Annotated in this window: 99 protein-coding genes, 1 tRNA gene and 1 pseudogene (1 of these 101 only partly in view); 47 read left to right on the forward strand and 54 right to left on the reverse strand. The window is 70.7% G+C overall.

From position 1 onward, the window contains the following. The first annotated feature begins 460 nt into the window (after positions 1-460). The 4 genes from ABZT06_RS24575 to atzF are packed head-to-tail and all read left to right on the forward strand — an operon-like array spanning position 461 to position 7099. A complete protein-coding gene (locus ABZT06_RS24575) occupies positions 461-1285 on the forward strand; it encodes an urea amidolyase associated protein UAAP1 (protein WP_355744667.1) in 825 nt (274 codons plus the stop codon). After that, positions 1282-1920 (forward strand): urea amidolyase associated protein UAAP2, encoded by a 639-nt coding sequence (locus ABZT06_RS24580; RefSeq protein WP_355744670.1) that lies wholly within the window; start codon positions 1282-1284, stop codon positions 1918-1920. Before ABZT06_RS24575 ends, ABZT06_RS24580 begins: the two co-directional genes overlap by 4 nt. Further along, positions 1917-5438: a 5-oxoprolinase/urea amidolyase family protein gene (locus ABZT06_RS24585; RefSeq protein WP_355744673.1), complete on the forward strand. Its 3522-nt coding sequence runs from the start codon at positions 1917-1919 to the stop codon at positions 5436-5438. The genes ABZT06_RS24580 and ABZT06_RS24585 overlap by 4 nt, the downstream gene beginning before the upstream one ends. A gap of 14 nt (positions 5439-5452) precedes the next feature. Next, positions 5453-7099: an allophanate hydrolase gene (gene atzF, locus ABZT06_RS24590; RefSeq protein ID WP_355744676.1), complete on the forward strand. Its 1647-nt coding sequence runs from the start codon at positions 5453-5455 to the stop codon at positions 7097-7099. 97 nt (positions 7100-7196) lie between these two features. Here atzF and ABZT06_RS24595 read toward each other — a convergent pair whose 3' ends face one another. The 12 genes and pseudogenes from ABZT06_RS24595 to ABZT06_RS24650 all read right to left on the reverse strand — a co-directional run bounded on the left by ABZT06_RS24595 (position 7197) and on the right by ABZT06_RS24650 (position 19544). Then, positions 7197-10058, reverse strand: a complete 2862-nt coding sequence (locus ABZT06_RS24595) for a DEAD/DEAH box helicase (RefSeq protein ID WP_355744678.1) — start codon at positions 10056-10058, stop codon at positions 7197-7199. A gap of 40 nt (positions 10059-10098) precedes the next feature. After that, positions 10099-10988: pseudogene (locus ABZT06_RS24600) on the reverse strand (diacylglycerol kinase). A 30-nt stretch (positions 10989-11018) separates the two neighbouring features. Beyond that, positions 11019-11969, reverse strand: coding sequence for a twin-arginine translocase subunit TatC (tatC, locus tag ABZT06_RS24605; RefSeq protein WP_355744681.1), 951 nt, complete (start codon positions 11967-11969; stop codon positions 11019-11021). Between the two features lie 48 nt (positions 11970-12017). Further along, positions 12018-12305, reverse strand: coding sequence for a Sec-independent protein translocase subunit TatA (tatA, locus tag ABZT06_RS24610; RefSeq protein ID WP_355744684.1), 288 nt, complete (start codon positions 12303-12305; stop codon positions 12018-12020). Between the two features lie 258 nt (positions 12306-12563). Next, positions 12564-12758 (reverse strand): hypothetical protein, encoded by a 195-nt coding sequence (locus tag ABZT06_RS24615; RefSeq protein ID WP_355744686.1) that lies wholly within the window; start codon positions 12756-12758, stop codon positions 12564-12566. Positions 12759-12808: 50 nt separating this feature from the next. Continuing rightward, on the reverse strand, positions 12809-13099 hold the full coding sequence (locus tag ABZT06_RS24620; protein ID WP_280852532.1) for a hypothetical protein: 291 nt from the start codon (positions 13097-13099) through the stop codon (positions 12809-12811). After that, a complete protein-coding gene (locus ABZT06_RS24625) occupies positions 13096-14160 on the reverse strand; it encodes a WYL domain-containing protein (protein WP_355744688.1) in 1065 nt (354 codons plus the stop codon). The genes ABZT06_RS24620 and ABZT06_RS24625 overlap by 4 nt, the downstream gene beginning before the upstream one ends. Positions 14161-14179: 19 nt before the next feature. Further along, on the reverse strand, positions 14180-15133 hold the full coding sequence (locus tag ABZT06_RS24630; RefSeq protein WP_355744690.1) for a WYL domain-containing protein: 954 nt from the start codon (positions 15131-15133) through the stop codon (positions 14180-14182). Between the two features lie 188 nt (positions 15134-15321). Next, positions 15322-15693: an FKBP-type peptidyl-prolyl cis-trans isomerase gene (locus tag ABZT06_RS24635; protein WP_020117713.1), complete on the reverse strand. Its 372-nt coding sequence runs from the start codon at positions 15691-15693 to the stop codon at positions 15322-15324. A gap of 88 nt (positions 15694-15781) precedes the next feature. Further along, positions 15782-16786, reverse strand: a complete 1005-nt coding sequence (locus tag ABZT06_RS24640) for an FKBP-type peptidyl-prolyl cis-trans isomerase (RefSeq protein ID WP_355744693.1) — start codon at positions 16784-16786, stop codon at positions 15782-15784. 127 nt (positions 16787-16913) lie between these two features. Beyond that, the gene (pafA, locus tag ABZT06_RS24645) at positions 16914-18275 is read right to left on the reverse strand and encodes a Pup--protein ligase (RefSeq protein ID WP_020117715.1); all 1362 of its coding nucleotides are present in this window, start codon (positions 18273-18275) and stop codon (positions 16914-16916) included. A gap of 9 nt (positions 18276-18284) precedes the next feature. Further along, the gene (locus ABZT06_RS24650) at positions 18285-19544 is read right to left on the reverse strand and encodes an MFS transporter (RefSeq protein WP_355744697.1); all 1260 of its coding nucleotides are present in this window, start codon (positions 19542-19544) and stop codon (positions 18285-18287) included. Positions 19545-19632: 88 nt separating this feature from the next. Between ABZT06_RS24650 and ABZT06_RS24655 the strand changes: the two genes are divergently transcribed. Beyond that, on the forward strand, positions 19633-20649 hold the full coding sequence (locus tag ABZT06_RS24655) for a LacI family DNA-binding transcriptional regulator (protein ID WP_355744700.1): 1017 nt from the start codon (positions 19633-19635) through the stop codon (positions 20647-20649). 65 nt (positions 20650-20714) lie between these two features. Here ABZT06_RS24655 and prcA read toward each other — a convergent pair whose 3' ends face one another. From prcA to arc, 6 genes are all read right to left on the reverse strand, one after another. Next, positions 20715-21470, reverse strand: coding sequence for a proteasome subunit alpha (gene prcA, locus ABZT06_RS24660; RefSeq protein ID WP_355744703.1), 756 nt, complete (start codon positions 21468-21470; stop codon positions 20715-20717). 59 nt (positions 21471-21529) lie between these two features. Next, positions 21530-22375: a proteasome subunit beta gene (prcB, locus tag ABZT06_RS24665; RefSeq protein ID WP_355744706.1), complete on the reverse strand. Its 846-nt coding sequence runs from the start codon at positions 22373-22375 to the stop codon at positions 21530-21532. Next, positions 22327-22920, reverse strand: coding sequence for an endonuclease VII domain-containing protein (locus tag ABZT06_RS24670; RefSeq protein ID WP_355744709.1), 594 nt, complete (start codon positions 22918-22920; stop codon positions 22327-22329). Before ABZT06_RS24670 ends, prcB begins: the two co-directional genes overlap by 49 nt. 32 nt (positions 22921-22952) lie before the next feature. Beyond that, the gene (locus ABZT06_RS24675) at positions 22953-23171 is read right to left on the reverse strand and encodes a ubiquitin-like protein Pup (protein ID WP_067429475.1); all 219 of its coding nucleotides are present in this window, start codon (positions 23169-23171) and stop codon (positions 22953-22955) included. A 155-nt stretch (positions 23172-23326) separates the two neighbouring features. Further along, a complete protein-coding gene (gene dop, locus ABZT06_RS24680) occupies positions 23327-24838 on the reverse strand; it encodes a depupylase/deamidase Dop (protein ID WP_355744713.1) in 1512 nt (503 codons plus the stop codon). A gap of 245 nt (positions 24839-25083) precedes the next feature. Next, entirely contained in the window at positions 25084-26850 is a 1767-nt protein-coding gene (gene arc / locus ABZT06_RS24685) for a proteasome ATPase (RefSeq protein ID WP_057614326.1), read from the reverse strand. 244 nt (positions 26851-27094) lie between these two features. Between arc and ABZT06_RS24690 the strand changes: the two genes are divergently transcribed. Further along, positions 27095-27400, forward strand: coding sequence for a ferredoxin (locus tag ABZT06_RS24690; RefSeq protein ID WP_355744717.1), 306 nt, complete (start codon positions 27095-27097; stop codon positions 27398-27400). A 57-nt stretch (positions 27401-27457) separates the two neighbouring features. Here ABZT06_RS24690 and ABZT06_RS24695 read toward each other — a convergent pair whose 3' ends face one another. The 3 genes from ABZT06_RS24695 to ABZT06_RS24705 form a co-directional block, all read right to left on the reverse strand. After that, on the reverse strand, positions 27458-28036 hold the full coding sequence (locus ABZT06_RS24695; RefSeq protein ID WP_355744720.1) for a hypothetical protein: 579 nt from the start codon (positions 28034-28036) through the stop codon (positions 27458-27460). Positions 28037-28249: 213 nt separating this feature from the next. Beyond that, entirely contained in the window at positions 28250-29152 is a 903-nt protein-coding gene (locus ABZT06_RS24700; protein ID WP_031046648.1) for a tRNA (adenine-N1)-methyltransferase, read from the reverse strand. Positions 29153-29190: 38 nt separating this feature from the next. After that, positions 29191-30762 carry a site-2 protease family protein gene (locus ABZT06_RS24705; RefSeq protein WP_355744725.1) on the reverse strand — a complete coding sequence of 524 codons (1572 nt, stop codon included), beginning with the start codon at positions 30760-30762 and terminating at the stop codon, positions 29191-29193. A gap of 1411 nt (positions 30763-32173) precedes the next feature. Between ABZT06_RS24705 and ABZT06_RS24710 the strand changes: the two genes are divergently transcribed. Both ABZT06_RS24710 and ABZT06_RS24715 read left to right on the forward strand, forming a co-directional pair. Beyond that, the gene (locus ABZT06_RS24710) at positions 32174-32998 is read left to right on the forward strand and encodes a RecB family exonuclease (protein ID WP_355745329.1); all 825 of its coding nucleotides are present in this window, start codon (positions 32174-32176) and stop codon (positions 32996-32998) included. Positions 32999-33012: 14 nt separating this feature from the next. Further along, complete coding sequence (locus ABZT06_RS24715; protein WP_030946009.1) at positions 33013-33684, forward strand: response regulator transcription factor; 672 nt, start codon at positions 33013-33015, stop codon at positions 33682-33684. An 81-nt stretch (positions 33685-33765) separates the two neighbouring features. Here the strand turns inward: ABZT06_RS24715 and ABZT06_RS24720 are convergent, their stop codons facing one another. The 4 genes from ABZT06_RS24720 to metH all read right to left on the reverse strand — a co-directional run bounded on the left by ABZT06_RS24720 (position 33766) and on the right by metH (position 41806). Next, a complete protein-coding gene (locus ABZT06_RS24720) occupies positions 33766-35346 on the reverse strand; it encodes an ABC transporter substrate-binding protein (RefSeq protein WP_355744728.1) in 1581 nt (526 codons plus the stop codon). Positions 35347-35425: 79 nt separating this feature from the next. Continuing rightward, the gene (locus tag ABZT06_RS24725; protein WP_355744731.1) at positions 35426-37030 is read right to left on the reverse strand and encodes an ABC transporter substrate-binding protein; all 1605 of its coding nucleotides are present in this window, start codon (positions 37028-37030) and stop codon (positions 35426-35428) included. Between the two features lie 433 nt (positions 37031-37463). Next, positions 37464-38162 carry an HAD family phosphatase gene (locus ABZT06_RS24730; protein WP_355744734.1) on the reverse strand — a complete coding sequence of 233 codons (699 nt, stop codon included), beginning with the start codon at positions 38160-38162 and terminating at the stop codon, positions 37464-37466. A 122-nt stretch (positions 38163-38284) separates the two neighbouring features. Beyond that, positions 38285-41806 (reverse strand): methionine synthase, encoded by a 3522-nt coding sequence (gene metH, locus ABZT06_RS24735; RefSeq protein WP_355744737.1) that lies wholly within the window; start codon positions 41804-41806, stop codon positions 38285-38287. Between the two features lie 284 nt (positions 41807-42090). Here metH and ABZT06_RS24740 point away from each other — a divergent pair, with 284 nt between their 5' ends. The 5 genes from ABZT06_RS24740 to ABZT06_RS24760 all read left to right on the forward strand — a co-directional run bounded on the left by ABZT06_RS24740 (position 42091) and on the right by ABZT06_RS24760 (position 47890). Then, positions 42091-42855: an IclR family transcriptional regulator gene (locus ABZT06_RS24740; protein ID WP_355744740.1), complete on the forward strand. Its 765-nt coding sequence runs from the start codon at positions 42091-42093 to the stop codon at positions 42853-42855. Positions 42856-43176: 321 nt separating this feature from the next. Next, on the forward strand, positions 43177-43977 hold the full coding sequence (locus ABZT06_RS24745) for an MIP/aquaporin family protein (protein WP_355744742.1): 801 nt from the start codon (positions 43177-43179) through the stop codon (positions 43975-43977). 93 nt (positions 43978-44070) lie between these two features. Beyond that, positions 44071-45612: a glycerol kinase GlpK gene (gene glpK / locus ABZT06_RS24750; RefSeq protein ID WP_355744745.1), complete on the forward strand. Its 1542-nt coding sequence runs from the start codon at positions 44071-44073 to the stop codon at positions 45610-45612. Between the two features lie 41 nt (positions 45613-45653). Further along, positions 45654-47270: a glycerol-3-phosphate dehydrogenase/oxidase gene (locus ABZT06_RS24755; RefSeq protein WP_355744748.1), complete on the forward strand. Its 1617-nt coding sequence runs from the start codon at positions 45654-45656 to the stop codon at positions 47268-47270. A 104-nt stretch (positions 47271-47374) separates the two neighbouring features. Then, entirely contained in the window at positions 47375-47890 is a 516-nt protein-coding gene (locus ABZT06_RS24760) for a hypothetical protein (protein ID WP_355744751.1), read from the forward strand. Here the strand turns inward: ABZT06_RS24760 and mtnK are convergent. From mtnK to ABZT06_RS24780, 4 genes are read right to left on the reverse strand one after another with little or no spacing between them, the layout of a single operon-like run. Next, positions 47862-49040 carry an S-methyl-5-thioribose kinase gene (gene mtnK, locus ABZT06_RS24765; protein ID WP_355744754.1) on the reverse strand — a complete coding sequence of 393 codons (1179 nt, stop codon included), beginning with the start codon at positions 49038-49040 and terminating at the stop codon, positions 47862-47864. The two genes, ABZT06_RS24760 and mtnK, sit on opposite strands and share 29 nt — an antisense overlap. A gap of 11 nt (positions 49041-49051) precedes the next feature. Beyond that, positions 49052-50092 carry an ABC transporter permease gene (locus ABZT06_RS24770; protein WP_355744758.1) on the reverse strand — a complete coding sequence of 347 codons (1041 nt, stop codon included), beginning with the start codon at positions 50090-50092 and terminating at the stop codon, positions 49052-49054. 26 nt (positions 50093-50118) lie between these two features. Then, complete coding sequence (locus ABZT06_RS24775) at positions 50119-51639, reverse strand: sugar ABC transporter ATP-binding protein (protein WP_355744761.1); 1521 nt, start codon at positions 51637-51639, stop codon at positions 50119-50121. After that, positions 51626-52723, reverse strand: a complete 1098-nt coding sequence (locus ABZT06_RS24780; protein WP_355744764.1) for a substrate-binding domain-containing protein — start codon at positions 52721-52723, stop codon at positions 51626-51628. The genes ABZT06_RS24775 and ABZT06_RS24780 overlap by 14 nt, the downstream gene beginning before the upstream one ends. A gap of 515 nt (positions 52724-53238) precedes the next feature. Here ABZT06_RS24780 and ABZT06_RS24785 point away from each other — a divergent pair. Genes ABZT06_RS24785 through mtnB form a run of 3 tightly spaced genes read left to right on the forward strand, consistent with a single transcriptional unit; the run spans position 53239 to position 55144 of the window. Then, the gene (locus ABZT06_RS24785; RefSeq protein ID WP_355744767.1) at positions 53239-53823 is read left to right on the forward strand and encodes a cupin; all 585 of its coding nucleotides are present in this window, start codon (positions 53239-53241) and stop codon (positions 53821-53823) included. Then, complete coding sequence (mtnC, locus tag ABZT06_RS24790) at positions 53820-54539, forward strand: acireductone synthase (RefSeq protein ID WP_355744770.1); 720 nt, start codon at positions 53820-53822, stop codon at positions 54537-54539. Before ABZT06_RS24785 ends, mtnC begins: the two co-directional genes overlap by 4 nt. Beyond that, positions 54536-55144, forward strand: a complete 609-nt coding sequence (gene mtnB / locus ABZT06_RS24795) for a methylthioribulose 1-phosphate dehydratase (RefSeq protein WP_355744773.1) — start codon at positions 54536-54538, stop codon at positions 55142-55144. The genes mtnC and mtnB overlap by 4 nt, the downstream gene beginning before the upstream one ends. A gap of 52 nt (positions 55145-55196) precedes the next feature. On the opposite strand, the gene mtnA is transcribed toward mtnB, so the two are convergent. After that, complete coding sequence (mtnA, locus tag ABZT06_RS24800) at positions 55197-56228, reverse strand: S-methyl-5-thioribose-1-phosphate isomerase (protein WP_355744775.1); 1032 nt, start codon at positions 56226-56228, stop codon at positions 55197-55199. 316 nt (positions 56229-56544) lie between these two features. Between mtnA and ABZT06_RS24805 the strand changes: the two genes are divergently transcribed. From ABZT06_RS24805 to ABZT06_RS24840, 8 genes are all read left to right on the forward strand, one after another. Beyond that, positions 56545-57597, forward strand: a complete 1053-nt coding sequence (locus tag ABZT06_RS24805; RefSeq protein ID WP_355744779.1) for a BMP family ABC transporter substrate-binding protein — start codon at positions 56545-56547, stop codon at positions 57595-57597. Beyond that, a complete protein-coding gene (locus tag ABZT06_RS24810) occupies positions 57578-59113 on the forward strand; it encodes an ABC transporter ATP-binding protein (RefSeq protein WP_355744782.1) in 1536 nt (511 codons plus the stop codon). The genes ABZT06_RS24805 and ABZT06_RS24810 overlap by 20 nt, the downstream gene beginning before the upstream one ends. Before the next feature lies 1 nt (position 59114). Continuing rightward, on the forward strand, positions 59115-60173 hold the full coding sequence (locus ABZT06_RS24815; protein ID WP_355744785.1) for an ABC transporter permease: 1059 nt from the start codon (positions 59115-59117) through the stop codon (positions 60171-60173). After that, entirely contained in the window at positions 60173-61042 is an 870-nt protein-coding gene (locus ABZT06_RS24820; protein ID WP_355744788.1) for an ABC transporter permease, read from the forward strand. The genes ABZT06_RS24815 and ABZT06_RS24820 overlap by 1 nt, the downstream gene beginning before the upstream one ends. Next, positions 61039-61791: a nucleoside phosphorylase gene (locus ABZT06_RS24825; protein WP_355744791.1), complete on the forward strand. Its 753-nt coding sequence runs from the start codon at positions 61039-61041 to the stop codon at positions 61789-61791. Before ABZT06_RS24820 ends, ABZT06_RS24825 begins: the two co-directional genes overlap by 4 nt. After that, complete coding sequence (locus ABZT06_RS24830) at positions 61788-63104, forward strand: amidohydrolase (RefSeq protein WP_355744794.1); 1317 nt, start codon at positions 61788-61790, stop codon at positions 63102-63104. The genes ABZT06_RS24825 and ABZT06_RS24830 overlap by 4 nt, the downstream gene beginning before the upstream one ends. A 46-nt stretch (positions 63105-63150) precedes the next feature. Beyond that, positions 63151-63822: a FadR/GntR family transcriptional regulator gene (locus ABZT06_RS24835; RefSeq protein WP_355744797.1), complete on the forward strand. Its 672-nt coding sequence runs from the start codon at positions 63151-63153 to the stop codon at positions 63820-63822. A gap of 153 nt (positions 63823-63975) precedes the next feature. Continuing rightward, entirely contained in the window at positions 63976-64992 is a 1017-nt protein-coding gene (locus ABZT06_RS24840) for a PAC2 family protein (protein WP_355744800.1), read from the forward strand. Between the two features lie 67 nt (positions 64993-65059). Here ABZT06_RS24840 and ABZT06_RS24845 read toward each other — a convergent pair whose 3' ends face one another. From ABZT06_RS24845 to ABZT06_RS24865, 5 genes are all read right to left on the reverse strand, one after another. Continuing rightward, on the reverse strand, positions 65060-65989 hold the full coding sequence (locus ABZT06_RS24845; protein ID WP_355744803.1) for a superoxide dismutase: 930 nt from the start codon (positions 65987-65989) through the stop codon (positions 65060-65062). Between the two features lie 156 nt (positions 65990-66145). Beyond that, complete coding sequence (gene mshC / locus ABZT06_RS24850; protein WP_355744806.1) at positions 66146-67375, reverse strand: cysteine--1-D-myo-inosityl 2-amino-2-deoxy-alpha-D-glucopyranoside ligase; 1230 nt, start codon at positions 67373-67375, stop codon at positions 66146-66148. 148 nt (positions 67376-67523) lie between these two features. Then, positions 67524-68336, reverse strand: coding sequence for an SCO1664 family protein (locus tag ABZT06_RS24855; protein WP_355744809.1), 813 nt, complete (start codon positions 68334-68336; stop codon positions 67524-67526). Beyond that, positions 68300-68890 carry a DUF3090 domain-containing protein gene (locus tag ABZT06_RS24860; RefSeq protein ID WP_123988113.1) on the reverse strand — a complete coding sequence of 197 codons (591 nt, stop codon included), beginning with the start codon at positions 68888-68890 and terminating at the stop codon, positions 68300-68302. Before ABZT06_RS24860 ends, ABZT06_RS24855 begins: the two co-directional genes overlap by 37 nt. Positions 68891-68986: 96 nt before the next feature. Continuing rightward, positions 68987-69673 (reverse strand): histidine phosphatase family protein, encoded by a 687-nt coding sequence (locus tag ABZT06_RS24865; RefSeq protein ID WP_355744813.1) that lies wholly within the window; start codon positions 69671-69673, stop codon positions 68987-68989. Positions 69674-69734: 61 nt separating this feature from the next. On the opposite strand from ABZT06_RS24865, the gene corA reads away from it, so the two are divergent. Then, positions 69735-70730 (forward strand): magnesium/cobalt transporter CorA, encoded by a 996-nt coding sequence (gene corA, locus ABZT06_RS24870; protein ID WP_355744816.1) that lies wholly within the window; start codon positions 69735-69737, stop codon positions 70728-70730. 7 nt (positions 70731-70737) lie between these two features. Here the strand turns inward: corA and ABZT06_RS24875 are convergent, their stop codons facing one another. Together ABZT06_RS24875 and ABZT06_RS24880 are read right to left on the reverse strand one after the other, a co-directional pair. Beyond that, the gene (locus tag ABZT06_RS24875) at positions 70738-71526 is read right to left on the reverse strand and encodes a ferritin-like domain-containing protein (protein ID WP_355744819.1); all 789 of its coding nucleotides are present in this window, start codon (positions 71524-71526) and stop codon (positions 70738-70740) included. Positions 71527-71909: 383 nt separating this feature from the next. Beyond that, positions 71910-72965, reverse strand: a complete 1056-nt coding sequence (locus ABZT06_RS24880; protein WP_355744822.1) for an LLM class F420-dependent oxidoreductase — start codon at positions 72963-72965, stop codon at positions 71910-71912. A gap of 175 nt (positions 72966-73140) precedes the next feature. Here ABZT06_RS24880 and ABZT06_RS24885 point away from each other — a divergent pair, with 175 nt between their 5' ends. Together ABZT06_RS24885 and ABZT06_RS24890 are read left to right on the forward strand one after the other, a co-directional pair. Then, the gene (locus ABZT06_RS24885) at positions 73141-74124 is read left to right on the forward strand and encodes an aldo/keto reductase (RefSeq protein WP_355744825.1); all 984 of its coding nucleotides are present in this window, start codon (positions 73141-73143) and stop codon (positions 74122-74124) included. Then, complete coding sequence (locus ABZT06_RS24890; protein WP_355744828.1) at positions 74121-76565, forward strand: helix-hairpin-helix domain-containing protein; 2445 nt, start codon at positions 74121-74123, stop codon at positions 76563-76565. Before ABZT06_RS24885 ends, ABZT06_RS24890 begins: the two co-directional genes overlap by 4 nt. 60 nt (positions 76566-76625) lie before the next feature. Here the strand turns inward: ABZT06_RS24890 and ABZT06_RS24895 are convergent, their stop codons facing one another. Beyond that, positions 76626-77294: a hypothetical protein gene (locus ABZT06_RS24895; RefSeq protein ID WP_355744831.1), complete on the reverse strand. Its 669-nt coding sequence runs from the start codon at positions 77292-77294 to the stop codon at positions 76626-76628. Positions 77295-77341: 47 nt separating this feature from the next. Here ABZT06_RS24895 and ABZT06_RS24900 point away from each other — a divergent pair, with 47 nt between their 5' ends. Beyond that, positions 77342-77530 carry a DUF5703 family protein gene (locus ABZT06_RS24900; protein WP_007380901.1) on the forward strand — a complete coding sequence of 63 codons (189 nt, stop codon included), beginning with the start codon at positions 77342-77344 and terminating at the stop codon, positions 77528-77530. A 61-nt stretch (positions 77531-77591) separates the two neighbouring features. Here ABZT06_RS24900 and ABZT06_RS24905 read toward each other — a convergent pair whose 3' ends face one another. The 3 genes from ABZT06_RS24905 to ABZT06_RS24915 all read right to left on the reverse strand — a co-directional run bounded on the left by ABZT06_RS24905 (position 77592) and on the right by ABZT06_RS24915 (position 80446). Next, on the reverse strand, positions 77592-78593 hold the full coding sequence (locus ABZT06_RS24905; RefSeq protein ID WP_355744834.1) for a chaplin family protein: 1002 nt from the start codon (positions 78591-78593) through the stop codon (positions 77592-77594). A 147-nt stretch (positions 78594-78740) separates the two neighbouring features. Then, entirely contained in the window at positions 78741-78974 is a 234-nt protein-coding gene (chpH, locus tag ABZT06_RS24910) for a chaplin ChpH (RefSeq protein WP_007380902.1), read from the reverse strand. A gap of 146 nt (positions 78975-79120) precedes the next feature. Next, positions 79121-80446 (reverse strand): M20/M25/M40 family metallo-hydrolase, encoded by a 1326-nt coding sequence (locus ABZT06_RS24915; RefSeq protein ID WP_355744838.1) that lies wholly within the window; start codon positions 80444-80446, stop codon positions 79121-79123. Between the two features lie 198 nt (positions 80447-80644). Between ABZT06_RS24915 and ABZT06_RS24920 the strand changes: the two genes are divergently transcribed. Beyond that, a tRNA-Leu gene (locus ABZT06_RS24920) sits at positions 80645-80729 on the forward strand. A 44-nt stretch (positions 80730-80773) separates the two neighbouring features. On the opposite strand, the gene ABZT06_RS24925 is transcribed toward ABZT06_RS24920, so the two are convergent. After that, complete coding sequence (locus tag ABZT06_RS24925) at positions 80774-81037, reverse strand: hypothetical protein (RefSeq protein ID WP_355744841.1); 264 nt, start codon at positions 81035-81037, stop codon at positions 80774-80776. Positions 81038-81302: 265 nt separating this feature from the next. Here ABZT06_RS24925 and ABZT06_RS24930 point away from each other — a divergent pair, with 265 nt between their 5' ends. The 3 genes from ABZT06_RS24930 to ABZT06_RS24940 all read left to right on the forward strand — a co-directional run bounded on the left by ABZT06_RS24930 (position 81303) and on the right by ABZT06_RS24940 (position 87012). Further along, positions 81303-85169, forward strand: a complete 3867-nt coding sequence (locus ABZT06_RS24930; protein WP_355744844.1) for a Pls/PosA family non-ribosomal peptide synthetase — start codon at positions 81303-81305, stop codon at positions 85167-85169. A gap of 77 nt (positions 85170-85246) precedes the next feature. Then, positions 85247-86623: a M1 family metallopeptidase gene (locus ABZT06_RS24935; protein WP_355744847.1), complete on the forward strand. Its 1377-nt coding sequence runs from the start codon at positions 85247-85249 to the stop codon at positions 86621-86623. Further along, positions 86620-87012, forward strand: a complete 393-nt coding sequence (locus ABZT06_RS24940) for a YchJ family metal-binding protein (RefSeq protein ID WP_355744850.1) — start codon at positions 86620-86622, stop codon at positions 87010-87012. The genes ABZT06_RS24935 and ABZT06_RS24940 overlap by 4 nt, the downstream gene beginning before the upstream one ends. Here ABZT06_RS24940 and ABZT06_RS24945 read toward each other — a convergent pair. Continuing rightward, positions 87009-87710: an FCD domain-containing protein gene (locus ABZT06_RS24945; RefSeq protein WP_355744853.1), complete on the reverse strand. Its 702-nt coding sequence runs from the start codon at positions 87708-87710 to the stop codon at positions 87009-87011. The two genes, ABZT06_RS24940 and ABZT06_RS24945, sit on opposite strands and share 4 nt — an antisense overlap. Positions 87711-87855: 145 nt before the next feature. Here ABZT06_RS24945 and ABZT06_RS24950 point away from each other — a divergent pair, with 145 nt between their 5' ends. From ABZT06_RS24950 to ABZT06_RS24960, 3 genes are all read left to right on the forward strand, one after another. Continuing rightward, positions 87856-88362, forward strand: coding sequence for a gluconokinase (locus tag ABZT06_RS24950; RefSeq protein WP_355744856.1), 507 nt, complete (start codon positions 87856-87858; stop codon positions 88360-88362). Between the two features lie 88 nt (positions 88363-88450). Then, positions 88451-89848 carry a gluconate:H+ symporter gene (locus tag ABZT06_RS24955; protein ID WP_355744859.1) on the forward strand — a complete coding sequence of 466 codons (1398 nt, stop codon included), beginning with the start codon at positions 88451-88453 and terminating at the stop codon, positions 89846-89848. A gap of 132 nt (positions 89849-89980) precedes the next feature. Then, the gene (locus tag ABZT06_RS24960) at positions 89981-90580 is read left to right on the forward strand and encodes a YdcF family protein (protein WP_355744862.1); all 600 of its coding nucleotides are present in this window, start codon (positions 89981-89983) and stop codon (positions 90578-90580) included. A 24-nt stretch (positions 90581-90604) separates the two neighbouring features. Here ABZT06_RS24960 and ABZT06_RS24965 read toward each other — a convergent pair whose 3' ends face one another. From ABZT06_RS24965 to ABZT06_RS24980, 4 genes are all read right to left on the reverse strand, one after another. Beyond that, positions 90605-91225: a cytochrome b/b6 domain-containing protein gene (locus ABZT06_RS24965; RefSeq protein WP_355744865.1), complete on the reverse strand. Its 621-nt coding sequence runs from the start codon at positions 91223-91225 to the stop codon at positions 90605-90607. Further along, the gene (locus ABZT06_RS24970) at positions 91209-91937 is read right to left on the reverse strand and encodes a molybdopterin-dependent oxidoreductase (protein WP_355744868.1); all 729 of its coding nucleotides are present in this window, start codon (positions 91935-91937) and stop codon (positions 91209-91211) included. Before ABZT06_RS24970 ends, ABZT06_RS24965 begins: the two co-directional genes overlap by 17 nt. Before the next feature lie 93 nt (positions 91938-92030). Further along, positions 92031-93563, reverse strand: a complete 1533-nt coding sequence (locus tag ABZT06_RS24975; RefSeq protein ID WP_355744871.1) for an APC family permease — start codon at positions 93561-93563, stop codon at positions 92031-92033. Between the two features lie 29 nt (positions 93564-93592). Next, positions 93593-94543, reverse strand: a complete 951-nt coding sequence (locus ABZT06_RS24980) for a hypothetical protein (RefSeq protein ID WP_355744874.1) — start codon at positions 94541-94543, stop codon at positions 93593-93595. Between the two features lie 564 nt (positions 94544-95107). On the opposite strand from ABZT06_RS24980, the gene ABZT06_RS24985 reads away from it, so the two are divergent. From ABZT06_RS24985 to ABZT06_RS25015, 7 genes are all read left to right on the forward strand, one after another. Then, the gene (locus ABZT06_RS24985) at positions 95108-96001 is read left to right on the forward strand and encodes a DMT family transporter (protein WP_355744877.1); all 894 of its coding nucleotides are present in this window, start codon (positions 95108-95110) and stop codon (positions 95999-96001) included. A 276-nt stretch (positions 96002-96277) separates the two neighbouring features. Continuing rightward, positions 96278-96793, forward strand: coding sequence for an NUDIX domain-containing protein (locus ABZT06_RS24990; protein ID WP_355744880.1), 516 nt, complete (start codon positions 96278-96280; stop codon positions 96791-96793). A gap of 86 nt (positions 96794-96879) precedes the next feature. Next, positions 96880-97272 (forward strand): DUF202 domain-containing protein, encoded by a 393-nt coding sequence (locus ABZT06_RS24995; RefSeq protein WP_355744883.1) that lies wholly within the window; start codon positions 96880-96882, stop codon positions 97270-97272. Continuing rightward, positions 97269-97592 carry a DUF202 domain-containing protein gene (locus ABZT06_RS25000; RefSeq protein WP_355744886.1) on the forward strand — a complete coding sequence of 108 codons (324 nt, stop codon included), beginning with the start codon at positions 97269-97271 and terminating at the stop codon, positions 97590-97592. Before ABZT06_RS24995 ends, ABZT06_RS25000 begins: the two co-directional genes overlap by 4 nt. Positions 97593-98073: 481 nt before the next feature. Continuing rightward, positions 98074-98370: a hypothetical protein gene (locus ABZT06_RS25005; RefSeq protein ID WP_355744889.1), complete on the forward strand. Its 297-nt coding sequence runs from the start codon at positions 98074-98076 to the stop codon at positions 98368-98370. Positions 98371-98525: 155 nt separating this feature from the next. Then, positions 98526-99560 carry a phosphotransferase family protein gene (locus ABZT06_RS25010; RefSeq protein ID WP_355744892.1) on the forward strand — a complete coding sequence of 345 codons (1035 nt, stop codon included), beginning with the start codon at positions 98526-98528 and terminating at the stop codon, positions 99558-99560. 5 nt (positions 99561-99565) lie between these two features. Then, positions 99566-100780: an acyl-CoA dehydrogenase gene (locus ABZT06_RS25015; RefSeq protein WP_355744894.1), complete on the forward strand. Its 1215-nt coding sequence runs from the start codon at positions 99566-99568 to the stop codon at positions 100778-100780. An 8-nt stretch (positions 100781-100788) separates the two neighbouring features. Here the strand turns inward: ABZT06_RS25015 and ABZT06_RS25020 are convergent, their stop codons facing one another. The 3 genes from ABZT06_RS25020 to ABZT06_RS25030 are packed head-to-tail and all read right to left on the reverse strand — an operon-like array spanning position 100789 to position 103834. After that, a complete protein-coding gene (locus tag ABZT06_RS25020; RefSeq protein ID WP_355744897.1) occupies positions 100789-101382 on the reverse strand; it encodes a TetR/AcrR family transcriptional regulator in 594 nt (197 codons plus the stop codon). A 38-nt stretch (positions 101383-101420) separates the two neighbouring features. Next, positions 101421-103076, reverse strand: coding sequence for an AMP-binding protein (locus ABZT06_RS25025; RefSeq protein ID WP_355744900.1), 1656 nt, complete (start codon positions 103074-103076; stop codon positions 101421-101423). Then, a complete protein-coding gene (locus ABZT06_RS25030; RefSeq protein WP_355744903.1) occupies positions 103073-103834 on the reverse strand; it encodes an SDR family oxidoreductase in 762 nt (253 codons plus the stop codon). Before ABZT06_RS25030 ends, ABZT06_RS25025 begins: the two co-directional genes overlap by 4 nt. Before the next feature lie 163 nt (positions 103835-103997). On the opposite strand from ABZT06_RS25030, the gene ABZT06_RS25035 reads away from it, so the two are divergent. Together ABZT06_RS25035 and ABZT06_RS25040 are read left to right on the forward strand one after the other, a co-directional pair. Further along, entirely contained in the window at positions 103998-105230 is a 1233-nt protein-coding gene (locus ABZT06_RS25035) for a DUF1343 domain-containing protein (RefSeq protein ID WP_355744906.1), read from the forward strand. A gap of 72 nt (positions 105231-105302) precedes the next feature. Further along, positions 105303-106616 (forward strand): serine-threonine protein kinase, encoded by a 1314-nt coding sequence (locus ABZT06_RS25040; RefSeq protein ID WP_355744908.1) that lies wholly within the window; start codon positions 105303-105305, stop codon positions 106614-106616. A 32-nt stretch (positions 106617-106648) separates the two neighbouring features. On the opposite strand, the gene ABZT06_RS25045 is transcribed toward ABZT06_RS25040, so the two are convergent. Continuing rightward, positions 106649-109435 carry a penicillin acylase family protein gene (locus ABZT06_RS25045; protein WP_355744911.1) on the reverse strand — a complete coding sequence of 929 codons (2787 nt, stop codon included), beginning with the start codon at positions 109433-109435 and terminating at the stop codon, positions 106649-106651. 232 nt (positions 109436-109667) lie between these two features. On the opposite strand from ABZT06_RS25045, the gene ABZT06_RS25050 reads away from it, so the two are divergent. Continuing rightward, complete coding sequence (locus ABZT06_RS25050) at positions 109668-110270, forward strand: hypothetical protein (RefSeq protein WP_355744914.1); 603 nt, start codon at positions 109668-109670, stop codon at positions 110268-110270. Between the two features lie 90 nt (positions 110271-110360). Beyond that, positions 110361-111083, forward strand: coding sequence for a 3-keto-5-aminohexanoate cleavage protein (locus ABZT06_RS25055; RefSeq protein WP_355744917.1), 723 nt, complete (start codon positions 110361-110363; stop codon positions 111081-111083). Here the strand turns inward: ABZT06_RS25055 and ABZT06_RS25060 are convergent. Both ABZT06_RS25060 and soxR read right to left on the reverse strand, forming a co-directional pair. Next, positions 111029-111763 carry a hypothetical protein gene (locus tag ABZT06_RS25060; RefSeq protein WP_355744920.1) on the reverse strand — a complete coding sequence of 245 codons (735 nt, stop codon included), beginning with the start codon at positions 111761-111763 and terminating at the stop codon, positions 111029-111031. The two genes, ABZT06_RS25055 and ABZT06_RS25060, sit on opposite strands and share 55 nt — an antisense overlap. 221 nt (positions 111764-111984) lie before the next feature. Then, positions 111985-112506 (reverse strand): redox-sensitive transcriptional activator SoxR, encoded by a 522-nt coding sequence (gene soxR, locus ABZT06_RS25065; protein WP_355744923.1) that lies wholly within the window; start codon positions 112504-112506, stop codon positions 111985-111987. A 107-nt stretch (positions 112507-112613) separates the two neighbouring features. On the opposite strand from soxR, the gene ABZT06_RS25070 reads away from it, so the two are divergent. After that, on the forward strand, positions 112614-113075 hold the full coding sequence (locus tag ABZT06_RS25070; RefSeq protein WP_355744926.1) for a MaoC family dehydratase: 462 nt from the start codon (positions 112614-112616) through the stop codon (positions 113073-113075). A gap of 4 nt (positions 113076-113079) precedes the next feature. Here ABZT06_RS25070 and ABZT06_RS25075 read toward each other — a convergent pair whose 3' ends face one another. Beyond that, a protein-coding gene (locus ABZT06_RS25075) for a TetR/AcrR family transcriptional regulator (protein ID WP_355744929.1) crosses the window boundary here: on the reverse strand, positions 113080-113523 show its 3' portion. Its footprint extends 183 nt past the window's final position; only the last 444 of its 627 coding nucleotides appear in the window; the start codon falls outside the window, past its right edge; the stop codon is at positions 113080-113082.

The following is a 113523-nucleotide window of genomic DNA, read 5'->3' on the forward strand; positions in this document are numbered from 1 at the left end:
CCGCTACGAACGCAAAGCCGAGCACTTTCTAGCCTTCACCAGCATCGCCTGCACCCTCATCTGCTACCGCCGACTCGCCAAATGAGACGAAGTCTAAGACCCAGACAGGCCCACCCAACGCCCGCGGACCCCACGCCCGGAAGCCCGACCCTCCGCCCCCGCCCGTTCTCCGCCCAGGGGACACCGCCCCGCGCACCGGTGCACGCAACCTCCTCCGGCACCGACCTCCCACCCGCACCCCCTCACACCCTGGCCCACAGCCGCAAGCCGCCCCACCACTCCCCCGCGCGGCCCCCACGCGCGACCACCCCCGACACCCCCAACCACCCCCGACCGCCACCCAACAACACCCCCGTGAGCGCCCGGTAACCCCCCGGCAACACCCGGGCAATCCCCCCGACCTACCCCGCCCCTAATTTCTGTCAAGCGACAGAAACACCCCTGGAGCCGGAGGTCCGCCATGGCCACAGAGACCACATACGGAGCCCGAGACCACGCCCGTGCCCAGGAGGGCACCCGCGCCGAGGCCATGCCCGTCGTCCCGGCCCGGGACTGGCCGGACCCGCCCCCCGCGGCGGGCCCCCTGGTGTGGGCGGAGACCGTCGGGGGCGGCAACTACACCCACCGGGTCCTCGCCCGCGGCACCGAACTCCGCCTCACCGACCTGCACGGCGACGCCTGCGCGCACCTCCTGCTGTACGCGGAGGGCCGCCCCTGGGAGCGGCTGAACGTCGCCGACACGGTCAAGGTCCAGTGGAACGCCTACCTCGGCGAGGGCCAACTGCTCCTGTCCGACCAGGGCCGCGTCCTCGCGAGCGTCATCGCCGACACCTCCGCCCGCCACGACGCCCTGTGCGGCACCTCCACCCTGGCCCGCAACACCGGGCGCTACGGCGACGGCACCCCCCAGAGCCCCTCCCCCGCCGGCCGCGAGCTCTTCAAGCTGGCGGCCGCGAAGAACGGCCTCGACCCCCGCGACCTCGCGCCCTCCCTCTCCTTCTTCCAGGGCGTGCGGATCCGCGAGGACGGCACCCTCGACTTCACCGGCTCGGCGGGCCCCGGCGCCGCCGTCACCCTGCGCACCGAGCAGGACGTGACCGTACTGATCGCGAACGTCCCCCATCCAGCGGACCCACGCCCCGCTTACGTCAGCACCCCGCTCGAAGTGCTCGCCTGGCGCGCCGAGCCCACCCGCGCCGGCGACGCCCTCTGGGAAGCCACCCCCGAAGGCCGCCGCGCCTTCCTCAACACCGCCGACTTCCTCGCCTCGAAGGGACGCGCATGAAGCTGGAAGAGACACCCAGGAAGACGGTCGTTCCGGCCCGCGCCGCCTGGTCCTCCGTCATCCGCGAGGGCGAGACGCTCACCATCACCGACCTGCACGGCAACCAGGCCGTCGACTTCCTCGTCTACGACGCCCACGACACCGCGGTCCGCTACAGCGCCCCCGACACCATCCACGCGCAGGGCGGCATCTTCCTCACCACGGGCAGCGTGCTGATGTCCAACGAGTACACCCCGTTGATGACGGTCACCGCCGACGACGTGGGCCGCCACGACACGGTCGGCGGCGCCTGCTCCAAGGAGTCGAACACCCTGCGCTACGGCCATCACACCTGGTCGCAGCACGCCTGTGTGGACAACTTCCTCGCCGAGGGCGCGAAGCACGGCCTCGGCAAGCGCGACCTCGTCTCCAACATCAACTGGTACATGAACGTCCCGGTCGAGAAGGACGGCACCCTCGGCATCGTCGACGGCATCTCCGCCCCGGGCCTGGCCCTGACCCTGCGCGCGGAGCGCGACGTCCTCGTCCTGGTCTCCAACTGCCCCCAGATCAATAACCCTTGCAACGGCTTCGACCCGACACCCGTGCAGATGACGATCGGGGCCACAGGCACGGCGATCGGGGCCGGCGCATGACCTTCGACACCCTCCTCGTCGCCAACCGGGGCGAAATCGCGGTCCGGATCATCCGCACGGCCCGCGAACTCGGCCTGCGCACCGTCGCGGTGTACTCCGACGCCGACCGCGCCGCACCCCACGTCCGGCTCGCCGACCACGCCGTACGCCTCGGCCCGGCGCCCGCGAAGGAGTCGTACCTCGACGCCGACCTGGTGCTGAAGGCGGCCAAGGACTCGGGCGCGGGCGCCATCCACCCCGGCTACGGCTTCCTGTCCGAGGACGCCGACTTCGCCCGCCGCTGCGAGGACGCGGGGATCGTGTTCGTGGGCCCGACGCCCGAGCAACTGGAACTGTTCGGCGCGAAGCACACGGCACGGGCCGCGGCGGAGGCGGCGGGGGTACCGCTGGCGCCGGGGACCGGCCTGCTGCCCTCGCTCGACGAGGCTCTCGAAGCCGCGGAAGCCATCGGCTACCCCGTCATGCTCAAGGCCACCGGCGGTGGCGGCGGCATCGGCATGTCGGCCTGCCACTCCGCCGACGAACTGACCGACGCCTGGGACCGGGTGCAGCGCGTGGCCGCCGCCTCCTTCTCCTCCGCCGGCGTCTTCCTGGAACGGCTCGTCGAACACGCCCGCCATGTCGAGGTGCAGGTCTTCGGCGACGGCGAGGGCGAGGTCGTCACCTTCGGCGACCGCGACTGTTCCCTCCAGCGCCGCCACCAGAAGGTCCTGGAGGAGGCCCCGGCGCCGGGCCTGCCCGCCCGCGTTCGCGCACAACTCACCGACAGTGCCCGCGACTTGTGCGCGTCCGTCGGCTACCGCTCCGCGGGAACCGTCGAGTTCGTCTACGACGCCGCCCGCGAGGAGGTCTACTTCCTGGAGGTCAACACCCGTCTCCAGGTGGAACATCCGGTCACCGAGGAGGTCTACGGCGTCGACCTGGTCGCCTGGATGCTCCGCCTGGCCCGGGGCGAGCGGGACGTCGTACGCGAACCGGGCCCCCCGCGCGGCCACGCCGTCGAGGCCCGCGTCTACGCCGAGGACCCCTCACGCGAACACCGGCCCAGTGCAGGGCTGTTGACACGGGTCGAGTTCCCCACGGGGGTACGCGTCGACGGCTGGGTGGAGACCGGCACCGAGGTGACGACGTCGTACGACCCGATGCTCGCGAAGATCATCGCGTACGGCCCGGACCGCGCCCACGCGCTCCGGCGGCTGGACGAAGCCCTGGAACGCACCCGTGTCGACGGCATCGAGACCAACCTGGGCCTGGTCCGGGCCGCGCTGGCCGACTCCGGCTTCAGGACGGCCGCCCACTCCACGTCGACCCTCGCCACCGTTCAGGACCCCACCCCGCGCATCGAGGTCGTGGCCGCCGGAACCCTCACCACGGTCCAGGACTGGCCGGGCCGCACCGGCTACTGGCAGGTCGGCGTTCCGCCGAGCGGCCCGATGGACGACCGTTCCTTCCGGCTCGGCAACCAGACGCTGGGCAACCCGGAAGGTGCCCCCGGTCTCGAATGCACCTTGCAGGGACCGTCGTTGAGGTTCACCCACCCCACGACCGTCTGCGTGACGGGTGCCCCGGCCCCGGTCACCGTGGACGGCGAACCGGTCGCGCAGTGGGAGCCGGTGACCGTGCCCGCGGGCGGAGTCCTGGACGTCGGCGCACCCGCCGAACACGGCCTGCGCACCTACGTCCTGTTCGCAGGCGGCCTCGACATCCCGGCCTTCCTCGGCAGCGCGAGCACCTTCACCCTGGGCCGCTTCGGCGGACACGGCGGACGGGCACTGCGAACCGGCGACGTGCTGCACGGGGGACGCCGGGACGAGGGGACGCCGGTCACGGAGGCACCGGTCGACGGCCGCCCCTCCTACACCTCCACGTGGCACATCGCCGCCGTAGAAGGCCCGCACGCCGCCCCGGAGTTCTTCACCGAGGACGACATCCGCGACTTCTACGCCGCCGACTGGAAGGTCCACTTCAACTCGGCCCGCACCGGAGTCCGCCTGGTCGGCCCCAAGCCCCGCTGGGCCCGCGCCGACGGCGGCGAGGCCGGCCTGCACCCGTCCAACATCCACGACACGCCGTACTCGGTCGGCGCGGTCGACTACACGGGCGACATGCCGGTGCTGCTGGGTCCGGACGGGCCCTCGCTCGGCGGGTTCGTGTGCCCGGCGACCGTCATCAGCACCGAGCGCTGGAAGCTGGGCCAGCTGCGTCCCGGCGACACGGTCCGCTTCGTGCCGGTGGACACGGACGGCTCGGCGCGCCCGGCGATCGTGGACGGTGGCATTCTCGCCCGCGACGGCGATGTGACGTACCGCCGCAGCGGCGACGACAACCTGCTGGTCGAGTTCGGCCCCATGCAGCTGGACCTGGCGCTGCGCATGCGCGTCCACGCCCTCATGGAGGCGGTGGCCGAACAGGGCCCGGCCGGCATCACCGACCTCACCCCCGGCATCCGCTCCCTCCAGATCCGGACGGATCCGAACCGGCTGCCCCAGCACGAACTCCTCGCCGCCGTAAGGGAGATCACCGCGTCCCTGCCCCCGTCCGACGAACTGGTCGTCCCCTCCCGCACGGTCCACCTCCCGCTCTCCTGGGACGACCCGGCCACCCGCGAGGCGATCGCCCGCTACATGGCGGGCGTGCGCGACGACGCGCCCTGGTGCCCCTGGAACATCGAGTTCATCCGCCGCGTCAACGGCCTGGACTCGGTGAACGACGTCTATCGCACGGTCTTCGACGCGGAGTACCTCGTCCTGGGCCTGGGCGACGTCTACTTGGGCGCCCCGGTGGCCACGCCGCTGGACCCGCGCCACCGCCTGGTGACCACGAAGTACAACCCGGCGCGCACCTGGACGGCCGAGAACTCCGTCGGCATCGGCGGGGCGTACCTGTGCATCTACGGCATGGAGGGCCCCGGCGGCTACCAGTTCGTGGGCCGTACGACCCAGGTGTGGTCGCCCTGGCAGCAGCGCGGCGCGTTCGAGCCGGGCTCGCCCTGGCTGCTGCGGTTCTTCGACCGCATCAAGTGGTATCCGGTGGATGCGGACGAACTCCTGGAGTTGCGCGCCGACATCACGTCCGGCCGCTTCGTGCCCCGCATCGAGGAGGGCACGTTCTCGCTCGCCGAGTACCAGGCATTCCTCGCCGAACACGCCGATCCCATAGCGGAGTTCAGGGCGCGCCAGCAGACGGCCTTCGCCGCGGAGCGGGACGCGTGGGAGGCGGCGGGCGAGTTCGCGCGGGCCGAGTCGGCCTCCGCGCCGGCCGTCGCCACCGTCGACATCGCCGTCCCGGCGGGTGGCCGCTTGATCGAGGCCGAATTCGCCGCCTCGGTCTGGCAGTTGAACGTCGAGCCGGGTGACGAGGTGACGGCCGGGCAGCCGCTCCTGGCCCTGGAGGCGATGAAGATGGAGTCCAGGGTGCACGCGCCGACGGCCGGCGTGGTCGCGGAGATCCTGGCGAGGCCGGGCGACCAGGTGGAGGCGGGGACGGCACTGCTCGTCCTGGCCCCGCCCACACAGTGAAAGAGGAGCGAGCCATGTCCAGCACCGTCACCCGGGTCCGTGCCGCCTACGACCGCGTCGAGGCCGTGGACCGCCCCGAGATCTGGATCGACCTGCGTCCGCGGGAGGAGGTCGAACGGGAGGCCCGGTCGATCGACGAACGGCTCGCGCAGGGTGAGCGACTGCCCCTCGCGGGCCGCCTGTTCGCCGCCAAGGGCAACATCGACGTGGCCGGCCTGCCCACCACCGCGGGCTGTCCGTCGTACGCCTACGATCCCGAGGCCGATGCCCCGGTGGTCGCCCGCCTCCGCGCGGCGGGCGCGATCGTGCTCGGCACCACGAACCTGGACCAGTTCGCGACGGGCCTGGTCGGCACCCGTTCCCCGCACGGCGCGGTCCGCAACGCCTACGACCCCGCGAGGATCAGCGGCGGTTCCAGCTCCGGCTCGGCGGTCGCCGTGGCGCTGGGCATCGTCGACTTCGCGCTCGGCACCGACACGGCGGGCTCGGGCCGGGTCCCGGCCGCCTTCAACGGCATCGTCGGCCTCAAGCCCACCCGCGGCCTGGTCCCCACGGCCGGGGTCGTCCCGGCCTGCGCCTCGATCGACTGTGTGACGGTGTTCGCCCGCACCCTTCCGGAGGCCGAGCAGGCGCTGTCCCACATGACGACCGGCACCGCCCCGTCCCTGCCTGGACGCCGGCCCGGCCCCTGGCGGATCGCGGTCCCGGCGCGCGAGCAGCTCGGCGAGCTCGACGAGGGCTGGGCCGAGGCGTACGAGGAGGCCGTGGAGCAGCTCGCGGCGGCGGGCGCGACGCTCAGCGAGCTGGACCTGACACCCTTCACCGAGGCGGCCGCCATGCTCTACGAGGGCGCGTTCGTGGCCGAGCGCTACACAGCGGTGGGTGCCTTCATCGACAAGGCGACAGCAGCGAACGACGACTGTCTCGACCCCACGGTCGCCGCCATCATCACCGGGGCCCGCGACCTCCCGGCCCACCAGCTCTACGCCGACCTGGACCGCCTGGCCGCACTCCGCACCCGGGCCCTGGCCGAGCTGGCCGACGCGGACGCCCTTCTCCTGCCCACCACCCCCGGTCACCCCACCCTCGCCGAGGTCGCCGCGGACCCCCTGGGCGCCAACGCCCGCCTGGGCCGCTTCACCAACTCCACGAACCTCTTCGACCTGGCCGCGGCCGCCGTCCCGGCGGGCGAGGTGGACGGCCTCCCCTTCGGCGTGATGCTGATCGGCCCGGGCCACACCGACGAGCGCTTGGCGAACATCGCGCGCCTGCTCCAGCCGGAGACCCGCCTCGCGGTGGTCGGCGCGCACCTGACGGGCCAGCCGCTGAACCCCCAGCTCCTCGCCCTGGGCGCCCGCCTGGACCGTACGACCACCACGGCGCCGGTGTACCGCCTGCACGCCCTGCGGACCACGCCGCCCAAGCCCGGTCTGGAACATGTGGGCGAGGGCGGCGCAGAGATCGAAGTGGAGATCTGGAGGATGCCCGCAGCGGGCCTCGGCCGGCTCCTTTCCGCCCTCCCCCGCCCCATGACGCTGGGCAGCGTGCAACTGGCCGACGGCACCGAGGTACCCGGCTTCCTCTGCGAGCCGTCCGCCCTCATGGACGCCAAGGACATCACGTCATACGGAGGCTGGCGGTCCTATCTGAACGCCGAGTAGGTCGACCTGCTCAGGGGCGCGGGGCTGTATCGATATGCGGCTCCGCCGCCTGGGCGCGACCAGCCGCACCGAACCCCGCCACCCGCCCCCGAACCCGTCACCCCACCGACGAGTAGGCCACAACCCCCCGCAGCAACAGCTCAACAGCCTTACGCGCATTCTTCGCGACCGTGGACCCCTCGCCCCCGGAAACCGGCGCCGCCGCCGAGATCTGCCCCAACACGTCGATCACCTGCTTGCACCACCGCACGAAGTCCCCGGCAGGCATCTCCGCCTCCCGCAGCACCTCGTCGAGCCCCTTTCCGCCGGCCCACATGTACGCGGCCCAGGCGAACCCGAGATCCGGCTCCCGCTGCCCGACCCCCTCGGTCTGGTTGATCCGGAAGTCCTCCTCCAGGGCGTCGAGACGTCCCCAGATCCGCACCATCTCACCGAGCGCGGCCTTGGCCTTGCCGGACGGCACCTTGGGCGCCATGGCGTCGTCGCCCACCCGGGACTCGTACACCAACGCCGACACACACGCGGCCAGTTCGGCGGGGGCAAGCCCCTCCCAGACCCCTTCCCGCAGGCACTCGCTGGCCAGCAGGTCGAGCTCGCCGTACAGGCGGGCCAGCCGCTTGCCGTGCTCGGTGACCTCGTTGCCGCGCAGATAGTCCAGCTCGGTCAGCAGGGCCACGATCCGGTCGAAGGTCCGCGCGATGGTGTTCGTACGTCCCTCGATGCGCCGCTCCAGCTGCGAGGTGTCGCGCAGCAGCCGGTGGTAGCGCTCGGCCCAACGGGCGTGGTCCTCGCGGTCGTTGCACCCGTGGCAGGGGTGCGCCCGGATCGCCGTCCGCAGCCGCGCGATCTCACGGTCGTCGGCCGCCTGCGACCGCTGCTTGCGGGCCCGCTCCGGCGGAATGTGCCCGGCCTTGGTGCGCAGCGCGGAGGCCAGGTCGCGACGGGACTGCGGCGAGCGCGCGTTGAAGGACTTCGGGATCCGCATCCGCTCCAACGGCTCAACCGGCACCGGGAAGTCCATCGACGCGAGCCGCTTGACCTGCCGCTCGGCGGTCAGCACCAGCGGCCGTGGGCCGTCGTGGTGCTCGAAGCCCCGGTGGCCGTTGGACCGCCCGGCGGGCAGGCCCGGGTCCAGCACGAGTGCGAGACCGGCGTACTTGCCCGTCGGCACATGGATGACGTCACCCGGCTTGAGCTTCTCCAGCGCCACGGCCGCCTCGGCCCGCCGCTGGGCGACTCCCTGCCGGGCCAGCTCCGTCTCCCGGTCCTTGAGCTCGCGGCGCAGCCGCGCGTACTCCTCGAAGTCGCCGAGGTGGCAGGTCATGGAGGCCTTGTAGCCGTCCAGCCCCTCCTCGTTGCGCTGCACCTGGCGGGAGATCCCGACGACCGACTTGTCGGCCTGGAACTGCGCGAACGACGTCTCCAGGAGCTCGCGCGAGCGGTGCCGGCCGAACTGCTCGACCAGGTTGACGGCCATGTTGTACGAGGGCTTGAAGCTGGAGCGCAGCGGGTACGTGCGCGTGCCGGCCAGTCCCGCGAGGTGCTCGGGGCTGCTCCCGCGCTGCCACAGCACCACCGCGTGACCCTCGACGTCGATGCCGCGCCGCCCCGCGCGCCCCGTCAGCTGGGTGTACTCGCCGGGCGTGATGTCGGCGTGCTGTTCGCCGTTCCACTTGACGAGCTTCTCCAGCACCACCGAACGCGCCGGCATGTTGATGCCCAGCGCGAGCGTCTCGGTCGCGAACACGGCCTTGACGAGGCCGCGTACGAACAGCTCCTCGACGACCTCCTTGAAGGTCGGCAGCATGCCCGCGTGGTGGGCCGCGATACCGCGCTCCAGGCCCTCCAGCCACTCGTAGTACCCGAGGACGTGGAGGTCCTCGGTCGGGATCGACGCGGTGCGCTCCTCGACGAGGGCGCGCACCCTGCCGCGGGCCTCGTCGTCGTTCAGCCTCAGTCCCGCGTACAGGCACTGCTGTACGGCCGCCTCACAGGCGGCGCGGCTGAAGATGAACGTGATCGCGGGCAGCAGGCCCTCGGCGTCCAGCCGCTCGATGACCTCGGGCCGGCTCGGCGTCCACACCTTGGAGCGCTGCCGTCGCTCGCGCTCCCGGTCGGCCTCGCGCATCGCCCTGCCGCGTCTGCGGTCCTGGTACGACGGCCGCTGGGCCTCCATCCGGGCCAGCCGCGCGAGATCGGGGTTGACGGCCTTCTTGTTGCCCTCGCCCTCCTCGAACAGGTCGTACATCCGCCGCCCGGCGAGCACGTGCTGGAACAGCGGCACGGGCCGGTGCTCGGAGACGATCACCTGGGTGTCGCCGCGGACGGTGTCGAGCCAGTCGCCGAACTCCTCGGCGTTGGACACGGTCGCCGACAGCGACACCAGGGTCACCGACTCGGGGAGATGGATGATCACCTCTTCCCATACGGCGCCCCGGAAGCGGTCGGAGAGGTAGTGCACCTCGTCCATGACCACGTATCCGAGGCCGAGGAGGGTCTGCGAGCCCGCGTAGAGCATGTTCCGCAGCACCTCGGTGGTCATCACGACCACGGGGGCATCGGAGTTGACGCTGTTGTCGCCGGTCAGCAGGCCGACCTTGTCCGCCCCGTAACGGCGGCTCAAGTCCGCGTACTTCTGGTTGGACAGCGCCTTGATGGGGGTCGTGTAGAAGCATTTCTTGCCCTGCTGGAGGGCGAGGTGGACGGCGAACTCGCCGACAATCGTCTTGCCGGAGCCGGTGGGGGCGGCCACCAGCACACCCTTCCCCGCTTCGAGAGCCTTGCAGGCCTCGATCTGGAAGGGGTCGAGACCGAAGTCGTACATCTCGCGGAAGCCCGCGAGCGCGGTGGCCTGCTCGGCTGCCCGCAGGCGGGCTGCCGCGTACCGCTCGGCCGGTGAGAGGTCCTCTGTCATCGTGCTTTCGAGCGTACCCGGCGGCACTGACAACAGGACGATCATTATCCGGATCGGAGTCCGCGAAACCTGCTCTTCACGCAGTTCACGGGCCCAGCACGGCCACCGCCCCACGAACACAGCGCGCGCTCAGCGGCAACGGCCCGAGCGGCTCGCCGTCCGCATACCCCGTGACATCCGCCGCGGCGATCTCGACCTTCGCCGCCCTCAGCACGGTGACCTTCGGGTGGTCGACGTGGGTGCCCCGGTACACGCTCGGGAACACCCGCAGCAGGGTCGTACGACTGCAGTCGCCGACCACGGTGACGTCGAACAGCCCGTCGGTGAGGTCCGCGCCCGGGCAGATCCGCATGCCGCCGCCGTACGACGATCCGTTGCCGACGGCCACCAGGGTCGCCTCGACCTCGCGGACCTGGCCGTCATCGAGCGTGATCCGGACGGCACGGGCCGGAAGGCGGCCAGTTCGGCGAGCATCGCGAGGTCGTACTTGAGGCGGCCCGCGGGCCATCTCATGCGGTTGCCGCGGTCGTTGACGCGGGAGTCGAAGCCGGAGGCGAGGACGGTGCCGAACCAGTGGTCACCGACCCGGCCCAGGTCGGTGTCGTGGACACGGCCCTCCTTGAGGGCCTCGGCGATCAGCCGGCCGGCGGCGGCGGGGGCGCGCACCGGCAGCCCCAGGGTGCGGGCGAAGTCGTTGCCGGTGCCGACGGCGACCAGACCGAGGGGGGTGCAGGTGCCGGCGACGGCCTGAAGGGCGAGGTTCGCCATGCCGTCGCCGCCGACGGCGATGAGAGCGCCGGTGCCGTCCCGGACGGCGGCACGCGCGCGTGCGAGGGCGTCGGCTGGGTCCTCGCCCAGTACGGTCCGCACGGCGAAGCCCGCCGCACGCAACGCGGAAGCGGCCGGCTGCGCCGCGCGGGCGCCCCGGCCGCGGCCCGCGGTGGGGTTGACGAAGAGGGTGATCTCGCTGGTCACGGAAGTGACCTTACGAGCGCTTCCCGGTCGTCAGGTCACGTCGTCATAACCGTTGACCCGTTCCGTGCCCGACTGCTCGGGCAGCGCCCGGCTCGCGGAGACGGTCTCGACCTCGCCGATGTCCGCGGGGGTGAGGTCCAGGTCGGAGGCCTCGTCGTCGCCGGGGCCCTCGGCCTCACGACGGCGCTTGCGCCGGTCGTTGAGCAGGGAGAAGGCGGTCGCGGCGAAGTACAGGACCCAGATCGGCGCGGCGAGTGCCAGCATCGTCAGCGGGTCGGTGCTCGGTGTGGCGACGGCGGCGAACACGGTGATGGCCATGATCATGCCGCGCCACCAGCCGAGCATCCGCTTGCCGGTGATCAACCCGGTGAGGTTGAGGAAGACCAGCAGGAGGGGCAGCTCGAAGGAGAGGCCGAAGACCAGCACCATGCGCAGGACGAGGTCGAGGAGGTCGTCCAGGGGCAGCAGGTTGGAGGTGCCGCCCGGGGTGAAGCCGATCAGCACCTGCGCCGTGGTCGGCAGGACCGTGTAGGCGAAGTAGGCGCCGACGAGGAAGAGCGGGGCGCCCGTGCCGACGAACGCGTACGCGTACTTCTTCTCGTGCCGGTGCAGGCCGGGGGCGACGAAGGCCCACAGCTGGTAGAGCCACACCGGCGAGGCCGCGACGACGCCGGCCATCAGCGACACCTTCAGTGCCAGCGTGAAGGGCGCGAGGAGGCCGTTGATCGTGATCTCGGCGCACGGCTTGGTCGACTGCGTCGACTTGGCCAGTTCCGCGAAGGACTTGTCACAGCCGACCGAGTCGAGGATCGGCTTGGTGATCAAGTTGATGATGTCGTTGTAGAAGAAGGCGGCGACCACCGTGATGGCGACGATGGCCAGCATCGCCTTCGCGAGCCGGTTGCGGAGCTCACGAAGGTGATCCGCGAGAGGCATCCGCCCCTCGGGATCCCTCTCCTCTTTGCGGGCAGACTTCAGCAACCCACGTTCCCATCTCGTGCGGGCGGGCCGGAGGTCACCGGCCCCGCGTCAGCGCTTGGTCGTGTCCGTGGGCTCCGTGACCGGGCGCGAGCTGGTCACGTCGCCGGGGGAGGCCTGGATGGTGCGCTGAGCCGGGGTCTGCTCGTCGGTGTTGGGCGGGCCGGCCGGGGTGGCCGTGCCACTGCCCTCGTCCTTCATCGCCTTGGCCTCGCTCTTGAGGATGCGAGCGGACTTGCCGAGCGAGCGCGCCATGTCGGGAAGCTTCTTCGCGCCGAACAGCAGGATGATGACGACGAGGATGAGAATGATCTCGGGGGCGCCGAGCCTTCCGAACATAAGTCTTTACCTTCTCACCGAGGCGGCTTGTGGGGTGCTGTCCGACCGGTCGGACATGTGTCCGATCAGTCGTGCTGGCAGCGATCGTAACGCTCAGGGGTGAACGCCTGGCAATCCCTGTGCGTACTCCCGGTTCGCGGCCGAGCCTCGTTATACGGACCGCGACCAGCAGCGTACCTGCCGACCCGGCCACGGTGACAGGGCGAAGTGGCCCAAAACGCATCCGCCGCTCGACTCACACCCAACTCTCAGCCGTACTCACAGTGAGTCCACAGAACGGGCCGTGCTCACCGCCGCGCGCTCCAGGTCCTCCGCGGCCCTGCTGATGCGCTGCGCGGAGTCCGTGACCTGGCGCCCCAGACGCTGGGCCTCCAGGAAGACCCGGACGGCGAGCACGCCGAGCACGACGAGACCCACGAAACCCACTGCTACCGCGAACATCGGCCAGAACATGACACCGAGCCTAGAGGGTCTGGAGGGTCGAGAGGGACTGGCGAGAGGGACTAGAGGGTGGAGTGCAGCCGCAACGTCCGCACCCCGCCGCCGGTCAGCAGCTCCACGATCCGCTCGCCGGCGGGCTTGCGGACGGCCGCGCCGCACTCGGGGCAGGTGAAGGAGTAGAAGGTGGTGCGGCTGGTCGCGCCGATGGCGAGGCGAAAGGCGCTGGCGGCCAGCTCGAACCGCTCACGGCAGTCCGGGCAGCCCGCCTTGAAGGTCACCGGAGCCGCGCTTCTCATCCCCGCGAAGGCGGCAGCCACCGTGATACCCGCACCGGACGTCGCCGACTCGCTCAAAGCCCCTGCTCCTGCCTGTCGTACCGACCGTCGCCCTGCCCCTCGCGCTCCGCGTCCGTCGCGTGCGCACCCTGCGCCTCGACCCCGTCGTAGGCCGCCAGGGCCTCGCGAGCGGCCTCCCGGGCGCTGTCGGCGAGGTCGCGCGGCGAGACGATGCGGCCGTCACGGCCGAGCCGGAGCGCCAGCCTCCGCAGCGATGCCGGGTCGGGGGTGCGCAGGGTAATACGCAGCCCGCCGTCGGAAAGCTCATCCGCACTGTCGTGCGGGTAGTACTCCGCGACCCAGCGGCCGCCGGGGCCGACCTCGACGACCACCTCGGGGTCCTCGGCCGCGGGCTGCACCAGCCCCTCCGACAGGTCCCGGAGCTCCACCTCGGGCGGCGCGGACGGCTCGTCGAGGATCTTGATCTCGGCGACCCGGTCGAGCCGGAAGGTGCGCCGCGCCTCGGAGCGGCGGCACCAGGCCTCGACATAGGTGTGACCGACGCTGACCAGGCGGATCGGGTCGATCTCGCGCTCGGTGAGCTCATCGCGGGCGGGTGAGTAGTAGCGGATCCACAGCCGCCGGCGCTCGGAGATGGCCCGGTCGACGTCCGCGAAGACACCGCCCTCCGACTCGAAGGTCACCGACAGTCGCGCGCTGGCACCGGCGGCCTCACCGGCCGCGGTCTCCACCTTGGCGGTGGCCCGCAGCAGTGCCTGCCGGTCGCCCTCCCTGAGGCCGGGCAGCGTGGAGACCGCGCGGGCGGCCACCAGCAGCGCGGTCGCCTCGTCGGCGGCGAGCCTGAGCGGCTCGGCCGTCTCCTCCCCGAGGGCAGCGGGGTTGTGCCACCAGATCCGCTCGCCGTCGGTGTCGATGTCGAGCAGATCGCCGCCGCGGAAGCTGGTGCCGCACATGGGCAGCACATCGAGGTCGGAGACCAGCTCGTCCTCGGTGATCCCGAAGGCGCGGGCCACGTCCTCGACCCGGGCTCCGGGGCGCTCCTTCAGATAGGTCACCAGCGAGAGCATCCGCCGGGTCTGGTCGATGGCGTTCGTGGGCCTGACCGGTTTGCCTGCCACAGTTCTCTTCCGCTCCCCCTCAGCCCTTGGCCACGGCACGCAGCCGGTCCACCACGTCGGCCCGCAACTCGGCGGGCTCCAGGACCACCACGTCGGGACCGAACTCCACCAGCCAGGCGTCCAGGCCATGGCCGTACGGAATCTCCAACTCGTCCCAGCCGTCGCCCAGTTCCCGTACCGAGGTGGCCTTGGCCCGCAAGGGGTACCCGGCGCCCGTGCGCAGCCGGATCAGCGCGCTGCGGTCGGCGGTCTCCCCCGCCCAGCTCGCCACGGTCTCGCGGACGGTGACGACATCGGGGACCGGGGCCGTGAACCGGGTGCCGCGCGAGCGCACCTTGCCGGTGATCCGGGAGAGCCGGAAGACCCGCTCGGCGCCCCGGTCACGGTCGAATCCGGCCAGGTACCAGTGGCCGCGCCAGCACTCCAGCGCCCACGGCTCGACATGGCGCGGCTCGGGGCGGGCGGCGGTGGCCTTGCGGTAGTCGAAGACGACCGGGCGGCGATCCCGGCAGGCAAGCATCAGCGGCTCGAAGGAGGCCTCGTGCACCGGGATGCGCGGCTCCAGGGCACCGTGCGCCTCGTACGGGTCGACGTCCTCGGGCAGCCCGGCCGCGCGCAGTTTCTGCAGCGCGCCGCTGGCCGCGCCGGCGAGCCGGGCCTGCTGCCACACCTTGGCGGCCAGACCCAGGGCGGCGGCCTCCTCGGCGTCGAGGGTGATGGGCGGCAGCCGGTTGCTGTCCCGGCGGGCCAGATAGCCGACTTCGCCGTCGAGGTTCTCAACGGTCTCGATCACCAGCCCGAGTTCGCGCAGATCGTCCTTGTCACGCTCGAACATCCGGTTGAAGGAGTCGTCGGAATTGGCTTCCAGGTAGGCCTCGATGGACTCCCTGAGCTCACGCTTGCTCAGCGGCCGTCGCGTCCCGAGCAGACACAGCGCCAGGTTCATCAGCCGCTCGGCCTTGGCAATGGCCATCGACGCCCTTCGCCTCCCTATGGTGCTTACGGACGTTGACCGTACCGCCCCGAAGGAGCAGGGCAAAAGCCGAGGGCCCATGCCCGGACAGGCATGGGCCCTGCTCGATCAGGTCCGGTCGGATGTCGTACGACGATCCGGCCGCGACGCGATCTTCTACGACTCCTCTGGTGACTCCGGTACGACGATCAGACGCCGAGGAGGTCGACCACGAAGATCAGGGTCTCACCGGGCTTGATCGCCGGGGTCGGGCTCTGGTTGCCGTAGGCGAGGTGGGCGGGGATGGTCAGCTGACGACGGCCACCGACCTTCATGCCCTGCACGCCCTGGTCCCAGCCCTTGATGACCCGGCCGCCGCCCAGCGGGAAGCGGAACGGCTGACCACGGTTCCAGCTGGCGTCGAACTCCTCACCGGTGCTGAAGGCCACGCCCACGTAGTGGACGGTGACGGTCTGGCCGGCCTGCGCAACCTCGCCGTCGCCCTCCCAGATGTCCTTGATCTCCAGGTCCGCCGGGGGCTCGCCGCCCGGGAAGTCGATCTCGGGCTTGTCGATGCTCACGTCACTCGCTCCTGCTTGTTCACGGAAAGGCAACAGGGTCCAGTCTTACATCCCCGTCACGGAGACCTGCGCGCATGTCCCCCGTGCGTCACATCTTCGCGAGGATGTCCACGGTGAAGACCAGCGTGGAGTCCTTCTCGATACCGCTGCCGGCCGGCGGGTTGTCGCCGTAGCCCAGCTTCGGCGGAATGGAGATCAGCACCCGGCTGCCGACCTTCTTGCCGGTCAGACCCTGCGCCCACCCCTTGACGACCTGCTGGAGCGAGAACGACGCCAGCTGCTTGCGGCTGTACGTCGAGTCGAACTCCTTGCCGGAGTCCCACACCACGCCCTTGTACTGCACGAGCAGGGTGCTGTCGGCCGCGACCTCGTCGCCGTCGCCCTCGATGACGTACTCCGCCACCAGCTTGGTCGGCGCGTCCGTCTTGGGGATGTCGATCGAGGGGGCCTTGCCGTCGGTGTTGGTACCGACCTTGGGCAGCTTGGCGTCGCTCTGCGCGACGTCCTTGCCCTTGGCGGAGCTCTTCGCGTTGAACGTGTCCTGCACATCGACGACGAACACCAGCGTGTCGGTGCCCTTGATGCCCGCCTGCGCGTTGCCCTCCTTGCCGTACCCCCAGGTCGGCGGGATGGAGAACTGCACGCGGCTGCCGGCCTTCTTGCCCGACAGGGCGTACCGCCAGCCGTCGATGATGCTGTTCTGCGCGAGCTGGATGACCAGCGCCGTCTTACGGTCGTAGGAGTTGTCGAAGACCTTGGCCGTGCTCCAGATCTGGCCCAGGTAGTTGGCCTGGATGTAGTCGCCCTCGGCGATGATGGTGCCGCCGCCCGCGATGACCGTCTTGACCGCCAGATCCTTCGACGGATCACCGGTGCCCTTGGCGACCGTCGGCTTCTCACCGAACTTCGTGCCCGCCGTGATCGCCGGCAGCGGACCGGCGACGATCTTCGGCGGCGGCGCCTGGGAGGCCGAGGACGACGGCGAGGGTGACGCGCTGTCGCTCGCCTTGCTCGAGTCGGACTTGTCGTCACCGCATGCGGCGAGAGTGGCCAGTCCTGCGGGAACGGCGATGAGAAGGGAGCGTCGGCGCACGGTGAGAGCCTCGTAATCGGTCGATCTTGTTGATGGCGTGCGCGCAACTCTACGGCGTGCGAAGGGCGCCGTACGGGAAACGTACGGCGCCCGTGTTGCGTTCCGACACTGATGCGGAACGCTTTGCTCACATTCCGGCGATCAGTTTCTCCACCCGGTCGTCGACCGATCGGAACGGGTCCTTGCACAACACCGTGCGCTGCGCCTGGTCGTTGAGCTTGAGGTGGACCCAGTCGACCGTGAAGTCCCGGCGCTGTTCCTGGGCCCTGCGGATGAAGTCACCGCGCAGCCGGGCCCGAGTGGTCTGCGGCGGAACGGACTTGCCTTCGAAGATCTTCAAGTCGTTGCAGATACGGGCGGCTTGACCCTTCCTCTCCAGAAGGTAGTAGAGCCCACGACGACGGTGAATGTCGTGATACGCGAGGTCTATCTGCGCGACCCGCGGGTGGGACATCGTCATGTTGTGCTTGGCCCGGTACCGCTCGATCAGCTTGTACTTCATGACCCAGTCGATCTCGGTGCCGATCCGGTCGAGGTCCTCCGCCTCGATCGCGTCCAGCGTGCGGCCCCACAGCTCGAGGACCTGGTCGACGGTGCCGGTACGGATGCCTCGCCGCTCGACGAAGTCCACGGCCTTCTCGTAGTACTCGCGCTGCACCTCCAGCGCCGAAGCCTCCCGGCCGCTGGCCAGACGCACCTTGCGCCGGCCGGTGATGTCATGGCTGACCTCACGGATGGCCCGGATCGGGTTCTCCAGGGTCAGGTCCCGCATCACGGTGCCCGCCTCGATCATGCGCAGCACCAGGTCGGTCGCGCCGACCTTCAGCAGCATGGTCGTCTCGGACATGTTCGAGTCGCCCACGATGACGTGCAGGCGGCGGTAGCGCTCGGCGTCGGCGTGCGGTTCGTCGCGGGTGTTGATGATCGGCCGGGAACGGGTCGTCGCCGAGGAGACGCCCTCCCAGATGTGCTCGGCCCGCTGGCTGACGCAGTACACCGCGCCCCGCGGGGTCTGCAGCACCTTGCCGGCACCACAGAGAAGCTGCCTGGTGACCAGGAACGGAATGAGAATGTCCGCGAGCCGGGAGAACTCCCCGTGACGCGCCACCAGATAGTTCTCATGGCAGCCGTAGGAGTTGCCGGCCGAGTCCGTGTTGTTCTTGAAGAGGTAGACGTCGCCCGCGATTCCTTCCTCGTGCAGGCGTCGTTCGGCGTCCACCAGGAGTCCTTCGAGAATGCGCTCGCCCGCTTTGTCGTGGGTGACCAGTTCGGTCACGTTGTCACATTCGGGTGTCGCGTATTCCGGATGTGAGCCCACGTCGAGATAGAGGCGTGCGCCGTTTCGCAGAAAGACATTACTGCTGCGGCCCCATGACACGACACGGCGGAAGAGGTACCGCGCCACCTCGTCGGGAGACAGGCGTCGCTGTCCCCTGAACGTACACGTGACGCCGTACTCGTTCTCCAGCCCGAAAATGCGGCGGTCCATGAGTGAACATTACGCCCGATCCCCCGAGCTGAAACGGGGTTCGGCAGCACGGTTTGGATCATTTTCCGATGAAGACGCAACCACCGCCTGCCGGGCGGGAGCTGCGAGGACCCTCCCGGTGGCCAGCAGGACCACCAACGACACGCCCCCCGCGACCCCCGGCACGGCGAAGCCCCACAGGGCCCCGCCGCCCTCGACCACCGGGCCCGCGAGCCCCGTTCCGACCGAGGCGCCCACGGTGAACGTCGTCACGATCCAGGAGAACGCCTCGGTGACCGTCCCGGCCGGCGCGTGCCGGTCCACCAGGACGAAAGCACAGGCGATCACCGGCGCCAGGAACACACCCGCGAGGACCATCAGCAGCGTCATGGCGACCGCGCCCGGCATCAGCGTCAGCGGCAGGTAACACACCGCCAGGAAGCCCACCAGGACCTGCAGTCGCCGCGCAGGCTCACCGGCCCACTGCCGCGCCCCGTACACCGTGCCGCCCACCAGGGCACCGAGACCGATCCCGGCCATCAGCCAGCCGTACACCGCGTCCCCGCCGTGCTCGTCCGCGTACGGCACGGAGGCGACCGTGATGGACCCGAGCGCCATACCGACGAACAGGAACGCGCCCAGCAGCGCCAGGAGTCCGGGCGAGCGCAGCGCACCGAGCCAGTGCGCCTCACGCGGCCCCGAGCGCCACGCGCGCGAGGGCGGCGACACGACCACCGAGAGCGCGCCGAGGACCCCGACGACGTTCAGCACCAGCAGAGCCGCCTGCGCCGACCACAGCGACACGCACAACGTCACCAGCAACGGCCCCACGGTGAACATGACTTCCTGCGCCACCGCGTCCATGGCGTACGCCGTGTGCACCTGGTCCTCCCGCCGCAGCACACTCGGCCACAGCGCCCGCAGACCACCCTCCAGCGGCGGCGTGAACAGCCCCGCCGCCGCCACGGCCGCGTAGGCGAGCGGAAGCGGATCGGTACCGGTGAAGGCGAAGACGGCCATCGCAAGGGCCGACAGCACGGCGGACGGCAGCTGCACACGAGGCTGGCCGTGCAGGTCGACGAGCCGCCCGAGCACCGGCTGCCCCACGGCGTTGGCGACCCCGTAGACGGCCGCCAGGCCCCCGGCGAGGCTGTACGTGCCGTCCTGCGCCCGCACGAACAGCACGATCGCGATCGCCGCGGTGGCGTTCGGCAGCCGGCCCACCAGCGTCCCCGTCAGAAGGCGTGCCGCATGCCTCGCCCTGAGGATCTCCAGGTATCCCGCGGCCATGTCCCGCCTCCAAGTAATACGTATAACGTCGCCTCCCATACGTACCATGTGCGCTGTTCGGACGTCCAGACGAAGGAGCGGACCCACGGTGGCACGCAGCAGCACGCGACCGACCAGCCGCGACGTCGCACAGGCGGCCGGAGTGTCCCAGGCCGCCGTCTCCCTCGTCCTCGGCGACAAATGGCGCGGCCGCGTCTCCGAGACCACCGCCGAACGAGTCCGGGAAGCCGCCCGCGACCTCGGCTACCGGCCCAACCTCGCCGCCCGCAACCTCCGCCTCGGCCACACCCGCACCGTCCTCCTCGTCGTCCCCGCCCTCACCACCGAGTTCTTCGCCGGCGTCTACACCGGCGCCGCCCGCGTGGCCGCCGACCACGGCTTCGGCGTCGTCCTGTACCCCTCCCCCGAAGGCATCGGCCCCGCCCGCGACCCCTTCGCCTCCGCCCAGGCCGCCCTGGACGGCGTCATCGCCTCCTCCATGGCCGCCGACGCCCTCACCGCCATCCGCGGCGACCAGCTCCCCCTCGTCATGCTCGACAGCGACCCCTCGGGCAGCCTCGGCGCAGCCACCGTCAACCTCGACATCGCCGACGGCGTCCGCCAGGTCGCCACCTACCTCCTGGACCTCGGCCACCGCCGCTTCCTGCACCTCGCCGCCGACATCCCGTCCTGGACCTTCGAGGTCCGCGCGCGTGAACTGGCGGCACAGCTCGACACCGTGCCCGGCACCACCGTCCGCACCGTCCGCGCGCCCATCTCGATCGACGGCGCCCTGACCGCCGCCGAGGCCGCCCTCGCCGCCCCCGGCCCCCGGCCCACCGCCCTCGTCTGCGACGACGACAAACTCGCCGCCGGCGCCTACAAGGCCGTACGACGACTCGGGCTGCGCGTCCCCGACGACATCTCCGTCACCGGCCTGGACGACCTCGCCCTCGCCACCGCCATCGACCCCGAGCTCACGACCGTACGACTGGACGCCGAGCTCTTCGGCGAACGCGGCATGCAAGCCCTCCTGGCCGTCCTGGAGGGCCGAACACCACAGGCCGGCGACATTCCCGTCGAGTTGGTCGTACGAGGCTCCACAGCCCCACCGAGCGACTCCTGAACGCCCTGTGCCCCGGCCTGGTGATCGGCCGGGGCACAGAAAGGGTGAGGGTCTGGCAGGACGGACTACTCCTCCTCGGAGCCTTCCGCCTCGTCCGCACTCTCCGCCTCGGTGGACGCACCGCCGGCCTCCAGCAACCGACCCAGCTGACGCCCCACGATCCGCTTGAACTTGCGCTTCTGCGGACGCGTGCGGTCCAGCACCGCGACCTCCAGCCGCTCCGCGGGGATCTCCCGCTCACTGCCGTTCGTGTCCCGGGACAACGCCTGCACGGCGAGCTTCAGCGCCTCCGCCAGGCTCATACCGTCCTGATGACGCTGATCCAGATAGCTGCTGATCGTCTCGGCGTTGCCACCCACCGCCACCGAGCCGTGCTCGTCCACAATCGAACCGTCGTGCGGCAGCCGGTAGATCTGGTCCCCCTCCGGCGTCTCACCGACCTCCGCCACGACCAGCTCCACCTCGTACGGCTTCTCACCGGCCGAGGAGAAGATCGTGCCCAGCGTCTGGGCATAGACGTTGGCGAGACCACGAGCGGTCACATCGTCACGGTCATAGGTGTAACCACGAAGATCGGCGTACCGCACGCCACCGATCCGCAGGTTCTCGTACTCGTTGTACTTGCCGGCGGCCGCGAAGCCGATCCGGTCGTAGATCTCGCTGAACTTGTGCAGCGCGCGGGACGGATTCTCGCCGACGAACACGATGCCGTCGGCATACTGCAGCACGACCAGGCTGCGACCACGGGCGATGCCCTTGCGGGCATACTCCGCCCGGTCGGCCATCGCCTGCTGGGGGGAGACATAGAACGGCGTCGACACCGGTTATCCGTCCCTTTCTGTGGAAGTCACTGCGATCACCTTGAACAAGACGGTGGCGCCTACAGCAGCGCGGCCCGCGGGCCGTCGGGCTGCTCAAGGCGCCGCTCGAGAATCGAACGGGCGATCTCGGAGGACTCGTCGTCGGTGAGCCGACGGAAGCCGTCCTCGGTGATCACGGTGACGATCGGGTAGATCCGGCGCGCGACATCGGGACCACCGGTCGCCGAGTCGTCGTCAGCCGCGTCGTACAGGGCCTGCACCACGAGGGTGGTGGCCTCCTCCTCGGTCAGGTCGTTGCGGAAGAGCTTCTTCATGGCACCGCGCGCGAAGATCGAGCCCGAGCCGGTGGCAGCGAAGTTGTGCTCCTCGGAACGGCCGCCGGTGACGTCGTAGGAGAAGATCCGCCCCCGCTCCCGGTCCACGTCGTACCCCGCGAACAGCGGCACCACGGCCAGCCCCTGCATCGCCATGCCCAGGTTGGAACGGATCATGGTGGACAGCCGGTTCGCCTTGCCCTCCAGCGACAGCTGGGCGCCCTCGACCTTCTCGAAGTGCTCCAGCTCCAACTGGAACAGCTTCACCATCTCCACGGCGAGACCCGCGGTGCCGGCGATCCCGACGGCCGAGTACTCGTCGGCCGGGAACACCTTCTCGATGTCCCGCTGCGCGATGACGTTGCCCATCGTGGCCCGACGGTCACCGGCGAGCACGACGCCGCCCGGGAAGGTGACGGCCACGATGGTCGTCCCGTGCGGCGCCTCGATCACGCCCTGCGTGGGCGGAAGTTGCCGGTTCCCCGGCAGCATCTCCGGCTGATGCTCGGACAGGAAGTCCATGAAGGACGACGACCCAGGCGTCAGGAAGGCAGCTGGTAGACGCCCGGTGCTACGAGTGTTGGCTTCCACGCGATTCCTTCCAGGTAAGCGGCGGCCCGACGGACGGCGTCGGGATCGTCTCCCAACTTGCCGATGGCCGAATTGCAGTTGAAGCACAGTACGCCTCGGACCCTACCCGTCTTGTGGCAATGATCCACATGCACGGCCGGAGCCTTCAGACAGATCACGCAGAGCCCCATCTGAGAGGCGACCATCTCGTCACGCTCGGCTTCGGTGAGGCCGTAGTGGCGCTTGAGATGCCCCTGCCTGCCTCGTGCGGCCTTGCACGTCTTACAGCACGTGGCAAGGCCGTCCGACGCTGTCGCGTTGCGATGCCATTCGTTGTGCGGCTTGATCTCTCCGCAGCCACGACAAAGCTTGTGCCCTTCAGGCGTCTTCACCCTGGGCCGGATGTTCTTCCCTTTGGCCAGTTGCCGAGCCTGGTGATAAACAGACCAGCACTCCCGGCAGTAAGCCTGCAGACCATCACGAGCGGACTTGTTGCTGGCGAAGGCTGCTCGCGGCTTCGCTTCCCGGCACCGCGAGCAACGCTTCACACTCTCTTCGCCTGCCAACCTTGAAGCCCCCGTCACCTTCGATTCGAAGGCTACTGGCCACCCTTCTGAACGAAACTTCGAACGAAGTCCTCGGCGTTCTCTTCGAGGACGTCATCAATCTCGTCCAGGACCGAGTCGACGTCGTCGCTCAGCTTCTCCTGGCGCTCCTTGAGGTCCTCGGAACCCTGCGCTTCCGCAGTCTGCTCCTCGACCTCCTCGGTGTTGCGTGTGGCCTTCTGCTGTCCGCCGCCGGTGTCTTTGGTCGCCATAACCCCTCACCCCGCTCGGTTCGCCGTTCTTGATCAGACCCTACAAGCAGGGTCTGACATCGGCCCCGCAGTTCCTACAACGTACGGGGGCCATCTCGATGATTCCCTCTGGCCGGGTTTTCCACCCTGCGGGCAGACCCGGCCCGGGTATCGGTTCAGTTGCCCGACAGCACCCTGACCAGGTCTTCTGCCGTGCGGCAGCGGTCCAGGAGCTCCTTGACGTGATTTCGCGTTCCGCGAAGCGGTTCGAGGGTTGGGACCCGCTGGAGCGAGTCCCGGCCCGGGAGGTCGAAGATCACCGAGTCCCAGGAGGCCGCGGCGACGTCGTCGGCGTACTGCTCCAGGCAGCGGCCGCGGAAGTACGCGCGGGTGTCCTCCGGGGGCTTGGTGCGGGCCCGCTCGACCTCGTTCTCGTCGAGGAGGCGCTTGATGCGGCCGCGGGCCGCGAGACGGTTGTACAGGCCCTTGTCGGCCCGCACGTCGGCGTACTGGAGGTCCAGGAGGTGCAGCTTGGCCGCGTCCCAGTCGAGGCCGTCGCGGCGCCGGTAGCCCTCCATGAGTTCCCGCTTGGCGACCCAGTCGAGCTCGCCGGCGAGGCTCATGGGGTCGTTCTCCAGGCGGTTGAGCGTGTCCTCCCAGCGGGCGAGGACGTCCTTGGTCTGGTCGTCCGCGTCGGCGCCGAAGCGTTCCTCGACGTACTTGCGGGAGAGCTCGTAGTACTCCATCTGGAGCTGGACCGCGGTGAGTGTGCGGCCGCTGCGGAGGGTGACCAGGCGCTGGAGGGTGGGATCGTGGGAGACCTGGTGGAGGGTGCGGACGGGCTGGTCCACGGCCAGGTCGACCGCGATGAAGCCGTCCTCGATCATCGAGAGGACGAGGGCTGTGGTGCCCAGCTTCAGGTAGGTCGAGATCTCCGAGAGGTTGGCGTCGCCGATGATCACGTGGAGGCGGCGGTATTTCTCGGCGTCGGCGTGGGGTTCGTCGCGGGTGTTGATGATGGGGCGCTTGAGGGTGGTCTCGAGGCCCACCTCGACCTCGAAGTAGTCGGCGCGCTGGCTGAGCTGGAAGCCGTGTTCGTGGCCGTCCTGGCCGATGCCGACGCGGCCTGCGCCTGCGAAGACCTGGCGGGAGACGAAGAAGGGCGTGAGGTGGCGCACGATGTCCGAGAAGGGGGTTTCCCGCTTCATCAGGTAGTTCTCGTGTGTGCCGTAGGAGGCGCCCTTGTTGTCGGTGTTGTTCTTGTAGAGGTGGATGGGCTGGGCGCCGGGGAGCTGGGCGGCGCGTTCGGCGGCTTCGGCCATGATGCGTTCGCCGGCCTTGTCCCAGAGGACGGCGTCGCGAGGGTTGGTGACCTCGGGGGCGCTGTATTCGGGGTGTGCGTGGTCGACGTAGAGCCGTGCGCCGTTGGTGAGGATGACGTTGGCGAGGCCGATGTCCTCGTCGGTGAGCTGGCTGGAGTCGGCGGCTTCGCGGGCGAGGTCGAAGCCCCGCGCGTCCCGCAGCGGATTCTCCTCCTCGAAGTCCCAGCGGGCCCGGCGGGCCCGGTGCATCGCCGCCGCGTAGGCGTTGACGATCTGGGATGAGGTGAGCATGGCATTGGCGTTGGGGTGGCCGGGGACGGAGATCCCGTACTCCGTCTCGATGCCCATTACTCGCCGTACGGTCATGCGGCCCTCCTTGCCCGGCGGCGCCCTCGGTCGGGGGCGGCGCTCAAGTACCGCTGGCGCTCCGGTGCGTGTGCGGTGCCCGTCCCCGCACTGCGCGACTCGGCGGTACCGAAGAGCCTAGAACGGCTCTGCGCTGGTGGGGAGATCATTTGCGTCATTGCCTTGCTCGCCTTTGATCCGGTTGGTTGCCTGAAAAACAGTCGGCTGCGGGTACCCCGGTGAGGGCACCCGCAGCCGCCCTGTCTTTACAGGTACTGACCGGTGTTCGCCACCGTGTCGATGGAGCGTCCGGTGTCGGCGCCCTGCTTTCCGGTGATGAGGGTGCGGATGTAGACGATCCGTTCGCCCTTCTTGCCGGAGATGCGGGCCCAGTCGTCCGGGTTGGTGGTGTTGGGGAGGTCTTCGTTCTCCTTGAACTCGTCCACGCAGGCCTGGAGGAGGTGGGAGACGCGGAGGCCCTTGGCGTTGTGGTCGAGGAAGTCCTTGATCGCCATCTTCTTGGCGCGGCCCACGATGTTCTCGATCATGGCGCCGGAGTTGAAGTCCTTGAAGTAGAGGACTTCCTTGTCGCCGTTGGCGTAGGTGACTTCCAGGAAGCGGTTTTCCTCGGATTCGGCGTACATGTGTTCCACGGCCGTCTGGATCATGCTCTGGACGGTGGTGGCCTTGCTGCCGCCGTGCTCGCCGACGTCGTCGGAGTGCAGCGGGAGGCGCTCGGTGAGGTACTTGGCGAAGATGTCCTTGGCGGCTTCGGCGTCGGGACGCTCGATCTTGATCTTCACGTCGAGTCGGCCGGGGCGCAGGATGGCAGGGTCGATCATGTCCTCGCGGTTGGAGGCACCGATCACGACCACGTTCTGCAGGCCTTCGACGCCGTCGATCTCGGCGAGCAGCTGCGGGACGATGGTGTTCTCCACGTCCGAGCTGACACCGGAGCCGCGGGTGCGGAAGAGGGATTCCATCTCGTCGAAGAAGACGATGACGGGGGTGCCCTCGCTGGCCTTCTCACGGGCACGCTGGAAGACGAGGCGGATCTGCCGCTCGGTCTCGCCGACGTACTTGTTGAGGAGTTCGGGGCCCTTGATGTTGAGGAAGAAGCTCTTGCCGGTGGCCTGGCCGGTGACTTCGGCGACCTTCTTGGCCAGCGAGTTGGCGACGGCCTTGGCGATGAGCGTCTTGCCGCATCCGGGGGGCCCGTAGAGCAGGACGCCCTTGGGGGGTCGCAGTTCGTGCTCTTTGAACAGGTCCGGGTACAGGTACGGGAGCTCCACGGCGTCCCGGATGGCCTCGATCTGGCCGCCGAGTCCGCCGATCTGCTCGTAGCCGATGTCGGGGACCTCTTCGAGGACGAGTTCCTCGACCTCGCTCTTGGGGACGACCTCGTAGACGTACCCGGAGCGGGGTTCGAGGAGCAGGGCGTCGCCGGGGCGGATGGTGACGTCCAGCAGCGGCTCGGCGAGCCGCACCACCCGTTCCTCGTCGGTGTGCCCCTGCACGAGGGCGCGCTCGCCGTCCTCGAGGATCTCCTTGAGGGTGACGATGTCGCCGACGCTCTCGTACTCCATGGCCTCGACCACGTTGAGAGCTTCGTTGAGCATCACTTCCTGGCCGCGCCGGAGCTCTTCGAGTTCGACGCTGGGGCTGACGTTCACCCGCAGTTTGCGGCCGCCGGTGAAGATGTCTGCGGTGCCGTCCTCGTTCGCTTCGAGGAAGACGCCGAAGCCGGCCGGGGGCTGTGCGAGCCGGTCGACCTCCTCCTTGAGGGCCACGATCTGGTCGCGGGCCTCACGGAGCGTGTTGGCGAGTCGCTCGTTCTGGGCGGACACGCCGGCCAGGTTGGTCTGCAGCTCGACGATCCGCTCTTCGAGAATCCTCGTGTGTCGCGGAGAGTCGGCGAGCTTGCGTCGCAGGACGGCGATCTCCTGCTCAAGGTAGGCAATCTGCCCGGACGGGTCGTCGGACCCTCGTCCCGGGCGGATGCCGCGGTTCATGTCGTCGTCGTGGGCTGCCACGGTCCTCACCTCCTCCAAGGGGAGCTGGACGCTTCCAGACCCTACCTGGGTGGGTGTCGATTGAAACCCCTAGATCACAAAGACTGTCGAGGTGTGTCCGATCTTCACCCTTGCGCTCTCCCTCACGCCAGGGGAATACCCACCGAACAAGATTGGAAAGCTGCCGAAGGTAGGGTCGAAGTGTTCAACACCCGTCAGAGCTGGCCGGATTCCCGTTCGGCTCGGGTCATAAACGGCAGGAGAGATGAGAGTGCAGCAGGAGGTCGGGGCCGGCGGCGAGACCCTGGAGGTCTGGATCGATCAGGACCTCTGTACCGGTGACGGCATCTGTGCCCAGTACGCGCCGGAGGTGTTCGAGCTGGACATCGACGGTCTGGCCTATGTGAAGAGCTCGGACGACGAGCTTCTGCAGGACAGGGGCGCCACAACGCCCGTACCGCTGCCCCTTCTCACCGATGTGGTCGACTCCGTGAAGGAGTGTCCGGGCGAGTGCATCCACGTACGTCGAGTTTCGGACAGCGTCGAGATCTACGGTCCGGACGCGGAGTGATCGGGCGGCCACCCGGTGCGACTGCTGTCTGATTTCTCACAGATGTGATCGCTTCGGTCAGACGGTGTGCGTGCCCGCGGGGGTCGAGCGGACGAACGCGCCGTCCTTCCACTGCCACTTCGCCTCGTCCTTCACGTCCGGACAGCAACTGGGTACGTCGGACGTGGAGTAGCCGAGCAGGGTCGCGAGGACGGCGCCGTCGCTCAGCGTGAAGTCGGTGACGGTGTTGCGGGTCTTCGGGCTCAGCAGGGTGGCGACGACCCGGGGTTCGCCGGTGGCCTTCGCGGGTGTGATGACGTAGACGGCGTCGGGCGGGGTGCCCATGGGGGCGTCGCAGTGCACCACGACGACTGTTTCCGGCCGTCCGTCGCCGTCGAGGTCTCCGGAGACCCGCTTCTGTATTTTCGCCTTGACCGGGCCGCAGTCGATCGGGAAGTGGACGTGCGCGGGGTCGGGTGCCGTAGTGACCGCCGGGGCGGGTCTGGCTTCGGGGCCGGCTGCCTGGGCGGCCGTCGCGGGGTCGGGCTGCAGGACCGAGGAGAGGGCCACGACGCCCGCCACTGCGGTGGCGGTGGCGAGCCAGTGGATCGGGCGGGTGTGCGTGTGTGCCAGTTCCGGGACGGCGGATTGCTGCACTAGGAGCGTCTCCTGTGAGGGCGTGCCGGTGGGGGGGTGGCCAGCATCGTGCCACACGTCACAGGTGGGGGAAACGGCGGGGTGGGTACTTGTGCTGGTTGCCCGTGCGGTGGGCGCTGTCGCGGTCTCAACAAGAAGGCGTCGGGGTGGAGTTCCCCTGGTCTGCGGGAACTCCACCCCGACGCCTGTACGTTGTCTGCGGCGCGGGGCCTCTCAGCGGCCGGCGCCTCCGTCGGCGTTGGGGCCGGTGTAGTCCTCGCCGTAGGCGCCCTTGGCGGGGCGGCGGCGGCGCATGGGGGGCTCGACGCCGTCGGCGAGGCGGCGGGCGGTGAGGAGGAAGCCGGTGTGGCCGATCATGCGGTGGTCGGGGCGGACCGCCAGGCCCTCCACGTGCCAGTTGCGGATCATCGACTCCCAGGAGGTCGGCTCGTTGAAGGAGCCGATCTCGCGGATGGACTCCACGGTCCGCGCGAGCTGGGTGGTGGTGGCGACGTAGCAGCACAGGATGCCGCCGGGGACGAGGGCCTTGGAGACGGCCTCCAGGCATTCCCAGGGGGCCAGCATGTCGAGGATGACGCGGTCGACGTCGGCGTCGGACAGGTTGTCCTGGAGGTCGCCGACGGTGAGCTGCCAGGCGGGGTGGGGGCCGCCGAAGTAGCGCTCCACGTTCTGCTGGGCGATCTCGGCGAAGTCCTCGCGGCGCTCGTAGCTGTGCAGCATGCCCTGGTCGCCGATGGCGCGCAGCAGGAAGCTGCTGAGCGAGCCGGAGCCGACGCCGGCCTCCACGACGCGGGCGCCGGGGAAGATGTCGGCGAAGGCGAGGATCTGCCCCGCGTCCTTGGGGTAGACCACGGCGGCGCCGCGGGGCATGGACAGGACGTAGTCGGGGAGCAGGGGGCGCAGCGCGAGGTAGGCGACGTTACCGGTGGTGCGGACAACGCTGCCCTCGGGTGCGCCGATCAGCTCGTCGTGCGGGAAGGAACCCTTGTGGGTGTGGAAGTTCTTTCCCTCTTCGAGCGTGAACGTGTAGTGGCGGCCCTTGGGGTCGGTCAGCTGAACCTGGTCCCCGACCTTGAAGGGCCCGCGCCTGCGGGCGGCACCGGTCGGTTCGGACATGTGAACAGCCTACCGGTCCGCGGAGGGGCCGCCGACCACTAGGACGGTCTGGCCATGGCCTTCACGAAGGCGCGTTCCACGTCTGCCGCGGAGAGGACGCCGTAGATCTCGCCGGTCTCCTCGACGACGAGGTATTCGGTGGCGGGGGTCGCGCGGAGGGTGTCCAGCAGGTCCTCGCCGGCGAGTTCGGCGGAGACGCGCATGCCGTCGGTGAGGTCCTGGGCGAGGCCGCTGACGGCGACCCAGGGGCGGCGGTGTTCCGGTACGCCGACGATGGCGGCCTCGCGGACGAGGGAGAGCGGGGTGCCTTCGGCGTCGACGACGACCAGGGCGCGGGCGCCGGCGTCGTTGGCTCGGCGCAGGGCCTCGGAGAGGGGGGTGTCGGTCTCGACGGGGACCGCGCGGCGGGTCAGGGTGCGGGCGCGCAGTTCCGGGAGGTGTTCACGCAGGCGGGCCATGCGCAGGCTGTTGCCGGCGCCGGTCCAGATGATCGCGGCGAGGATGGCGGCGAGCAGGGCGTCCATCACGGTGTCCATGCCGACGTTGTCCTCGGCGGAGGAGCCGAGGGCGCCGGACTGGGTGAGCAGCGGGAGGCCGATGAGGACGCAGACGGCGAGGGCGCGGCCCACCCAGGCGGCGGCGATGGTGCCGCTCATGGGCTTGCCGGTGATCTTCCAGACGACCGCGCGGAGCATGCGGCCGCCGTCGAGGGGGAGGCCGGGCAGGAGGTTGAAGGCGGCCACGATGAGGTTGGAGACCATCAGGCCGGCGAGGAGGACGCCGGGGACCGTGCCGGGTTCGACGGGCTGCATGGCGAGGTAGAAGAGGCCGGCGAGGATCAGGGAGAGCAGCGGGCCGACGAAGGCCAGGACGAACTCCCGGCCGGGGGTCTCGGCTTCCTTCTCGATCTCGGAGACGCCGCCGAAGAACTGGAGCTGGATGCGGCGGACGGGGAGTTTGAAGCGCAGTGCCGCGACGGTGTGGGCGAGTTCGTGGATGAGGACGGAGGCGTAGAAGGCGACCGCGAAGAAGAGGGAGACGAGGTAGCGGGCGGCACCGAGTTCGGGCAGCACGCGGTCGAGTTGGCCGCCGAAGACCCAGGTGATGAGCGCGGCGACGAGGAACCAGCTGGGGGCGACGTACACCGGCACGCCGAAGGGGCGGCCCATCAGCAGTCCGCCGCGCGGCTGGGGGGACTGGGGCGGGGGGTTCCTGGGGCCGGTGGAGTGGGCGAGGGTGCGGTGGTCGTCGGTGGTGTGGGGGGCGTGGGGCGCTTCGGGTTCGTGCGGGTCGGCGGGGGGCCGGGGGGCCGCGTCGGGGTCCTTCGCGTCCCCTGTACCGGTCCGGCTCCCGGGGGCCGGATCGTCGTCGGGTGCGGGGGTGCCGGTGGTACCGGGGGTGTCGGACGTCGGCGGGTCCTGGGCGGCGTCGTGATCAGCGGCCGGTTGCCGTGCGGCGGTGTCGTCGGCGGTCGGGGCGGCCGCCGGCGTCCCGTTGTCGTGCGGTTCGGGGGCCGTGGGGTCGGTGGTCTGGGCCGTGGGCCCTGCGTGGGGCTTGGCCGGCCGGTCCGTGCCGGACCGCGGCTGCCCGCTCCCGCCGCTCTCGTCCACGATGTCCCCTCGTTCGAAGCGTCTTCCGCGCCTGCCGTGCGGTAGGTCTCGGGTCGATGGTATGCGGCGGTCGCGCTGCGTTCCGCCCCGGCACCCCCCGTGTTTCCTCAGGGTCACGGCGGTCACGGCCTGCGAGGTGGGTCACTGTCAGTGGCGGGCCGTATGGTCTGTGGTCATGGAGACGAGCACGGAGGGCGTGGCCGAGGCCGCCGCCGACGACCCGTCGGTCGTGGTACGGCCCGGGACGGTCGAGGCACCGGACCCGGCCGGGGCCGGGGTCGCGCCGACGGCGGTCGAGGCTGGCCCGGATGGCGGGGATCCGGCCGCCGATGACCCGCAGGCGACGGGCGCGACGCAGCCCGCGACGGTAGAGGAACCGGACACGGCCGCCCCTGGGACCGCGGCGACGACGGTCGCGGCCGGTCAGCAGGGTGGCCAGGGCGCCTCCGATGCCCCGCGGGCGGCGGACGCGGCCCGGCCCGGAACGGTCGACGCACCCGACACGGCCGACCCCCAGACCACTCCGACGACGGTCACAGACACTCCCGTCGATGACCCGCGGGCGGCGGACGCGGCCCAGTCCGCGACGGCTCAGGCGCCGCACACGGCCGACGCCGGGATCACGCCGACGACGGTCACGGCCGGTCAGCGGGGTGGCCAGGGCCCCTCCGATCACCCGCGGGCGGCGGACGCGGCCCTGTCCGGGACGGTCGAGACACCCGGCACGGCCCACCCCCAGACCACTCCGACGACGGTCACAGACACGCCCGTCGACGACCCGCAGGCGGCGGACGCGGCCCAGTCCGCGACGGCTCAGGCGCCGGACACGGCGGACGCCGGGACCACACCGACGACGGTCGCGGCCGGTCGGCAGGGTGGCCAGGGCCCCTCCGATCACCCGCGGGCGGCGGACGCGGCCCGGCCCGCGACGGTTGAGGCGCCAGACTCGGCCGAAGCCGGGACCACGCCGACGACGGTCACGGTCGGTCAGCAGGGTGATCAGGGCCCCTCCGATCACCCGCGGGCGGCGGACGCGACCCTGTCCGGGACGGTCGAGACACCCGGCACGGCCCACCCCCAGACCACTCCGACGACGGTCACAGACACGCCCGTCGACGACCCGCAGGCGGCGGACGCGGCCCAGTCCGCGACGGCTCAGGCGCCGGACACGGCGGACGCCGGGACCACACCGACGACGGTCGCGGCCGGTCGGCAGGACGGGGTCGCGGCCGTCGATGACCCGCGGTCCGCGGGCGCGGCCCGGTCTGGGGCGGGCGAGGTGCCGGGTGCAGTCGGCCCCGCGGGCACGCCGCCGGCGGTGGCGGCGGGGGCGGTACCGGTCGTAGGAGGTGTACCGGACGCCGGTGAGGGGTCCCCCGCTGTCGGGAGGACGCATGCCGCGCCCGCCTCCCTGTCTCCTTCTCGTGCCAATGACTTCATGCAGTGTCCGCTGCTGTACCGGTTCCGGGTGATCGACCGGCTGCCGGAGAAGCCGAGCGCGGCGGCGACCCGGGGAACCCTCGTGCACTCGGTGCTGGAGCGGCTCTTCGACGCCCCGGCCGGAGAGCGGACCGCGCCCGCGGCCAAGTCGCTGATCCCCGGTCAGTGGGACCGGCTCCGGGAGAGCCGCCCGGAGGTGGTGGAGCTGTTCGCGGACGACCCGGAGGGCGAGCGGCTGGCGGTGTGGCTCGGTGAGGCGGAGCGGCTGGTCGAGCGGTGGTTCACGCTGGAGGATCCGACGCGCCTGGAGCCCGCCGAGCGGGAGTTGTTCGTCGAGGCGGAGCTGGACTCGGGGCTGCGGCTGCGCGGGATCATCGACCGGGTCGACGTGGCGCCGACCGGCGAGGTGCGGATCGTCGACTACAAGACCGGCAAGGCGCCCCGGCCCGAGTACGCCGAGGGCGCGCTGTTCCAGATGAAGTTCTACGCCCTGGTGGTGTGGCGGCTGAAGAACGTGATCCCGCGCCGGCTCCAGCTGGTCTATCTCGGCAGCGGTGACGTCCTGACGTACGATCCGGTCCTCGCCGACCTGGAGCGTGTCGAGCGCAAGCTGCTGGCGCTGTGGGAGGCGATCCGGCAGGCCACGGAGACGGGTGACTGGCGACCGCGTCCGACCAAGCTGTGCGGCTGGTGCGATCACCGGGAGCACTGCCCGGAGTTCGGCGGCACTCCCCCGCCCTACCCACTGCCGGTGAAGTCCGCGACCGGCGAGCAGGGCAGAATGGGGCCGGACTAGCGAAGGAGACTTACGTGGCCATCCGCGTCCTACTGGTCGACGACCAGCCCCTGCTGCGTACCGGGTTCCGGATGATTCTGGAGGCCGAGCAGGATCTCGCGGTCGTGGGCGAGGCCGGAGACGGCCTTCAGGCTCTCGACCAGGTGCGGGCGTTGCAGCCCGACGTGGTCCTGATGGACATCCGTATGCCGCGGATGGACGGTGTCGAGGCGACCCGGCAGATCACCGGTCCCGGGCGGGACGGCCCGGCCAAGGTGCTGGTGCTGACCACCTTCGACCTCGACGAGTACGTGGTGGAGGCGCTGCGGGCGGGGGCCAGCGGGTTCCTGCTCAAGGACGCTCCGGCCAATGAGCTCGTGCAGGCGATCCGGGTGGTGGCCGGGGGTGAGGCGATGCTCGCGCCGAGCATCACGCGCCGGCTGCTCGACAAGTACGCCACGCATCTGCCGTCCGGTGACGAGCCGGTGCCGGACACGCTGCACACGCTGACCGACCGCGAGGTCGAGGTGCTGAAGCTGGTGGCGCGCGGCCTGTCGAACGCGGAGATCGCGGCGGATCTGTTCGTCAGCGAGACCACGGTGAAGACGCATGTCGGTCATGTGCTGACCAAGCTGGGGCTGCGGGACCGGGTGCAGGCCGCGGTGTACGCGTACGAGAGCGGTCTGGTGCGTCCCGGCGCGCAGTAGCGGGAGCATCGGCGGTACGAAGGCGAAGAGGGCGTCCCCCACCTGACCGGGGGCGCCCTCTTCGTGTATGCGGCCGCCGGATCAGCCCTTGCTGAGCTCCCAGAAGCGGAACACCGTGGACGCGTCGAGGCAGTACTCCAGGCCGTAGACGTCGTCGCGGACGACGGCGTACTGCTTGGCCTGCCAGACCGGCAGGACGGGGACGTCCTCGGCGACGAGGTCCTGGAGCATGCCGAAGTTCTCGTCCGTCGCGGAGCGGTCCGGCTGGGCGGCGGTCTGCGGGATGAGCGAGCCGGTGATCTTGTTGTTGCTGTAGTGGTTGTCCAGCACGTTGCCCTTGCCGAAGAAGGGGGCCGTGAAGTTGTCGGCGTCCGGGTAGTCGGGCACCCAGCCCTTGACGTACACGCCGTACTTGCCGGCCGCGATGTCCTTCTCGTACTGGTCGAAGGCCACGGACTTCACGTCGGCGTCGAACAGCCCGCTGGCGTTGAGCTGCCGGGCGATCGTCTTGAGTTCCTGGTCGGTGGCCGGGCCGTAGCGGGACGGGGTCGACCACAGGGTCAGCTTCACCTTGCCGGTGATGCCGTCGTCGGCGAGGGCGGCCGCGGCCTTGGACTTGGAGGGCTGGTCGCCGTAGGTGTCGAAGAAGGCCGTGTTGTGGCCCGCGATACCGGCCGGGATGATCGAGTAGAGCGGGGTCGCGGTGCCCTGGTAGACGTCGTGGATGAGGGCTTCGCGGTCGAGCAGGTAGGCGATCGCCTTGCGGACGCCGATCCGGCCGGTGACCGGGTCGGCCATGTTGAAGACGAGGTGCTGGACTTCGGCGCTGGTGCCCTCGACGACCTCGACGCCGGAGTCGGGCGAGGCGTTCTCGATGTCGGTGATGTCGCCGGCGCTCAGACCGCGGTAGGCGAGGTCGACCTTCTTGTCGGTCAGGGCGGTCTTGAGCGCGGCCTGGTCGCCGTGGAAGAACTTCAGCGTGACGCCGGAGTTCTGGGGCTCGGCGGTGCCCTTGTAGTTCTCGTTGACGGAGAACACGGCCTGGTCGTCGTCGAACGAGTCGAGCTGGTAGGGGCCGGAGCCGATCGCCTTGCCGTCCTTGCGGAGTCCGTCGGCGTCGTACTGGGTGTGGTCGACGATGGAGCCGGCGCCCGAGGCGATCTTGCTCGGGAAGGTGGCGTCGGGGGTGTTCAGCCGGAAGACGACGGTCTTCGCGTCCGGTGTCTCGACCTTGTCGAGCATCGGGAACATGATCGCGGGACCCGCGTCGTCGTTGATCTTCAGCATCCGGTCGAAGGAGAACTTGACGTCCTCGGAGGTGAGCGGATCACCGTTGCTGAACTGGAGGCCGGCCTTGAGGGTGCACTGGTACACCTGGGTCCTGGTGTCCGTGAACTCGCAGCTCTGGGCGGCGTCCGGTTCCGGTTCCGTGCCGCCCTTGGGGAAGCTGAGCAGCGACTGGAAAACGTTGTTGAACAGCAGCCAGGAGCCGGGGTCGTAGCCGGAGGCCGGATCGGTGGCGAGGACATCGTCGGACATGCCCATGACCACGGAGGAGCCTGCGGAGCCGGACCCCCCGGACTCCGTGCCGCAGCCGGTCAGCAGGCCGGACGCCAGCCCTGCCACTACGGGCAGGACCGACCACTGGATTCGCTTGTTCACGCGCGGGTGCCTTGTCGTCGATTCTTGTGGAATCCCGGGGCCGTCCGCCCGGGGCCGGGGCGAGGGAGGGGGCGGCCGGTCAGCCGCTCACGCCCTTGCCGAGCTCCCACAGCTGCAGCGTCGCCGAGGAGTTGAGCGCGTAGGCGGTGCCCGTGACGTCGTCGCGCGCGGCGACGTACTGCTTGCCCTGCCACAGCGGCAGCACGGGGACGTCGTTGGCGACGATGTCCTGGATCTCGGTGAGGCTTCCGGACGCGGCGAGACGGTCGGCCTCGCGGCGGGAGTCCGGGATCAGGGTGTTGCGGATCTTGCCGTTGTCGTAAGGCGAGCCGAGGAAGTTGTCCTTGTCGAGGAACGGGGCGAGGTAGTTGTCGGCGTCGGGGAAGTCCGGGAACCAGCCCATGCCGTAGACGTCGTACTCGCCCTTCTGCTCCGCGGGGCGGAAGGTGGTCCAGGGGGCGCCCTTGATGCCGACCTCGAAGAGCCCGCTGGCGTCGAGCTGCTTCTGGAGGTCCTCGAACTCCTCCTTGGTGCCCGAGCCGTAGTGGTCGGTCGTGTAGTGGAGCGTCAGCTTCACCGGTGTGGTGATGCCCGCCTGCGTCAGCAGGGACTTGGCCTTGGTGACGCTCGGGTCGCCGTACTTGTTGAAGAAGGAGTTGGAGTGGCCGACGATGGTGGCCGGTACCAGCGAGAAGAGCGGCTCGGCCTGGGTGCCGTAGACCTTGGAGACGAGTTCGCTGCGGTTGATGAGCTGGGCCATCGCCTGGCGCACGGCACGGGACTTCACGGCCGGGGCCTTGGTGTTGAAGGCGAGGTAGCGGATCTCGAGGCCCGCCATCTCGACGAGGTCGACGTCGCCGCCGGACTCGTTCGACAGCTTCTGGATCTGCTGGGGCGACATGGTGCGGGTGATGAGGTCGATGTCGCCCTTTTCGATGGCGGTGCCCATGGCGTCGGCGTCCGCGTAGGAGCGCAGTTCGACCTTGTCGTTGTTCACCGTCAACGACCCCTTGTAGTGGGGGTTCTTGGTGAAGACGGCGTCCTCGAGCTCGTCGTTCTTGACGTCGGCCTTCATCGTGTAGGGGCCGGAGCCGTCGACGTCGAACCCGTCGCGGAGCTTGTTCTTCGCGTAGTCGTCGGGGTTGACGATGCCGGCGACCGGGGTCGACAGCTTGTACGGGAAGGTGGCGTCGGCGGTCTTGAGGTGGAAGATGACCTCGCGGTCGCCCTTGGTCTCGACGGTGTCGATGGTGGACAACAGGGCGAATACGCCGGAGTCGGCCTTGATGGCGCGGGCGCGGTCGATGGAGTACTTCACGTCGGCCGCGGTGATGGCGTCGCCGTTGGCGAATTTCAGGCCGTCGCGCAGGGTGCAGACGTAGCGTTCGTTGCCGCTGTCGCTGAAGCCGCAGGACTGGGCTGCCTCGGGCACGGGTTCGCCGTCGCCCTTGGGCTGGATCATCAGGGTCTGCACGGTCTGGCGCAGGACGTTCCAGGTGCCGACGTCGTAGGCGTAGGCGGGGTCCAGCGGCGCGGGAGCGTCCTTCGTGGCGGTGAACCGGTCCGTGGTGCCTACGGCGATGGCGTCGTCCCCGCCGCTGCCGCTGCTGGATCCGCCGCAGGCGGCGAGCACCGGCGCGAGCAGACCTACGACCGCCGGCAGCACCAAAGTCTTGCGGTTCATGCTCGGGTTTCTCCACAGCTGTTCAGTCCGTGTATCCGGCATGCAGGGGTGGCGCGGCGGATCACGGGGTTAGGGCGATGTTCTCTCCAGGAGATTAGTCCGCACCAGCAGGAGGGTTCACAGTCACCGGAGTTGGGCTTCCATCACGCTGTGAAACCGGGTGTGGACGCACCGAAAGCCCGCCGGGGGAAGGATTGGTGCAGGGTTTCATCAATCGGGACACATGGGCACGTCCGCACCCCCGGAGGCGGGGCGTCCGGCACAGCCTCGGCCGCCTGTCGAGGGTCCGCCAAGTGAAGAACCTCACAGCCGCAGGGGGTGCCGCCTGGCCGGAATTCGGTCGTCCGGCACGCTTCGAATTCCAGCGACAGGTCCCTGGGGAATTACCGCGCTATCCACGCTGCACGCTGGGTGAACACCCGAGGCATTTCCGTCATCGAAGGGTGATCAGGCCGCGCAGAAATGTCAGGTCGACCTCTTCGAGCGAAGCGACGACCGTGCGTCCGGGGGCCGGGGCGATGGGAGCCACGGAGGGCACCGCCACGACCTGGCAGCCTGCGGCCTCGGCGGCGGCGACTCCCGTCGCGGTGTCCTCGACGACCGCGCATCTGGCCGGGTCCGCGCCGAGTCCGGCGGCGGCGAACAGATACGGGTCCGGGTGCGGCTTGGTGCGCGGCACCTCGTCGCCGGCGACCGTGAGGCCGAAGTGGCGGTGGCCGAGCGAGTCGAGGACCCGGTCGATGATGCGCCGGTGCGAGGCGGAGACCAGGGCGGTGGGGACCCGGTGCGCGGAGAGTTCGGCCAGCAGCCGGGTGGCGCCGGGCATCAGGGGCAGGGCGCGGCCGATGCGGTCCTCGAAGCCGTCGTTGAGCAGGACGGTGAGCTCGGGAAGGGTGATGTCGGCGCCGGTGGCCTCGATCAGGAAGCCGGCGCTGCGGGTCATGGGGCCGCCGACCACGACATGGCGCCAGGAGTCGTCGAGGGTGTGGCCGAGGCGGGCGAAGACCTCGACCTCGACGTCCCACCAGAAGCCCTCGGTGTCCACCAGGGTGCCGTCCATGTCGAGGAGGACGGCCTGGAGGGCGGAGCCGTCTGCCGTTCGGGTCACTGGCGCGGGGACCGTGCTGGTCATCCACGTACCTCCTGAGGGGACGAGCAGGCCGGTTCCCACGAAGGGAACCGGCCTGCGGTGGACCGACCAGTGTACGACTTATCGGATCAGTGTGCTCGGTGAGTCAGGACTCACCCTGCGTGTCACCGGGCGTTGAAGTACTTCGCCTCCGGGTGGTGGATGACGATCGCGTCGGTGGACTGCTCGGGGTGGAGCTGGAACTCCTCGCTCAGGTGGACGCCGATGCGCTCCGGCTGGAGCAGGTCGGCGATCTTGGCGCGGTCCTCCAGGTTCGGGCAGGCGCCGTAGCCGAGGGAGAAGCGCGCGCCCCGGTACTTCAGGGCGAACATGTCCTCGATGTCGTTCGGGTCCTCGCCCGCGTAGCCCAGCTCCGAACGCACGCGTGCGTGCCAGTACTCGGCGAGCGCCTCGGCCAACTGGACGGACAGGCCGTGCAGTTCGAGGTAGTCGCGGTAGGCGTTGGCCTCGAAGAGCTTGGCGGTCTGCTCGCCGATCCGCGAGCCGACGGTGACGACCTGGAAGCCGACCACGTCCGTCTCGCCGGACTCCTCGGGGCGGAAGAAGTCGGCGAGGCACAGCCGCCGTCCGCGGCGCTGGCGCGGGAAGGAGAAGCGGGTGCGCTCGTTGCCCTCCTCGTCCAGGATGATCAGGTCGTCGTCCTTGGACACGCACGGGAAGTAGCCGTAGACGACGGCGGCTTCGAGGAGGTTCTCGGTCTGGAGGCGGTCCAGCAGGCCGCGCAGCCGGGGCCGTCCGTCGGTCTCGACCAGCTCCTCGTACGTCGGTCCCTCGCCGGTGCGGGCCTGCTTGAGCCCCCACTGGCCCTTGAAGAGGGCACCCTCGTCGAGCCAGGAGGCGTACTCCTTGAGCTGGATGCCCTTGATGACCCGGGTGTCCCAGAACGGCGGGGTGGGCACCGGGTTGTCGGTGGCCACGTCGGAGCGGACGTGCCCCTCTTCGGGCCGCTCCTCCTCGACGCTCATGGCGCTCGCGCGCACCCGGCGCTGCTTGAGCTCGGGCAGCTTGGCGCCGGGCACTCCCCGCTTGACGCCGATGAGGGCGTCCATGAGGCGCAGTCCCTCGAACGCGTCGCGGGCGTAGCGGACTTCGCCCTCGTAGATCTCGTGCAGGTCCTGTTCGACGTACGCCCTCGTCAGCGCGGCTCCGCCGAGGATGACCGGGAAGTCGGCGGCCAGGCCGCGCTGGTTGAGCTCCTCCAGGTTCTCCTTCATGATCACCGTGGACTTGACCAGCAGCCCTGACATGCCGATGACGTCGGCGCGGTGCTCGGCGGCGGCGTCCAGGATCGCGGAGACCGGCTGCTTGATGCCGAGGTTGACCACGTTGTAGCCGTTGTTGGACAGGATGATGTCGACGAGGTTCTTGCCGATGTCGTGGACGTCGCCGCGGACGGTGGCGAGCACGATGGTGCCCTTGCCGGCCTCGTCGCCCTCGACCTTCTCCATGTGCGGTTCGAGGTACGCGACGGCGGTCTTCATGACCTCGGCGGACTGGAGGACGAACGGCAGCTGCATCTGGCCGGAGCCGAAGAGCTCGCCGACGACCTTCATGCCGTCCAGGAGGGTGTCGTTGACGATGTCGAGGGCGGGGCGGTCCGTCAGGGCCTCGTCGAGGTCGGCCTCCAGGCCGTTCTTCTCGCCGTCGATGATGCGGCGCTTGAGGCGCTCCTCCAGCGGCAGGGCGGCCAGTTCCTCGGCCCGGCCCGCCTTGAGGGACTTGGTGGTGGCGCCCTCGAACAGGGCCATCAGCTTCTGGAGAGGGTCGTAGCCCTCCGCGCGGCGGTCGTGGATGAGGTCGAGGGCGGTCTGCACCTCTTCCTCGCTGAAGCGGGCGATCGGGAGGATCTTCGACGCGTGGACGATCGCCGAGTCCAGGCCCGCCTTGGTGCACTCGTCGAGGAAGACCGAGTTGAGCAGGACGCGCGCGGCGGGGTTGAGGCCGAACGAGATGTTGGACAGGCCCAGCGTGGTCTGGACGTTCGGGTGGCGGCGCTTGAGTTCGCGGATCGCCTCGATGGTGGCGACGCCGTCCTTGCGGGACTCCTCCTGACCGGTGCAGATGGTGAAGGTCAGGGTGTCGATGAGGATGTCCGACTCGTGGATGCCCCAGTTGCCGGTCAGATCGGCGATGAGCCGTTCGGCGATCTCGACCTTCTTCTCGGGGGTGCGGGCCTGGCCCTCCTCGTCGATGGTCAGCGCGATCAGTGCGGCGCCGTGCTCCTGGGCGAGCTTGGTGACCTTCGCGAAGCGGGACTCGGGGCCGTCGCCGTCCTCGTAGTTGACGGAGTTGATGACCGCGCGGCCGCCGAGCTTCTCCAGACCGGCCTCGATGACGGGGACCTCGGTGGAGTCCAGGACGATCGGCAGGGTGGAGGCGGTGGCGAAGCGGCCGGCGAGCTCCTTCATGTCGGCGACGCCGTCGCGGCCCACGTAGTCCACGCAGAGGTCGAGCATGTGGGCGCCCTCGCGGATCTGCTCGCGGGCCATCTCCACACAGTCGTCCCAGCGGGCCTCCAGCATGGCCTCGCGGAACTTCTTCGAGCCGTTGGCGTTGGTCCGCTCGCCGATGGCCAGGTAGGAGGTGTCCTGGCGGAAGGGGACCGTCTGGTAGAGGGAGGCGGCGCCGGGCTCGGGCTGCGGGGTGCGCTCGGCGGGCGTGAGGTCGCGGACCCGCTCGACGACCTGGCGCAGGTGCTCGGGGGTGGTGCCGCAGCAGCCGCCGATCAGGGAGAGGCCGTAGTCGCGGACGAAGGTCTCCTGGGCGTCGGCCAGGCCCTCGGGGTCGAGCGGGAAGTGCGCGCCGTCCTTCGTGAGGATCGGCAGACCCGCGTTCGGCATACAGAGCAGCGGGATGCGGGAGTGCCGGGCGAGGTAGCGCAGGTGCTCGCTCATCTCGGCCGGGCCGGTCGAGCAGTTCAGGCCGATCATGTCGATGCCGAGCGGCTCGAGCGCGGTCAGCGCGGCGCCGATCTCGGAGCCGAGCAGCATGGTGCCGGTGGTCTCGAACGCCATCGAGACCACGAGTGGCACGTCGGCGCCGGTGGCCTCCAGCGCGCGGCGGGCGCCCAGTACGGAGGCCTTCGTCTGGAGCAGGTCCTGCGTGGTCTCGACGATCAGGGCGTCGGCGCCGCCGGCGAGCAGTCCCTCGACGTTGGCCTGGTAGCCGTCGCGGATGGTGGCGTAGTCGATGTGGCCGAGGGTGGGCAGCTTGGTGCCGGGGCCGACCGAGCCGAGGACCCAGCGCTGCCGGCCGTCGCGGGCGGTGTGCTCGTCGGCCGCCTCACGGGCGATCCGGGCACCCGCCTCGGACAGCTCGTGCACGCGGTCGGCGATGTCGTACTCCGACGCGGCCGTGTGGTTGGAGCCGAAGGTGTTGGTCTCGACGCAGTCGACGCCCACCGCGAAGTACGCGTCGTGGACGGAGCGGACGATGTCCGGGCGTGTCACGTTGAGGATCTCGTTGCAACCCTCGAGATTCTCGAAGTCCTCGAGGGTGGGGTCCTGGGCCTGCAGCATGGTGCCCATCGCTCCGTCGGCGACCACCACTCTGGTGGCGAGCGCCTCGCGGAGCGCGGACACACGGGTCCGGCTGTCGGCGGAAGGGGTCAGTGGCGACGAGGCCATGAAAGGGCTCCCTCAGTTGCGACGGCTGTCGGCTTCAGGCGCCCGCGAGTCGTCCCACGCCGGGCGCACCACGCCAGGGTAGCCGGGTCACCGCGAGGATGGTCGGCACGTCCACGGGGCGGACGAGGATGGCGGGCAGGTCACCGGCGGGATACCAGTGACGCAACAGTTCCCGACCGACCATTAGCGGGAGGTCGGCATCGACCGGTAGTGTTCGACATTGCCGAACAGTGGCAGCGACGCCGTAACACGCGGCTGTCGAAGGGGACGGAGGCAGGACGGCGATGGCACGGAACATCCAGTCGCTCGAACGGGCGGCCTCGATGCTGCGGCTCCTCGCGGGCGGCGAGCGGAGGCTCGGCCTGTCGGACATCGCCTCGTCCCTGGGCCTCGCCAAGGGCACCGCGCACGGCATCCTGCGCACCCTCCAGCACGAGGGCTTCGTGGAGCAGGACGAGGCCTCGGGGCGGTACCAGCTGGGCGCCGAGCTGCTGCGCCTGGGCACCACCTACCTGGACGTGCACGAGCTGCGCGCGCGGGCTCTGGTGTGGACCGACGACCTGGCCCGCTCCAGCGGCGAGAGCGTCCATCTGGGCGTGCTGCACCAGCAGGGCGTACTGATCGTGCACCACGTCTTCAGGCCCGACGACAGCCGGCAGGTGCTGGAGATCGGGGCCATGCAGCCCCTGCACTGCACGGCGCTCGGCAAGGTGCTCTCGGCGTACGACCCGGTCGCCCACAGCGAGGCGCTGGAGAGCGACCGCAAGCCGTTCACCGAGCGGACCGTGTGCGACCTGGAGGAGTTCGAGCAGCTCCTCGACGTCACGCGCGCGCGTGGGTACGCGGCGGACATCGAGGAGACCTGGGAGGGCGTCGCGTCCATCGCCGCGCCCATCCACGACCGGCGCCGGATGCCGGTGGGCGCGGTCGGGATCACCGGGGCCGTGGAACGGCTGTGCCGTGAGGGAGAACTGCGTCCGGAGCTGATCGCCGCGGTGCGGGACTGCGCCCGCGCGGTCTCGCGGGACCTGGGCGCCGGGCGGTTCTGAGGAGCGCGAGAGGGGGGCCGGTACGTCGGTGACGTACCGGCCCTCGGTCGTACGCTGACACAACGGCACAAATCACCAGAACAAGATCGTTGACTCACAGCTATGAATAACGATCGTGTTTTCGACTACAGAACCCTTGACGTGCATGTAACCCCGGAGCAAGACTCCCGTCCATCGGTCGGCATTGTCGAACACCTACCGGCAATACGCGCTAGAGTGTGACAACGCCAGGGCCGGCATCGCTCTCACCCCCGAGGGCAGCTCGAACCACCGGAGGGACCCGGGGTTCGGTCCCCTGGACGAAGGACAAAGGAGTCGCGGGTGTCCAGCTCCGACATCTTCATCGGCGAGACCATCGGTACCGCCATACTCATCCTGCTCGGCGGTGGCGTGTGCGCCGCCGTCACGCTGAAGGCCTCCAAGGCCCGCAACGCCGGCTGGCTCGCCATCACCTTCGGGTGGGGTTTCGCCGTTCTGACGGCTGTCTACACCTCGGCGCCGCTCTCCGGCGCCCACCTCAACCCGGCCGTCACGCTGGCGCTCGCGCTCAAGAAGGACGGCATCTCCTGGAGTGACGTCCCGATCTACTGGGGCGGTCAGCTGCTCGGCGCCATGATCGGCGCGGCACTGGTCTGGGTCGCCTACTACGGCCAGTTCCACGCGCACCTGACCGACAAGGAGATCGTCGGTGCTCCGGGCGCGCAGGCCACGGCCGCCAAGGCCGTCGAGGCGCAGGAGAAGGGCGCCGGCCCCGTGCTGGGCATCTTCTCCACCGGCCCCGAGGTCCGGGTCGCCTGGCAGAACGTCGCCACGGAGGTCATCGGCACGATCGTGCTGGTGCTGGCCGTCCTGACGCAGGGTCTCAACGGCGACGGCAAGGGCCTGGGCACCCTGGGCGCCCTGATCACCGCGCTCGTGGTCGTCTCGATCGGTCTCTCCCTCGGTGGCCCGACCGGCTACGCGATCAACCCGGCCCGTGACCTCGGTCCGCGTATCGTGCACGCCCTCCTGCCCCTGCCCAACAAGGGCGGCTCCGACTGGAGCTACGCCTGGGTCCCGATCGTCGGTCCGCTGGTCGGCGGGGCGATAGCTGCGGGCATCTACAACATCGCTTTCGCCTAGCACATCCGAAGCGGTCGCACAGCAAAGCAGTCGTAGAAGTCGTAGACCAGTCGTAGACAGTCCGCCTCACTCACGGAACCCCGGGAGCACACAGTGACCGACGCACACACCGCCGGCCCCTTCATCGCCGCCATCGACCAGGGCACCACCTCCAGCCGCTGCATCGTCTTCGACCGGGACGGCCGTATCGTCTCGGTCGACCAGAAGGAGCACGAGCAGATCTTCCCGAAGCCGGGCTGGGTCGAGCACAACGCCACCGAGATCTGGACCAACGTCGAGGAGGTCGTCGCGGGAGCCATCGCGAAGGCCGGCATCACCCGCGACGACATCAAGGCCATCGGCATCACCAACCAGCGCGAGACCACGCTGCTCTGGGACAAGAACACCGGTGAGCCCGTCCACAACGCCATCGTCTGGCAGGACACCCGCACCGACGCCCTGTGCCGGGAGCTCGGCCGCAACGTCGGCCAGGACCGCTTCCGCCGCGAGACCGGCCTGCCGCTGGCCTCCTACTTCGCCGGCCCGAAGGCCCGCTGGCTGCTCGACAACGTCGAGGGCCTGCGTGAGCGCGCCGAGCGCGGCGACATCCTCTTCGGCACCATGGACAGCTGGGTCATCTGGAACCTGACCGGTGGTGTCGACGGCGGCAAGCACTACACCGACGTCACCAACGCCTCCCGCACCATGCTGATGAACCTCCACACGCTGGAGTGGGACGAGAAGATCGCCGAGTCCATCGGCGTCCCGCTGAACATGCTCCCGGAGATCCGCTCCTCCGCCGAGGTCTACGGCGAGGTCTCCGGCGGCAAGCTCGGCGACCTGCTCGGCGGCATCCCGGTCGCCTCGGCGCTCGGTGACCAGCAGGCGGCCCTGTTCGGCCAGACCTGTTTCGCCGAGGGCGAGGCCAAGTCGACGTACGGCACCGGCACGTTCATGCTGATGAACACCGGTGACAAGATCATCAACTCGTACTCGGGACTGCTGACGACGGTCGGCTACCGCATCGGCGACGAGGCACCGGTCTACGCCCTGGAGGGCTCGATCGCCGTCACCGGTTCGCTGGTGCAGTGGATGCGCGACCAGATGGGCCTGATCTCCACCGCCGCCGAGATCGAGACGCTCGCGCTCTCGGTCGAGGACAACGGCGGCGCGTACTTCGTGCCGGCGTTCTCCGGGCTCTTCGCCCCGTACTGGCGCCCGGACGCCCGCGGTGTGATCGCCGGCCTCACCCGGTACGTCACCAAGGCGCACATCGCCCGCGCCGTCCTGGAGGCCACCGCCTGGCAGACCCGTGAGATCAGCGACGCCATGACCAAGGACTCCGGTGTCGAGCTCGCGGCACTCAAGGTCGACGGCGGTATGACCTCCAACAACCTGCTGATGCAGACGCTCTCGGACTTCCTGGACGCCCCCGTGGTGCGCCCGATGGTCGCCGAGACCACCTGCCTCGGTGCCGCCTACGCCGCCGGTCTCGCCGTCGGCTTCTGGACCAGCACCGACGACCTGCGCGCCAACTGGCGCCGGGCCGCCGAGTGGACCCCCAACATGGACGCGGAGAAGCGCGACCGTGAGTACAAGAGCTGGCTCAAGGCCGTCGAGCGGACCATGGGCTGGCTCGAGGACGACGAGAGCTGAGCACCACCCTCAACAGCTCTGACGAGGAGTAAGAACCCCACATGACCAGTCAGTCCACCCTGCAGTCCGTGCCTGCCCTCGGTACGCACCCGGCCTCCGGCTCCCTTCCGAGCCGCGCCGAGACCCGGGAGCAGCTCTCCAAGGCGTCGTACGACCTTCTCGTGATCGGCGGCGGCATCCTGGGCATCTCCACCGCCTGGCACGCCGCGCAGTCCGGCCTCAGGGTGGCACTGGTCGACGCCGGCGACTTCGCCGGCGCCACCTCCTCCGCCTCCTCCAAGCTGCTCCACGGCGGTCTGCGCTATCTGCAGACCGGCGCGGTGAAGCTGGTGGCGGAGAACCACTTCGAGCGCCGTGCGGTCTCCCGCCAGGTGGCCCCTCACCTGGCGAACCCGCTCACCTTCTACCTCCCCGTGTACAAGGGCGGGCCGCACGGCGCCGCGAAGCTCGGGGCGGGCGTCTTCGCCTACTCCGCGCTCTCCGCGTTCGGTGACGGCGTCGGACACCTCCTGTCCCCCTCCAGGGCGGCGCAGGACGTGCCCGAGCTGCGGACCGAGAACCTCAAGGCCGTGGCCGTGTACGGCGACGACCAGATGAACGACGCGCGCATGGCGCTGATGACGGTCCGCGGGGCCGTCGAGGCGGGCGCGGTGGTGCTCAACCACGCCGAGGTGACGGGCCTTCGCTTCACCAAGGGCCGGGTGACCGGCGCGGATCTGCGCGACCGGCAGTCCGGTGACGAGTTCGGCGTGAACGCCCGGCTCGTGCTGAACGCGACCGGCCCCTGGGTCGATCACCTGCGCAAGATGGAGGACCCGAACGCGGCGCCGTCCATCCGCCTGTCCAAGGGCGCGCACCTGGTCCTGAAGCGGACCTCGCCGTGGAAGGCCGCGCTCGCCACCCCCATCGACAAGTACCGGATCACCTTCGCGCTGCCCTGGGAGGACATGCTCCTTCTCGGCACCACGGACGAGGAGTTCGAGGGCGACCCCGCGGACGTCTCGGTCACGGAGAAGGACACCGCCCAGATACTCGACGAGGCCGCGTTCTCCGTCCGCGACCAGCAGCTCTCCCGGGATCTGATCACCTACTCGTTCGCGGGACTGCGGGTGCTGCCGGGCGGTCCCGGTGACACGGCCAAGGCCAAGCGCGAGACCGTGGTCACGGAGGGCCGTGGCGGCATGCTGTCCGTCGCGGGCGGCAAGTGGACGACCTTCCGGCACATCGGCCGGACGGTCATGCAGAAGCTGGAGGCGCTGCCGGGCGCTCCGCTCGGTGACGACTACGAGCCCGTCTCCTCCCTGCCGAAGAAGCTCCCCCTTCCCGGTGTCGCCAACCCGCGAGCGGTCGCGCACCGCCTGCTGGTGGACAACCCGGCGCCGGGTCCGCGCATGGCCGCCGACACGGCGAAGCACCTTGCCACGCACTACGGTTCGCTGGCCTTCGACATCGCCCGCCTGGCCAACGAGAACCCGGAGCTGGGTGAGCGTGTCCACCCGGACGCTCCGGAGATCTGGGCGCAGGTCGTCTACGCCCGGGACAACGAGTGGGCCGAGACCCAGGACGACGTGCTGCGCCGCCGTACGACCCTGACGATCCGGGGTCTGGCGACGGACGAGGTCCGGGCGAAGGTGCAGGACCTGCTCGACAAGAAGTAGCCGGTACGGCAGAGAAGGGGCGGCTCCCGCCGACGGGAGCCGCCCCGTTCGTATGCCGGGAAAACCGCGGGCGCGCGGCCCGCCGCACTGCCTACGCTACGGCGGTGACGATCACCGACGCCGAGATGGCCGCCCTGCTCGCCCCAGGAGGGTTCCGCTTCCTGCGCCGTCTGGCCGAGGACGAGGTCCCGCCTAGGCCGACGCTGGCCGACCGCGGCGCCGCCAGTTGCCTGCGCGAGCACGGGCGGATCGACTCGCCGCCGGTGGACATCGACGACCCGGACCTGCCGGCCAAGGTGCGGGCCGGCTGGCAGGACATGGCCGCCGAGTACGGACTCCTCGACGACAACCGTGAGTTCCTGCTCGGCGTCGACTACTCGAGCCCCGAGGAAATCGACAGCGAGTGGGCGTGGGCCCGCGTGCGGCTGCTCGACGAGTGGGACCTGGGCGGTGGCGACGACGGCCCCCTGCCCCTGTGGATGCGGTTCTACATGGGTCGCCGGTTCGTCCCGGAGTTCACGGTGATGAGTCTCGACGGCCATCTGCTGATGTCCACCACCCTGTGGGGCAACGGGACGGTCACCACCATCGTCATCTGTCCGTCGCGACTACTGCCCTGACGTCGTCCGGCGCCGTCAATTCCTGGCGCCGCAGGATGAGTTCCCGGCCGATCAGCAGTGCGCGCCGGGATGCCGGTACCGGGTCCGGGAGGGTGGTGAGGTCGGTCAGGTGGGCGAAGCCGATGATCCTGCGGATGATCTCCGTGCCCGCGTACCCCAGGGACTCGGTCCAGATCCGGCGCAGGAAGCGGTCCAGGTAGGCGTCGTCGAAGAAGGTGTCCACCCGGGTCGGCCACAGGCGGCGGAACTCCGACTCGAACGCCTTCCAGGACAGCCGGAGTTGGTCGGCGTGGTCGCTCAACGTGCCCAGTGCGCGGGCCCGTTCCTCCGAGACCAGGGCATTGGCCCAGTAGAGGCCCAGGTCGAAGCCGACGGGGCCGACGAAGGAGAACTCGGGGTCGAACACCCGGACCACGGAGGCGCCTTCGCGCTCGCCGACCATGATGCTGCCGGTGTGGAGGTCGCCGTGCAGGAGCGACTGGGCGCTGGTCATGAAACGGTGCCTGAGGTCGGCGACCTCGGTGCGGAGCTCGGTGTCCGCGCGGAAGGACACCGCCAGGTCGTCCACGCCGTCGTGCCAGTGGTTGTGCTCGTGCTCGATGTACGGCTCGGACAGCACCACGTCCTCGGTGATCTTGCAGAGCTCCGGGCTCACCGAGGCCGCGATCAGCGCTTTGCGTTCGGCGGACGGCATGCCGAAGTCGCTGGTCGCGAAGGAGAGCTGGGCGACCAGTTCGCCGACTCGGGCCGAGGTGTGGGGCCCGTACGGCGCTCCCTCGTTGAGGAGGGTGCGCAGGACCTCCAGGTCCGACATGTCCTCCATGACGAGGGCGTAGTTCTCGGGGTCGTAGCCGTGGACCGCGGGGATCTTGTCGGGGGCGACCTTCGCTATCTGCTCGTAGGCGCGGGCCTCGGCGTCGGCGCGGTCCGGGTTCATCGGCCAGGACGGGCCCGCCACCCGCACCCAGGGCAGCGCCTGCTTGACGGCGAGGCTGCGGGTGCCGTCGGCCTCGGCCGAGGTGGCGAGGAAGACCCGGTTCATGTTGCCGTCGGAGACCTCGCGCACCTCCGGGTCGGCCGCGCCGTCCCAGTGCCCGCGCTCGCGCAGGTACGCCGGGATGTCCTCGGTCTCCAGGATGCGGTAACCCATCGTGAACTCCCCTATGCGGTGCGGCGCTTGGACAACGTGAAGCTGAAGACCAGGGCGAGGATGAGGACCGCGCCCTCGACCACGTCCTGGGTGTAGTACGGCAGGCCCTTGATGGTCAGACCGGTGGTGATGATGCCGATGAGCACCGCGCCGAGGGCCGTGCCCCAGACGTTCGGGCGGCCCCGGCCGAGCACGGAGGTGCCGACCAGTGCCACCGCGACCGCCTCCAGGAGCTGGGAGGTGCCGGCGGAGACGTCGCCCTGGCCGATACGGGATGCGAGGATCAGGCCGCCGATGGAGGCGAGGACGCCGGACAGGACGTAGGCCAGCGCCCGGTAGGCGCCGACGCGGATGCCGGCCAGCCGGGAGGCCTCGGGGTTGGCGCCGATCGCGTAGAGCACGCGGCCCCAGCGGGTGCGGGCCAGGAAGACCCAGGCGGCGACCGTCAGACCGCCGAAGATGAGGACCGAGATGGGGATGCCGAGGACGGTCCCGCGGTCGATCTTGAGGAACCCGGCGGTGAACCTGCCGGGGGCGGTGGAGCCGTCGTCCATCGTCATGCCCGGGGTGATCGACTGGCCGTCGACCAGGATGAGTTTGCCGCCCTGGATCACGAACATGGTGCCGAGGGTGGCGAGCATGTCGGGGATCTTCAGTACGACGATCAGCAGGGCGTTGAGCAGGCCCGCGAGGGCGCCCGCCGCGAGCACCGCGATGATCGCGACCGTGCCGACCTGGTTCTGGACGACCATCGCCTGGGCGGCCACCGAGACGCCGAGGCCGGCGACCGCGCCGACGGACATGTCCATTCCGCCGACGGCCATGGTGAGGGTGACGCCGAGGCCGAGGATCGCGGCCACGGAGACGTAGCGGAGGGTGTCGAGGAGGGTCGCCGACTCGCGGAAGGAGCCCTCGCTCAGCGCGAAGTACAGGAACAGCGCGACCGTGACGAAGATGAAGCCGTACTTGATGACGGCGTTCTGGACGCGGACGGCCGTGCCGGCGGTGGGCGGGGTCGCCGTCTTCGCGGGGGCGCTCTGGGTTGTGGTCATGGCGTACTACCTCAAATGGGCCGGGGTCACACGGACGCCGAGATGGTCTGGATGACGCGGTCGCGTTCCGCGTCCTCGCCGTACGCGTCGAGGTGGATCTCACCGGCGGCGAGTACGACGACCCGGTCGGTGATCTCCAGGACCTCGTCGACGTCGGCGGACAGGACGAGGACGGCGGCGCCCTCGGCGGCGAGGGTCCTGGCGCGGCGGCCGATGTCCCGGCGGGCGCCGATGTCCACACCTCGGAACGGCTCGTCCAGGATGAGGACACGGGGCGTCTCGGCGAGCCAGCGGCCGACGACGACCTTCTGCTGGTTGCCACCGGACAGCTCCTCGACGGTGCTGTGCTCGTCGCGGGCGACGACGCCGAGGGCCTCGATGGTGTCGCGGCCCAGGGCGTCCTCCTTCGAGCGCTGGACGAGTCCGGCCTTCGAGAGGGACTTCAGGAACGGCAGCGAGATGTTCTGCGCCAGCGACCAGCCCGGGACCAGCGCGTCGGCGTGCCGGTCCTCGGGGACCAGGTGGATACCGCCGCGGATGGCGTCGGAGGGCCGCTTGGGCTCGTACGGCTTTCCGTCCAGCTCGACGGAGCCGGTCGCGAACGGCTCGGCGCCGAACAGGCCACGGGCCAACTCGGTCTTGCCGGCACCCAACAGGCCCACGACGCCGGTGACTTCGCCGGTGCGGAGGTCGAGGTCGAGGGGCTTGCGGCCCTCGAAGAAGCGCACGCCCCTGAGGGACAGGATCACGTCACCGGCCCCGTCCCCGGGAGCGACGGGGCGTGCCGTCGTCGCCTCCTGGGCTTGGGCCAGCATCGCGCGCAGGGCGCTGTCCCAGTCGAAGGGTTTCACTTGGTCCTCGGTGAGACGGCCGTCCCGCAGGACGACCAGGCGGTCGGCGAGGGCGTCGATCTCGCCGAGTCGGTGGGAGACGTAGAGGACGGCGATGCCGTCGTCGCGCATCCTCTCGACGAGCGCGAAGAGGCGTTCGGCCTCGGCGGCGGACAGGGCCGAGGTCGGTTCGTCGAGGATCAGCAGCCGGGGGCGCGTGGCCAGGGCGCGGGCGAGGATCAGCAACTGGCGGTCGGAGATGCCGAGTTCGGTGACGTCCCGCCGGAGTACCGCGTCACTCCAGTCGAGACCGAGGCCCGCCTGGATCTCGCGGGCGCGGGCCAGCAGCTTGCCGCCGTTGAGAAACGGGTTGCCGCGCGCCTGGGCCAGCTCCTCGAAGACCAGGTTCTCGGCGACGGAGAGGCCCGGCACGATGCCCTCGCCGATGCGCTGGTGCACGGTCTGGATGCCCAACTGGCGGGCGGCGAGCGGGGACTGGAGAGCCGCGGGCTCCCCGCCGACCCGCACCACTCCCCCGTGGCCGGTGTGCACGCCCGACAGGATCTTGATCAGTGTGGACTTGCCGGCGCCGTTCGCGCCGAGCAGCGCGACCACGCTGCCCGGGGCGATGTCGAGGGTGACGGACTCCAGCACCGTCTTGCCCCCGAAGGCCATGCTGACCTCGCGGAGGGCGACCGCCGGTTCAGTGGGCGACATTCGAGATCCAGTCGGCCGTGCTGACCTGCGAGAGGTTCAGCGCGGGCAGCGCCGCCCGCAGCTGGTCCATGTTCTCGATCTTCTTCGCCCGCAGGAAGTCCTGGGTGATGGCGACGGCCGGGAACTCCACCGAGGTCTTGTTCAGCTGACCGGCCAGCTCCAGGGCGGCCGTGCGGACGACGGCGGCGCCGACCGCGGACGGGTCGGTGCCCGCCGTGGCGACCCAGGGGCTGTCGGCGGCGGTCATCTGCTGGATGTCGGCGTTGGAGACGTCCGCGCCGAAGACCTTCACCTTGTCCTGCAGCTTCTTGTTCTGGACGGCGAGGACGGTGCCCTTGGCGAGCTCGTCGTAGGGCGCGAAGACGCCGGTCACGTCGGAGTGCTGGGTGAGCGCGGCGGACACCAGGGGAACGTTGTCGGTGGCCGTGGAGTCGGTGACCTTGCCAACCTTGAACTGCTGCTTCCAGCCCTGCGCGGCGAGTTCCTTCGCCCAGACGGTGTTCCGCTTGTCGAGCGCGGCGTAACCGGCGACGTTGACGTAGCCGACCTTGGCGTTCTTGCCGAGGTCCTTGGACATTACGTCGAGGACGGCCTGCGCCATGCTGGCGTCGTCCTGCTCGGTGCTCACCACGCCCTTGGTGGAGGTCTCGACGTCGTAGACGACGACCTTGATGCCCTTCTTCACGGCCTTGTCGATCTCCGGCTGGATCGTCGCCGGGAAGCCGTGGTCGATGATGATCGCCTTGGCGCCGGAGTTGATCGCCGAGGACAGGTCGGTGGCCTGCTTGGCGTTGTCGGCCTGGGCGTCGTACACCGTCAGGTCGATGCCGAGGGCCTTGGCCTGGGCCTTGGCGCCGTTGCCCCACTGCTCGAAGTAGTCGCCGGCGCCGCTCTGCCGGACCAGGGCCACCTTGACCGCGCCCGCGCTGAAGGGGGCCGGCTTCTTGCCGGTGGCGGCGGAGGCGGAGGCCGCGGTGTCACCGGTGTTCTTGGACGCGTCCGTGGACTGCGAGCAGCCGGAGAGGACGAGGGCGGAGACGGACGCGAGGGAGAGCGCGGCCAGGGGCAGACGGGCACGGGACATGAGGGGCTCCAGGTACGGGGTGGTGCGAAGGGATGAAGGGGGTGCTTGGCCCGGAGCAGGGGAAAGGGCCGCCACCGCACACAGGGGGCAGGCAGGCCGGGGCTCCGGAAGGGTCAGCGACAGCTGGCTGTGGTCGACCGGAGCAAGTCCACGTACAGCCGCCGCACGAGCAGCAGCGTCTTCATACGCAGATCATGAGAACGATTTCAGCCACACGTCAAAGATATGGAACCGCTTTCTCATCAAATGAGACAACGACTACGTCACACCCGGCGCAGGTCACGGCCGGAGTTACCATCGCAGGACCGGCACCCGACCCGGCACAGTGAGGCCCTGATGACGACAGCTGGCGCGAAAGCGACGCACATGCCCTGCATGCGCCGCTGTTGCAGCGCGCTGTGTCGCGGCTGACCCGACCGCTGCCGCTCGCCCGTCGCCGCCCCTCTTCATCCCCCACCCGTCCGGTGCTTGTCTCGGTATCCGGACTTTCCTTCCAGAGCCCTGGAGTTGCTCCCATGACGCTGCTGACCACCTGGTCCGAGTCCGGCCCCGAGACTCTGGTCCGCCGCACCTCGGACCCCGCCGAGATCGCCGAGGCGCTCAAGCCGCTCGGTGTGCGGTACGAGCAGTGGCCGGTCCGCGAGGACGTCCCGTTCGACGCCGACAGCGAGACCGTGTTCGCCGCCTACGGCCCCGAGATCGACAAGCTGAACGCCGAGGAGGGCTTCACGACGGTCGACGTCCTCGGTCTGCACCCCAGCGACGACCCGCAGTTCCCAGCCAAGGCGAAGGCGGCCCGCGAGAAGTTCCTCCAGGAGCACACCCACGACGACGATGACGAGGTCCGCTTCTTCGTCTCCGGCTCGGGGATCTTCTACCTGCATGTGAACGGCGAGGTGCACGCGGTCTTCTGCGAGAAGGGCGACCTGCTCGGCGTGCCGCGCGGCACCACGCACTGGTTCGACATGGGCACCAACCCGTCCTTCACCGCGATCCGCTTCTTCCACGAGGAGGACGGCTGGATCGGCAACTTCACCGGCTCCCCCATCGCCTCCCGCTTCCCGGACTACGACACCATCGCCGCCGGGTACCACGCGTGAGCCTGTACTACGACGTCGACGCCGTGGTGCTCGACATCGAGGGCACCACGAGCGCCACGGGGTTCGTCGTCGACGTGCTCTACCCGTACTCCCGCTCGCGGTTCGCCGCGCTGCTCACCGAGCGGTCCGAGGACCCCGAGGTGGTGCGGGCTGTCGCCCAGGTGCGCGAGGAGATCGGCGAACCGGACGCCGACGCCGTACGCGTCGAGAAGGCGCTGAACGCCTGGCTCGACGAGGACCGCAAGGCGACCCCGCTGAAGACCCTCCAGGGCCTCATCTGGTCCGAGGGCTTCGCCCGCGGCGACCTCGTCTCGCACTTCTACGACGACGTCGTACCGGAGTTGCGCGCCTGGCACGCGGTGGGCGTACGGCTCTACGTGTACTCGTCCGGGTCGGTCGCCGCGCAGCGGGCCTGGTTCACCAACAGCCCTGCGGGTGACCTGACTTCACTGGTCTCCGGGCTCTACGACACCGAGAACGCCGGGCCCAAGCAGGAGGCGGAGTCGTACCGCCGTATCGCGTCGGCGACCGGCATCGCGCCGGGTCGCCTGTTGTTCCTCTCCGACCGCCCCGGCGAGCTCGACGCGGCCCGCGAGGCCGGCTGGCACGCCGTCGGGATACGGCGGCCCGGGGAGCCGTACTTCGAGCAGGGCGTCGGCGACCACGCTGCGGCGGCGACGTTCGACGAGATCATCGTTTCAAGGAGCACTTCGTGACCGCCGACATCAGCGCACTCGACCTGGAGGAGGCGGGCGCGGTTCTCGCCGCCGAGTCCGCCCGCTTCGCCTCCTTCGGCTGGATGCGGGGCACGTCCGGGAACCTCTCCGTGGTGCTCTCCCGTGAGCCGCTGCTGCTCGCCGTCACCGCCAGTGGCCACGACAAGGGTGAACTGACGCCCGCGGACGTGGTGTTGGTGGACGGCCAGGGGGCGGCGGTGCAGGGCGGGAAGCCGTCCGCGGAGGCCGAGCTGCACGCACGCGTGGCCGCGCTCACCGGGGCCGGTGCCGTGGTCCACGTGCACACCGTCGCCTCGGTGGCGATGGGCAGGCGTGAACCGGGCGGGATCGTCTTCAGCGACCTGGAGATGCTGAAGGGCGTCGGCCAGGCCGCGCACGACGTCGAGGTGACACTGCCGGTCATCGCCAACAGCCAGGAAATGAAGGTGCTCGGGGACCGGCTGGAGGAGGCGCGGGACCCGCGGATGCCGGCGGTGGTCGTCGCCGGGCACGGACTGTATGTGTGGGGCGCGGACCCGCGGCAGGCCCGGCACCACACCGAAGTGGTGGAGTGGCTGCTGGAGTTGGAGCTCACCGGCCGCTGAGACGGCGAGAGGGGATCCCCGGGCAGGGGATCCCCTCTTTTGCGGTGGACGGCTACTTCAGCCGGTCGCCCGGGAGTTCACCCGCCGAGACCTCCAGCACGCCCCGCTCGGTCACCAGGCCGGTCACCAGGCGGCCCGGTGTCACGTCGAACGCCGGGTTGTGCCCCCGCGACTGAGCCGGAGCCGTCCGCACCCCGGCCCACTCCAACACCTCGGACTCGCCCCGGAGTTCGATGTGGATGTCGTCGCCCGTCGCGGTCGAGAGGTCGACCGTCGTGGTCGGTGCCGCGACCAGGAACGGGATGCCCGCGTCGGCGCAGGCGAGCGCGACGCCCACCGTGCCCACCTTGTTCGCCGTGTCGCCGTTCGCCGCGATGCGGTCGGCGCCGACGATCGCCGCGTCGACCTCGCCGCGCAGGATCGTTCCGGCGGCAGCCCCGTCCACCTGGACGTAGTGCGGGATGCCCTCCTGGACCAACTCCCAGGCGGTGAGCCGGGATCCCTGGAGCAGGGGGCGCGTCTCGTCGGCGTAGACGACCTCCAGGCGTCCGCGCGCGTGGAGTTCGCGGATGACGCCGAGGGCGGTGCCCCAGCCGGCCGTCGCCAGCGCGCCCGTGTTGCAGTGCGTCAGAATCCTCAAGGGCCGGTCCAGGCCCACCTTTTCGAGCAGCCAGTCGGCGCCGAAGCCGCCCATCGCCCGGTTCGCTTCGACGTCCTCGCGCTGGACCGCTGCGGCCTCTTCGAGCACCGCGTCGAGCCCCTCCTCGAAGCGGGTCGTCACCCGGTCCACGCACACCATGAGGTTCACGGCGGTGGGCCGGGCCTCCCGGACACGGGCCACCGCAGCACGCACCTCGGCGTCCGACCAACCCTCCCGCTCGCCCTGCACGAGAGCCAGCGCCACGCCGTATCCGCCCGCCGCCCCGATCGCGGGGGCGCCCCGCACCACCAGGCGCTGGATCGCGTCGACCAGAGTGTCCACATCGCGGACGTCCACCGTCTCGGTCCGGTGGGGGAGCAGTGTCTGGTCTATGAGCGCGAGGCCGGATCCGGTCCACTCGACGGCGCGCAGTTCCTGGGGCATTTCGGGACACTCCTGATGTTCCGGTGGTGCTTTCCACGGTACATGACCTGCGGGAACCACAGTTCGAGACATTCGAGCAGGTGTCTGGAATCGGGTGGTACTGTCCAGCCTCCAGTCCGCGGACCGAGACGAAGGAGGAAGCCCGTGTTGCTGACCAAGCGCCGCTTCCTCGACTTCGGCCGGTGTGCGGGCGACGGCTGTCGACGCTGACCCGTCCCCTTCGGCTCACTCCCCCACGGCGCTCCCCGCCGACCCTCACGCGCTCCCGCCGGAGCGCGCTCCCGTCGTATCCCGTCGTATTCCGGAAGGTCCCCCGATGCCTCGCAGAAGCCGTCGTACCCTGCAAGTCGCCGCCGCCACCGCGCTCCTCGTCACCGCTGCCACGGCCTGCAACGCCGCCGCCAAGAACGACACCGCCTCCGATACGGCGAGCGGCAGCGGCAAGTCCTTCACGCTGGTCACTCCCGACGCCGTCGGACAGAACGAGTTCCTGAAGCTCGCCGTCACCGGTATCAAGGACGCGGCGAAGCAGCACGACGGGACGCAGAAGGTCTACGAGTCCACGGACACGGCCTCCCAGCAGCAGAACGTGCAGGCCGCGGTGGACGCGAAGCCGGACGTCATCGTGCTGGTCGGCTTCGAGTTCGCCGACCTCGTGGCGCAGCAGGCGCAGAAGAACCCCAAGCAGCAGTTCCTGATCATCGACGCGTGCACCACGAAGACGTTCAAGAACGTCAGTTGCGCGGTCTTCCGCGAGCACGAGGGCGTCTACCTCGCGGGCGCGGAGGCGGGCCTGCTCAGCAAGTCGGGCAAGGTCGGCGCGGTCGACGTCCTCGACACGCCCCAGTTCCGCCGCTACAGCGACCCGTTCGCGGCCGGCGCCAAGAAGGTCGCGCCGAAGACCTCCACGGGCACCCGCTTCGTCGGCGGCCAGTCCCCCTTCGACGACTCGGCCCGCGCCAAGGAGCAGGCGAGCACCCTGCTCTCCCAGGGCTACGACCAGATCATGGCGGCCGCCGCGGCCGGCAACTACGGCGTCTTCGAGGCCGCGAAGGCCAAGGGCGCCTACGCGTACGGCGTCGACGTCAACCAGTGCCCCTCGGCGCCCGGCACGGTCGTCGACAACGTGATCAAGCGCACCGACGTCGCCGTGGAGAAGGGCATCGAGTCGGTCCTGGCCGGCACGACGGGCACGACCGTGTCGTACGGCCTCAAGGAGGGCGGTATCAGCCTCACCGGGCTGGAGGCCGGCGTCGACTCCTCGAAGTGTGTGATCGCCGACCACAAGGACGTCCTCGCCAAGGTGAAGGAACTGCGCGACCAGATCGTCGCGGGGAAGCTGACGGTCGATGACCCCGCCGCCGGCTGAGCACCCGGCCGCGGTCGAACTCCGGGGAATCACCAAGCGGTTCCCCGGAACGCTCGCCAACGACCGCGTCGACCTGACCGTCCATCCGGGCGAGATCCACGCCCTCATGGGGGAGAACGGCGCCGGGAAGTCCACCCTCATGTCGGTTCTCTACGGCATGGAACGCCCGGATGCCGGGACGATCCGTGTCGGGGGGCGGACCGCCGCCTCCGGTTTCGGCAGCCCGTCCGAGGCCATGGCCGCCGGGCTCGGCATGGTCCACCAGAGCTTCAAGCTCTTCGACTCGCTGACGGTCGCCGAGAACATCGTCTACGCCGCCGAGCCGCGCCGCTTCGGCCTGGTGGACCGGGCCGCCGCCCGTCGCCGGGTGCGGGAGCTCGCCGAGGAGCACGGTCTGGCCGTCGACCCGGACGCCTCCGTCGGCGACCTGCCCGTGGGCCTGCGCCAGCGCGTCGAGATCCTGAAGCTGCTGCACCGCGGCGCCCGGACGCTGATCCTCGACGAGCCGACGGCGGTCCTCACCCCCGCCGAGGCCGACGCCCTGTTCGCGGTCCTCAAGTCGCTGGCCGCGCAGGGCCGTACGGTGATCCTGGTGACGCACAAGCTGCGCGAGGTGCTGGAGGGCAGCGACAACGTCACCGTCCTGCGGGACGGCCGGGTCGTGGCCCGCCTGGTCACCGCCGAGACCTCCGCCGCCGAGATCGCCGCCGCGATGACGGGCCGTGCGGTCGCGTTGGACCGCGTCCACGCCCCGGGCACTCCGGGCGAGGTGGTGCTCGACGCGACGGGCCTGTGCACCGACTCCGTGCACGACATCACGCTCGCCGTCCGTGCGGGGGAGATCGTCGGCATCGCGGGCGTCGCGGGCAACGGACAGAGCGAGCTGGTCCAGGCGCTGGCCGGGCTGCGGCCGCTCACGGCGGGCCGCGTGACGCTGAAGGGGCAGGACATCACGCACGCCTCCGCCGCCGAACGGCGTCTGAGGGGCCTGGCGTACGTCCCCGAGGACCGGCACGCGGTCGGTACGGCCCCGGCCGCGTCCGTGGCCGACAACCTCGCGATGGGACACCACCGTACGTCCCTGGCGCACCGCGGCCTACTGCCGCCGGCGGCCGTCCGGGCGCACGCGCGGCGGCTCATCGAGCGCTTCGGCATCAAGGCGTCCACGCCCGAGGTGACCGCCTCCGCCCTCTCCGGCGGCAACCTCCAGAAGTTGCTGATCGGCCGCGAACTCGCCCATGAGGCCCCGCTGTTGCTCGTCGAGCAGCCCACGCGCGGAGTGGACATCGGCGCGATCCAGAACATCCACGACCAGCTGATCGCCTACCGCGACGCCGGTCACGCCGTCCTCCTCGTCTCGGCCGAGCTGAGCGAGATCCGGGGGCTCGCGGACCGGGTCCTGGTGATGTACGAGGGCCGGATCACGGCGACGTACGACAAGACCGAGGCGGACGAACGGACGCTGGGGCTCGCGATGGCGGGCGGTACTAGCGAACGAGTGGAAGCCGCCGACTGACATGAACCAAGAACGCATCCAACGAGCCCTGCGCTCCCCCGTCACCTTCTCCGTGCTCGCGGGCGTCCTCATCGGCGCGCTCTTCCTCGTCGGCACCGGCGCGGACCCGGTCACGGCGTACCAGGCGGTCCTGACCGGCTCGCTCGGCGCGGACGGCATCGGCTCCACCCTGTCCACCGGCACCAGCGTGCTCGGCATGGCGCTCGCCCTGGCGATCCCGCTGCGGGCCGGGCTGATCAACCTCGGCGGCGACGGGCAGACGGTCCTCGGCGGGATCACCGCGGCCGTGACCGGCCTGTACGCGCCGCTGCCCGCGCCCCTGACCGTCCCCCTGGCCCTCCTCGCGGGCATGGCGGCCGGCGCCGGGTACGCCGCCCTGGCCGCCCTGTGCGAGAACCACCTCGGTGTCCCGCTGCTGGTCAGCAGTCTGCTGCTGAGCTATCCGGCAGTCTCGCTCGCCTCCTACCTGGCCCGTTACCCGCTCAAGGAACCCGGCTCCAGCCTCCCGCAGACCCGGGTGATGCCGGACGGGGTGGCCCTGCCCACGTTCGGCGACTCGACGGTCACGGTCGGCCTGCTGCTCGTCGTCCTCGCCGCGGCCGCCTACTGGCTCACGGACCGGCGCACCGCCTTCGGGTACGAGATCCGCATGACGGGTCTCAACGCCCGCTTCGCCGCGTACGCCGGAGTCGAACGCCGTGGCCTGACACTGAAGTTGATGTCGGTCTCCGGGGCGCTCGCCGGACTCGTGGGCGCGCTCGGGGTGATGAGTTTCCCCTACCGCTTCGTCGACGGCTCGCTCACCGCGCCGGGCTACACCTGGACGGGACTCACGGCCGCGCTGCTGGCGACGGCGGCCCCGCTCGGCACGGTGATCTCGTCGTTCTTCTTCGCGGTCCTCCAGGTCGGCGGCCTCGCGATGGAGCGCACGACCGAGGTCCCGCGCGAGCTCACTCAGGTGCTGCAGGCGATCGTGATCGTGTTCCTCGCGGCCCGACTGCGGTTCTCCGGACGGTGGTTCCCCGGCCGGCGGCTCAACCGCCGCAAGGAGGCGGTGTGATGTTCTTCGACTCGGATCTGCTGATGTCGGCCCTGCGCGCCCTCACCCCGATCCTGCTGGCCGCACTCGGCGGCGCGATCTGCGAACGGGCGGGCGTGTTCAACATCGGCCTCGAAGGCATGATGCTGATGGGCTGTTTCACGTCGGTCGCCACGAGCTGGTTCACCGGGAGTGCCTGGCTCGGCGTGCTGGCCGCTGCCCTCACCGCCGCCGCGTACTCGCTGATCCTGGCGGTGGGCGCGGTGACGCTGCGCGGGGACGCGGTCGTTCTGGGCGTGGCCATGAACCTCCTGGCCGTCGGCCTCACCGGCTTCCTCCTGCGTACGGTCTTCGGCGTGCAGGGCACCTTTGACGACCCGTCACTGGCCGGGCTGCCGTTGGTGGGTGGCTTCACGCCGCTCACCTATCTGTCGTGGGTTGCGGTTGCCGTGGCCGCCGTGATGCTCTCCCGGCATGTGTGGGGGCTCAGGCTCCGCGGGGTCGGCGAGGCCCCGGACGCGGCGGCGACGCTGGGGGTGAGCCCGGCGAGGTACAAGTACGCGGCCATCCTGGTCTCCGGAGTCCTCTGCGGGCTCGCCGGGGCCCAACTCGCCCTCGGCAACGTCACCTTGTTCACCGAGAACATGACGGCGGGCCGCGGCTGGATCGCGGTCGTCGCGGTCATGCTGGGCCGTGCCGCCCCTGTCGGGGTGCTGCTCGCCGCGCTGCTGTTCGGTCTGGCCGAGGCGGCCGGCTTCCGCCTCCAGGGCCTCGGCCTGCCCCAGCAGGCGACCGACGCCGCGCCCTACGTCGTCACGCTCGCCGCCCTCTTCCTCACGACGGCCCGCCGCCGTCGCCGCACCCCTTCCGCTTCCGGAGCCGCCTCATGAGCCAGGACCTGCTGCCCGTCACCCGCATACCCCGCACCGGGCTGCCGGCGCACGCGGTCGTGGTCGGCGACCCGGCCCGCGCGGCCGCCGTCGCCGCTCTCCTCGACGGCGCCGAGGAGGTGTCGTACCACCGCGAGTACCGCGTGTTCAGCGGGAGTTGGAAGGGCGTGCCGGTCACGGTCGCCTCGCACGGGGTGGGCGGTCCGGGCGCGATCCTGCTGTTCCAGGAGCTGGCGGACGCGGGGGTGCGCACGATCCTGCGGTTCGGTACCGCGGGCGCCATGAAGTCCGGCATCGGCGACGGCGACCTCGTCATCGCGGAGGCTGCCGTACGGGACGACGGGGTCACCCAGCAGCTGCTGCCGCCCGAGTACCCCGCGGTCTCCGCGCCCGAGGCGGTCCTGGCGCTTCAGCGCGCGGCCCGCGAGACCGGTGCCCCGCACCACCGGGGCATCGTGTGGACCCGGGCGGCGTTCCAGCCCGGCCTCATCCCCCTGTTCTCCTACGACGGCGCCGGGCTCGCGGCGATCGAGATGGAGCTGTCGGCGCTGCTGGTGACCGCCTCGCTGCGGGGGCTGGTCGCGGGTGGCGTGCTCGTGGTCGACGGGGCGAACGCGGACGAACTGGTGGACGAGGAGGGCACCAGCGTCTACGACCCGCACCGGGAGGTCGTGGCGGCCGGTGTCGAGCGAGGTGCCGTCGTCTCCCTGGAGGCACTGCGGCTGCTCGCGGAGGCGGACGCGCTGTGACCATCGACCTGTTGGTGCACGGCGGTGCCGTCCTGACGGTCGACGAGGCCGGAAGCGTTGTTCACCACGGGGCGGTCGCCGTCCACGCGGGCGAGATCGTCGCGGTCGGTCCGGCGGAAGAGCTGTGTGCGCGGTTCACAGCGGAAGAGTCCATTGACGCGGGCGGCTGCCTCGTCCTGCCCGGGCTCATCAACACGCACACCCACCTGGCGATGACTCTCCTGCGCGGCCGCGCCGACGACGTGACCCTCCAGCAGTTCCTGGAGCGGGTGCTGCCCGTCGAGGCCGAGCTCCTCGCGCCGAAGAACGTGGCGGCTGCTGTGCGGCTGGCGATCGCCGAGAGCGTTCGGGCCGGGGTGACCTCGGCGCTCGACATGTACTGGTTCCACGAGGCGGCCGAACAGGCGGCCCGGGAGGCAGGCTGGCGGCTCCACTCGGGCCCCACCTTCATGGACGTACCGGAACCACCCGACGGGATGGTGTACGGGCAGCGGCTCGCGTGGGCCAGGCAGTACCTGGAGGCCCGCGGACCGGCCCGGGGCGGCCACCGTCCCGTCGTCTTCGCGCACTCCGCCTACACCCTCTCCCCCGACCAGCTCACCGGGATCGCCGCCCTGGCAAGGGAGTTCGGGGCGCTGCTGCACATCCACGCGGCGGAGAACGCCACCGAGGTCGCCACCGTCGAGGCGCGGTACGGCAAGCGACCGGTCGAACTGCTCGACTCGCTCGGCATCCTCGGACCCGACCTGCTGCTCGCGCACGCCGTGGACCTCACGGGACCGGAGATCGCGGCACTGGCCCGCACCGGCACCTCGGTGGCCCACTGTCCGGTCTCGAACCTGAAGCTGGGCTGCGGGATCGCGCCGGTGCCGCGGCTGCTGAGCGCCGGAGTGACCGTCGGGCTCGGTACGGATGGAGCCGTCAGCTCCAACTCGCTGGACGTGCTGGGAGCCGTACGGCAGGCGGCACTCGTGCACAAGGCGGGCGGTGACCCGACGGCGGTCGGCGCCGAGCAGGCCGTACGCATGGCGACCATCGAGGGAGCGCGGGCGCTGGGCCTCGGGGAGCACCTGGGGTCGCTGGAGGCGGGCAAGCGGGCCGATCTGATCGTGCTCGACCTGGGCGCCCCGCATCTGCGGCCGCTGCACGACCCCTGGTCCACGCTGGCGTACGCGGCGCACTCCTCGGACGTACGGGACACCGTCGTGGACGGGCGGGTGCTGATGCGGGACCGTGAGCTGCGCACGCTCGACGAGCGGGCGATGATCGCGGATCTGGAGGCGCTCGTCCGACCAGCCTTCATAATGAGCTGATACATCCGACGTCTCAGCGCACCGCGGGGCGAGAAGGAGGCCGGACATGGCTGTCACCGACGAGGCGATCGAGAAAATCAAGGGCATGATCGTCTCCGGCGCGCTGCGCCCCGGCGACCGGCTCCCCAAGGAGAGCGAGCTCGCCTCCGAGCTGGGCCTTTCGCGCAACTCCCTGCGCGAGGCAGTACGGGCGCTGTCACTGATCCGCATCCTGGACGTACGGCAGGGCGACGGCACGTATGTGACGAGCCTGGACCCGCAACTCCTGCTTGAGGCACTGAGTTTCGTCGTGGACTTCCACCGCGACGACACGGTCCTGGAGTTCCTGGCGGTGCGCCGCATCCTGGAGCCGGCCGCCACCGCGATGGCCGCCTCCCGGATCAGCGAGCAGCAACTGGGCGCGCTGAGCGCTCAGTTGGACAAGCTCGGCGACAGTCCGTCGGTGGAGGAACTGGTCGCCTGCGATCTCGACTTCCACCGCGGGATCGTGCAGAGCTCCGGCAACTCCGTGCTCTGCTCCCTCATGGACGGCCTGTCCGGGCCCACCACCCGGGCCCGGATCTGGCGGGGCCTGACCCAGGAGGACGCGGTCAGCCGCACCCTGCACGAGCACCGCGCGATCCTGGCTGCCCTGCGCGACCGGGACGGCGAGGCGGCCCGCTCCTGGGCGACGGTCCACATCGCGAGCGTGGAGCAGTGGTTGCGCTCCACTCTGTGAGAAGCCTCCGAGCGGCACCGGAACGGAGGGTGTTCCGGAGTGGTGAACGGGGCAGTGATCGTTCACTCCCCCGTGCAAGGGGGCTGCGGGCGCCCCCGCCGGACGCCGTAAGGTTGGTGCGTTAGGCGAGGGCACGTCGGAAGGAGGCGCTGGGTGATCGAGCTCGAGGGGGTTCCCGAGCTGATCGACCCGGTCATGGTGGCCGCGTTCGAGGGCTGGAACGACGCCGGCGACGCCGCCTCCACCGCGGTCGCGCATCTGGACAAGGAGTGGAAGGGCGAGGTGTTCGCGGCGCTCGACGCCGAGGACTACTACGACTTCCAGGTGAACCGCCCCACGGTGTGGCTGGACGGCGGAGTGCGCAAGATCACGTGGCCGACGACAAGGTTGTCGGTGGTCCGCGTCGGCGGTGACAAGCCGCGCGATCTCGTACTCGTCCGGGGTATCGAACCGTCGATGCGATGGCGCTCGTTCTGCAACGAGCTGCTGGGCTTCGCCCACGAACTGGGCGTGGAGCTGGTGGTGATCCTGGGCGCGCTGCTCGGTGACACCCCGCACACCCGTCCGGTGCCGATCAGCGGGACCACGTCCGATCCGGACCTGGCCCAGCGGATGGACCTGGAGGAGACCAAGTACGAGGGCCCCACGGGCATCGTCGGCATCCTCCAGGAGGCGTGCACCCACGCTGGCGTGCCCGCGGTGTCGCTGTGGGCGGCCGTACCGCACTACGTCTCGCAGCCGCCGAACCCGAAGGCGACGCTGGCCCTCCTGAACCGTCTGGAGGACCTGATCGACGTGCGGATCCCGCTGGGCGAGCTGGCCGAGGACGCGCGCGCCTGGCAGGTGGGCGTGGACCAGCTGGCCGCCGAGGACACCGAGGTCGCGGAGTACGTCCAGACGCTGGAGGAGGCCCGGGACACCGCGGAGCTGCCGGAGGCCTCGGGCGAGGCGATCGCCCGGGAGTTCGAGCGGTATCTGCGGCGCCGGGACGGAGGTCAGCCGGGGCAGCCGGGCGGACACGCGACCGCTGACGGGAGTGACAGCTCGACCTATCTGCGGGACGGCCCCGGCGGTCGTACGAAGCCTCCCAAGCCGCCGAAGCCGGAGGCGGAGACGGGACCGGAGCGGGAACCGGAGACGGACGACGAGGACTCCTCGTCGGAGGACTGAGCCGGGGTCCGGGCCGGGACCGGGCCGGTGAGGGCGGTGCGCGGGATGCGCACCGCCCTCGGCCGTGTCAGACCTGCCGGACCGCCACCGCGTCGTACTCGGTGGTGGGCGTGGGCTCCACGTCGAAGCGCGCGTTGGGCAGATACAGGCGTCTGCCCCAGGCGGCGACCGTCGTCGGGATGCGGAAGCGCGGGTCGGTGATCCGGGTGATCGCGGTGCCCCGGGTACCGGAGTCGTCCAGCCGGAACACGTCGATCGCGTTCTGCTGCTGCTGGACGGCGTAGAGGATCCGGCCGAGCAGCAACAGGCCGTCGCCGTTGGGGAGTTTCGACGTGCCGAGGTCGACGGCCCGGGCGGCGCCGGTGCGCGGGTCGACCCGCATGAGGCCGCCGCCGTTCGCGAAGCCGTTCACCACGAGCAGGGCGCGGCCGTCGGGCGTGCGCTCGATGCCGTTGGCCGTGAAGTCGGGCCCCTGCTGCCAGTCCCCCGTCAGCGGTACGGTCGTCACCGCGCCCTTGGCCAGTTTGTAGAGCACCGGCTTGAAGGAGTCGGTGAACCAGGCGGCGCCCGGGGTGAGGACCACGTCGTTCACGAAGGTGCCGCCGGTGGCGTACACCTGCTCGGTCTCGCCCGAGCGGGCGTCGACGGTCCGGATCTCGCCGCTGACGCCGCCGGCGAGGAAGAGTCTGCCGTGCCGGTCGATCTTCAGGCCGACCGTCGGGCGCCCGGAGCCTTTCGCGACGACCTTGCCGCGGCCGGTGGCCAGGCTCGCCCGGTAGATGTCGCCGTTCGCGAGCGAGCCGAAGTAGGCGTACGGCTCGTGGCCGATGGTGATGCCCTCGGGCTGGAAGCCGTCGGGGAGGGGGAACTGCGCGGGCCATGCGGCGTGCCGGGTCCCGGCCGCGTGCGCGGTGCCGCCGAGCAGGGCCGCTCCGGTCAGCGCGGCGGTCGTGCTCAGAAGTGTGCGACGTGCGAAGGAACGGTCTGCGGTTGCCACGGTGCGTCCTTCCGCAAAGAGGCCGGCGCATGGCCGGCCGAACGGTCAATCGACGCACCCACCCCATCACATGACGGCCGCGACTGTCCGAAGAGCGGCTGAAAGACGAAGGGGCGCTTCCTCCGGGCGGAGGGAGCGCCCCTTGCCGACGTCCTGCTAGAGGGCCACGCCGAGCAGCGCGTCCACCGCACGGGTCACCACACCGGGCGCTCCCATGTCGGTCCCCCCGTGCTCCTCCTGTACGGCGGCCCAGCGGTCGACGGCGGTCAGCGCGGTGGGCGCGTCGAGGTCGTTCGCGAGGGCGTCGCGGATCTCCTCGACGAGCGTGTCGGCGGCCGGTCCGTCGGGCCGGGAGACGGCGGCACGCCAGCGGCCCAGCCGGTCCACGGCGTCCTGGAGGACCTGGTCGGTCCACTCCCAGTCGGCCCGGTAATGGTGGGCGAGCAGCGCGAGCCGGATGGCGGCGGGGTCGACTCCGTCGCGGCGCAGCCGGGACACGAAGACCAGGTTGCCCTTGGACTTGGACATCTTCTCGCCGTCGAGAGCGACCATGCCGGCGTGGACGTACGCCTTGGCCATGGGGAACTCGCCGGTCAGCACCTGGGCGTGCGAGGCGCCCATCTCATGGTGCGGGAAGGCGAGGTCGGAGCCGCCGCCCTGGACGTCGAAGGTCATGCCGAGGTGGTCGAGGGCGATCGCGACGCACTCGATGTGCCAGCCGGGGCGCCCCCGGCCCAGCGAGGCGCCGTCCCAGCTGGGCTCGCCCTCGCGGGCGGCCATCCACAGCATCGGGTCGAGGGGGTTCTTCTTGCCCGGGCGGTCCGGGTCCCCGCCGCGCTCGGCGGACAGCAGCCGCATGGCGGCCGCGTCGAGATTGGAGACCTTGCCGAAGTTCGGGTCGGACTCGACGGAGAAGTAGGTGTCCCCTTCGAGTTCGTAGGCGGCACCGGCGTCCCGCAGCCGCTCGACGAGCGGCACGATCCCGGGTATCGCCTCCACGGCGCCGATGTAGTGCTGCGGGGGCAGCATCCTCAGGGCGGTCATGTCCTCGCGGAAGAGGGCCGTCTCCTTCTCGGCGAGGGCGGCCCAGTCGAGGCTGTCCCGCTCGGCGCGCTCGAGGAGCGGGTCGTCGATGTCGGTGACGTTCTGGACGTAGTGAACCTGACGCTTCGTGTCGAGCCACACGCGCTGCACGAGGTCGAACGCGTTGTAGGTCGCCGCGTGCCCCATGTGGGTGGCGTCGTACGGCGTGATGCCGCAGACGTAGAGACGGGCGACAGGACCGGGGTCGAGGGAGACCAAGCCACCGCTCGCGGTGTCGTGGATCCTCAGGTCGCGGCCCTGACCAGGCAGGGCGGGGACCTCGGAAGCGGGCCAGGCATGCATGTCATGAGCCTAACCGGACGGATGTTCCGTATACGAACCGGACCGGGCCGGATGGCCGGTAAGGCCTTCTTGCGCGGTACGGGCCTGTATGCAGGGTGCGGTACGGGCCTGTGCGCGGTGTGCGGTCGTGCCTGTGCGCAGTGTGCTGCTAAACGGGCGGCCAGGGAATGGCCGGCCACTCGCCGCTCGGTTCGGGGTGCTTGCCGGAGTCCAGCAGGGCGTCGACACGCGCGCGTGTGGCGTCGAGTTCGGCTGGGGTGATCAGGGCGGTCAGCCGGGTGCCCAGCTCGCCCGACAGTGCCTCCTTCAGCCCCTTCAGGACGTCGACCGCCTCCCCCGTCAAAGGCTCACCCGCCCAGCCCCACAGCAGGGTTCGCAGCTTGTTCTCGGTGTTGAAGGTCACTCCGTGGTCGATGCCGTACAGGCGGCCGCCTTCGGCGGGCAGCAGGTGGCCGCCCTTGCGGTCCGCGTTGTTGATCACGGCGTCCAGGACGGCCAGCCGGCGCAGCCGCTCGTCGTCCGCGTGCACCAGCAGCGCGGTCTTCCCCTCGCCGACCTCGGCGAAGCCGATGGCCTTCCAGCCCGGTTCGGGCTCCTCCCCGTCGACCAGGGCGAGCAGCTCACCACCGGGCACGCCCTCGATCCACAGCTGGCACATGCCCTCGCCGAAGGGCCCGTCCCGCAGCACGGTGGGCGGCACCAGGCCCCAGCCGGTCGCCTCGGACACCTCGTAGGCGGCGACCTCGCGCTGGGCGAGGGTGCCGTCCGGGAAGTCCCACAGGGGCCGCTCACCGCGGACGGGCTTGTAGACGCAGAAGGCCTCCTGGCCCTCGTACGAGACGGAGCAGTGCAGCACCGCGTTGGAGGCGTCCCGGATCTGACCGCGTACCGTCAGCTCACCCCGGGTGAGCAGCTCTGCCGTGGTCACGCTCCGCGGCGGTATCCGTTCTGGCGCGGACATACGTGTCCTTCCGGGTCGAGCGGGAGGCTGCACAGCGGGCACGGCGGCCGCCCCGCGTTGACGACGTCCAGGGCGCGCTTGGCGAAGGCCCTGGCCTGCGCGCCGGTGAGCCGGACCCGCAGCATCGGGGGGCCGTTCTCCTCGTCCTGGAGGAGTCGCTCCTCGGCCTCGGCGAGGTCCTCCTCGGATTCGGCTTCCAACTCCACGAGGGCCTGCGCCTCGACGATCATGCGCTGCTCCTCGCCGTCCCAGGCAAGGGCCATGGTGCCGACCCGGAACTCCTCCTCGACGGGGGTGTCGAGGGGGGCGGTGTCGGCGACGTCGGTGGGCGGCACGGCCGGCACGGAGGCGCTGCCGCCGCTGCGGCGCACCACCTCGTCGAGGAGTTCGTCCATCCGCTCGGCGAGGGCGGCCACCTGCGTCTTCTCCAGGGCCACGCTGGTCACTCGGGGGCCGGCCGTGGCCTGGAGGAAGAACGTACGGCGCCCGGGCAGTCCGACCGTGCCGGCCACGAAGCGGTCCGGCGGGTCATAGAGGAACACCTGACGGGACACGTCCTGTCTCCATTGGATTCGTGAGTACGGGAACGACGGGAACGTCCATGTGCGAACGCGCGTGAGTGAACCGCTTCACCCTACTGCGCCCGACGATCACGGTGCGCCCGCACCACCACCGACCGGGGCGTCACCGCCCGCGGCCTCCTCGCGCGGCACCAGGGACGCGAAGTCACCGGTGTCGCCGAGGCGGACGAGGAACGGCCTCAGCCGTGTGTAGCGGATGACGGTGATGGAACACGGTTCGACGGAGATCCTCTGGAAGAGATCGAGATGAAGTCCGAGTGCGTCGGCGACGAGCGACTTGATGATGTCGCCGTGCGAGCACATCAGATAGACGGCGTCCTCGCCGTGATCGCGCTCCACGCGCGCGTTCCACTCGCGTACGGCCTCCGCCGCGCGCGTCTGCATCGCTCGCATGGACTCGCCGCCGGGGAACGCGGCCGCCGACGGATGCGCCTGGACGACCTCCATGAGCGGCTCGCCCATGAGCTCGGCGAGCTTGCGGCCGGACCAGTCGCCGTAGTGGCACTCCCCGATGCGTTCCTCGGTGTGCACCGGCAGACCGGGCCGGGCGTCGAGCAGCGGCTGAATCGTCTCCTGGCAGCGCTGGAGGGGGCTGGCGACGACTTCGGAGATCGGCACGCCTTCGAGCCGTCCCGGCAGCGAGGCGGCCTGTGCGGTGCCGCGCTCGTCCAGGGCGACCCCGGGGGTCCACCCGGCGAGCAGCCCCTCGGTGTTCGCGGTGGACCGTCCGTGTCTGACAAGGATCAACGTGGGCATGCGGCAAGGGTAGGCGTACGCCGGAATGCAATGTCTTGCGAGCGACGGGAGAACACGCTCCGTGATCGTCGACTGTGCCATCTACCGGGAGGGGCACCGGACCGAGGGCCCCGAGGACCTGTCCGACGCGCTGGATCAGGCGCGGTCGGCGGGCGGGTTCGTGTGGATCGGTCTGCATGAGCCGTCGGAGAACGAGTTCGAGCTGGTGACCAAGGAGTTCGGACTGCATCCGCTGGCGGTCGAGGACGCCCTCAAGGCGCATCAGCGGCCCAAGCTGGAGGTGTACGACGACTCGCTGTTCGTGGTCCTCAAGCCGGTGGTGTACGAGCCGGAGAGCGACACCGTGTCCACGGGCGAGGTCATGCTCTTCCTCGGCGACGGCTTCGTGGTGACGGTCCGTCACGGCGTGGGTTCGCCGCTGAAGGCCGTACGGGACCGCCTCGAGCACGAACCCAAGCTGCTCGGGAAGGGGCCCACCGCGGTGCTGTACGCGGTGGCCGACGCCGTCGTGGACCACTATCTGGAGGTGGCGACGGAGCTGGGGACCGACCTGGAGGAGCTGGAGGCGGAGGTGTTCTCGCCGGACGGCGGCGGTTCACGCAACACCGCGTCGCGGATCTACACCTTCAAGCGGCAGATCCTGGAGTTCCGCCGGGCCACCGTCCCGCTGTCGATGCCGCTGACCCGGCTCGCGGGGGTGGGGGCGTACGGCGGGACGGTGCCGTTCGTGAACGAAAGGGCGCGGCCCTTCTTCCGGGACGTCAACGACCACCTCGCGCGCGTGAACGAGTCGGTGGAGGGCCTCGACCGGCTGGTGTCGGACGTCCTGTCGGCGCATCTCGCGCAGATGAGCGTCCGGCAGAACGACGACATGCGGAAGATCTCCGCGTGGGCCGCCATGGCCGCGATCCCCACGATGATCGCGGGGATCTACGGCATGAACTTCGAGCACATGCCCGAGCTGCACTGGGTGTGGGCGTATCCGGCGGTGATCGCGCTGATGGCCGTGCTGGAAGTGCTGCTGTACCGGACGTTCAAGCGCCGGGGCTGGCTGTAGCGTCCGCTCAGGCGAACTCGGGCGCGGAGGTGGCGGGTCCGCCGAGGGCGTCACGGCGCTCCGGCGGCCTCAGGGAGACCATGCGGCGCCAGCCCGCGGCGCGTTCGTAGGCGTAGACGCCGTGGATGCCCGCGGCGAGGGCGGCGGACTTCGCCCGGGACCAGCCGAGGATGCGGCCCATGTGGGCCATCACGGCGAGGCTGACGTCCCGGTAGACGCGGATCTCGGCCAGCGCGCACTCCCTGAGCGTGTGCTGGATGGCGCGGCCGTGGCCGGCGTGGGCGAAGCGCAGCAGTTCCTCATGGCAGTAGGCGAGGTGGTTGTCCTCGTCGCTAGAGATCATCCGCACCGCCCGGCCGAGGTCGGGGTGGTCGGCGAAGTGCTTGCGCAGCAGCTCCATCTGCTCGGAGGCCCGCTGTTCGGTGACCCGGCTGTGGGCGAGGTAGGTGACGATGTCGTGCACGGTCAGCGGCTCGTCGCCCTTGAGCTTCTCGTGGGCGAGACCGATGCCGTGTTTCTCCAGGAGCATCGTGTAGTCCGTCTCCGGCGGGACGGGGACGGGTTCGAGACCGCGCTTCTTCATCAGGGCGTTGAAGATCCGCCCGTGCTTGTCCTCGTCGGCGCCGTGCCGGGTGATCTTGGGGGCGAGTGCGCGCTCGCCCTGCGGCACCAGAGCGGCGATACGGGCGTTCTCCCAGCCGCCCTGCGACTCCCCGCTGGCCGCGATGGAGCAGAACAGCCGGAAGGACTCGTCGTGGTCGAGGATCTCCTGAAACAGACTCTTGGCCGAAAGCATCGTGGGGCACCTCTCTGCCGGACTCCGCGGCAATCCGCAAAGAACGAGTCAAATGCGGCGCGAGGGGTGCTGCAACAGCTGTGCCGGACAACTCCGCCAAAAGGAGGCCACCGGGGTCACCGCGGGGCGTAACCGCGCGGGCGTGGGCGCGTTGAATCACGTGACGGCCGTGGCGGGGAAGACACCCGAGCCCCCACCACGGCCGCGGAAACCTCCGGCGGTGGAACGGGATGCACGGGAGGCCGGCCAGGCGGGTGAGTCGGCCCAACAGGTGCTTCGGCCACGGCGTGATCCGACGGTCGAGCCGTGGTCGTGCGCTCCGGACCGGCTCCGTGGCCGCACTTGCGAGGTGCCACGCCACGGAGCTGGTCCGAGAAGCAGGTCTAGGCGAGGCCCGCACGCTCCAGGGCCTCGGTGCCGGCGCGGAGCGAGGCGAGGCGCTCGTCGAGGGTGAAGCCGGCGGGGGCCAGGGTCAGGGTGGTGACGCCGGCCGCCGCGTACTCCTTCATCCGGTCCGCGATGCGGTCCACGGAGCCGAGCAGGGTGGTCTTGTCGATGAGGTTGTGCGGGATGGCGGCCGCGGCGCCGTCCTTGTCGCCGGCCAGGTACTTGTCCTGGATCTCGGCGGCCGCCGCCTCGAAGCCCATGCGCTGGGCGAGCTGGTTGTAGAAGTTCTGCTTGCGGCTGCCCATGCCGCCCACATACAGCGCGGTGTAGGGGCGGAAGGTGTCGGCGAGCGTGGTGACGTCCTTGTCCTCACCGAGGGCCAGCGGGAGGGTCGGGGCGATGTCGAACCCGTCGAGGGTCTTGCCCGCCTTCTCGCGCCCGGCTCGCAGATGCCGGATCGCGGTGTCTTCCAGGTGCTCGGCGGAGGGGAAGATCAGCAGGGCGCCGTCGGCGATCTCGCCGGTCTGCTCCAGGTTCTTCGGGCCGATCGCGGCGATGTACAGCGGGATGTGCTCGCGCTCGGGGTGCACCGTCAGCTTGATCGGCTTGCCGGGGCCGCCGGGCAGAGGCAGCGTCCAGTGCCGGCCTTCGTAGGAGAGGCGCTCGCGGGACATGGCCTTGCGGACGATCTCGACGTACTCACGCGTGCGTGCCAGCGGCTTGTCGAACTTGACGCCGTACCAGCCCTCGGAGACCTGCGGGCCCGAGACACCGAGGCCGAGGCGGAACCGGCCGCCGGACAGGGAGTCGAGGGTGGCGGCGGTCATCGCGGTCATCGCCGGCTGGCGGGCCGGGATCTGGAAGATGGCCGAGCCGACGTCGATGCGCTCGGTCTGGGCGGCGACCCAGGTGAGCACGGTGGCCGCGTCCGACCCGTAGGCCTCGGCGGCCCAGCAGACGGCGTATCCGAGCCGGTCGGCCTCCTGGGCCACGGCGAGATTGTCCGCGTCCATTCCGGCGCCCCAGTAGCCGAGGTTGATCCCGAGCTGCATGGCCGATTCCCCTTACCGATCAGTAACGTCCTTGTCGGCAGACCTTAGCGCGCCGGCGCCCGCCGGGGCAGGTCGCGGCCCGTGCCGGTGACCGGGCGAGATTCCCGCTTACCTGTCACAATCCGTTGTCCACAGGCCCCCACGCGACAGGTTCTGGCCAGTAATCTCGGCGTCCATGGAGCAGAGGCATCTCGGCCGTACCGGCCTGCGCGTGTCCCGCATCGGACTCGGCACCCTCACCTGGGGCAGGGACACCGACGAACACGACGCGGCGGACCTCCTGAAAACGTTCTGGGAGGCGGGCGGGACGCTGGTCGACACGGCGGACGTGTACGGCGACGGGGAGGCCGAGTACCTGCTCGGACGCTTGATAGACGGCCTGGTCCCGCGCCGGGACCTGGTCATCTCCACGAAGGCGGGCAGCGTGCCGGACCCGGAGATCCGCGTCGACTGCTCGCGCGGACATCTGCTCTCCGCGCTGGACGACTCGCTGGCCCGGCTCGGCACGGACTACGTCGACGTGTGGCACATCCACTCCTACGACCCCCACACCCCGTTGGAGGAGACGCTCCAGGCCCTCGACCTGGCCGTCAGCAGCGGTCGCGCCCGCTATGCCGGAGTCTCCAACTTCTGCGGCTGGCAGCTCGCCAAGGCGGGGACCTGGCAGCTGGCGGCGCCGGGGACGCGGACCCGGCTGGCCGCGACACAGCTGGAGTACTCCCTGCTGCAGCGCGGGCTCGAGCGGGAGGTGCTGCCGGCCGCGCTCGATCTGGGTATCGGGCTGCTGCCCTCCTCGCCGCTGGGCCGTGGCGTCCTGACGGGCAAGTACCGCAACGCCACGCCCCCCGACTCGCGGGGCGCCTCGGAGCATCTGGCGCCGTTCGTCGCGCCCTACCTCGACGACACCGCGAGCCACATCGTGGACGCGGTGGCCACGGCGGCCGACGGGCTCGCGGTGACGCCGCTCCAGGTCGCCCTCGCGTGGGTCCGGGACCGGCCGGGGGTGACCGCGCCGATCGTCGGCGCGCGCAACTCGCAGCAGCTCACGGCGGCATTGTCAGTGGAGGCCCTTAGTCTTCCTGACGAGATCTGCCGGGCGCTCGACGATGTGTCGGCGCCCGTGCACCGCTATCCCGATCACGACTGGAGCACGCTGTGAGCACGGAGCCGGAGCCCACGGAGAAGACCGAGCCGGGCATGCGGAGCGCCGCACCGGAGCCGGAGGGCACGGGGGCAGCGCCGGAGCAGGAGGCGGACGGGGCCGGGACGAACAATGGGGGCGTAGAAGTGGGGGCGGCGGAGTCGACCAGAGAGCCGGACGCCGTTGGCGACGCATCAGCGCGGGATTCCGTGACGGCGAGCGGTGACGCGGAGGCTGACGGAGACGCCGGGACCAGTGAGGGCGCCGGGGAGTCTTCTGTGGACGGCGGTGAGACGGGGGCGGCCGGGGGCGACGTCGCCGGAGGGCCTGCCGGCGGCGAGGAGCCAGGGGCCGAAGCGGGCGGCGGCGACGGCCCGGCCGGCGTGGACGCGGGCGAGGCGGACAAGGCTCAGTTGTCCGAGGCCGAGGCCGAGTTGGCGGCGCAGCGGATCGAGCGGGAGCGGATCGCTCGCCGGAAGGCCGAGAAGCAGAGGCCCCTCGAGAGCGGGGCCAAGCTCAGCGGGACGGCGGCCGATCTCCTCGCCGCCGTACGGGCGGTGGAGAGCGGGGCGAAGCCCGTGGCAGCCGTCTTCAGCGAGCCCGAGCCACCGCGCCGGCCCGCCCAGGAGCCGGTACGGCCCCGGACGGAGTCGGCGGAGGCGGCCGGGGGCGGGGGCGCAGGTGCGGTCGGTGCCGTCGGTTCCATCGGCGCGCCCGTGCCGGAGACCGTGGAGGCCGTACGGCGTGTACTGGCCGAGGGCGGGGCGCCCGAGGCCCTCGCGGCGCAGGTCGCCGCGGTCCTCGGAGAAGGGGCCGACGACGAGCTGCGGGCGGACCCCTGGCAGTTGCTGCGGGTCACGGGAGTAAGGCCCGAGCAGGCCGACGGGTTCGCGCGGGCACTGCTCGGCGCGGAGTGCGCGCCGGACGACGAGCGGCGGGGGCGGGCGGTCACCGTCTGGCTCCTGGAGCAGGCGGCACTCGCCGGGCACACCGCGCTGGAGATGCCGGTGCTCACCGCAGCGCTGGCCCAGCGGGGCGTGCCGGACGCCGACGCGGCCGTACAGAGCACGATCGCCGAGGCCGAGGCCCTGGTCTTCCAGGACGCTCTCGACCCGGTGGCCCCCGAGCCCGCGGAGGACGACGAGGAGGAGGCGGAGCGGCCCGTCCGGATCCTCGTCGGGCTGGAGCGGTACGCCCTCGCGGAGGAGAGCCTCGCCGACGGGCTGGCCCGGCTGATCAACTCCGTGCCCAAGGAGGACGGTTCGGCCGAGGACTGGGAGCGCGCCGCCGCGTCGGCCAAGGGTTCGGCCGCCGAGCTGATCCGCGCGGTCGCGGCGGGCGGCCTGGTCCTGCACACCGGCGGCGAGGCGTCCCTGACGGAACCGGCGGCACTGCTGGCGGCGGCGCGAGGGCTCGGGCTGCGGGCGTGGGCGGCCACCCACAGCCCACTGGGCCGTGACCGCTTCAGCGCCCTGCCCGACACCGGCTCCCCCGCCCCCACGCGGACCGTCGCCACCGTCGCCGGGCTCCTCTCCGGTGCCGAGGGGCCCGGTCGGGACGCCGACGGCGCGTTCGATCTCGACCTGCTCGTCGTGCTCGACGCGCCTCAGCTGGACGTCGAGACGGCCGCACTGCTCGTGGAGTCCCTGCCGGACGGGGCGCGGCTGGTGCTGGCCGGGGATCCGGCGGTGCTGTGGTCGGCGGGGCCCGGGCGGGTGTTCGCGGATCTGCTCGCCGCGCGGATCTGCCCGCAGGTCGCCTCGCGCAGGCCGGACCCCGGGCCCCTCGGGGAACTGGTCTCGGGGATCGGCATCGGTGAGCTGAACCAGGTCGAGGCCCCCGGCAAGGAGGTCGTGATCGTGCCGGTGCGGGACGCGGGCGAGGCCGTGCACCGGACCGTGCAGCTGGTCGCGGACTCGGTGCCGCGGGCGATCGGCGTCCCCGCCGAGGAGACCCAGGTGATCACCCCGGGTCACGGCGGTGCCGCGGGCACCCGCGTGCTCAACGCGGCTCTGAAGGAGCGCCTCAACCCCGGCCCCGGCCGCTTCGGCGGCTTCGACCCCGGTGACCGCGTCGCCTACTCCCCCGCACCGGGCCGTACGCTCCCGGCGCGGGTCGTGAAGGCCGACGCGGAGGGCCTGCACCTGACCTGCTCCGGGGAGCCCGTGATCGTACCGAAGGAGCGCGTGGAGCAGTCCGTGCGGCACGGCTGGGCCCTGACCGCGCACCAGGCGGTGGGCGGCCGCTGGCCGGCGGCGGTCGTCGTGCTGCCCGGCGATGCGGCACAGGCCCTCAGCCGGCCGTGGGTCTACACGGCGTTCGGCAGGGCGGACCGCCACCTGTCCGTGGTCCACGGCGTGGAACAGGCCCTTGCGAGGGCGGTCGCCGAGATCCCGGCCAAGCCCCGGACGACCCGGCTGCCCGCCCTCCTGAGGACACAGGCGCCAGCGACCGGCTGACCCGGCCCCAAAGGGGCGCGGCCCCGGAGATCGTTCCTCCGGGGCCGCGCTCACACTGCCTCAGCGACGATCCGCGTCCAGCGGTGCCAGATCCTCGTCCTCGACGTCGGGCTCGTCGGCGTCGTCGTCCAGGTCGTCGTCGAACACCGCGCTGACATCGAACCGGCACACCACCCGCTCGACGTCGACCTGCTCGAACGGCGTCTCCAGCCACTCCCCCGGTTCGGCGGGGTCGTCCGCCGCGGTCACCCACAGTGTGGAGTCGCCCTCCTCGAGACCGAACTCCTTGTGCCGGGAGGCGATCTCGTCGGGCTCGAACTCGCCGAACAGCACTTCCAGCGCACCGTGCAACGTGCCGGAGGCCTCCGTGCCGAGACCTTCGTCGGCCGCCTCGACCCGCTGGGCCTGCGCGAGCAGCCGCTGCGGCTCCGCCACGGCGTAGTCACGGCGGATCAGCACGCTCAGCGCGTTCGGCTCCTCGGGGCCCGTGTATGGAGGAGCGTCCTCCGCGCCCGGGATCTCGAAGGGGGTGACCTCGTCATAACGGTCGTAGAGCAGCTCGTCGTACACCTCGGCGGCCGCGGCCAGTTCGTTGAAGGCCTCGTAGACGGCGGGGTCGTCCTCCCCCGACCTCCGTTCGACCGCGGCCAGGTGGCGGTCGAGCGCGGTCTTGACCGCCTCGGCGGCGGCACGTACCTCGGCAGCGGTGGGCTGCACAGCATCAGACATAGTGCAGACGCTATCCGTACCGGGCCCCGGCCCGCACAATAGATGCGATGCCGGAATACGAATTTGTCGACGTGTACGTACCGCGGGGGGTCTCCCGCAAGGACGCCACACGTCTGCTGACGGACCATGCCGAGTACGGACACTGGGAGTTGGACCGACTGAGCCTGATGCGCGACGGCAGCCGCAGGGTGCGGTTGCGCCGGCGGATCATCCGCCAGGTGCGTGCCACGTGGTGAGACAGCACGAACGGAGCGGGCCCCGCCGAGGCGGGGCCCGCTCCGTTTCACGCCGAATGCCCTAGGCCGAGGCCCGTGCCTTGCGGTAGAGGACCGCGCCGGCCAGCAGTGCCCCGGCGCCCGCCGGGAGGACCAGCCCGATGGGCAGGTCGCTGCCGGTCTGCGCGAGCTGCGCGCTGCCCTGGGGCTGGGTGACCGTCTGGGTACCGGGGTGGTTGCCACCACCCGGTGTCACGCCGTCCGCTCCGGGGGCGGCCGGGGAGCCGGGGTGGCCGGGCTCGACCGGGTTGCCGGGGTGACCCGGGGTGCCGGGGTGACCCGGGGTGCCGGGCTGTCCGGGGGTGCCGGGGTGACCCGGGGTGCCGGGCTGTCCGGGGGTGCCGGGGTGACCCGGGGTGCCGGGGTGACCCGGGGTGCCGGGCTGTCCGGGGGTGCCGGGCTGTTCCGGTGATCCGGGCGGGGTGTGCTGTCCGCCGCCGGGGCCGCTGCCGCAGTCGTTGCCCGTGGCCGGGTTGCCGATGCCGATGATGTCGGCGCTGTTGCCGCAGGCGTTCACGGGAACGTCGATCGGCGCCTCGACGTGGTTGCCCGAGCCCACGCCGGGCGAGCCACCGGCGTGACCGCCGGCGTGCGAGCCCCCTGAGCCGCCGGAACCGGAGCCTCCGGCGCCCCCGGAACCGCCCTGCCCACCGTGGCCGCCGCCGTGCCCCCCGTGATCGCCGCCGTGCCCCCCGTGATCGCCGCCGTACCCCCCGTGACCGCCGCCGTGCCCCACGGAGCCGCCCGGGCCGCCGTGCCCACCGGGCGCCCCGCTGCCGCCGCCCTTGTTGGCGCAGCTGTTGCCCATCGCGGGGTTGAGGACCCCGACGACGTCCACGGTGTTGCCGCACACGTTCACCGGTGCGTGCACGGGCGCTGACACGGTGTTGCCCGACAGCACGCCGGGAGAGTTGACGCTTGATCCGCTCGCGCCCGCGTCGGCGTGGGCGGCACCTCCTGCGGCCGCGATCACGCCGGTCGCGGCCGCCACTGTCATCAGGCCCTTGCGGGTGACTTGTCGCATGTACCGAATCCCTGCTTTCGTTCTTGTCCCGAATACCGACGCATCTCGGTTCTGTTCTTCTCGAAAAGGCCGGTCGGCCCCGGAGGGCATGGCTTGCCCTCCGGGGCCGACGGCTTCATCCCTATTGCCTAAGGGCGAGGCAGAACGTCACTTGTTGATGCAGGTGTTGCCGAAGGCAGGGTTCAGCAGACCGATCACGGAGACCGTGTTGCCGCAGACGTTCACCGGGACGTGAACGGGAACCTGCACGACGTTGCCGGACAGCACACCCGGGGAGCCCACAGCGGCTCCCTGCGCACCCGCATCGGCGACGGCAAGGCCCGCACCCGCGAGAACCAGGCCACCAGTGGCAGCCGCAGCGGCGACGACCTTCTTGATCATTGTTCCTCCTTGTTGGCAAAGCGACCCCAGGTAGCGGATCGCATCACCTGTAACGAGGATGGAGTAATGGGGATACGAGCTTATGAGCGCATTCACCCTTCCCGGCCGATTTCGCACGTGAGGCCGAATAGGCGCGTCAACACACGTCAGCTCGCGTCGATGAACCGGTCGAGAACCCGCACCCCGAACTTCAGCCCGTCCACGGGCACCCGCTCGTCGACACCGTGGAACATCCCGGCGAAGTCCAGCTCCGGGGGCAGCTTGAGCGGCGCGAAGCCGAAGCCGCGGATGCCGAGCTCGTCGAAGGACTTGGCGTCGGTGCCGCCGGAGAGCATGTAGGGGATCGCCTTGGCGGCCGGGTCCTCGGCGACCAGCGCGGACTGCATGGCGTCCACGAGCGCGCCGTCGAAGGTGGTCTCCACGGCCTTGTCGGAGTGCACGTCCTCGCGCCGGACCTTGGGGCCGAGGATCTTGTCGAGGTCGGCGAGGAACTCCTCCTCGAAGCCGGGCAGGAAGCGCCCGTCGACGTGCGCGGTGGCCTCGCCCGGGATGACGTTGACCTTGTAGCCGGCGCCGAGCTGGGTGGGGTTGGCGGTGTTGCTGAGGGTCGCGCCGATGAGCTTGGCGATGCCGCCCAGCCGGGCGAGCGTGCCCTCCATGTCCTCCGGGTCCAGCTCGGTGCCGAGCGCGTCGCCGAGCTCGTCGAGGAATGCCCGGGTGGTCTTGGTGACCCGCACCGGGAACTTGTGCCGGCCGAGCCGCGCGACCGCCTCCGACAGTTCGGTGATGGCGTTGTCCCGGTGGATCATCGAGCCGTGCCCGGCGGTGCCGGCAACCGTCAGCTTCATCCAGTGCATGCCCTTCTCGGCCGTCTGGATCAGATAGAGCCGGCGCTGCTCGTTCACGGTGAAGGAGAAGCCGCCGACCTCGCTGATCGCCTCGGTGACGCCCTCGAAGAGGTCTGGGTGGTGGTCGACGAGGTGCCGGGCGCCGAACTTGCCGCCGGCCTCCTCGTCGGCGAGGAACGCGAGGACGATGTCCCGGGGCGGCCTGCGGCCACTGCGCAGCCGGTCGCGGACGACCGCCAGGGTCATGGCGTCCATGTCCTTCATGTCGACGGCGCCCCGGCCCCACACACAGCCGTCGGCGACCTCGCCGGAGAACGGGGCGTGGGTCCAGTCGTCCGCGTTGGCCGGTACGACGTCGAGGTGGCCGTGGATCAGCAGGGCGGGCCGGGACGGGTCCTCGCCCGCGATCCGGGCCACCGTGGAGGCGCGGCCCGGGTGCGACTCGTAGATCTGCGGGTCGAGTCCCACCTCGGCGAGCTTCTCCGCGACCCACTCGGCCGCCTTGCGCTCGCCCGGGCCGGAGTGGTCGCCGTAGTTGCTGGTGTCGAACCGGATGAGCTCGCGGCAGAGGTCCACGACCTCGTCCTCGCCGGTGACGCCCCTGGCCGTGTCCGTGTCGCTCACGCTGTTCCTCCCGCTGTCACTGCTGGTGGTTGCCCTCATCCTCTCCCCGCGACCCGGCCGTCCCCAAGACCGGGCCCGGCCCGTCACACCCCGTTCACGTGCGCCCCGGTACGGGGACGGGGGGTGATCGGGCCCCCTCGAAAGCCTGGTAATGTTTCCTTCGTCGCCGCGAGGGAAACCCCGCACGACAGACACCTTGTCCGGGTGGCGGAATGGCAGACGCGCTAGCTTGAGGTGCTAGTGCCCTTTATCGGGCGTGGGGGTTCAAGTCCCCCCTCGGACACGAGTAACGGTGCTGGCCGATCTTCGGTCGGCACCGTTCGCGTTTCACGACAGGTCGACGGGGGCCGGGTTCCACTTGTACCGGACGTCCTCCTCGTTCTTGAGCAGGACCCCGCCCTCCACCGTCCGGTCGAGCAGGTCCACCAGCATCTCGCCCAGCGGGTAGCCGTCCTGCCAGAACATCCGCTTCACCGGGCCGAACTTCTGGTCCCACGGAAAGACGCCGAGGAAGATCCCCAGCCGAAACGCCGCGTCGTCGTAGTCCCGCCAGTCCGCCAGGATCTGCCTGAGCTCCGCGCCGTCTGCCACTGTCCCTCCTTGTCTTGGGCCGAGCATGACACAGCCCCTCACGCACAGTGTGGGCGATCTCTCTCGGGAGTGAAACGACCAGGTCACAGCGTTTCTGATGGCCGTGAAAGACCCCGAACGGCCCCCCGGAATGGCCGATCACGCCGCACGGACCTAGCTTCGTACTAAAATTTCCGGCTTGTTACGAGCTGGACCCGGACAACCCCAGGCAGACCTGCGGGCCCGCCAGCGCCCCGGAGGCTCCGGGATCGAGACGCGAGGACCGATGGCAGCCATAGACGAGAGCAGTGCTCTCGGCCTGCTCAACGAAGAGCTCAGCGCAGAGATCCGCGAACAGTTCGGCGACACCGCCCGTTTCTCCGGGGGCTCCGCCGCCTCCCCCCGCACGCTCGTCGACGTCTTCGACGCCTCCGTGCGGTCCTACCCCGACGAGCTCGCCCTGGACGACGGAACGACCCGGCTCACCTACCGCGCCCTGGCCGTCGAGGTGGAGCGGCTGCGCCTGCGGCTCGCCGAGGCCGGGGTCGGACTCGGCGACCGGGTGGGCGTCCGGGTGCCGTCCGGTACCAATGACCTCTACGTCGCGATCCTCGCCGTACTCGCCGCCGGTGCCGCCTACGTCCCCGTCGACGCCGAGGACCCCGACGAGCGGGCCGAGCTGGTGTTCGGGGAGGCGGAGGTCCGGGCCGTTGTCGGCGCCGGGCACGAGCTGACCGTCAACGGCCGCAGTGACTCCCCCGCCGCCCGGCCCGGCATCGGGCACGACGCGTGGATCATCTTCACCTCCGGCTCCACCGGCAAGCCCAAGGGCGTCGCCGTCTCGCACCGCAGTGCCGCGGCCTTCGTGGACGCCGAGGCCGCGCTGTTCCTCACCGACGACCCCATCGGTCCCGCTGACAGGGTCATGGCGGGGCTGTCGGTCGCCTTTGACGCCTCCTGCGAGGAGATGTGGCTGGCGTGGCGGTACGGGGCCTGTCTGGTGCCGGTGCCGCGTTCCCAGGTCCGCAGTGGGGCCGACCTCGGGCCCTGGCTGGTCGAGCAGGAGATCACCGTGGTCTCCACGGTGCCGACGCTCGCCTCGCTGTGGGAGCCCGAGACCCTCAACGACGTACGGCTGCTGATCTTCGGCGGTGAGGCCTGCCCGCCCGAGCTGGTGCAGCGGCTGGTCACCGAGGGGCGCGAGGTGTGGAACACCTATGGGCCGACGGAAGCGACCGTGGTGGCCTGTGCCTCGCTCATGTCCGGCGAGGAGCCGATCCGGATCGGGCTGCCGCTGGACGGCTGGGAGCTGGCCGTCGTCGACGAGGCCGGGGATCCCGTGCCGATGGGCTCCAGCGGGCAGCTGGTGATCGGCGGGGTCGGGCTCGCACGGTACCTGGACGCCGAGAAGGACGCGGAGAAGTACGCGCCGCTGGAGTCGCTGGGCTGGGAGCGGGCGTACCGCAGCGGTGACCTCGTGAAGGCGGAGCCCGCGGGTCTCGTCTTCCTCGGGCGGGCCGACGAGCAGATCAAGCTCGGTGGCCGGCGGATCGAGCTCGGTGAGGTCGACGCGGCCCTCCAGGCGCTGCCGGGGGTCGCGGGAGCGGCCGCCGCCGTGCGCACCGCCCGCAGCGGCAACCAGCTCCTCGTCGGGTACGTCGTCACGCAGGACGGCTGGGACCAGGCGGCGGCCGTGGAGAAGCTGCGGGCCGAACTGCCCGCCGCGCTCGTGCCGTTGCTCGCTCCCGTCGACGACCTGCCGACCCGGACCTCCGGCAAGGTGGACCGCAACGCGCTGCCCTGGCCACTGAAGGGGCTCGAAGCCAGTTCCAAGGCCGAGCAGTTGTACGGGACCGAGGCCTGGCTCGCCGAGCAGTGGGCGGAAGTCCTCGGCATCCCGGTCTCCAGTGCCCGCGACGACTTCTTCGCGATCGGCGGCAGCAGTCTGGCCGCCGCCCAGTTGACCACCCGGCTGCGCACCCGCTACCCGAGCGCGGCCGTCCTCGACATCTACCAGCAGCCCACGCTGCGGAAGCTGGCCCGGCACCTGGAGGAGTCCGCGCAGGACGACGGCGCGGCGCGGGTGATCGCACCGGTGCCGCTCAGGGCCCAGGTGATCCAACTCCTCGTCCTGATCCCCCTGTTCACGCTGATGGGGCTGCGCTGGCTGGTGCCGCTGGCCGCCGTCGGGAACCTCCTGCCCTCCTACGGCTGGCTGCCGACCGCCTCCTGGTGGACGGTCGGCGCCGGTGCCCTCGCCCTGTTCAGCCCGCCCGGACGGCTCGCGATCGCCGCGGGCGGGGCCCGGCTGCTGCTGCGAGGCGTCCAGCCCGGCCGCCATCCCCGCGGGGGCAGCGTCCACCTGCGGCTGTGGACCGCCGAGCGGCTCGCCGAGTTCACCGGGGCGACCTCGCTGACCGGCTCCTGGCTGGAGCGGTACGCGCGGGCGCTCGGCGCGAAGATCGGTCCCGACGTGGATCTGCACTCGCTGCCGCCGGTCACCGGCATGCTCAAGCTGGGCCGGGGCGCCGCCGTGGAGTCCGAGGTGGACCTGTCCGGCTGGTGGCTGGACGGCGACCGGCTGGAGATCGGCCAGGTCAAGGTGGGCGCCCACGCCGTCGTCGGCACGCGCAGCATGCTCTTCCCGGGTGCCCGGGTCGGCAAGCGGGCCGAGGTGGCGCCGGGTTCGGCGGTCACCGGCCAGATCCCGACCGGGCAGCGCTGGGCGGGCGCGCCCGCGGTCAAGCTCGGCAAGGCCAAGCGCAACTGGCCGAAGGAGCGTCCGGCGCGGGGCACGTACTGGCGGGTGATGTACGGCCTGACCGGGCTCGCTCTGACCCTGCTCCCGGTGCTGGCGGGCGGGGCGGCCTTCCTGGCCGCGCGTCCCTTCCTCGCCGGTGACGCTCCTCTCGCGGGGGCCTTCCTCGCCCTCGTCCCGGCCACGCTGGCCTTCGGGCTGGCGTACGCGCTGCTGCTCCTGGTCGCCGTACGGCTGCTGAGTCTGGGGCTGCGCGAGGGCACGTATCCGACGCACAGCCGGGTCGGGTGGCAGGCGTGGACCGTGACGCAGCTGATGGACCGCTCGCGCGAGACGCTGTTCCCGCTGTACGCCGGGCTGGTCACGCCGGTGTGGCTGCGGCTGCTCGGGATGCGGATCGGGCGGGGCGCCGAGGTGTCGACCGTGCTCGCGCTGCCGAGCCTGACGACGGTCGGCGAGGGCGCGTTCCTGGCCGACGACACGCTGACCGCGCCGTACGAGCTCGGTGGCGGCTGGGTCAGGATCGGGCGTGCGGAGATCGGGCGGCGGGCGTTCCTCGGGAACTCGGGGATGACCGCGCCGGGGCGGAGTGTGCCGGACGGCGGCCTGGTGGGCGTGCTGTCGGCGACGCCGAAGAAGGCCAAGAAGGGCACGTCCTACCTGGGGCTGCCGCCGGTGAAGCTGCCCCGCAGCTCGGCCGACAGCGACCAGAGCCGGACGTACGAGCCCTCTGCGGGGCTGCTGTGGGCACGCGGTCTGGTGGAGCTGTGCCGGATCGTGCCCGTGTTCTGCTCGGCGGGGCTGGCCGTGCTGACGGTGGCCGCGCTGTGCGTGCTGGGGCCGTGGGCCTGGCTGCTCGCCGGGGCGGTGCTGCTCGCGGCCGGTGCGGCGGCGGGGCTGGTGTCGATGGTCGCGAAGTGGCTGCTCGTGGGGCGGCACCGCAGTGGGGAGCACCCGCTGTGGAGCGGCTTCGTGTGGCGCAACGAGCTCGCGGACACCTTCGTCGAGGTGCTGGCGGTGCCGTGGCTGGCGGGTTCCGTGCCCGGTACGCCGGTGCTGACGGCGTGGCTGCGCGGGCTCGGCGCGCGGATCGGCAAGGGCGTCTGGGTGGAGAGCTACTGGCTGCCGGAGACCGACCTGGTGACGCTGGAGGACGGCGCGACCGTGAACCGCGGCTGTGTGCTGCAGACCCACCTCTTCCACGACCGGATCTTGCGAACGGATACTGTTGTGCTCCGTGAGGGCGCCACGCTGGGCCCTGGCGGGATCGTGCTGCCCGGCAGCACGATCGGGGCCCGGACCACGCTGGGCCCCGCGTCGCTCGTCATGGCCGCGGAGTCCGTTCCGGACGACACCCGCTGGCTCGGCAACCCGATCGAGGCATGGCGGCCCTGAACGCGGGCCACTCGGAGTCGGTGAGCGGTGTACCGGCGGATCCGAGTGGCAGCGCAGCGCAGGGAGCGGAATCGGCAGTGGCAGTTCAGCAGGCGGCGGGTTCGGACCCGTACTTCCCGGAGCACGGTGACGCCCGGTACCGGGTGCACCGCTACGAGCTCGCGCTGGACTACCGCCCCGCCCCGAACCGGCTGGCCGGGAGCGCCCGGATCAACGCCATAGCGGGGCGCTCACCGCTCTCCGAGTTCATGCTCAACCTGTCCGACTTCAAGATCGGACGGGTGCGGGTGGACGGCCGGCCGGCCCATTACACGCACCGCGGCGGGAAGCTGCGGGTGCGGCCCGCGAAGGTGGTGCGGCCCGGGGCCGCGTTCACGGTCGAGGTGCACTGGTCGGGCAACCCCAAGCCGGTCAGCAGCCCTTGGGGCGGGCTCGGCTGGGAGGAACTGGAGGACGGGGCACTGGTGGCGAGCCAGCCGATCGGGGCGCCGTCCTGGTACCCGTGCAACGACCGGCCCGCGGACAAGGCGTCGTACCAGATCTCGATCACCACGCCCTCCGCCTACGCCGTCGTGGCGGGCGGGCGGCTGCTGACCCGCACGGCCAAGGCGTCCACGACGACGTGGGTGTACGAGCAGGCCGCGCCCACCTCCAGCTATCTCGTCGGACTGTCGATCGGCAAGTACCAGACGGTGCTGCTCGGCGATCCGGGTCCTGGCGGGGTGCCGCAGCACGGGCACATCCCGGCGCATCTGCTGCCGGAGTTCTCCAGGGACTTCGCGCGGCAGCCGCAGATGATGGAGCTGTTCCAGGAGCTGTTCGGGCCGTATCCGTTCGACGAGTACGCGGTCGTCGTCACGGAGGAGGAACTCGATGTGCCCGTGGAGGCCCAGGGGTTGTCGCTGTTCGGCTCCAACCACGTGGACGGCGCCCGGGGTTGGGAGCGGCTGGTCGCGCACGAGCTGGCGCACCAGTGGTTCGGCAACAGCGTGTCCATCGCCGACTGGCGGCACATCTGGCTGAACGAGGGGTTCGCCAAGTACGCCGAGTGGCTGTGGTCGGAGCGCTCGGGGGGCCGTACGGCACAGCAACTGGCCGCCGCGGCACACCGGTTGCTGTCCTCGCTCCCCCAGGACCTGCGCATCGCCGACCCGGGCCGCAAGTCGATGTTCGACGACCGGCTCTACGAGCGGGGCGGGCTCACCGTGCACGCGGTGCGCTGTGCGATGGGCGACGAGGCGTTCTTCCGGATGCTGCGCGGCTGGGCCGGGCTGCACCGGGGCGGGGCGGTGACCACTTCTACGTTCACGGCCCATGTGAACCGGTTCGCGGACGAGTCGCTGAACGGACTGTTCGACGCGTGGCTGTACGGGGTGGCGCTGCCGCCGCTGCCCACGCTGGGGCCGGCGCGGCCCGCGCATCCGCCGACCAACACGGGCAGGGTGCAGCCGTGACCCGGCGTGCCGCACGGCAGCGGCCCAGCTGCCCCTGCGGTCTTCAGGAGACCTACGACAACTGCTGCGGCCGCTTCCACCGGAGTGAGTCCGCGGCACCTACCGCCGAAGCGCTCATGCGGTCGCGCTACTGCGCCTTCGTGAAGCTGGAGCGGGACTACCTGCTGCGCACCTGGCACCCGCGGACCCGTCCCGGCTCACTGGACCTCGACAGGGGCATGCGCTGGACCGGGCTCGAGATCCTGGACACGACCGACGGTTCGGCCTTCCACACCTCCGGGACGGTGACGTTCCGCGCCTCGTTCAAGGGCGGCTCCCTGCACGAGCGCAGCCGTTTCGAGCGGGTCGACGGGGCCTGGGTGTACGTCGACGGGGAGTTCCTCGACTAGGGAGCGAGGATGTCCAGCTCCTGAAGGGCGCCCTCCGCGATCTCGCGGGTCAGTTCCTCCGCGTGGCCGGCGTCGCCCGCGCGGATGGCCTCGGCGAGCCGGACGTGGAGGGTGACGGCGGCCGGGTCGGGGTCCTCGAACATGACCTCGTGGCGGGTGCGGCCGGTGAGGACCTCGGCGACGACGTCACCGAGGCGGGCGAACATCTCGTTGCCGGAGGCCCTGAGGATCACCCGGTGGAAGGCGATGTCGTGGAAGAGGTAGCCCTCGAGGCGGTGCCCCTTGGAGTTGGCGACCATGCCGAGCGCGCACTCGGTGAGTTCGGCGCACTGTTCCGCGGTCGCGTGCTTCGCCGCGAGGGCCGCCGCCACCGGCTCGATCGCCGAGCGCAGCACGGTCAGTGAGCGCAACTGCTGCGGGCGGTCCGCGCCGGCCAGCCGCCAGCGGATGACCTGGGGGTCGTAGACGTTCCACTCGGCCTTCGGGCGCACCGTCACGCCCACGCGGCGGCGGGACTCGACCAGGTGCATGGACTCCAGGACCCGGACCGCCTCGCGCATCACCGAGCGTGAGACGTCGAAGCGCTGGGCGAGTTCGTCGGTGCGCAGAACGCTGCCAGGGGGGTACTCGCCCGCGGTGATCGCGGGTCCGAGGGCATCCAGTACGCGTCCGTGCAGCCCCCGGCCCGATGTGCTCATGCACTCAGAGTACGGGGCGCGTCACACCCAGAAAAAGTCAGACTTATTCATCACAGGCTCTTGAATTGTCGTACCTAATCGGTTTCAGTTGCGTCGACGTCCTGGGCGTCACACGTCGAAGAAGACAGCAGACAGTGAGGCAGCGATGAGTACCCCGAAGGTCGTCGTGGTCATGGGCGTCGCGGGCACCGGCAAGACCACGATCGGTCCCCTGCTCGCGGCCCGGCTCGGCGTCCCCTACGCCGAGGGCGACGACTTCCACCCGCCGGCCAACATCGCCAAGATGTCGGCGGGCACCCCGCTCACCGACGACGACCGGTGGCCGTGGCTGGACGCCATCGGCTCCTGGGCGCACGAGCGGGCGGGGCTCGGCGGGGTGGTCAGCTGCTCGGCGCTGAAGCGGTCGTACCGCGACCGGCTGCGGGCCGAGGCGCCCGGGGTCGTCTTCGTGCACCTGGCGGGCGACCGCTCCCTCATCGAGGACCGGATGTCGCACCGGCAGGGGCACTTCATGCCCACCGCGCTGCTCGACTCGCAGTTCGCCACGCTCCAGCCTCTCCAGGAGGACGAGGCCGGGGTCGCGGTGAACGTCTCGGGCAGCCCGGAGGAGATCGCCGACCGGGCCGCGAAGGCGCTGGCCGAACTCCCGTAACATCCCCCTCTTTTGACGCCCCTCTTTTGACGCCCCTTTTTTGACGCTCCTTTCCGAAGAACGTCCCCGTACCTGCAAGGAACCCCCCGTGACCAGACTCAGTGTCGAGATGCTGGCAGCGGACGCACCCGAGCCGATCACCTCGGCCGGTCACGCTCAGCTGGGCATCGCCGTCCTGGCGGGCATCGCCGTCATCGTTGTGCTCATCACCCAGTTCAAGCTCCATGCGTTCCTGTCGCTGACCCTGGGCACGCTCGTGCTCGGCGCGGTCGCCGGAGCGCCGCTCGACAAGGCCATCCTCAGCTTCACCACCGGGCTGGGCAGCACGGTCGCCGGCGTCGGTGTGCTGATAGCCCTCGGCGCGATCCTCGGCAAGATGCTCGCCGACTCGGGCGGGGCCGACCAGATCGTCGACACGATCCTCGCGAAGGCGGGCGGCCGTTCGATGCCGTGGGCGATGGTGCTGATCGCCTCCGTCATCGGTCTGCCGCTGTTCTTCGAGGTCGGCGTCGTGCTGCTGATCCCCGTCGTGCTGATGGTCGCCAAGCGCGGCAACTACTCCCTGATGCGCATCGGCATCCCGGCCCTCGCCGGACTGTCCGTGATGCACGGCCTCGTTCCGCCGCACCCCGGCCCGCTGGTGGCGATCGACGCGGTGAAGGCCAACCTGGGTGTCACCCTCGCGCTCGGCGTGCTGATCGCCATCCCGACGGTGATCGTCGCCGGTCCGCTGTTCTCCAAGGTCGCGGCCCGCTGGGTGGACGTGCCGGTCCCCGACCGCATGGTCCCGCAGCGCGTCTCGGAGGAACTGGAGAACCGTCCGGCCTTCGGCCCCACGCTCGCCACGATCCTCCTCCCGGTCGTCCTGATGCTCTCCAAGGCACTGGTCGACATCGTGATCGACGACCCCGACAACACCGTGCAGCGCGTCTTTGACGTCGTCGGCTCGCCGCTGATCGCCCTGCTGGCCTCGGTACTCGTGGGCATCTTCACGCTCCTGCGCCCCGCCGGCTTCGGCAGGGACCGCCTCACCCCGCTCGTCGAGAAGGGCCTCGCGCCCATCGCCGGCATCCTGCTGATCGTCGGCGCGGGCGGCGGCTTCAAGCAGACCCTGATCGACTCCGGTGTGGGTCAGATGGTCCTGGAGATCTCCGAGGACTGGTCGATCCCGGCGCTGCTGCTGGCCTGGCTGATCGCGGTCGCGATCCGGCTCGCGACCGGCTCGGCGACGGTGGCCACGGTCTCCGCGGCCGGTCTGGTCGCCCCCCTCGCCGCCGACATGTCCACCACCCACACGGCCCTGCTCGTCCTCGCCATCGGCTCCGGCTCGCTCTTCTTCAGCCATGTCAACGACGCCGGGTTCTGGCTGGTCAAGGAGTACTTCGGCCTGACCGTCGGCCAGACCATCAAGTCCTGGTCGATCATGGAGACGATCATCTCGGTGGTCGCGGGCGGCCTGGTGCTGCTGCTCTCGCTGGTCATTTAGCTGGTCACTCAGGGGTGGCCACTCAGGGGTACGACCACGAAGGCGCCCCGAGCGGGCGAGGCACGGTTTCCGGCCTCGCCCGTTGCCGTCGCCGACCTGGGAACCGGTACCGAGGTGCCCTAGAGTCCCCGCATGCGGCGGAGGACGGGACTGGTGATGGCCGGGGCTGCGGCCCTGGTCTGGGGCGAGTGGTTGAACTGGCGCTGGTCCCGAGTACGCGTGGGTGACGGCGGGGGCGGCTCCTCGGCCGTGGTGGTCCTGGGGTACCGCAATCCGCGGGACACGGCGAATCCGATCAACCGATGGCGGGTCCGTGCCGGAATCCGCTCGCTCACCGCCGACGGTACCCACGGGGCCTGCCTGATCCTCAGCGGTGGTGCGACCGGCAGCGGCGCGACGGAGGCCCGTCTGATGGCCGACTACGCGAGATCGGTGCTCGGGTTCGAGGGCCCGGTGCTCCTGGAGGACCGGAGCGCGACGACATGGGAGAACATCGCGAACGTGATCCCGCTGCTCGAAGACGTGGACCGGATCAAGATCGTCTCGCAGCCCGCGCACGCGCTCAAGGCTCGCGCCTATCTGCGGCGGCAGCGCCCGGACCTGGCGGAGCGGCTGGTGCGCGCGGACGACTACCGCTTCGGCGAATGGACCATCGTCAAACCGCTGCTGGCCCTGTACGGACTATGGACACTGCGCGGCCTCCGAACCGACGAACGGAAGAGCACGCCGTAGCGGGCTCTGTGGCTTCAGATCGCGCTACGGCCGCCACAGGGGGTGTTCGCGTTCCGCCCACTCCTGGCTCACTTCCCCCATCCTGAGCCCTCTTCTCGCCTCCGGGTCGCCCAGTGCCATGCCGATGTGCCCCGCGAGGACGATGCCGATGGTCAGGGCCAGCCAGTCGTGGACGAAGGTCGCGCTGGTACGCCACTGGATCGGGGTGAGGTGGGTGAACCACATCAGCAGGCCGGTGCCGAGCATGACCAGGCTCGCGCCCGCGATCCAGGAGGCGTAGACCTTCTGGCCCGCGTTGAACTTGCCCGCGGGGCGGGAGCTGCGGCGCTTGTCCCGGTGCAGCGCGGCCCACAGCCAGACCCGGTCGTGCGGGCCGAAGCGGTTCAGGAAACCCAGGTCGGCGCGGAAGGCACGGGAGGCCAGGCCCGCGAGGGCGGGCACGGGCAGGGCCAGGCCCGCCCACTCGTGGATGCGGACCACCAGCTCACGGCGGCCGACGAGTTCGGCGAACTGGGGGACGTAGAGGCAGGCGGCCGTCACCACGCAGACGCCCATCAACGCGGCGGTGGCGCGGTGGACCCACTTCTGGGTGCGGCCGAAACGCCGGACACGTGTGTGCGAGGGGGTGTCAACTCGTAGGCTCATCGTCCCGCCCGTTCGATCGGCCCACCCAGGCGTCCACGTCGTAGCCCCGGTCCTCCCAGTAGCCCGGCTCGACGTCCTCGGTGACGGTGATGCCGGAGAGCCACTTGGCGGACTTGTAGAAGTACATCGGCGCCACATAGAGGCGGACCGGGCCGCCGTGGGAGTGGCCGATGTCCTTGTCCTGCATGCGCAGGGCCACCAGGACGTCCGGGCGGCGGGCCTGGTCGAGGGTGAGGCTCTCGGTGTACGCCCCGTCGAAGCAGCTGAAGCGGACGGCCCCGGCCTTCGCGGTCACCCCGGCGGCGTCCAGCAGGCGGGACAGCCGTACGCCTTCGAACGGTGTGTCCGGGACCCGCCAGCCCGTCACGCACTGCACGTCCTTGACGATCCGGGTCTGGGGCATCGCCCGCAGGTCGGCCAGGGTGTACGTGCCCGGGCGGGAGACCAGACCGTCGATCTTGAGCTGGTAGTTCTCGGCGTTCCTGTGCGGCACCGACGAGGTCACCGAGTAGTAGCGGAAGCCGCCCCCGTTGGGGAGCAGGCCCGTCAGGCCGGTGGGGTCCTTGTCGGCGGCGCTGCCGAGGAATGCCTCCAGACCGCGTTGCAGGGTGGGCGCGGCGACCACGCCGAGCGCGCCCAGGCCGAGGGTGCCGAGGAGGACGCGACGGCCGATGGGCTGACCGCGCTGCTCCTCGGGCTGTTCGGAGTTCACCTACTCATTCGAACACCCGCGACGCCCGCGGGACCAGGAATCGCGGGTGCTCGTCAGACTTCCGTAACCACTTCTCACCGCGTTCTCAGGCGGCTACGAGGCCTCCTCGGCCGCCTTCTCCAGCTGGAACGCCTCGTTGCCGAGCCCGATCCGGGCGTGCGCCTCGGGCCTGCGGGCCCGCAGGAGGAGTCCCTGGGCCAGGCCCACCAGCACGGCGAGGCCGATGATGCCGGGCAGTACCCAGCTCAGCGAGGAGTCGGGGCCCGCGCCGACCAGGACGTCGAAGTCCTTCACCGTGTAGACGGCGATCACCAGCAGGGCGATCCCCGCGAGCGCCGAGGTGACGAGGCGCCAGGCCTGGGCGCCCGCCGCCCCGCGCCGGACGAAGAAGACGATGACGGACGCGGAGGCCGCCGCCATCAGCACGATCACACCGAGGGATCCGATGTTGCCGAACCAGGTGAACAGGTGCAGGACCGGCACGGTCGGGTCGCCCGTGGGCTTGTCGTCGGCGATCGCGAAGACGGCCACGACCACCACGGACACGACGGTCTGGAGCAGCGAGCCGGTGCCGGGCGCGCCGCTCGCGCTGTTCGTGCGGCCGAAGGCGGCGGGCAGCAGGCCCTCGCGGCCCATGGCGAAGGCGTAGCGGGCGACGACGTTGTGGAAGCTGAGCATGGCCGCGAACATGCCGGTCACGAACAGCACGTGCAGGACGTCGGTGAACGTGCCTCCGAGGCGGGACTCGGTGAGCCCGAAGAGCAGTCCGGCGCTCTGCTTCTGTGACTCGGCGACGACGGCCGAGGGACCGGTGGCGACGGTGAGGGCCCAGCTGCTGAGCGCGAAGAACACGGCGACGCCGCCGACGGCCAGGAACATCACGCGCGGCACCAGGATGTGCGGGCGGCTGGTCTCCTCGGCGTACACGGGCGCCTGCTCGAAGCCGAGGAAGGCGGCGATGCAGAAGCACAGGGCGGTGCCGACGCCGGCGCCGCTGAGGGTGTCCGGGTTGAAGGCGTGCAGGGACAGGCCCTGGGCCGCGGGGTCGGCGACGGCGGCGATGTCGAAGATGACGACCAGGGCGACCTCGACGATCAGCAGGACGCCGAGCACGCGCGCGTTGACGTCGATCTTCAGCCAGCCGAGCGCGCCGACGACCAGGGCGGCCACCAGCGCGGGTATCCACCAGGCCACCGACAGGTCGGTGTAGGTGGCGAACAGTCCGGAGACCTCGAAGCCGAAGATGCCGTAGATGCCGACCTGGAGGGCGTTGTAGGCGACGAGGGCGACGAGGGCCGCGCTCGCCCCGGCCGTGCCGCCGAGGCCGCGCGAGATGTAGGCGTAGAAGGCGCCCGCGTTGTGGACGTGCCGGCTCATCTCGGCGTAGCCGACGCTGAACAGGACGAGAACGACGCCGAGGACGACGTAGAGCAGGGGCTGGCCGACGATCCCCATCACCGCAAATGTAGTGGGCATGACACCCGCGACGACCATGAGGGGCGCGGTCGCCGCGAGGACGGAGAGCAGCAGGCCCCCGGTGCCCAGGCGGCCGGCCCGCAGCGCGCGGTCCTGCCCCTTGAACGTACTGATCTCTGGTCTGCTCTTGCTGGAACTCTCGGTGGCCATGGGGACCGTCCTTCTGGGGTTCGGGGGTGTCACACCGTGCCGAGCGCGTGGTCGCGGGCGGCACGGAAGGCGGAGTACGGCTCGCGGTCCGGATAGGACCAGGGGGCCGGGGTAGGACGTTCGCCGATGCGGTGGAAGAGGGCGGCGGCCTCGGCGCCGCGGCCCTCGCAGACCTTCGCGTGGGCGAGGAAGTTGAGGTCGACCAGGCGGCGGGGGTGGCCCTCGTGCTCCCATTCCAGCCACCAGTCGAAGGCGGACTTCATCACCTGCCGGGCCCGGCGTCCGGTCCAGTGGCCGGAGGCGGCCGGGTCGCGCGGCTCGTGCCCGGCGGCGGCCAGGGCACGGTAGCGCTCGGCGTGCGCGATGACCGGCAGGATCGCCAGCGGTGAGTCGGCCGGGGCCTGCTCGGCGGCCCACTTGGCGAAGTCGTAGACCTCGTGCAGCGGGTCGGGGCCCGTCTCGGCACGGCGCTCGGCGAGCCGGGCGACCATCAGATGGTGGGCGTGGTGGTGGTCGGCGTACCGCTGCCGGATCTCGCCGAAGACGTCGGCGACCTCGTCCGCCGCCCCGAGGTCGCGCTCCAGCATCAGGAGGCCGAGCCAGGGGGTGGGGTCGGCGGGCGCGAGCCGGGCCGCGGTCCGGCAGGCCTCGCGGGCGGCGGCGGGCTTCCCCTTGCCCCGCTGGACGCGCTGGACCAGGGCGAGGGCGAGCAGCACGGCGGCGTCGGCGGAGTCCGGCTCGGCGACCAGCCAGTCCCTGGCCCAGGCGTCGCTGTACGGCTCGGCCGCGAGCACCGTGACCCGGTGGCCCCGCCGGTCCCAGTCGTCGCCCGTCCGGGTGAGCAGCGTCCGGGCCGCCTGCCACCTGCCCTGCGCCAACGCGGCGCGCGCGTCGATGAGTTCGACGTCGTCGAGGGCCGCGTCGAAGGCCTGGGCGGCGCGCTTACGACTGCGGCCGAAGGGGGGTGGGGGCGGGGACACCGTGTGGGTTTTCCTCACGGAACGTGGCTCGGGGCGGGTGGGGCTGGAGGGCTGCGTGGGTGGGTGCGGCAGGCAGGGCGGGGCTGATGCGGGTGGAGCTGATGCGAGTGGGGCTGGAGGGAGATGTGGGACGGGAGAGGTCGCCTGGGCAAATGCGGGCAGATGCGGGCAATCCGACAGCCAGTGAGGGCGGGGCGACAGCCGGTGAGGGCAGGTCGAGGGACTGATTCGCACCGCCATCGACTGATCACGGACAGCCAACCCCCCACCAATGGTTTGCGTCAAGGGCCGAAGGCGCATTACACGCGTCAACTCTCCATACCTGAGAGGAAGTTGTGGCGACGCGGTGCTGGTGGGAGCGGGTCGAGGCCGCCCGTCTGTGGCGTACGCCATGGCGCCGTCCTCTCCCGCACCGCACCATGACAGGACACCCCGCCGCCGAGAATCGTTCGGTGGCCGAGTCGACAGCCCGAATTCGGGTACTCCCAGGGGCAAGCCGGACGCTGGGACGCTACAGTCGGCGACTACTCCCTGCCGCCCGGCCGGACGATCGAGGTACGCAGCGTGTCGGTTCTGGTTCTGATTCTCGCCGTGAGTGCTGCCTGTTGCCTGGGCTTCGGCTTCGTGCTCCAGCAGAACGCGGCCCGTCAGGCCCCGCTGAGCGACTTCCTCTCCCCCCGGCTGCTCCTCGACCTTATGAGGATCCCGCGCTGGCTCGGCGGCATCGGGCTGATGGTGGCCGGCATGGTGCTGGGCGCGATCGCGCTCGGTCAGGGCGAGGTCTCCCTGGTCGAACCCCTGCTCGCTACGAACCTTCTGTTCGCCCTCGCCCTGTCCCGCAAGCAGACCAAGCAGCCGCTGGGCCGCCAGGGCTGGGCGGGGCTCGCGCTGCTGGCGGGCGGGGTGAGCGCGTTCATCGTGGCGGGCGAGCCGCGCGGTGGTACGGCGGTCACCGACCCGCTCCGCCACTGGCTGATCATCGGTGCCATGGTCGGGCTCGCCCTGCTGCTCACCACCTACGCCAAGCGCTCCCGCCTCAGTGCGGGCCCGGTCCTGCTGGCCCTGGCGGCCGGACTGCTGTACGGCGTCCAGGACGCCCTCACCCGCGTCAGCGGCCAGCGCTTCTCCGAGGGCGGCCTCGCCGAGCTGCTGACCGGCTGGCAGCCGTACGCCGTGCTGGCCCTCGGCGTCACCGGGCTCGTCCTGGTGCAGAGCGCGTTCGAGACCGCGCCGCTGCGGATGTCGCTGCCCGCCCTGACCGCGGCCCAGCCGCTCGCCGGGATCGTGTGCGGGGTGGGTTTCCTGGGCGACCGGCTGCGCACCGACACCGGCGCGCTGACCTGGGAGGCGGTGGGCCTCGCGGCCGTCGTCGCGGGCATCGTGCTGCTGGGGATGCACCCCGCGATGCCCTCCGGAGCCGCCCAGTCGGAACCTGCGCGGGACCTTCAGCCGAGCTGAGGGGGCTTATGCGGGGGTGGGGGGGGTTCTGCTGGGTTGTCGGCGCCGGCGGTGTGCGGGCCTCTCCTCGGTTGCGGACCCCCCACGTGGCTGCGGGCCCCGGCGATGCGGGCTTTTCTGCGGCTGCGGGACCGGGCGTGGCTCCGGGCCCCGGCTAGGAGTGCGGACCCGGCATGGACGCGTGCCTCCCCGCGGCTGCGGGACCGGGCGTGGGTGCGGGTTCCCGCGTGCGTGCGCGCCCTCGCTTGGATGCGCGCCCCTGCTTGGATGGGGGGCATGAGCGCTGCTGACGAAATTCTTGACATCGTCGACGAAGACGACAATGTCGTCGCACAGTCCCCACGTGGGGAGGCCTACGCCAAGGGTCTGCGCCATCGCTGTGTCTTCATCCAGGCCCGGGACGCCGAGGGCCGCCTCTTCGTTCACCGCCGCACCCCCACCAAGCTGGTGTTCCCCTCCCTCTACGACATGTTCGTCGGCGGAGTGGTCGGCGCCGGCGAGTCCTACGACGACGCCGCCCTGCGCGAGGCCGAGGAGGAACTCGGTGTGACGGGGCTGCCCCGCCCGGAGTACCTCTTCAAGTTCCTCTACGACGACCGCGCCGGCCGGACCTGGTGGTCCGCGGTCTACGAGGTCCGCTGCGAGCTCCCGGTCAGCCCCCAGGTCGAGGAGGTCGCCTGGCACGACTTCCTGCCGGAGGACGAGGTGAAGGTACGGCTGCGGGACTGGGAGTGGGTGCCGGACGGCCTGGCGGCCTACGAGCGGCTCAAGGCGTACCGGTCGATGGGGTGAGCGTCGACCAGGCGAGCGAGCCCGGCGCTTCGGCGGACCCGCCCCGGACACCGCCCTGCAGGCACCCGGCCGATAGGCTCGTGCGCGTGATCGATTTCGCACGGAACGTCCGCCTCTGGTTCGCCCCCGAGGACGTCCGGCAGGAGGGCCGCACTCCCGACTACCGGTTCTCGCTGGCCAACGAACGCACCTTTCTGGCCTGGCTGCGCACCGCGCTCGCGCTGATCGGCGGTGGCTTCGCCGTGGACCAGTTCCTGCCCGATCTGCGCTGGGGCTGGCGGGTCGGGCTGGCGCTCGCCCTGCTCGCGGCGGGAGTGCTCTGCTCGTTGCGGGCGGTCAACCACTGGGTGCGGTGCGAGCGGGCGATGCGGCGGGGCGAGGACCTGCCGGTGTCGCGGTTCCCGGCGCTGCTCAGCCTGGTGGTCGCGGTGGTGGCCGTGGCCATGGTCTTCGTGGTGCTCGTCGGGTGGGAGGGATGAGCGAGGGCGTCGCGGCGGAGCGCGATCCGGGGCTCCAGCCCGAACGCACGCGGCTCGCCTGGCGCCGTACGACCCTCTCGGGGACCGTCTCCGCCGTACTCGCCGTGAAGACGGCCCTGCACGGCGGCCCGTCCCCTGCCGCACTCATCGCCTGCGCCCTGTGCTGCACCCTCTGGCTCGGCTTCCTCTACCTCGCGCACCGCCGCATCCACACCCTGACCTCGTCCGACACCCCGCGCCCCCTCACTCCGCGAGCCGCCACGACAGCGGTCCTGTGCACGGTGGCGATGGCGGCTTGCGGGGCGGCGCTGGTGTTCTGAGGGGGGCGGAGGGCAGGTCCTGAGCGAGGGCCAAAGAGCAACGCCGGACAGTAAGGTCCGAAAGCGGGGGTCCGGGCCCCGCTGACACGGTCGCGTACACCCGGCCAAGCGGCGCCGCGCGGTCAGCGCCTCCAGCCGCTCTGCGGCGCCTTGGCGTCCAGCACCCCCGCCGGCCGCGGCTTCCCTGCGGGCGGGGGCGAGACCCGGGCGCCCCAGGTCAGCCCTCTCACACGGCCGGCACACCCGGTCGACGAGCCCTCCGGTCGTACACGCAAGCCCGCCACCCACCCCGACCGCACCCTCACGCGCTCAGCGCCCGCCCCGGTGCGCACGCACGGAAAGCCAACGCGCCGGCCCCCCGGTACACCCCACCCCCGACTGCACCCCGCCCCCCACGCCACACGCGCCGAATCGCCCGATATGCACCCCACCCGTGGCACCCTGTCCGACGTCATCGCCCGTCGCTTCGAAGGTGAGCACCATGAGCACCCTCCACCACGAACACGCCTCCCACGCGCACACGCACGGCTCGGACTGTGGGCACACGAAGGTGCCGCACGAGGACCACGTCGACTACGCGCACGACGGGCATCTGCACCGCGAGCACGAGGGCCACTGGGACGAGTGCGAGGCCGGTGGGCATGTCTCGCACGACGGGCACGAGCACCGGCACGGCCAGGACTGCGGGCACGAGAGTGTCCTGCACGGCGACCACGTCGACTACCTCCACGACGGCCACCGGCACGCCGCCCACGAGGGTCACTGGGACGACCACTGACCTGACCGCGAGGGAACCGAGCAGCTCCCCGCCGCACCGCGCGGGGAGCTGTCGGCCTATCGTGGGCCGGATCACGTTCACCGTTCCCTCTGGACGACATACCGACCAGTCGGCATGATGGGCGGTACCCGTTCACGCGTGCGTAAGGAGCCCCGATGAGCCCCGACCATCCGCCAGGCCTCGATCTCGACCGGCTGCGCGGCCTGCTCGACCGTGAGCGGCCCGGTCTGGTGCAGGGTCCGCTGACCGGCCGGCTCATCGAGGGTGGACGCTCGAACCTCACGTACGCGGTGTCGGACGGCACGGCGCGCTGGGTCGTACGACGGCCCCCGCTCGGCCATGTCCTGGCCACCGCGCACGACATGAAGCGCGAGCACCGGGTCATCAGCGCCCTGCACCCCACGAACGTGCCCGTGCCGAACCCCGTCCTGCTGTGCGAGGACGAGGAGGTGCTCGGATCACCGTTCTACGTCATGGAGTTCGTCGAGGGCACCCCGTACCGCACCGCCGGCCAGCTCGCCCCCCTCGGCCCCGAGCGCACCCGCGACGCCGTGCTGTCCCTCGTCGACACCCTCGTCGAGCTGCACGCGGTGGATCCGGCGGAGGTCGGTCTCGCGGACTTCGGGCGTCCCGAGGGCTTCCTGGACCGCCAGCTGCGCCGCTGGGGCAAGCAGCTGGACGCCTCCCGCAACCGCGACCTGGCCGGCATCGACGAGCTGCACGCGACGCTCGGCCGCCATCTGCCCCAGTCCCCCGCGGCGACGGTCGTGCACGGCGACTACCGGCTCGACAACGTCCTGATGGGTGACGACGACCAGATCAAGGCGATCCTCGACTGGGAGATGTCGACCCTCGGCGACCCGCTCACCGACCTCGGTCTGCTGGTGATGTACAGCGTGCCGCTGGGCATGGCCGACTCCACGATCTCCACGACCGCCGAGGCCCCGGGCCACCCGGATCCGGCCGAACTGATCGCGCGGTACGCCGAGCGCTCCGGGCGGGACGTCTCGGCGGTGTCCTGGTACACGGCGTTCGCCTGGTTCAAGCTCGCCGTGATCCTCGAGGGCATCCACTACCGCTACACCCTGGGCCAGACGGTGGGCCGCGGTTTCGACCGCATCGGCGACCTGGTCCCGGTCTTCATCCAGCACGGTCTCACCACGCTTCACGACGGCATCCAGGAAGGCTGATCCGCATGGACTTCGCGTTCGACGCCCGCACCGAGGAGCTGCGCGCCAAGCTGCTCGCCTTCATGGACGAGTACGTCTACCCCGCCGAGGCCGTCGCGGAGGAGCAGCGCGCCCGGCTGGCCTCGCCGTGGGACACCCCGGCCGTGGTCGAGGAGCTGAAGGCGGAGGCCCGTCGCCAGGGCCTGTGGAACCTCTTCCTGCCCGACTCCGAGTACGGCGCCGGCCTCACCAACCTCCAGTACGCCCCGCTCGCCGAGATCACCGGCCGCTCCCCGCAGCTCGCGCCCACCGCGCTGAACTGCGCCGCGCCCGACACCGGGAACATGGAGGTCCTGAGCCAGTTCGGCGACGAGCAGCAGAAGAAGCAGTGGCTGGAGCCGCTGCTGGCCGGTGAGATCCGGTCCGCGTTCGCGATGACCGAGCCGGAGGTGGCCTCCGCCGATGCCACCAACATCACCACGCACATCGAGCGCGACGGCGACGAGTACGTCGTCACGGGCCGCAAGTGGTACATCTCCGGGGCGATGAACCCGGACTGCAAGATCTTCATCGTGATGGGCAAGACGGACCCGGACGGCGAGGACATCCGCCGCCAGCAGTCCATGATCCTGGTCCCGCGTGACACCCCGGGCGTCACCGTCGAGCGCGCGATGCGGGTCTTCGGCTACGAGGACCACTACCACGGCGGCCACGCCGAGGTGATCTTCGACCACGCGCGCGTGCCGGCCTCGAACCTGATCGGCGAGGAGGGCGGCGGCTTCGCCATCGCGCAGGCCCGCCTCGGCCCCGGCCGGATCCACCACTGCATGCGACTGATCGGCATGGCCGAGCGGGCGATCGAGCTGATGTGCCGCCGGGCCGTGTCCCGTACCGCCTTCGGCAAGGCGCTGGCCCAGCAGGGCGTGGTCCACAACTGGATCGCCGACGCGCGCGTGACCGTCGAGCAGCTGCGTCTGCTGGTCCTGAAGACGGCCTGGCTGATGGACACGGTCGGCAACCGGGGCGCCCACACAGAGATCCAGTCCATCAAGATCGCCACGCCCCGCGCGGTCGTCGACATCATCGACCGGGCCATCCAGCTGCACGGCGCGGGCGGAGTCAGCCAGGACTTCCCGCTGGCCGAGCTGTACGCCGGCGCCCGCACCCTGATGATCGCGGACGGGCCCGACGAGGTGCACCAGCGCTCGCTCGCGCGCCGGGAGCTGAAGAAGTACCTCTAGGGAGCGCGCTACGGCCGCAGGGCCCGCAGGAGGAGGTCGGCCAGGTGGTCGGCCACCTCCTGCGGGCCCATCGGGCCGTCCGGGCGGTACCAGGTCGACAGGTGGTGGACCGAGCCGAAGTGGTAGTCCACGACGAGGTCGGCCGGGGTCGCCTTCGAGAAGACGCCCGCTTGCTGGCCCTCCTCGACGAGCGCGCGGAAGCGCTCGTGGTACTTGCGTCGCTCGGCCCGCACCTGCTTGTTCTTCTCGGGGCTCAGGTGGTGCATCGAGCGGAAGAAGATCATCGCGTCGTCGAGGTTCTCGATCGTGGTGACGACGACGTCGGCGGCCGCCGCCCGCAGCCGCTTCTCGATCGGCTCGTCGGTGCCCGCGAGCGCGTCCAGGCGCTCCTGCTGGACGCGCAGCACGCGCGCGTACACCTCGTGCAGGAGGTCGTCCTTGGAGCCGAAGTAGTGGTACAGCGCCCCCTTGGTGACGCCGGCCGCCTCGACGATCTCCTGCACGGAGGTGCGGTCGTAACCCTGCTCGGCGAAGAGCCGGGTGGCGGCGGCCAGCAGCCGCTGCGGGACGGGCGTACCGTCTCCGTCCGTCGTCCTGGGCACTGTGCCGCCACCTGCTTTCCGAGAGGTCGTTCGCTGTCTTACGGTTGGGAACGCAGTTCCCGACGGAGGATCTTCCCACTGGCCGTCTTCGGCAAGTCGGGCAGGATCTCCACCTGCCGCGGGTACTTGTAGGCGGCCAGTCTCTCCTTGCAGTACGCGGCGAGCGCATCCGGGTCGGTTTCGGCACCCGGACGGAGGCTGATGTACGCCTTGACGGTCTCCCCGCGGTACCCGTCGGGCACCCCCACGACGGCCGCCTCGCGCACCGCCGGGTGCGTGTACAGCACGTCCTCGACCTCGCGCGGCCACACCTTGAAGCCGGACGCGTTGATCATGTCCTTCTTGCGGTCCACGACGTACAGCCAGCCCTGCGGGTCCATGAACCCGATGTCACCCGTCCGCAGCTCGCCGTCCGGGAAGGTCTCGGCGGTCGCCTCCGGCCGCCGCCAGTATCCGGGCACCACCTGCGGCCCGCGCACCACGATCTCGCCCTGCTCGCCGAACGGCACCTCGACGCCGCTGTCGTCGACGATCCGTACGATCGTCTCGGGCCCCGGCACCCCCACGGCGAGCGTCCCCGACACCGGGTCGACGGGCGCCTCCCGCTCCGGCGGGACGGACGCGCAGGGCGCGGAGCACTCGGTCAGCCCGTAGCCGTTGCGGATGTACGGCCCGAATCCGGCCCGGAACTTCTCCACCAGGGCGGGCGGCAGCGGGGCCCCGCCCGAGGAGATGTTGACGAAGGACGAGAAGTGCTCGCGGGTGACGTCGGGGTGGGCGGCCAGCGCCATGAACGCGGTCGACGGGCCGACCGTGTAGTGCGGCTGGTGCTCGGCGAAGGCGTCCAGGACGACACCCGCCTCGAAGCGGTACGTCAGCACGAGCGTGCCCACGCTGGTCAGACACGCCCCGAGCTGGCAGACCATCCCGGTGATGTGGAACAGCGGCGCCAGGGCGTAGTACACGGGCCCCTCGGGCAGTCCGAGCCCGGTCCGCTGCCGCTCGGCGTTGTACATGATGTTGCCGTGCGTGTTGGTGGCGCCCTTGGGCGTGCCACTCGTCCCCGAGGTGTAGCTGATCAGGGCGATGTCGGAGGGCGTGACGTCCCGTCCTTCGGGCGCCTTGTGCCCGGCCCGCGCGACGGCGACGAGGTCGTCGGCGTCCTCGGCCTGCGGCAACCGCTCGAAGGTGAGCACCCGCGCGTCCCCGCGGGACTGGAAGTCCAGCTCGCACCCCGTGAGCACGATCCGCACCGGCGAGTCCGCCGCCGTCTCGCGCAGATACGACTCCCAGGCCCGGTCGGAGCAGATCAGCGCGGCCACCTCGCCGTCCCGCAGGACATGGCCGACCTCCCCCGACTTGTACATGGGGTTGACGGGCACGACGACCGCGCCCGCCTTCCAGGCGCCGAGCAGGGCGAGCACGAACAGCGGGGAGTTCTGGAGCAGGATCGCCACCCGGGCGCCGCGCTCCAGACCGCCGGCGGCGAGGTGCCCGGCGACGGAGTCGCTGAGTTCGTCTACCTCGCGGTAGCTGAGCCGGCCGTCGAAGTAGGCGAGGAAGGGCCGCTCCGGGGCCTCGGCGGCGGCGCGGCGCAGGGCGTGCACGAGGGAGTCGTCTGGCTCGATCGGACCGCGCTGGGCCTCGCTGAGCAGGTCGAGCCAGGGCTTGGTGGCGTAGCGGGACTCGCTCATCGGACCCCCTCCCACTTGCGCTGGAGGTGGTTCATGCCGGACAGCCAGCGATCGGGCTCGGCGGCCCGCGCCTGGTAGTACTCGGCGACCTCCGGATGCGGCAGGATCAGGAACCGGTCCTCCTCGATCCCCCGGAACAGGGCCTCGGCCACGTCCTCCGGCTCGACGGCGGTCGGCTTGAGCACCAGGTCACCCGCGGTCCCGGTGGCCGCGAGCATGTCGGTCCGCACGCCCTGCGGACAGATCGCGTGCACCTTGATCCCCCGGTGCCGGTACGTCAGCGACAGGTACTCGGCGAAGGCGAGCGCCCCGTGCTTGGTGACGGCGTAGGGGGCGGCCCCGATCATGGTCAGCAGCCCGGCGGCGGAAACGGTCGACACGAACCGCCCGCTCCCGCGCTCCAGCCACTGCGGGAGCAGCGCGTGAGCGGCCCGGACATGGGCCATGACGTTGACGTCCCAGGAGGTGGCCCAGGCGCTCTCGTCGAGCGAGTCGCCGCCGAAGGCGACCCCGGCATTGGCGCAGTAGACGTCGACCACGCCGTTCAGGGCGTCACGGGCCTCGGAGATCACGGCAGAGGCATCCCCGGCGACGGCGATCCCTCCGACCTCCTCGGCGACCGCCTTGGCCCGCCCGGGGTCAAGGTCGTTCACGACGACTCGAGCCCCCTCGGCCGCGAACCGCCGGGCCAGCGCAGCCCCGATGCCACCTCCCGCTCCGGTCACAACCACTCCGGCACCCTGCAGGGCTTCCACCATCGGTCTCCTTCGACTCCGGCTCGACTGCCCCGTCAGACTAACCGGTCGGTATGTTGGAAGGAAGGGTGACTGGTCCGGCCTTCAGGGGCGCGGGGAACTGCGCGACCAGCCACGGCCAACCCGCGCCCTCCCCACAACCTGCGGGAGCGCATACGGTCCCTTCATGCGCCTATCCAGACGAACCCTGCTGACAGCAGCAACGGCAACGGCGTCACTGGCCTCCGCACCTCCCACCCAAGCAGCTCACCACCACAGACGAACCGGTTTCGAGAACCTCGCCGCATCCGGATACGTCCAGCTCAGCGGGCAGCGGATCGGCATCGTCACCAACCCCACCGGCGTCACCCGGGACGTCCGTCACATCGTCGACGTGATGCACGCCGACGACAGAGTGAACCTCGGGGCCGTCTTCGGCCCCGAACACGGCTTCCGGGGCACCGCCCAGGCCGGCGGCTCGGAAGGCCGCTACGACGACCCCGCGACCGGCCTCCCCGTCTACGACACCTATCTGAAGAGCGGGCAGCCCCTCGCCGACATCTTCACCACCTCCGCCGTGGACACGATCGTCTTCGACATCCAGGACGTCGGCGCGCGCTTCTACACGTACATCTGGACCCTGTACGACTGCATGGAGGCGGCCCAGCTCGCGGGAAAGCGCTTCGTCGTCCTGGACCGGCCGAACCCGGTCACCGGCCGCGCGGCCCAGGGCCCGGTCCTGCACAGGGAGTTCGCGACCTTCGTGGGCAGGCAGCCCATCTCGCAGGCGCACGGAATGACCGTCGCGGAGCTTGCCCGACTCTTCAACGGCGAGTTCCTCACCACCCCGGTCCCCCTGGACACGGTCCTGATGACGGGCTGGAAGCGCTCGGAGTTCTACGACGCCTGGGACCTGCCCTGGGTCCCGCCGAGCCCGAACATGCCGACCCCCGACACCGCTCTGGTGTACTCCGGCACCTGTCTCTTCGAGGGCACGAACCTCTCGGAGGGCCGCGGCACCACCCGCCCCTTCGAACTGCTGGGCGCGGAAGGCCTGGACGGTCGCTGGGCCGCCGCCGCGAACGAGCTCGGCCTGCCCGGTGTGCACTTCAGGGAGGCCTACTTCGCTCCGACCTTCTCCAAGTTCCAGGGCAGGACGATCGGCGGCGTACAGATCCACGTCCACGACAGGTCCGCGTACGACCCCGTCCGCACCGGCATCGCCCTGCTCGTGACCGCCAAGAGGGTCTGGTCCGGCTTCGGTTGGCGGCCGGACAACTGGATCGACAAGCTCACCGGCTCCACCCGGGTCCGCACGATGATCGACGCCGGTGCCACTGCCGACGAGGTCGTGGCGGAATGGCGGGAGGAGCTGAACGCTTTCCGGCGGATTCGAAAGAATTACCTCCTCTACAGATGAGCCGTGAACTATGGCCAACTTCGCCCGGTAGCAGGACGATGCGCACCACTACGGGGGACGAGGGGGTCTGTCATGACGGATCCGGCGATGAGTGTGACGCCGTACTGGGAGCTGACGTTCGACGCGGACGGTGACCCGGACACCGGCCGGCGGGACCGGCTGCTCGCGGAGGTGGTGGACCGGGGCGTCGAGGACCTGGTCGTCTTCTCGCACGGCTGGAACAGCGACCGCTCGGGGGCGACCCGGCTCTACAGTCACTTCTTCGCGCCGTTCCCGGAACTCGCGCCGGCCGCGAGGCTCGGGTACGTGGGGGTCGTATGGCCGTCGATGCGGTTCTCGGACGAGCCGATCCCGGACTTCCCGCGGGCGGTGGCCGCCGAGATGCCGCCGCGTCCGGTGCTCGACAAGGACACCCGGCACGCACTGCTCGAGACCTTCCCGGGTCGGGCCACCGTGATCGATCAGTTGGCCCGGCTGCTGGACCAACAGCCGCGGGAAGACGCCGAGTTGGAGGAGTTCGGGCGGCTGGTGCGGATGCTGGTGGAGGTCGTGCCGCCGGGACCGCAGGCGTTGTTCGCGGCGGACACGCTGGCGGAAGGGGTGCCGCAGGACGAGCCGGAGATCTTCACCGGGTCCGCGGCGGCGGTGTGCGAGGAGTTCGCACAGGCCGTTTCCCGCCTCGAATCCCCGGGCGGGGCAGAGGAGTTCACGATTCCCAACCCGTGGGACGGGGCGCACGAGTTGCTGCGGCAGGGGACGTACTACGCCATGAAGCGGCGCGCGGGGACCGTCGGCGAGCGGGGACTCGGCCGGGTGGTCGGGCAGCTCGCGCAGGCGGCGCCCGGAGTGCGGGTGCACCTCGTGGGGCACAGCTTCGGGGGCCGGCTGGTGTCGTTCGCGCTGCGCGGGCTGCCGGACGGGGTGCGGACGGTCAAGTCCGTCACGCTGCTCCAAGGGGCCTTCTCGCACTACGCGTTCGCGGCCCGGCTGCCGCACGACGCGCGGGCCGGAGGGGTGCTCCAGGGGCAGCAGAACCGGGTCGACGGACCGCTCGTGTGCTGCTTCTCCAGTCACGACTCGGCGCTCGGCACGCTGTACCCGCTGGCCTCGCGGATGGCGGGCGACGCGCAGGGGGTCGCGGCCTTCGACCTCGGCCGGGTGCTGGGCGACAAGTGGGGCGCGATGGGACACGACGGGGTGCAGGCGGTGCCGGGCACGGCGTCCCTGAAGCTCGCCGACGCCCTCGAGAAGCTGCCCGCGAAAGGCTGCGTGAACGTCGACGCGGCGGCCGTCGTCAGACGCGGCGGACCGCCCGCGGGCGCGCACAGCGACATCTGCCACCGCGAGCTGGCCCGACTGGTGCTGGCGGCGGGCCGTATCCACTGACCCGCCGCCAACAGCCGTACTCCCTCGCGGCGTTACCGGTGTGAGGTGAACTCCACCACCTGCTGGAAGGTCGGACGGTTCTGCCAGCTGATGTTGTAGTGCTTGATGCCGCCCAGGGTGCGCTGCACGATCGAGTCGGCGCACCACTGGTCGCCCGCCGAGCACAGCGTGTCGCCGGGGTAGACCTGGGCCGCGGTCTTGCCGGCCGCGGTCTTCAGGGTGCTGATCAGGATGTCCCGGCAGGCGCTGAGGCTGCCGCCGCCGCAGTACTTGTCCGCCAGCGGCCCCTGCACGCTCTCACCGAGCACCGCGCGGACGTCCTTGTCGACGTAGCTCCACCAGCCGAACTGGAAGGAGCTTCCCGCGTGGGCACCGGTGGGGCCGTGCGCGGCCGACGGGGACTCGTCGACGGGCAGGTTGGCCTGGAGGGCGGTGTACAGGCCGGTGCCGAGGCCCGGTTCGAAGATGCCCTTGGCCAGCAGCGGCCACCACGCGTCCAGGATGCGGATCGCGTCGGCGTCGGCGTACTTCTTCGAACCGGCCGACGTCTCGGTCCGCTTGCCACCGGCCGTCAGCCAGGTCTGGAGCTTGCTCACCGCGGCCGCGGCCGTGGAGTCGGTGACCGTCGAGCTGTTGACCACCTTGAGCAGGTCCGGGAGGACGTCCTCGGCGCGCAGGTCGGCGAGGGAGGCGTCCGACATGGCCTTCACCAGCGAGGCCCGGGTGACCCCGCCCGCGGCGACCAGCTTCTTCACCCGGTCCTCCAGCAGGTTGCCGCGGTGCACGGAACCGTCGCCCCAGGACGCGGTCGCGTAGTCCTTGGCCTGCTTGTTGTTCCAGGAGATGTAGTAGTCCTGGTCGATCGAGTTGGGGTGCGCGGAGGCCGGCGTGTAGTCGGCGGTGTTCGTGGTCGGGTTCCAGTTCCTCCATTCGTACGCCGCCTGCGCCCACACCGGGAACTCGGCGTCGACGCCGGACGCGCGCACCGGGTTGTTCCCGCTGTTGTAGTACGCGGTGTGCGCGGAGTCGGCGTAGAACCAGTTGAAGGTGTAGTTGATGTGCTGCACCGCGCTCTGGAAGGTCTGCGGGCTCTTGACGTAGTCCGGGTCGTTCAGCATCTGGAAGCCGATGATCGAGTCGGCCTCGTGCATGAAGGAGGAACGCAGGGTGGTGTAGGCGACCTTCTTGCCGCCGACGGTCGCCCGGTACTCGACGGGGCCGTACTTCGTGCGCCAGACCCTCATCGTGTACGACCCCGCGGCGGTGCTGTCGGCCGTGGTCGGGGCCCAGGAGTTCTTCTGCTCGATCTTGTCCATGGCCGTGCAGGTGCCGTGGTACAGGTAGTGGTAGTCGTCCTGGCACAGTTCGACGGCGTAGGTGTCGATGATGTCCTGGCCGGAGGTCGTGGCGGACCACGAGTAGTCCTGGCCGCGGCCGAGTTCGACGTACATGCTCAGGCCCGCGAAGGAGGCGCCGCGGGCGCTGATGCCCGGGCCCTGGATCTCCTGGAGCATGAGGAGCTGGGGGGCGAAGTAGCCGGTCTGCGGTCCGAAGACGGCGACCGGGTGACCGCTGGCGGTGTACTTGCCGCTCACCACGAGGGCGTTGGACATGCCGCGCTTGGCGGAGGTGAGGGCGTTCGCGGTGGCCGTGGCGGAGGCCGCGCTCGCGCTCTGGTCGGCGCCGGTGCCCGTGGGGTCGTAGACCAGAGGCTCGGTGGTCACCGAACCGGCGTCGGGCAGCGCCTCGCCCTGCGCGTTCGCGGGCTTGGCGGCGTAGGGGAAGCTCTCACCGTTGTGGACGGTGAGGACGGCCTCGGGGTCGTTGCGCTCCCGGAAGGACTCCCAGACCTCGGTGCCCTTCGCCACGCCGTACTGCTGCTGGGCCGCCATCAGCGAGATGGCGTTGTTGACCTCGCCGCCGCCCCCGGAACCGAACAGGGAGCCGATGACGGAAGCCAGCGCGACCAGGTCGGTGATCTTGAAGTGGTCGATGGTGCCGGCGTTGGTGACCGAGTCCTTGTGGCCGGTCAGGACGTACTCGCCGGGGAAGTAGCGGCCGCTGTCGGAGGCGTCGATGTAGGAGTTGATGCCGGCGAGGTAGGCGTTGGCGTCGGCGAGGGCCTGCTGGCCGCGGGCGCCGTTGCTGGCGACGGCGTTGTCGATCTGTGCTTGCAGATCCGCCTCGCTGTAGGGCGCGTTGCGCCAGAACTGCTGCTCCAGGCCCTGGTTGGAGGCGGCGCCGCCCGCGAAGGCGGTCAGCTGGCCGCGCCCCACGTGCCGGAAGACGTCCATGAGCCACAGCCGGTCCTGTGCGGCCGCATAGCCCGCGCCGAACTCGGTGCCGTATCTGGTGGTACCGGTGATGTGCGGTACGCCCGTCTTCTTGTCACGGACGATCGTCACGTCGGTGCGCCCCGCGGGGCTCAGGGTGGAGGCGACTTGGTCGGAGGCGACCCCGAAGGACGCGTCGTTGAAGAACGTGTTGATCGTGGAGTTGGTGAGCGTGGGGTACCCCTTGGCCAGGTTGGCGTAGGGGCCGAGCTGGTCCTCGGCGTGGTCGGGCTGGGTGCCGAAGGCCTGGTTGAGGAGCACCTGCGCGAGGGTGGCGTTGCCGTTCTCGCCGGGCGGCAGGATGTCGGAACACTGGCCGCCGCAGTAGTCGTTGGCCGCCGTGGTCTCGGCGGCCGACGCGGTCTGAGCAAGCGGGGACAAAAGACCGGCAATCAGGACGCATATGGATGCGGACTTCAGGAACCCGGTGAGTCTGCCGGGAGTTCTCAGTCTGTCGAGTGCGGTGCGTGAGGTGCGCCGTGGCATGGCAGCTCCAACCGACGGGGGGTGTGGCCGGACGTTACCGCCGGTATCCCCGAGATTGAAGATGAACATGCGTCAAGTTTTGGCAGGGGTTCTCGAGCTTATGGGGGGCATCGGAAATCGGATGGAGCCAAATCGCTTGTCGATACGTCTATTCGGCAACGCCGCGCGAAGTCCGTGCGACGACGCCGAAGTGACCGAAGTACAGGTGCAGGTGTGACGGAGGTGCAGGGCGATGGCCGGTTTCCGGAGTCTGGCGAGACAGGTGCGGGATCCGCGGTGCGATCTGGCGCTTCGGCGCTACTCGCTGCGCAAGTGCCTTGAGCGGTTCGCTCCTTACGGGCACAGGGCGACCTGGGACCACTTGTGCTCCCGGGCGGGATTCGGACCCGAGGACCGCTCCCCCGACCCGGCGCGGCTCGTGGCCGCACTGGAGGAGTTGGAGGAGGCGCGTTCGGTCTGGCTGGCCTACGAGGTCGAGTTCGCCGAGCGGCGCAAGAAGGAGAAGCACGACGGGTTGCGCAGGCCGGGCAGTGTCGACGACTGGCACCGGCTGACCTGGGGCGGGTTCGGAGTCGCGTGGTGCGACGACCCCCGGGTGCACCCCGATGACTCACTGGCCGACGTACTGCGCAGGCTGATCTCCGCGCTGGAGCGCGAACCGGGCGCGGTGTGCCCGGTGTGCGACGGGGAGCGGCTCGTCTGGAAGTACGAACTGGACCACGAACCCTCGACCGGTCCGGTCTGCGTGGACTGCGGAATCCTGGTGCCGCGGCCCGTGCTCACCCCCGAGGCCCTGGCGGACGCCAGGCGCGGACGGTTGCTGATGTCGGCCTAGAGCGTACGAGCGCGCCGGGGGTGCGCAGGGGATGCCGCACCCCCTGTTGGACAGGGTCGAACTGTCGGTGCCGCCTGGCACCATCGAGGAATGGTGCAGGTGTGTCTCAACGGCCCGCGCGGGGCCGCCGACGGTACGGCGGTGCCGCTCACTCCCGAGTCCATGGCGCGGGCGGCGGCCGAGGCCGTCGCGGCGGGCGCCACGGACATCCATGTCCACCCCAAGACGCCTTGCGGGCAGGACAGTCTGTCGCCGCGGGTGGTCGCGGCGACACTCGATGCTATCCGTGCGCGGGTGTCGGTCCCGGTCGGTGTGACAACCGGCGCATGGGCGGAACCGGACCCCGCGGTGCGGCTCGCCCGGGTCCGGGCCTGGACCGTGCTGCCCGACCACGCCTCGGTGAACTGGCATGAGCCGGGGGCCGAGTCGCTGGCCGTGGCACTGATCGACCTGGGTGTCGGCGTGGAGGCCGGTATCTGGTCGGGTACGGACGCGGCGGCGCGGTTCGCGGTGTCGCCGCTCGGGCCGAAGGTGCTGCGCGTCCTCGCGGAGGTGACGGACACCGACGCGCCGGAGGCCGCCGCGCACACACTCCTCGCCGAACTCGGCCCGGCGCACGGCCGTCCCGTGCTGCTGCACGGCGAGGACGCCGGCGCCTGGCCGGTACTGCGGCTGGCCGGCCGCCTGGACCTCGCGACCCGGATCGGCCTGGAGGACACGCTGTTCCTGCCGGGCGGTGAACGAGCCGTGTCCGACGCTCAGTTGGTGGCCGAGGCACTGGTCCAGTACGGGTGGTCCCAGCGCTCGGCATAGGGCAGGCCGAGGAGTTCGGCCCGCTGCGCCAGCTCGGGCTCGTTTTCGGCACGGAGACAGTCGGGCGCGTGTGCCGCCAGCCAGGACTGGAGCACGGCGACGAGGGACGCGTCTTCACCGCCGTACCACCAGCAGAACGGCGAGTCGTCGGTGATCAGGTCGAACAGCCAGGCCCTCGCACAACTGACGACATGCGCCGCTACGACCGGCTGCGTCCTGAAGCGGTCGAGGAGCGGTGTCAGGTCGCCCAGGATCGAGACGCAGGTCTCGAACACCTCGTGGACCGGATACGGCGGCTCGGGCGTCGTGAGGGTGTCATCCCACCACGCGTGCACGAACGCCTCGACGGCTGCCGCCTGCCCGGACGGCCAGGCCCGCCAGTCCACCCGGCTCAGTCCGTGCTCCTCCCAGCCGACGCCGCGCAGGCTCCCGTCGGCCATGGCGTGCGCCGTCTGCGGCAGGAGACGGCGCATCACCGCCGCGTGGTCCTCGAAGTGACCGGGGACCTCGAAGACGAACCGGCTGACCAGATCGGCGGGCACCCGCGTGTACGGCGTACGCAGATACGCCGTCTCCTCAGGGAGGTAACACCGCTCACATCCGGTCTCGGTGGGGCTGGCGAAGCCGTTGAAGACGGTGTCGATGTCCGCGAGGGCCGCGTCAAGGGCCTTTGACGTCATGGGAGTTGTCCCGTCATGACTCCGGGCGCGATGTCGCCACCGGCCGAAGATCGCGACGCTACCAGGCACGGGGAGGGGCTACCAGCGGTTTCCGGTGGAGCCGGGTGGCGGGCGGATCGCGGCGACGCCGGGTGCCGGACGGATTCAGCTGACGTCGGGTGCCGGACGGATTCAGCTGAGGCCGGGTGCCGACGGGGCGGATGCCGGACCGCCCGTAAGGCTCAGCGGCACTCGTCAGCCGTCTCCTGCCGTTCCTGATCCCGGCGCCCGTTCCTCTGACCGCCTCCGCCCCGCTCCACCAGCAGCCGCGACCCCGTCATCCGGTCGCCGAAGACGTCGTCCGGGTTGGACAGGACGCAGGTGTCCAGGGAGAGGCAGCCGCAGCCGATGCAGTCGGTGAGGTGGTCCCGGAGACGGTTCAACTGCTTGATGCGTTCGTCGAGTTCGGAGCGCCATGCCTCGGAGAGGCGAGCCCAGTCCTCGCGGGTGGGGGTGCGTTCCTCGGGGAGCTCGGAGAGGGCGTCGCGGATCGTGGCCAGCGGGATGCCGACGCGCTGCGCGGCCCGGACGAAGGCGACCCGGCGCAGCGCGTCACGGGAGTAGCGGCGCTGGTTGCCCGTGGTGCGGCGGCTGCTGATCAGGCCCTTGGACTCGTAGAAGTGCAGGGCGGAGACGGCGGCGCCGCTGCGGGCGGCGAGCTGGCCGACCGTGAGTTCATGGATCTTCTCGGGAATCTGGGGCACCCCTCGAACCCTACCCATGCCGTCACCCTCGCGGTCCGTTGACAGGGGCTTCCGGGCCGACCATGCTAAGCAGTCGCTTAGACATCATGTGGCGAGGAGGCCGGGACATGGCAGAGCCGAGGATCTTCACGGGTACGGACGACCTGAAGGCGGCGGTGGGCGAGCAGCTGGGGTACACCGACTGGCTGGAGGTCGACCAGAAGCGCATCGACCTGTTCGCCGACGCCACCGGTGACCACCAGTGGATCCACGTCGACCCGGAGAAGGCCGCGGCGGGCCCCTTCGGCACCACGATCGCGCACGGCTATCTCACCCTGTCCCTGCTGCCGCTGTTCGGACCGCAGCTGATCAAGGTCGAGGGCGTGAAGATGGGTGTCAACTACGGGACGAACAAGGTGCGCTTCCCCGCGCCGGTGCCCGTGGGCTCCCGGCTGCGGGCCACCGCGCAGATCACCGGCGTCGACGACGTGGCAGGCGGTGTCCAGGTCACCGTCGCCTTCAGCGTGGAGCGCGAGGGCGGCGACAAGCCGGTGTGCGTGGCGGAGTCGGTGTCCCGGTACTACCTGTAGGCGGTCACTTGGCCGCGCCCACCATCCGCAGCACGAGGTCGGCGTCGAGCGCGCCGACCTCGTCGGGCGTCCAGGGGCCGTCGACGTTGAACCAGCGGGCCACGTCGATGCAGAGCGACATGACGGCGAGGGTGGTGCCCCGGACGTCGAGCACGTCGAACTCGCCGGAGGCCACGCCGTCCTCGATGATCCCGCGCACCTCGGCGTCGCACTGCCGGCGCAGGGCGAGGATCTCGGCGCGGGCGTCGGGGCCGAGGGAGTCCAGTTCGTACTGGACGACCCGGGCGGTGGTACGGCCGCCCGCGTGCCAGCGGACGAAGGAGCTCACCGCGTCCGCGAGCCGCTCGGTCGCGGTGCCCTCGCGGCGGGCCGCGACCTGGAGGATCTCCAGCGCCTTCGCGTGACCGATCCGGCTGATGCGGTGCAGCAGCTCTTCCTTGGTCTTGTA

The organism is Streptomyces sp. NPDC005483, from assembly GCF_040606035.1.
In the GTDB taxonomy this organism is placed as follows: domain Bacteria; phylum Actinomycetota; class Actinomycetes; order Streptomycetales; family Streptomycetaceae; genus Streptomyces.

What these genes read in the sequence shown, in the direction of transcription:
- tatA (WP_355744684.1), bottom strand. Translation starts at nt 12,305, where the DNA reads ATGTTCGGAAGGCTCGGCGCCCCCGAGATCATTCTCATCCTCGTCGTC.
- ABZT06_RS24990 (WP_355744880.1), top strand. Translation starts at nt 96,278, where the DNA reads ATGAGCGCTGCTGACGAAATTCTTGACATCGTCGACGAAGACGACAAT.
- ABZT06_RS24580 (WP_355744670.1), top strand. Translation starts at nt 1,282, where the DNA reads ATGAAGCTGGAAGAGACACCCAGGAAGACGGTCGTTCCGGCCCGCGCC.
- mshC (WP_355744806.1), bottom strand. Translation starts at nt 67,375, where the DNA reads ATGCATGCCTGGCCCGCTTCCGAGGTCCCCGCCCTGCCTGGTCAGGGC.
- ABZT06_RS24905 (WP_355744834.1), bottom strand. Translation starts at nt 78,593, where the DNA reads ATGCGACAAGTCACCCGCAAGGGCCTGATGACAGTGGCGGCCGCGACC.
- ABZT06_RS24950 (WP_355744856.1), top strand. Translation starts at nt 87,856, where the DNA reads ATGAGTACCCCGAAGGTCGTCGTGGTCATGGGCGTCGCGGGCACCGGC.
- ABZT06_RS24595 (WP_355744678.1), bottom strand. Translation starts at nt 10,058, where the DNA reads ATGATCGTCCTGTTGTCAGTGCCGCCGGGTACGCTCGAAAGCACGATG.
- ABZT06_RS24780 (WP_355744764.1), bottom strand. Translation starts at nt 52,723, where the DNA reads ATGTCCCGTGCCCGTCTGCCCCTGGCCGCGCTCTCCCTCGCGTCCGTC.
- pafA (WP_020117715.1), bottom strand. Translation starts at nt 18,275, where the DNA reads ATGGACCGCCGCATTTTCGGGCTGGAGAACGAGTACGGCGTCACGTGT.
- ABZT06_RS24585 (WP_355744673.1), top strand. Translation starts at nt 1,917, where the DNA reads ATGACCTTCGACACCCTCCTCGTCGCCAACCGGGGCGAAATCGCGGTC.
- ABZT06_RS24815 (WP_355744785.1), top strand. Translation starts at nt 59,115, where the DNA reads ATGAACCAAGAACGCATCCAACGAGCCCTGCGCTCCCCCGTCACCTTC.
- ABZT06_RS24785 (WP_355744767.1), top strand. Translation starts at nt 53,239, where the DNA reads ATGACGCTGCTGACCACCTGGTCCGAGTCCGGCCCCGAGACTCTGGTC.
- ABZT06_RS24810 (WP_355744782.1), top strand. Translation starts at nt 57,578, where the DNA reads ATGACCCCGCCGCCGGCTGAGCACCCGGCCGCGGTCGAACTCCGGGGA.
- ABZT06_RS25005 (WP_355744889.1), top strand. Translation starts at nt 98,074, where the DNA reads ATGAGCACCCTCCACCACGAACACGCCTCCCACGCGCACACGCACGGC.
- atzF (WP_355744676.1), top strand. Translation starts at nt 5,453, where the DNA reads ATGTCCAGCACCGTCACCCGGGTCCGTGCCGCCTACGACCGCGTCGAG.
- ABZT06_RS24875 (WP_355744819.1), bottom strand. Translation starts at nt 71,526, where the DNA reads ATGCTTTCGGCCAAGAGTCTGTTTCAGGAGATCCTCGACCACGACGAG.
- ABZT06_RS24885 (WP_355744825.1), top strand. Translation starts at nt 73,141, where the DNA reads ATGGAGCAGAGGCATCTCGGCCGTACCGGCCTGCGCGTGTCCCGCATC.
- ABZT06_RS24725 (WP_355744731.1), bottom strand. Translation starts at nt 37,030, where the DNA reads ATGAACCGCAAGACTTTGGTGCTGCCGGCGGTCGTAGGTCTGCTCGCG.
- mtnA (WP_355744775.1), bottom strand. Translation starts at nt 56,228, where the DNA reads ATGCCCCAGGAACTGCGCGCCGTCGAGTGGACCGGATCCGGCCTCGCG.
- ABZT06_RS24820 (WP_355744788.1), top strand. Translation starts at nt 60,173, where the DNA reads ATGTTCTTCGACTCGGATCTGCTGATGTCGGCCCTGCGCGCCCTCACC.
- ABZT06_RS24755 (WP_355744748.1), top strand. Translation starts at nt 45,654, where the DNA reads ATGACCAGTCAGTCCACCCTGCAGTCCGTGCCTGCCCTCGGTACGCAC.
- ABZT06_RS24965 (WP_355744865.1), bottom strand. Translation starts at nt 91,225, where the DNA reads ATGAGCCTACGAGTTGACACCCCCTCGCACACACGTGTCCGGCGTTTC.
- ABZT06_RS25055 (WP_355744917.1), top strand. Translation starts at nt 110,361, where the DNA reads ATGGTGCAGGTGTGTCTCAACGGCCCGCGCGGGGCCGCCGACGGTACG.
- ABZT06_RS24880 (WP_355744822.1), bottom strand. Translation starts at nt 72,965, where the DNA reads ATGCAGCTCGGGATCAACCTCGGCTACTGGGGCGCCGGAATGGACGCG.
- mtnK (WP_355744754.1), bottom strand. Translation starts at nt 49,040, where the DNA reads ATGGGTTACCGCATCCTGGAGACCGAGGACATCCCGGCGTACCTGCGC.
- ABZT06_RS24575 (WP_355744667.1), top strand. Translation starts at nt 461, where the DNA reads ATGGCCACAGAGACCACATACGGAGCCCGAGACCACGCCCGTGCCCAG.
- ABZT06_RS25015 (WP_355744894.1), top strand. Translation starts at nt 99,566, where the DNA reads ATGGACTTCGCGTTCGACGCCCGCACCGAGGAGCTGCGCGCCAAGCTG.
- ABZT06_RS24900 (WP_007380901.1), top strand. Translation starts at nt 77,342, where the DNA reads ATGCCGGAATACGAATTTGTCGACGTGTACGTACCGCGGGGGGTCTCC.
- ABZT06_RS24895 (WP_355744831.1), bottom strand. Translation starts at nt 77,294, where the DNA reads ATGTCTGATGCTGTGCAGCCCACCGCTGCCGAGGTACGTGCCGCCGCC.
- ABZT06_RS25060 (WP_355744920.1), bottom strand. Translation starts at nt 111,763, where the DNA reads ATGACGTCAAAGGCCCTTGACGCGGCCCTCGCGGACATCGACACCGTC.
- ABZT06_RS24630 (WP_355744690.1), bottom strand. Translation starts at nt 15,133, where the DNA reads ATGGCCATTGCCAAGGCCGAGCGGCTGATGAACCTGGCGCTGTGTCTG.
- ABZT06_RS24805 (WP_355744779.1), top strand. Translation starts at nt 56,545, where the DNA reads ATGCCTCGCAGAAGCCGTCGTACCCTGCAAGTCGCCGCCGCCACCGCG.
- ABZT06_RS24730 (WP_355744734.1), bottom strand. Translation starts at nt 38,162, where the DNA reads ATGACCAGCACGGTCCCCGCGCCAGTGACCCGAACGGCAGACGGCTCC.
- ABZT06_RS24855 (WP_355744809.1), bottom strand. Translation starts at nt 68,336, where the DNA reads ATGTCCGCGCCAGAACGGATACCGCCGCGGAGCGTGACCACGGCAGAG.
- ABZT06_RS24945 (WP_355744853.1), bottom strand. Translation starts at nt 87,710, where the DNA reads ATGAGCACATCGGGCCGGGGGCTGCACGGACGCGTACTGGATGCCCTC.
- ABZT06_RS24770 (WP_355744758.1), bottom strand. Translation starts at nt 50,092, where the DNA reads ATGACCACAACCCAGAGCGCCCCCGCGAAGACGGCGACCCCGCCCACC.
- ABZT06_RS25025 (WP_355744900.1), bottom strand. Translation starts at nt 103,076, where the DNA reads ATGAGCGAGTCCCGCTACGCCACCAAGCCCTGGCTCGACCTGCTCAGC.
- ABZT06_RS24960 (WP_355744862.1), top strand. Translation starts at nt 89,981, where the DNA reads ATGCGGCGGAGGACGGGACTGGTGATGGCCGGGGCTGCGGCCCTGGTC.
- ABZT06_RS24740 (WP_355744740.1), top strand. Translation starts at nt 42,091, where the DNA reads ATGGCACGGAACATCCAGTCGCTCGAACGGGCGGCCTCGATGCTGCGG.
- ABZT06_RS24775 (WP_355744761.1), bottom strand. Translation starts at nt 51,639, where the DNA reads ATGTCGCCCACTGAACCGGCGGTCGCCCTCCGCGAGGTCAGCATGGCC.
- dop (WP_355744713.1), bottom strand. Translation starts at nt 24,838, where the DNA reads ATGACCGTACGGCGAGTAATGGGCATCGAGACGGAGTACGGGATCTCC.
- ABZT06_RS25030 (WP_355744903.1), bottom strand. Translation starts at nt 103,834, where the DNA reads ATGGTGGAAGCCCTGCAGGGTGCCGGAGTGGTTGTGACCGGAGCGGGA.
- chpH (WP_007380902.1), bottom strand. Translation starts at nt 78,974, where the DNA reads ATGATCAAGAAGGTCGTCGCCGCTGCGGCTGCCACTGGTGGCCTGGTT.
- ABZT06_RS25070 (WP_355744926.1), top strand. Translation starts at nt 112,614, where the DNA reads ATGGCAGAGCCGAGGATCTTCACGGGTACGGACGACCTGAAGGCGGCG.
- ABZT06_RS25045 (WP_355744911.1), bottom strand. Translation starts at nt 109,435, where the DNA reads ATGCCACGGCGCACCTCACGCACCGCACTCGACAGACTGAGAACTCCC.
- ABZT06_RS24615 (WP_355744686.1), bottom strand. Translation starts at nt 12,758, where the DNA reads ATGTTCTGGCCGATGTTCGCGGTAGCAGTGGGTTTCGTGGGTCTCGTC.
- ABZT06_RS24930 (WP_355744844.1), top strand. Translation starts at nt 81,303, where the DNA reads ATGGCAGCCATAGACGAGAGCAGTGCTCTCGGCCTGCTCAACGAAGAG.
- ABZT06_RS24700 (WP_031046648.1), bottom strand. Translation starts at nt 29,152, where the DNA reads ATGTCCGAACCGACCGGTGCCGCCCGCAGGCGCGGGCCCTTCAAGGTC.
- ABZT06_RS25010 (WP_355744892.1), top strand. Translation starts at nt 98,526, where the DNA reads ATGAGCCCCGACCATCCGCCAGGCCTCGATCTCGACCGGCTGCGCGGC.
- metH (WP_355744737.1), bottom strand. Translation starts at nt 41,806, where the DNA reads ATGGCCTCGTCGCCACTGACCCCTTCCGCCGACAGCCGGACCCGTGTG.
- ABZT06_RS24690 (WP_355744717.1), top strand. Translation starts at nt 27,095, where the DNA reads ATGAGAGTGCAGCAGGAGGTCGGGGCCGGCGGCGAGACCCTGGAGGTC.
- ABZT06_RS25035 (WP_355744906.1), top strand. Translation starts at nt 103,998, where the DNA reads ATGCGCCTATCCAGACGAACCCTGCTGACAGCAGCAACGGCAACGGCG.
- ABZT06_RS24675 (WP_067429475.1), bottom strand. Translation starts at nt 23,171, where the DNA reads ATGGCGACCAAAGACACCGGCGGCGGACAGCAGAAGGCCACACGCAAC.
- ABZT06_RS24835 (WP_355744797.1), top strand. Translation starts at nt 63,151, where the DNA reads ATGGCTGTCACCGACGAGGCGATCGAGAAAATCAAGGGCATGATCGTC.
- ABZT06_RS24975 (WP_355744871.1), bottom strand. Translation starts at nt 93,563, where the DNA reads ATGGCCACCGAGAGTTCCAGCAAGAGCAGACCAGAGATCAGTACGTTC.
- ABZT06_RS24650 (WP_355744697.1), bottom strand. Translation starts at nt 19,544, where the DNA reads ATGGCCGCGGGATACCTGGAGATCCTCAGGGCGAGGCATGCGGCACGC.
- ABZT06_RS25040 (WP_355744908.1), top strand. Translation starts at nt 105,303, where the DNA reads ATGACGGATCCGGCGATGAGTGTGACGCCGTACTGGGAGCTGACGTTC.
- ABZT06_RS25000 (WP_355744886.1), top strand. Translation starts at nt 97,269, where the DNA reads ATGAGCGAGGGCGTCGCGGCGGAGCGCGATCCGGGGCTCCAGCCCGAA.
- ABZT06_RS24825 (WP_355744791.1), top strand. Translation starts at nt 61,039, where the DNA reads ATGAGCCAGGACCTGCTGCCCGTCACCCGCATACCCCGCACCGGGCTG.
- ABZT06_RS24865 (WP_355744813.1), bottom strand. Translation starts at nt 69,673, where the DNA reads ATGCCCACGTTGATCCTTGTCAGACACGGACGGTCCACCGCGAACACC.
- ABZT06_RS25050 (WP_355744914.1), top strand. Translation starts at nt 109,668, where the DNA reads ATGGCCGGTTTCCGGAGTCTGGCGAGACAGGTGCGGGATCCGCGGTGC.